Origin of the sequence: Rhodoplanes sp. SY1 (genome assembly GCF_046000175.1) — a bacterium.
Classification (GTDB): Bacteria; Pseudomonadota; Alphaproteobacteria; order Rhizobiales; family Xanthobacteraceae; genus Rhodoplanes.
Genome location: NZ_JBEOMB010000011.1, coordinates 1 through 111,381, shown reverse-complemented (window position 1 = coordinate 111,381; position 111,381 = coordinate 1). Strand labels below are relative to the sequence as shown.

General features: G+C 70.2%; 109 protein-coding genes, 2 tRNA genes and 2 pseudogenes (1 of these 113 only partly in view). 62 read left to right on the top strand and 51 right to left on the bottom strand.

The genetic code is table 11. The features are described from left to right. Together ABTU92_RS04585 and ABTU92_RS04580 are read left to right on the top strand one after the other, a co-directional pair. Positions 1-530: the 3' portion of a DUF2155 domain-containing protein gene (locus tag ABTU92_RS04585; protein ID WP_408088099.1), read on the top strand. 403 nt of this gene lie to the left of the window's left edge; the window shows 530 of its 933 coding nt (coding positions 404-933); the start codon falls outside the window, past its left edge; it ends in the stop codon at positions 528-530. A 214-nt stretch (positions 531-744) separates the two neighbouring features. Continuing rightward, a complete protein-coding gene (locus ABTU92_RS04580; protein WP_408088097.1) occupies positions 745-1,824 on the top strand; it encodes a methyl-accepting chemotaxis protein in 1,080 nt (359 codons plus the stop codon). 157 nt (positions 1,825-1,981) lie between these two features. Here ABTU92_RS04580 and aat read toward each other — a convergent pair whose 3' ends face one another. Beyond that, complete coding sequence (gene aat / locus ABTU92_RS04575) at positions 1,982-2,695, bottom strand: leucyl/phenylalanyl-tRNA--protein transferase (protein ID WP_408088095.1); 714 nt, start codon at positions 2,693-2,695, stop codon at positions 1,982-1,984. Positions 2,696-3,125: 430 nt separating this feature from the next. Between aat and ABTU92_RS04570 the strand changes: the two genes are divergently transcribed. Continuing rightward, the gene (locus ABTU92_RS04570) at positions 3,126-3,512 is read left to right on the top strand and encodes a response regulator (RefSeq protein WP_408088094.1); all 387 of its coding nucleotides are present in this window, start codon (positions 3,126-3,128) and stop codon (positions 3,510-3,512) included. 142 nt (positions 3,513-3,654) lie between these two features. On the opposite strand, the gene ABTU92_RS04565 is transcribed toward ABTU92_RS04570, so the two are convergent. Beyond that, positions 3,655-4,479 (bottom strand): crotonase/enoyl-CoA hydratase family protein, encoded by an 825-nt coding sequence (locus tag ABTU92_RS04565; protein WP_408088092.1) that lies wholly within the window; start codon positions 4,477-4,479, stop codon positions 3,655-3,657. A gap of 83 nt (positions 4,480-4,562) precedes the next feature. Here ABTU92_RS04565 and ABTU92_RS04560 point away from each other — a divergent pair, with 83 nt between their 5' ends. After that, complete coding sequence (locus ABTU92_RS04560) at positions 4,563-5,141, top strand: TetR/AcrR family transcriptional regulator (RefSeq protein WP_408088090.1); 579 nt, start codon at positions 4,563-4,565, stop codon at positions 5,139-5,141. A gap of 59 nt (positions 5,142-5,200) precedes the next feature. On the opposite strand, the gene accC is transcribed toward ABTU92_RS04560, so the two are convergent. From accC to aroQ, 3 genes are read right to left on the bottom strand one after another with little or no spacing between them, the layout of a single operon-like run. Next, positions 5,201-6,553 carry an acetyl-CoA carboxylase biotin carboxylase subunit gene (accC, locus tag ABTU92_RS04555; protein ID WP_408088088.1) on the bottom strand — a complete coding sequence of 451 codons (1,353 nt, stop codon included), beginning with the start codon at positions 6,551-6,553 and terminating at the stop codon, positions 5,201-5,203. Between the two features lie 20 nt (positions 6,554-6,573). After that, complete coding sequence (accB, locus tag ABTU92_RS04550) at positions 6,574-7,071, bottom strand: acetyl-CoA carboxylase biotin carboxyl carrier protein (protein ID WP_408088086.1); 498 nt, start codon at positions 7,069-7,071, stop codon at positions 6,574-6,576. Next, the gene (aroQ, locus tag ABTU92_RS04545; RefSeq protein ID WP_408088084.1) at positions 7,068-7,523 is read right to left on the bottom strand and encodes a type II 3-dehydroquinate dehydratase; all 456 of its coding nucleotides are present in this window, start codon (positions 7,521-7,523) and stop codon (positions 7,068-7,070) included. Before aroQ ends, accB begins: the two co-directional genes overlap by 4 nt. 397 nt (positions 7,524-7,920) lie before the next feature. Between aroQ and ABTU92_RS04540 the strand changes: the two genes are divergently transcribed. The 5 genes from ABTU92_RS04540 (at position 7,921) to ABTU92_RS04520 (ending at position 13,396) form a co-directional block, all read left to right on the top strand. After that, positions 7,921-8,505 (top strand): phasin family protein, encoded by a 585-nt coding sequence (locus ABTU92_RS04540; RefSeq protein ID WP_408088082.1) that lies wholly within the window; start codon positions 7,921-7,923, stop codon positions 8,503-8,505. Between the two features lie 315 nt (positions 8,506-8,820). Next, positions 8,821-10,842, top strand: a complete 2,022-nt coding sequence (locus ABTU92_RS04535) for an acetyl-CoA carboxylase biotin carboxylase subunit (RefSeq protein WP_408088080.1) — start codon at positions 8,821-8,823, stop codon at positions 10,840-10,842. Positions 10,843-11,282: 440 nt separating this feature from the next. Then, positions 11,283-12,158, top strand: a complete 876-nt coding sequence (locus ABTU92_RS04530; RefSeq protein ID WP_408088078.1) for a MaoC family dehydratase N-terminal domain-containing protein — start codon at positions 11,283-11,285, stop codon at positions 12,156-12,158. Between the two features lie 228 nt (positions 12,159-12,386). Then, positions 12,387-12,764 carry a DsrE/DsrF/DrsH-like family protein gene (locus ABTU92_RS04525; protein WP_408088076.1) on the top strand — a complete coding sequence of 126 codons (378 nt, stop codon included), beginning with the start codon at positions 12,387-12,389 and terminating at the stop codon, positions 12,762-12,764. Between the two features lie 191 nt (positions 12,765-12,955). Continuing rightward, positions 12,956-13,396, top strand: coding sequence for a hypothetical protein (locus ABTU92_RS04520; RefSeq protein WP_408088074.1), 441 nt, complete (start codon positions 12,956-12,958; stop codon positions 13,394-13,396). A 59-nt stretch (positions 13,397-13,455) separates the two neighbouring features. Here the strand turns inward: ABTU92_RS04520 and ABTU92_RS04515 are convergent, their stop codons facing one another. Beyond that, positions 13,456-14,439, bottom strand: a complete 984-nt coding sequence (locus tag ABTU92_RS04515; protein WP_408088072.1) for a helix-turn-helix domain-containing protein — start codon at positions 14,437-14,439, stop codon at positions 13,456-13,458. Between the two features lie 278 nt (positions 14,440-14,717). Here ABTU92_RS04515 and ABTU92_RS04510 point away from each other — a divergent pair, with 278 nt between their 5' ends. After that, entirely contained in the window at positions 14,718-16,409 is a 1,692-nt protein-coding gene (locus tag ABTU92_RS04510; RefSeq protein WP_408088070.1) for a methyl-accepting chemotaxis protein, read from the top strand. 17 nt (positions 16,410-16,426) lie between these two features. After that, positions 16,427-16,798, top strand: coding sequence for a hypothetical protein (locus tag ABTU92_RS04505; RefSeq protein WP_408088068.1), 372 nt, complete (start codon positions 16,427-16,429; stop codon positions 16,796-16,798). A gap of 31 nt (positions 16,799-16,829) precedes the next feature. Here ABTU92_RS04505 and ABTU92_RS04500 read toward each other — a convergent pair whose 3' ends face one another. The 3 genes from ABTU92_RS04500 to ABTU92_RS04490 form a co-directional block, all read right to left on the bottom strand. Then, positions 16,830-17,846, bottom strand: a complete 1,017-nt coding sequence (locus tag ABTU92_RS04500) for a BMP family protein (protein ID WP_408088066.1) — start codon at positions 17,844-17,846, stop codon at positions 16,830-16,832. 166 nt (positions 17,847-18,012) lie between these two features. Then, positions 18,013-18,930 carry an RNA polymerase sigma factor RpoH gene (gene rpoH / locus ABTU92_RS04495; RefSeq protein WP_111355661.1) on the bottom strand — a complete coding sequence of 306 codons (918 nt, stop codon included), beginning with the start codon at positions 18,928-18,930 and terminating at the stop codon, positions 18,013-18,015. Between the two features lie 470 nt (positions 18,931-19,400). Next, positions 19,401-20,420 (bottom strand): RluA family pseudouridine synthase, encoded by a 1,020-nt coding sequence (locus tag ABTU92_RS04490; protein WP_408088064.1) that lies wholly within the window; start codon positions 20,418-20,420, stop codon positions 19,401-19,403. A gap of 85 nt (positions 20,421-20,505) precedes the next feature. Here ABTU92_RS04490 and ABTU92_RS04485 point away from each other — a divergent pair, with 85 nt between their 5' ends. The 3 genes from ABTU92_RS04485 (at position 20,506) to ABTU92_RS04475 (ending at position 21,375) form a co-directional block, all read left to right on the top strand. Beyond that, positions 20,506-20,787 carry a hypothetical protein gene (locus tag ABTU92_RS04485; protein WP_408088062.1) on the top strand — a complete coding sequence of 94 codons (282 nt, stop codon included), beginning with the start codon at positions 20,506-20,508 and terminating at the stop codon, positions 20,785-20,787. Positions 20,788-20,920: 133 nt separating this feature from the next. Next, positions 20,921-21,190 (top strand): hypothetical protein, encoded by a 270-nt coding sequence (locus ABTU92_RS04480; protein ID WP_408088060.1) that lies wholly within the window; start codon positions 20,921-20,923, stop codon positions 21,188-21,190. 109 nt (positions 21,191-21,299) lie between these two features. After that, a tRNA-Glu gene (locus ABTU92_RS04475) sits at positions 21,300-21,375 on the top strand. A 299-nt stretch (positions 21,376-21,674) separates the two neighbouring features. Here ABTU92_RS04475 and ABTU92_RS04470 read toward each other — a convergent pair. After that, positions 21,675-22,439, bottom strand: a complete 765-nt coding sequence (locus tag ABTU92_RS04470) for a hypothetical protein (protein WP_408088058.1) — start codon at positions 22,437-22,439, stop codon at positions 21,675-21,677. Between the two features lie 85 nt (positions 22,440-22,524). On the opposite strand from ABTU92_RS04470, the gene ABTU92_RS04465 reads away from it, so the two are divergent. Then, the gene (locus ABTU92_RS04465; RefSeq protein ID WP_408088056.1) at positions 22,525-22,752 is read left to right on the top strand and encodes a helix-turn-helix domain-containing protein; all 228 of its coding nucleotides are present in this window, start codon (positions 22,525-22,527) and stop codon (positions 22,750-22,752) included. A 621-nt stretch (positions 22,753-23,373) separates the two neighbouring features. On the opposite strand, the gene ABTU92_RS04460 is transcribed toward ABTU92_RS04465, so the two are convergent. The 15 genes and pseudogenes from ABTU92_RS04460 to ABTU92_RS04390 form a co-directional block, all read right to left on the bottom strand. Then, on the bottom strand, positions 23,374-23,712 hold the full coding sequence (locus ABTU92_RS04460; protein ID WP_408088054.1) for a hypothetical protein: 339 nt from the start codon (positions 23,710-23,712) through the stop codon (positions 23,374-23,376). Further along, positions 23,712-25,661 carry a phage tail tape measure protein gene (locus ABTU92_RS04455; protein ID WP_408088052.1) on the bottom strand — a complete coding sequence of 650 codons (1,950 nt, stop codon included), beginning with the start codon at positions 25,659-25,661 and terminating at the stop codon, positions 23,712-23,714. Before ABTU92_RS04455 ends, ABTU92_RS04460 begins: the two co-directional genes overlap by 1 nt. Position 25,662: 1 nt before the next feature. Beyond that, complete coding sequence (locus tag ABTU92_RS04450) at positions 25,663-26,727, bottom strand: hypothetical protein (RefSeq protein ID WP_408088050.1); 1,065 nt, start codon at positions 26,725-26,727, stop codon at positions 25,663-25,665. Then, a complete protein-coding gene (locus tag ABTU92_RS04445; protein WP_408088113.1) occupies positions 26,724-27,233 on the bottom strand; it encodes a hypothetical protein in 510 nt (169 codons plus the stop codon). Before ABTU92_RS04445 ends, ABTU92_RS04450 begins: the two co-directional genes overlap by 4 nt. 45 nt (positions 27,234-27,278) lie before the next feature. Then, positions 27,279-27,419 (bottom strand): annotated as a pseudogene (locus ABTU92_RS04440) (MarR family transcriptional regulator); the annotation flags it as partial. Positions 27,420-27,616: 197 nt separating this feature from the next. Beyond that, complete coding sequence (locus tag ABTU92_RS04435) at positions 27,617-28,294, bottom strand: head decoration protein (RefSeq protein WP_408088048.1); 678 nt, start codon at positions 28,292-28,294, stop codon at positions 27,617-27,619. A gap of 173 nt (positions 28,295-28,467) precedes the next feature. Continuing rightward, positions 28,468-28,752, bottom strand: coding sequence for a hypothetical protein (locus ABTU92_RS04430; RefSeq protein ID WP_408088046.1), 285 nt, complete (start codon positions 28,750-28,752; stop codon positions 28,468-28,470). Positions 28,753-28,813: 61 nt separating this feature from the next. Beyond that, positions 28,814-29,230 carry a hypothetical protein gene (locus tag ABTU92_RS04425; RefSeq protein WP_408088044.1) on the bottom strand — a complete coding sequence of 139 codons (417 nt, stop codon included), beginning with the start codon at positions 29,228-29,230 and terminating at the stop codon, positions 28,814-28,816. Next, entirely contained in the window at positions 29,227-30,483 is a 1,257-nt protein-coding gene (locus tag ABTU92_RS04420; RefSeq protein WP_408088042.1) for a hypothetical protein, read from the bottom strand. The genes ABTU92_RS04425 and ABTU92_RS04420 overlap by 4 nt, the downstream gene beginning before the upstream one ends. Beyond that, on the bottom strand, positions 30,464-30,997 hold the full coding sequence (locus tag ABTU92_RS04415) for a hypothetical protein (RefSeq protein ID WP_408088040.1): 534 nt from the start codon (positions 30,995-30,997) through the stop codon (positions 30,464-30,466). The genes ABTU92_RS04420 and ABTU92_RS04415 overlap by 20 nt, the downstream gene beginning before the upstream one ends. 5 nt (positions 30,998-31,002) lie before the next feature. After that, a complete protein-coding gene (locus ABTU92_RS04410; RefSeq protein WP_408088038.1) occupies positions 31,003-31,215 on the bottom strand; it encodes a transcriptional regulator in 213 nt (70 codons plus the stop codon). A 122-nt stretch (positions 31,216-31,337) separates the two neighbouring features. Then, positions 31,338-31,985: a hypothetical protein gene (locus tag ABTU92_RS04405; protein WP_408088036.1), complete on the bottom strand. Its 648-nt coding sequence runs from the start codon at positions 31,983-31,985 to the stop codon at positions 31,338-31,340. Further along, positions 31,982-33,301: an integrase gene (locus tag ABTU92_RS04400; protein WP_408088034.1), complete on the bottom strand. Its 1,320-nt coding sequence runs from the start codon at positions 33,299-33,301 to the stop codon at positions 31,982-31,984. The genes ABTU92_RS04405 and ABTU92_RS04400 overlap by 4 nt, the downstream gene beginning before the upstream one ends. A 291-nt stretch (positions 33,302-33,592) precedes the next feature. Continuing rightward, entirely contained in the window at positions 33,593-34,474 is an 882-nt protein-coding gene (locus ABTU92_RS04395; RefSeq protein WP_408088111.1) for a dienelactone hydrolase family protein, read from the bottom strand. Positions 34,475-34,530: 56 nt separating this feature from the next. After that, the gene (locus ABTU92_RS04390; protein ID WP_408088032.1) at positions 34,531-34,899 is read right to left on the bottom strand and encodes a hypothetical protein; all 369 of its coding nucleotides are present in this window, start codon (positions 34,897-34,899) and stop codon (positions 34,531-34,533) included. A 911-nt stretch (positions 34,900-35,810) separates the two neighbouring features. Here ABTU92_RS04390 and ABTU92_RS04385 point away from each other — a divergent pair. The 3 genes from ABTU92_RS04385 (at position 35,811) to ABTU92_RS04375 (ending at position 38,380) form a co-directional block, all read left to right on the top strand. Continuing rightward, positions 35,811-36,821: a 2-keto-3-deoxygluconate permease gene (locus ABTU92_RS04385; protein ID WP_408088030.1), complete on the top strand. Its 1,011-nt coding sequence runs from the start codon at positions 35,811-35,813 to the stop codon at positions 36,819-36,821. 27 nt (positions 36,822-36,848) lie between these two features. Then, complete coding sequence (locus tag ABTU92_RS04380) at positions 36,849-37,265, top strand: GlcG/HbpS family heme-binding protein (protein ID WP_408088028.1); 417 nt, start codon at positions 36,849-36,851, stop codon at positions 37,263-37,265. 134 nt (positions 37,266-37,399) lie between these two features. Then, positions 37,400-38,380 carry a 2-hydroxyacid dehydrogenase gene (locus ABTU92_RS04375; RefSeq protein ID WP_408088026.1) on the top strand — a complete coding sequence of 327 codons (981 nt, stop codon included), beginning with the start codon at positions 37,400-37,402 and terminating at the stop codon, positions 38,378-38,380. A gap of 153 nt (positions 38,381-38,533) precedes the next feature. On the opposite strand, the gene ABTU92_RS04370 is transcribed toward ABTU92_RS04375, so the two are convergent. Next, positions 38,534-39,061 (bottom strand): hypothetical protein, encoded by a 528-nt coding sequence (locus ABTU92_RS04370; protein ID WP_408088024.1) that lies wholly within the window; start codon positions 39,059-39,061, stop codon positions 38,534-38,536. 195 nt (positions 39,062-39,256) lie between these two features. Next, positions 39,257-40,186: a histone deacetylase family protein gene (locus ABTU92_RS04365; RefSeq protein ID WP_408088022.1), complete on the bottom strand. Its 930-nt coding sequence runs from the start codon at positions 40,184-40,186 to the stop codon at positions 39,257-39,259. A 260-nt stretch (positions 40,187-40,446) separates the two neighbouring features. On the opposite strand from ABTU92_RS04365, the gene ABTU92_RS04360 reads away from it, so the two are divergent. From ABTU92_RS04360 to ABTU92_RS04345, 4 genes are all read left to right on the top strand, one after another. Continuing rightward, positions 40,447-40,521: transfer RNA gene (locus ABTU92_RS04360), tRNA-Gln, on the top strand. A gap of 393 nt (positions 40,522-40,914) precedes the next feature. Next, a complete protein-coding gene (locus ABTU92_RS04355; protein WP_408088020.1) occupies positions 40,915-43,734 on the top strand; it encodes a xanthine dehydrogenase family protein molybdopterin-binding subunit in 2,820 nt (939 codons plus the stop codon). Beyond that, the gene (locus ABTU92_RS04350) at positions 43,731-44,288 is read left to right on the top strand and encodes a (2Fe-2S)-binding protein (RefSeq protein ID WP_408088018.1); all 558 of its coding nucleotides are present in this window, start codon (positions 43,731-43,733) and stop codon (positions 44,286-44,288) included. The genes ABTU92_RS04355 and ABTU92_RS04350 overlap by 4 nt, the downstream gene beginning before the upstream one ends. Before the next feature lie 55 nt (positions 44,289-44,343). Next, positions 44,344-45,723 carry a c-type cytochrome gene (locus ABTU92_RS04345; protein WP_408088016.1) on the top strand — a complete coding sequence of 460 codons (1,380 nt, stop codon included), beginning with the start codon at positions 44,344-44,346 and terminating at the stop codon, positions 45,721-45,723. A gap of 119 nt (positions 45,724-45,842) precedes the next feature. Here the strand turns inward: ABTU92_RS04345 and ABTU92_RS04340 are convergent, their stop codons facing one another. Then, positions 45,843-47,111, bottom strand: coding sequence for a c-type cytochrome (locus tag ABTU92_RS04340; protein ID WP_408088014.1), 1,269 nt, complete (start codon positions 47,109-47,111; stop codon positions 45,843-45,845). 262 nt (positions 47,112-47,373) lie between these two features. Between ABTU92_RS04340 and ABTU92_RS04335 the strand changes: the two genes are divergently transcribed. After that, the gene (locus tag ABTU92_RS04335) at positions 47,374-48,414 is read left to right on the top strand and encodes a sodium:calcium antiporter (RefSeq protein WP_408088012.1); all 1,041 of its coding nucleotides are present in this window, start codon (positions 47,374-47,376) and stop codon (positions 48,412-48,414) included. Between the two features lie 17 nt (positions 48,415-48,431). Here ABTU92_RS04335 and ABTU92_RS04330 read toward each other — a convergent pair whose 3' ends face one another. The 4 genes and pseudogenes from ABTU92_RS04330 to ABTU92_RS04315 form a co-directional block, all read right to left on the bottom strand. Beyond that, positions 48,432-48,785, bottom strand: coding sequence for a hypothetical protein (locus ABTU92_RS04330; protein WP_408088010.1), 354 nt, complete (start codon positions 48,783-48,785; stop codon positions 48,432-48,434). A 2-nt stretch (positions 48,786-48,787) separates the two neighbouring features. Then, positions 48,788-51,386 (bottom strand): annotated as a pseudogene (gene ctaD / locus ABTU92_RS04325) (cytochrome c oxidase subunit I). Beyond that, the gene (coxB, locus tag ABTU92_RS04320) at positions 51,383-52,357 is read right to left on the bottom strand and encodes a cytochrome c oxidase subunit II (RefSeq protein ID WP_408088008.1); all 975 of its coding nucleotides are present in this window, start codon (positions 52,355-52,357) and stop codon (positions 51,383-51,385) included. Before coxB ends, ctaD begins: the two are co-directional and overlap by 4 nt. A gap of 20 nt (positions 52,358-52,377) precedes the next feature. Then, positions 52,378-52,800 carry a c-type cytochrome gene (locus ABTU92_RS04315; protein WP_408088006.1) on the bottom strand — a complete coding sequence of 141 codons (423 nt, stop codon included), beginning with the start codon at positions 52,798-52,800 and terminating at the stop codon, positions 52,378-52,380. 256 nt (positions 52,801-53,056) lie between these two features. Here ABTU92_RS04315 and ABTU92_RS04310 point away from each other — a divergent pair, with 256 nt between their 5' ends. From ABTU92_RS04310 to ABTU92_RS04300, 3 genes are all read left to right on the top strand, one after another. Further along, a complete protein-coding gene (locus ABTU92_RS04310; protein WP_408088004.1) occupies positions 53,057-54,037 on the top strand; it encodes a mechanosensitive ion channel family protein in 981 nt (326 codons plus the stop codon). A 247-nt stretch (positions 54,038-54,284) separates the two neighbouring features. Next, complete coding sequence (locus ABTU92_RS04305) at positions 54,285-54,557, top strand: hypothetical protein (protein ID WP_408088002.1); 273 nt, start codon at positions 54,285-54,287, stop codon at positions 54,555-54,557. Positions 54,558-54,615: 58 nt separating this feature from the next. After that, entirely contained in the window at positions 54,616-54,861 is a 246-nt protein-coding gene (locus ABTU92_RS04300; protein WP_408088000.1) for a hypothetical protein, read from the top strand. Positions 54,862-54,944: 83 nt separating this feature from the next. Here ABTU92_RS04300 and ABTU92_RS04295 read toward each other — a convergent pair whose 3' ends face one another. After that, entirely contained in the window at positions 54,945-56,261 is a 1,317-nt protein-coding gene (locus tag ABTU92_RS04295) for a DUF2254 domain-containing protein (protein ID WP_408087998.1), read from the bottom strand. 299 nt (positions 56,262-56,560) lie between these two features. Here ABTU92_RS04295 and ABTU92_RS04290 point away from each other — a divergent pair, with 299 nt between their 5' ends. Together ABTU92_RS04290 and ABTU92_RS04285 are read left to right on the top strand one after the other, a co-directional pair. Beyond that, entirely contained in the window at positions 56,561-57,100 is a 540-nt protein-coding gene (locus ABTU92_RS04290) for a PepSY domain-containing protein (protein WP_408087996.1), read from the top strand. 334 nt (positions 57,101-57,434) lie between these two features. Then, positions 57,435-58,094, top strand: coding sequence for a hypothetical protein (locus tag ABTU92_RS04285; RefSeq protein ID WP_408087994.1), 660 nt, complete (start codon positions 57,435-57,437; stop codon positions 58,092-58,094). A 259-nt stretch (positions 58,095-58,353) separates the two neighbouring features. Here the strand turns inward: ABTU92_RS04285 and ABTU92_RS04280 are convergent, their stop codons facing one another. The 15 genes from ABTU92_RS04280 to ABTU92_RS04210 form a co-directional block, all read right to left on the bottom strand. Further along, positions 58,354-59,301 (bottom strand): Crp/Fnr family transcriptional regulator, encoded by a 948-nt coding sequence (locus ABTU92_RS04280; protein WP_408087992.1) that lies wholly within the window; start codon positions 59,299-59,301, stop codon positions 58,354-58,356. Between the two features lie 89 nt (positions 59,302-59,390). Continuing rightward, positions 59,391-59,750 (bottom strand): hypothetical protein, encoded by a 360-nt coding sequence (locus ABTU92_RS04275; protein WP_408087990.1) that lies wholly within the window; start codon positions 59,748-59,750, stop codon positions 59,391-59,393. A 176-nt stretch (positions 59,751-59,926) separates the two neighbouring features. Then, on the bottom strand, positions 59,927-60,463 hold the full coding sequence (locus ABTU92_RS04270; RefSeq protein WP_408087988.1) for a DUF421 domain-containing protein: 537 nt from the start codon (positions 60,461-60,463) through the stop codon (positions 59,927-59,929). Between the two features lie 132 nt (positions 60,464-60,595). Next, entirely contained in the window at positions 60,596-61,225 is a 630-nt protein-coding gene (locus ABTU92_RS04265; RefSeq protein WP_408087986.1) for a PRC-barrel domain-containing protein, read from the bottom strand. Between the two features lie 505 nt (positions 61,226-61,730). After that, complete coding sequence (gene gcvT, locus ABTU92_RS04260; RefSeq protein WP_408087984.1) at positions 61,731-62,891, bottom strand: glycine cleavage system aminomethyltransferase GcvT; 1,161 nt, start codon at positions 62,889-62,891, stop codon at positions 61,731-61,733. Positions 62,892-63,066: 175 nt separating this feature from the next. Beyond that, a complete protein-coding gene (locus ABTU92_RS04255; protein ID WP_408087982.1) occupies positions 63,067-63,357 on the bottom strand; it encodes a hypothetical protein in 291 nt (96 codons plus the stop codon). Positions 63,358-63,473: 116 nt separating this feature from the next. Next, on the bottom strand, positions 63,474-65,270 hold the full coding sequence (locus ABTU92_RS04250; protein ID WP_408087980.1) for an acyl-CoA dehydrogenase: 1,797 nt from the start codon (positions 65,268-65,270) through the stop codon (positions 63,474-63,476). A gap of 111 nt (positions 65,271-65,381) precedes the next feature. Then, a complete protein-coding gene (locus ABTU92_RS04245; protein ID WP_408087978.1) occupies positions 65,382-66,143 on the bottom strand; it encodes an SDR family NAD(P)-dependent oxidoreductase in 762 nt (253 codons plus the stop codon). Positions 66,144-66,284: 141 nt separating this feature from the next. Continuing rightward, positions 66,285-67,151 (bottom strand): amidohydrolase family protein, encoded by an 867-nt coding sequence (locus ABTU92_RS04240; RefSeq protein ID WP_408087976.1) that lies wholly within the window; start codon positions 67,149-67,151, stop codon positions 66,285-66,287. Beyond that, complete coding sequence (locus ABTU92_RS04235) at positions 67,148-69,022, bottom strand: feruloyl-CoA synthase (protein ID WP_408087974.1); 1,875 nt, start codon at positions 69,020-69,022, stop codon at positions 67,148-67,150. The genes ABTU92_RS04240 and ABTU92_RS04235 overlap by 4 nt, the downstream gene beginning before the upstream one ends. 55 nt (positions 69,023-69,077) lie before the next feature. Further along, a complete protein-coding gene (locus ABTU92_RS04230; RefSeq protein WP_408087972.1) occupies positions 69,078-69,869 on the bottom strand; it encodes a crotonase/enoyl-CoA hydratase family protein in 792 nt (263 codons plus the stop codon). Between the two features lie 62 nt (positions 69,870-69,931). After that, complete coding sequence (locus tag ABTU92_RS04225; RefSeq protein WP_408087970.1) at positions 69,932-70,723, bottom strand: ABC transporter ATP-binding protein; 792 nt, start codon at positions 70,721-70,723, stop codon at positions 69,932-69,934. Next, entirely contained in the window at positions 70,720-72,516 is a 1,797-nt protein-coding gene (locus ABTU92_RS04220) for an ABC transporter permease subunit (protein WP_408087968.1), read from the bottom strand. The genes ABTU92_RS04225 and ABTU92_RS04220 overlap by 4 nt, the downstream gene beginning before the upstream one ends. After that, positions 72,516-73,556, bottom strand: a complete 1,041-nt coding sequence (locus ABTU92_RS04215; RefSeq protein WP_408087966.1) for a branched-chain amino acid ABC transporter permease — start codon at positions 73,554-73,556, stop codon at positions 72,516-72,518. Before ABTU92_RS04215 ends, ABTU92_RS04220 begins: the two co-directional genes overlap by 1 nt. Positions 73,557-73,835: 279 nt before the next feature. Continuing rightward, positions 73,836-74,987 carry an ABC transporter substrate-binding protein gene (locus ABTU92_RS04210; RefSeq protein ID WP_408087964.1) on the bottom strand — a complete coding sequence of 384 codons (1,152 nt, stop codon included), beginning with the start codon at positions 74,985-74,987 and terminating at the stop codon, positions 73,836-73,838. A gap of 244 nt (positions 74,988-75,231) precedes the next feature. Here ABTU92_RS04210 and ABTU92_RS04205 point away from each other — a divergent pair, with 244 nt between their 5' ends. Continuing rightward, positions 75,232-75,753: a MarR family winged helix-turn-helix transcriptional regulator gene (locus ABTU92_RS04205; RefSeq protein ID WP_408087962.1), complete on the top strand. Its 522-nt coding sequence runs from the start codon at positions 75,232-75,234 to the stop codon at positions 75,751-75,753. 48 nt (positions 75,754-75,801) lie between these two features. Here the strand turns inward: ABTU92_RS04205 and ABTU92_RS04200 are convergent, their stop codons facing one another. Continuing rightward, positions 75,802-76,056: a hypothetical protein gene (locus tag ABTU92_RS04200; RefSeq protein WP_408087960.1), complete on the bottom strand. Its 255-nt coding sequence runs from the start codon at positions 76,054-76,056 to the stop codon at positions 75,802-75,804. Positions 76,057-76,379: 323 nt separating this feature from the next. On the opposite strand from ABTU92_RS04200, the gene ABTU92_RS04195 reads away from it, so the two are divergent. From ABTU92_RS04195 to leuD, 13 genes are all read left to right on the top strand, one after another. After that, on the top strand, positions 76,380-77,219 hold the full coding sequence (locus ABTU92_RS04195) for a GntR family transcriptional regulator (protein ID WP_408087958.1): 840 nt from the start codon (positions 76,380-76,382) through the stop codon (positions 77,217-77,219). Continuing rightward, complete coding sequence (locus tag ABTU92_RS04190) at positions 77,216-78,448, top strand: ABC transporter substrate-binding protein (protein ID WP_408087956.1); 1,233 nt, start codon at positions 77,216-77,218, stop codon at positions 78,446-78,448. Before ABTU92_RS04195 ends, ABTU92_RS04190 begins: the two co-directional genes overlap by 4 nt. A 92-nt stretch (positions 78,449-78,540) precedes the next feature. Further along, positions 78,541-79,413 carry a branched-chain amino acid ABC transporter permease gene (locus ABTU92_RS04185; protein ID WP_408087955.1) on the top strand — a complete coding sequence of 291 codons (873 nt, stop codon included), beginning with the start codon at positions 78,541-78,543 and terminating at the stop codon, positions 79,411-79,413. Further along, positions 79,410-80,399 (top strand): branched-chain amino acid ABC transporter permease, encoded by a 990-nt coding sequence (locus ABTU92_RS04180; RefSeq protein ID WP_408087953.1) that lies wholly within the window; start codon positions 79,410-79,412, stop codon positions 80,397-80,399. The genes ABTU92_RS04185 and ABTU92_RS04180 overlap by 4 nt, the downstream gene beginning before the upstream one ends. Position 80,400: 1 nt before the next feature. Beyond that, the gene (locus tag ABTU92_RS04175) at positions 80,401-81,150 is read left to right on the top strand and encodes an ABC transporter ATP-binding protein (protein ID WP_408087951.1); all 750 of its coding nucleotides are present in this window, start codon (positions 80,401-80,403) and stop codon (positions 81,148-81,150) included. Next, on the top strand, positions 81,137-81,838 hold the full coding sequence (locus ABTU92_RS04170; protein ID WP_408087949.1) for an ABC transporter ATP-binding protein: 702 nt from the start codon (positions 81,137-81,139) through the stop codon (positions 81,836-81,838). Before ABTU92_RS04175 ends, ABTU92_RS04170 begins: the two co-directional genes overlap by 14 nt. 252 nt (positions 81,839-82,090) lie before the next feature. Beyond that, positions 82,091-82,990, top strand: a complete 900-nt coding sequence (locus ABTU92_RS04165) for an oxaloacetate decarboxylase (RefSeq protein ID WP_408087947.1) — start codon at positions 82,091-82,093, stop codon at positions 82,988-82,990. Beyond that, positions 82,987-84,741 (top strand): hydantoinase B/oxoprolinase family protein, encoded by a 1,755-nt coding sequence (locus ABTU92_RS04160; protein ID WP_408087945.1) that lies wholly within the window; start codon positions 82,987-82,989, stop codon positions 84,739-84,741. The genes ABTU92_RS04165 and ABTU92_RS04160 overlap by 4 nt, the downstream gene beginning before the upstream one ends. Then, entirely contained in the window at positions 84,738-86,855 is a 2,118-nt protein-coding gene (locus tag ABTU92_RS04155) for a hydantoinase/oxoprolinase family protein (protein ID WP_408087943.1), read from the top strand. Before ABTU92_RS04160 ends, ABTU92_RS04155 begins: the two co-directional genes overlap by 4 nt. Next, positions 86,852-87,475: a cysteine hydrolase family protein gene (locus ABTU92_RS04150; RefSeq protein ID WP_408087941.1), complete on the top strand. Its 624-nt coding sequence runs from the start codon at positions 86,852-86,854 to the stop codon at positions 87,473-87,475. Before ABTU92_RS04155 ends, ABTU92_RS04150 begins: the two co-directional genes overlap by 4 nt. Next, complete coding sequence (locus ABTU92_RS04145) at positions 87,472-88,905, top strand: FAD-dependent oxidoreductase (RefSeq protein WP_408087939.1); 1,434 nt, start codon at positions 87,472-87,474, stop codon at positions 88,903-88,905. Before ABTU92_RS04150 ends, ABTU92_RS04145 begins: the two co-directional genes overlap by 4 nt. Next, positions 88,895-90,337, top strand: coding sequence for a 3-isopropylmalate dehydratase large subunit (gene leuC / locus ABTU92_RS04140; RefSeq protein WP_408087937.1), 1,443 nt, complete (start codon positions 88,895-88,897; stop codon positions 90,335-90,337). The genes ABTU92_RS04145 and leuC overlap by 11 nt, the downstream gene beginning before the upstream one ends. Further along, positions 90,337-90,951 (top strand): 3-isopropylmalate dehydratase small subunit, encoded by a 615-nt coding sequence (gene leuD / locus ABTU92_RS04135; RefSeq protein WP_408087935.1) that lies wholly within the window; start codon positions 90,337-90,339, stop codon positions 90,949-90,951. The genes leuC and leuD overlap by 1 nt, the downstream gene beginning before the upstream one ends. A 31-nt stretch (positions 90,952-90,982) precedes the next feature. Here the strand turns inward: leuD and ABTU92_RS04130 are convergent, their stop codons facing one another. After that, the gene (locus ABTU92_RS04130) at positions 90,983-91,168 is read right to left on the bottom strand and encodes a hypothetical protein (RefSeq protein WP_111355151.1); all 186 of its coding nucleotides are present in this window, start codon (positions 91,166-91,168) and stop codon (positions 90,983-90,985) included. Between the two features lie 277 nt (positions 91,169-91,445). Between ABTU92_RS04130 and ABTU92_RS04125 the strand changes: the two genes are divergently transcribed. From ABTU92_RS04125 to ABTU92_RS04030, 20 genes are all read left to right on the top strand, one after another. Beyond that, complete coding sequence (locus tag ABTU92_RS04125; protein ID WP_408087933.1) at positions 91,446-92,435, top strand: ABC transporter substrate-binding protein; 990 nt, start codon at positions 91,446-91,448, stop codon at positions 92,433-92,435. Positions 92,436-92,455: 20 nt separating this feature from the next. After that, positions 92,456-93,400, top strand: a complete 945-nt coding sequence (locus ABTU92_RS04120; RefSeq protein ID WP_408087931.1) for an IclR family transcriptional regulator — start codon at positions 92,456-92,458, stop codon at positions 93,398-93,400. A 19-nt stretch (positions 93,401-93,419) separates the two neighbouring features. Beyond that, positions 93,420-94,025, top strand: a complete 606-nt coding sequence (locus ABTU92_RS04115) for a pentapeptide repeat-containing protein (RefSeq protein WP_408087929.1) — start codon at positions 93,420-93,422, stop codon at positions 94,023-94,025. 355 nt (positions 94,026-94,380) lie between these two features. Next, positions 94,381-94,647: a recombinase-like helix-turn-helix domain-containing protein gene (locus tag ABTU92_RS04110; RefSeq protein ID WP_408087927.1), complete on the top strand. Its 267-nt coding sequence runs from the start codon at positions 94,381-94,383 to the stop codon at positions 94,645-94,647. After that, positions 94,631-95,410: an ABC transporter ATP-binding protein gene (locus tag ABTU92_RS04105; protein WP_408087925.1), complete on the top strand. Its 780-nt coding sequence runs from the start codon at positions 94,631-94,633 to the stop codon at positions 95,408-95,410. The genes ABTU92_RS04110 and ABTU92_RS04105 overlap by 17 nt, the downstream gene beginning before the upstream one ends. A 76-nt stretch (positions 95,411-95,486) precedes the next feature. Continuing rightward, positions 95,487-96,461: an ABC transporter substrate-binding protein gene (locus ABTU92_RS04100; protein ID WP_408087923.1), complete on the top strand. Its 975-nt coding sequence runs from the start codon at positions 95,487-95,489 to the stop codon at positions 96,459-96,461. Positions 96,462-96,475: 14 nt separating this feature from the next. Further along, the gene (locus tag ABTU92_RS04095; protein ID WP_111357316.1) at positions 96,476-97,318 is read left to right on the top strand and encodes an ABC transporter permease; all 843 of its coding nucleotides are present in this window, start codon (positions 96,476-96,478) and stop codon (positions 97,316-97,318) included. A gap of 30 nt (positions 97,319-97,348) precedes the next feature. After that, positions 97,349-97,900, top strand: coding sequence for a cupin domain-containing protein (locus tag ABTU92_RS04090; protein ID WP_408087921.1), 552 nt, complete (start codon positions 97,349-97,351; stop codon positions 97,898-97,900). A 41-nt stretch (positions 97,901-97,941) separates the two neighbouring features. Further along, complete coding sequence (locus ABTU92_RS04085; RefSeq protein ID WP_408087919.1) at positions 97,942-98,985, top strand: Rieske 2Fe-2S domain-containing protein; 1,044 nt, start codon at positions 97,942-97,944, stop codon at positions 98,983-98,985. 32 nt (positions 98,986-99,017) lie between these two features. Further along, on the top strand, positions 99,018-99,761 hold the full coding sequence (locus tag ABTU92_RS04080; protein WP_408087917.1) for an SDR family oxidoreductase: 744 nt from the start codon (positions 99,018-99,020) through the stop codon (positions 99,759-99,761). Further along, positions 99,758-100,633, top strand: coding sequence for an alpha/beta fold hydrolase (locus tag ABTU92_RS04075; protein WP_408087915.1), 876 nt, complete (start codon positions 99,758-99,760; stop codon positions 100,631-100,633). The genes ABTU92_RS04080 and ABTU92_RS04075 overlap by 4 nt, the downstream gene beginning before the upstream one ends. After that, positions 100,626-101,474, top strand: coding sequence for an IclR family transcriptional regulator (locus ABTU92_RS04070; protein WP_408087913.1), 849 nt, complete (start codon positions 100,626-100,628; stop codon positions 101,472-101,474). The genes ABTU92_RS04075 and ABTU92_RS04070 overlap by 8 nt, the downstream gene beginning before the upstream one ends. Continuing rightward, positions 101,471-102,376, top strand: a complete 906-nt coding sequence (locus ABTU92_RS04065; RefSeq protein WP_408087911.1) for a VOC family protein — start codon at positions 101,471-101,473, stop codon at positions 102,374-102,376. Before ABTU92_RS04070 ends, ABTU92_RS04065 begins: the two co-directional genes overlap by 4 nt. A gap of 4 nt (positions 102,377-102,380) precedes the next feature. Next, entirely contained in the window at positions 102,381-103,169 is a 789-nt protein-coding gene (locus ABTU92_RS04060) for an SDR family oxidoreductase (protein ID WP_408087909.1), read from the top strand. Positions 103,170-103,179: 10 nt separating this feature from the next. Beyond that, the gene (locus tag ABTU92_RS04055) at positions 103,180-104,871 is read left to right on the top strand and encodes a thiamine pyrophosphate-binding protein (RefSeq protein WP_408087907.1); all 1,692 of its coding nucleotides are present in this window, start codon (positions 103,180-103,182) and stop codon (positions 104,869-104,871) included. 34 nt (positions 104,872-104,905) lie between these two features. Then, positions 104,906-106,414 (top strand): aldehyde dehydrogenase, encoded by a 1,509-nt coding sequence (locus ABTU92_RS04050; RefSeq protein ID WP_408087905.1) that lies wholly within the window; start codon positions 104,906-104,908, stop codon positions 106,412-106,414. Further along, a complete protein-coding gene (locus ABTU92_RS04045) occupies positions 106,411-107,700 on the top strand; it encodes an FAD-dependent oxidoreductase (protein ID WP_408087903.1) in 1,290 nt (429 codons plus the stop codon). The genes ABTU92_RS04050 and ABTU92_RS04045 overlap by 4 nt, the downstream gene beginning before the upstream one ends. Positions 107,701-107,703: 3 nt before the next feature. Further along, positions 107,704-108,156: a flavodoxin domain-containing protein gene (locus ABTU92_RS04040; protein ID WP_408087901.1), complete on the top strand. Its 453-nt coding sequence runs from the start codon at positions 107,704-107,706 to the stop codon at positions 108,154-108,156. A 147-nt stretch (positions 108,157-108,303) separates the two neighbouring features. Next, positions 108,304-108,960, top strand: coding sequence for a DUF2478 domain-containing protein (locus ABTU92_RS04035; protein WP_408087899.1), 657 nt, complete (start codon positions 108,304-108,306; stop codon positions 108,958-108,960). Positions 108,961-109,143: 183 nt separating this feature from the next. Next, the gene (locus ABTU92_RS04030) at positions 109,144-110,187 is read left to right on the top strand and encodes a hypothetical protein (RefSeq protein ID WP_408087897.1); all 1,044 of its coding nucleotides are present in this window, start codon (positions 109,144-109,146) and stop codon (positions 110,185-110,187) included. Positions 110,188-110,215: 28 nt separating this feature from the next. Here the strand turns inward: ABTU92_RS04030 and cbiB are convergent, their stop codons facing one another. Continuing rightward, the gene (cbiB, locus tag ABTU92_RS04025; protein WP_408087895.1) at positions 110,216-111,196 is read right to left on the bottom strand and encodes an adenosylcobinamide-phosphate synthase CbiB; all 981 of its coding nucleotides are present in this window, start codon (positions 111,194-111,196) and stop codon (positions 110,216-110,218) included. Positions 111,197-111,381 lie beyond the last annotated feature (185 nt).

The following is a 111,381-nucleotide window of genomic DNA, read 5'->3' as shown; positions in this document are numbered from 1 at the left end:
CGCCTCCGGCCGGCGGCGCTGCGCCCCCGGCCTCCGCACCGGCCGTCCCGCAGCTGCCCGAGGAGGTCGTCACCGAGGTGCCGACCGTGAAGGTGCCGAACCCGATCGCGATCTTCTCCGGCCTCGACAAGATCACGGGCCGCATCACCCGCTTCGAGGTGTCGCTCGGCGAGACCGTGCAGTACGGCGCCCTCCAGGTTCGCCCGCGCGCCTGCTACACCCGGCCACCGACGGAGGCGCCCAATACCACGGGCTTCGTCGAGGTCGACGAGGTGACGCTCCAGGGCGAGGTGAAGAAGCTGTTCCGTGGCTGGATGTTCGCGGCGAGCCCGGGCCTGCACGGCGTCGAGCACTCGATCTACGACGTGTGGCTGTCGGACTGCAAAGGCGCTGCCAATGTCGCCGAGGCGCCGCCTCCCGCGCCGCCGCCGGCCGCGGCGCCACCGCCGCAACGCCAGCAGCAGCGTCAGCAGCGCCAGCCGCGGCCGCCGGCGGCGCAGGCGATCCCGGCCGCGCCGCGCGTCCAGTAACGCCGCCCCCCCCGCCGGCCTGTCGCCCCGCGGCCATGATCGTGCTGGCTGCGACGTGTTTGCCGCGATGTCCTGGGCGCGATGTCCTGGGCGCGATTCGGTGCTGCTCATTCTATCGGCAGTACAGTCGACAGTCTTTTAATTCATCCGTAAGACTTAGGCCGATTAATTGCTTTCCTAATCCTTGTTCAGCCTGCTTTCGACGGTGTTCGACATGCCCCCATCGAACCAGTCGGCGGCCGTCCTGCGCGACGGCGGCCCCTCCGAGACGACGACGGACATCTCGGGCCTGACCGAATCGCTCACCGCCGAGGTCAACCGGATCGCCTGCGACAAGACCCGGGCGATCCAGCAGATCACCAACCAGATGAAGATGCTGGCTCTCAACGCTCTGATCGAGAGCGCGCGGGCCGGCGAGCACGGCCGCGGCTTCGCGGTCGTCGCCCAGGAGGTGCGGGCGGTCGGCCAGCAGATCGACGCCCTCGCCGGCGACCTCGAGACCCAGCTCACCCGGCGCACCGGCGCGCTGATGTCGTCGATCGCCCAGATGACCGAGCAGTCGATGGCCGACCGCATGGTCGACCTGTCGCTCAACGCCGTCGAGCTGATCGACCGGAACCTGTACGAGCGCACCTGCGACGTGCGCTGGTGGGCGACCGACTCGGCGGTCGTGTCCTGCGCGGCCGAGGCGAGCCCGGCGGCGCGCGCCTACGCGTCCGAGCGGCTCGGCGTCATCCTCGCCGCCTACACGGTCTATCTCGATCTGTGGCTGTGCGATCTCGACGGCACGGTCCTCGCCAACGGCCGCCCCGATCGCTTCGCCGTGCAGGGCACGAGCGTCGCGACCGAGTCGTGGTTCCGCGAGGCGCGGGCGCTGCGCTCCGGCGACGACTACGTCGCCGGCGACATCGAGCGCCAGCCCAAGCTCGGCGACGCCCAGGTCGCGACCTATTGCGCGACGGTGCGCGAGGGCGGCCGCACCGACGGCAAGATCCTCGGCATCCTCGCCATTCATTTCGACTGGGAGCCGCAGGCCCGCGCCATCGTGTCCGGCGTGCGGGTCGGCGACGACGCGCGCGTTCGGGTGCTGCTGGTCGATCGCCGCCTGCGGGTGATCGCCGCCTCCGACGGCGCCGGGATTCTCGCCGAGCATCTGCCGCTGAAGACCGACGGCCGCCGCTCCGGCTGCTTCCACGATCCGTCCGGCGCGCTCGTCGCCTTCCACGCGACGCCCGGCTACGAGACCTACAAGGGCCTCGGCTGGTACGGCGTCATCGTCCGCAAGGCCGGCTAGCGCGAGCCCGGCTACAGAGGTTTTCGCTGACGTCGACCCACACTCCGCGCATTCCCGCGGAAGCGGGAATCCAGGGCGTCATGTGCGGCCCCTGGGTCGCCGCCTTCGCGGGGAGGAGCGGAAATCGGGGCCGATCCGTGACAACCGAAAAACTGCTCTAGAGCGAGCCCGGGCCGGGCAGGGGCGCCGCGGTGCCGGGTGCGGCGCGCACCAGCTCCATCACCTGCGCCCCCGGGATCGGCACGTCGACGGGCAGGGCCGCAAAGTCCGCCTCGCCGACCAGCGCGGCGGCGAGCAGCTTGTGGTAGGCGCGTCGCGACACCTCGACGGCGCCGAAGCGGCGCAGATGGTCGGTGACGAACTGGGTGTCGAGCAGCCGGAAGCCGCCGGCGCGCAGCCGCGCCACGAGATGCACGAGCGCCACCTTCGAGGCGTCGCGCTCGCGGTGGAACATGCTCTCGCCGAAGAAGGCGCAGCCGAGACTGACCCCGTAGAGCCCGCCGACCAGCGCGTCGCCGTCGTAGACCTCGACCGTGTGGGCCCGGCCGATCTCGAACAGCCGCCCGTAGAGCTTCCGGATCCGCGTGTTGATCCAGGTGCGGGTGCGCCCCGGCGCCGGCTCGGCGCAGCCGTCGATCACCGCCTCGAAGTCGCGATCGGCCACCACGGTGAACCGCTCCGAGCGGATCGTGCGGGCGAGCCGCGACGTCACCTGCAGGCCCTCCAGCGGGATGACGCCGCGCTGCTCGGGCTCGATCCAGTAGAGGGCCGGATCCTCGGCGCTCTCGGCCATCGGAAAGATGCCGCAGGCATAGGCCTTCAGCAGCACCTCGGGGGTGATCTCCACCGATGCGGAGTCGCGACGAGCCATGAACGATCTGTCTGCTTTCTGATCTCGCGTGGTGCCGCCCGGCGGCTTGCGCCCGGACGGCCCGGCCACCGTCGCCGGGGCGGCTCGTCCATACGTTCGCTCCGCGTCGTCCGCCGGGCCACGCCGGGCACGCGACGCCCGGCGCGATCGCGGACCTCGCTCGGCTTTTAGCCTCTCGGCCGGGTCCGAAGCAAATCACCCGCGCGGTCGCGCAGCACCGCAGTGCGATCGCTGCTCACGCATGACTCTGACATCGGCCGCCGGAGTCACGCTGGCGAAGGTGGTCGTTCCATACCCGCGCACCGTGCCTCACCGGTTCGTGAAGACCAGCGCGGGAGCGTGTTAACGCCTCGGTAACCTCTGAAAACGTAAGCTTTTAATACAAATTGAATCAAATCGTCCCGGTCGGGCGAGTCGCAGGAGTCGGGGAATGGCCACGAGTATCGGTGCTTCTCGCAGTCGACCGCCGCGCATCCTCCTGGTGGAGGACGAGGTCCTGATCTCGATGATGATCGAGGACGCCATGGTGGAGCAGGGCTTCGAAGTCTACGTCGCCACTAATGCCGGCGACGCGCTGCAGGTGCTCGAGGATGGCACCCCGGTCGACGTGCTGTTCACCGACATCAACATCGAGGGCGAGGTCGACGGCACCCGGCTCGCCCGGATGGCGCGCGAGCTGCGCCCCGATCTCGCCGTGCTCTACGCCTCCGGCACCCTCAAGGGCATCTCCGACCCGGTGCCGGGCTCGACCTTCGTTCCCAAGCCGTACGCCCCCAAGGACGTCTGCGCCATGCTGGCGACGCTGGCGCCGCAGTGAGTCCCATCGCCCACTGACCATCGCCCAGAAGCCACGGACTGAAGCCTCGATCTGAAGCCTCGACTGACCGGACCCGACGAACCTCCCGTCGGGTCCGGTTTTTCTTTTCTGGTCGGACCGCGGTCGTGCCGCGCGACCCGTCTCAACGCCCCTCGAAGACCGGCTCGCGGCGTTCGCGCCAGGCGGCGAGGCCCTCGGCGAGATCCCGGCTCGGCACCAGCCGGGCGAACTGCTCGCTCTCGGCGAGAAGCCCGTCCGCGATGCTCATGTTCAGGCCGCGCGTCACGGCCGCCAGGATCGCCGCGACGGCGAGCGGCGACTGCCGTGCGATCAGGCCGGCGAGCTCGCGGGCGGCCGGCATCAAGGTGTCGTGCGGGACGACCGCGTTGACGAGCCCGAGCGCCAGCGCCTGATCGGCCGTGAAGCGGGTGCCGGTGAGGAGGAGCGCCAGCGCCTTCTTGCGCCCGGCGAGCCGCGCGAGCCGCTGCGTTCCGCCGAAGGTCGGCGGCATGCCGAGCAGGATCTCCGGCTTGGCGAAGAGGGCGCGGTCGCTGGCGATGGCGAGCGGCGCGGCCTCGGTGATCTCGCAGCCGCCCCCGAAGGCGAGGCCGTTGACGGCGACGATCACGGGCTTCGGGAAGCCCTCGATGCGCGCCGTCATGGCCTGGCCGCGGCGCACGAAGTCGCGCACCGCGGCGTTCGGCCCGCGCGCGACGCTGCCGGAGAACTCGCGGATGTCGCCGCCGGCCGAGAAGGCGCGGTCGCCGGCCCCGGTGAGGATCACGACCCGGACCGCGTCGTCCACCTCGATCGCGTCGAGATGCGCCATCAGGCGGTCGATGGTCGCGTAGTCGAGCGCGTTGAGCTTGTCGGGACGGTCGAGCGTCAGGGTGGCGATGTCGTCCTGCACGGCGAGGCGGACGGGGGCGGCGGAACGGATGGGCGCGGCGGCGGTCGGGCTGGGCATCGGTCGTCTCCTCGTGTCGGACGCGAGGAGGGTAGGGAGGCGGCCGCGTTGTGTATATTCACTGGTGAGTATACCTTGCGGGCATGCCACGCGCTCCCGAGCCGACCCGCGAAAAAATCCTCGCCGCCGCGACACGGCTGTTCTACGGCGCCGGCATCCGCGCCGTCAGCCTCGACGAGATCGCCGAGAAGGCCGGCGTCACCAAGAAGACGCTGTACTATCACTTCCGCAGCAAGGACGATCTGGTCGGCGCCTATCTGGAAGCGCGCGACCCGCAGAACCTCGCGGCGTTCCGCCGCTGGTTCGACGAGGCCGAGGGGACGGTCGACGCGAAGATCCGGGCGGTCTTCGAGGGCCTCGCCGAGGCGGCCCGGCATCCCAAGTGGCGCGGCTGCGGCTTCCTGCGCACCTCGGTCGAGTATGCCGATCTGCCCGGCCATCCGGCGATCAAGACCGGCATCGCCCACAAGAAGCGCGTCGAGGCGTGGCTCGCCGAGGTGTTTTCGACGGACGGCATCGTCACGGCGGGCGCGCTCGCTCGCCAGATCATGCTGCTGATCGACGGCGCCTTCGCGGTCGTGCTCCTGCACCGCGATCCGAGCTGGATGGAGACGGCCGGCGACGCCGCCGTCGCCCTGATCGCCGCGGCGCGGGTTCGCTGACGGTGGCCCGGTGCGTAGCGGACGCGCGCAGCCGCCGACCCCTCACGGTCCGCGGCGGATCACTCCTCCACGGCGCCCTTGGCCAAAAACTGCTCGAGCCAGTGGATGTGGTAGCTGCCGTCGAGGATGTCCTTGTCGCGCACCAGGGCGCGGAACAGGGGCAGGGTGGTCTCGATGCCGTCGACGACGAACTCGTCGATGGCGCGGCGCAGCCGCATCAGGCACTCGGCCCGCGTCTTGCCGTGGACGATCAGCTTGCCGAGCAGCGAGTCGTAATAGGGCGGGATCACGTAGCCCTGATAGGCCGCCGAATCGACCCGCACGCCCATGCCGCCGGGCGGATGGTAGTGGCGGATCTTGCCCGGCGACGGCCGGAAGGAGATCGGGTTCTCGGCGTTGATCCGGCACTCGATGGCGTGGCCGTGATAGGTCACGTCCTCCTGGCGCAGCGTCATGCCGGCGCCGGCGGCGACGCGGATCTGCTCGAGGATCAGGTCGATGTCGGTGATCGCCTCCGTCACCGGGTGCTCGACCTGGATGCGGGTGTTCATCTCGATGAAGTAGAACTCGCCGTTCTCGTACAGGAACTCGATCGTCCCGACGCCGAGATACTGGAGCTCCTGCATCGCCTTGGCGACGATGTCGCCGATCCGCACGCGGGCCTCGGCATTGAGGGCCGGGGAGGGGCTCTCCTCCCAGATCTTCTGGTGGCGCCGCTGCAGCGAGCAGTCGCGCTCGCCGAGATGAATGGCGCGCCCTTCGCCGTCGCCGAGCACCTGGAACTCGATGTGGCGCGGCTGCTCGAGGTACTTCTCCATGTAGAGCGAGTCGTCGCCGAAGGCGGCCTTCGACTCGGCCCGCGCCGTGGCGAGCGCGATCCGCAGGTCGGCCTCCGAGCGGGCGACCTTCATGCCGCGGCCGCCGCCGCCGGCCGCCGCCTTGACGAGCACCGGATAGCCGGTCTCGGCCGCGACGGCCTTCGCCTCCTCGTCGGACCCGATGGCGCCGTCGGAGCCCGGCACGCATGGAATGCCGAGGCGCCTGGCCGTGCGCTTCGCCTCGATCTTGTCGCCCATCAGGCGGATATGGGCGGGCTTCGGGCCGATGAAGTGCAGCCCGTGCTCCTCGAGGATCTCGGCGAAGCGGGCATTCTCCGACAGAAAGCCGTAGCCCGGATGCACCGCGTCGGCGCCCGTGATCTCGCAGGCGGCGAGCAGCGCCGGGATGTTGAGGTAACTGTCCTTGGCGGGCGGCGGGCCGATGCAAACGCTCTCGTCGGCGAGCCGCACATGCATGGCGTCGGCGTCGGCCGTCGAGTGCACCGCGACGGTCGCGATGCCCAGGTCCTTGCACGCGCGAAGAATGCGGAGCGCGATCTCTCCGCGATTGGCGATCAGGATTTTCTCGAACATCGCGGTCCTCGGGGCCCGCGTCATTCGATGATCATGAGGGGCTCGCCGAACTCGACCGGCTGGCCGTCCTCGACGAGGATCTGCGTCACCGTCCCGGAGCGCGGCGCCGGGATCTGGTTCATGGTCTTCATCGCCTCGATGATCAGCACGGTCTCGCCGGCCTTCACCTGGGTGCCGACGTCGACGAAGGGCCGCGCCTCGGGCTCGGGCGCCATGTAGGCGGTGCCGACCATCGGCGAGGTGACGACGCCCGGATGCTTGGACGGATCCATCGGCCCGTCGGCGACCGCGTAGAGGCCCGGGACGGCGCTGGCGGCCGGCGCCGCCTGGACCGGCGCCGCGACGGCGTGGACGGCGGTGACCTGGCGGGCGACGCGGACCCGCAGGCCGCCGTGCTCGATCTCGATCTCGGTGAGGTTGGTCTCGCCGAGGAGGCGCGCCAGGGTGCGCACGATCTCCTCGTTGACGGCGCTGATGCCGGTCGCCGGCTCCGGCGTGTCGTTGTCGGCGGCTGTCACGTTCTCGTCTCCTGACCTGCGAGGCCCGCGAGGCCCGCGATGGCGAGCCCGTAGCCCTGCGGACCGAGTCCGCAGATCACCCCCTTGGCGACCTGCGACACGTAGGACGTCCGGCGGAAGGGCTCGCGGGCGTGGATGTTGGTGAGATGCACCTCGATCACCGGGAGGGTGATCGCCGCGATCGCGTCCAGGATGGCGACCGAGGTGTGCGTGTAGGCGGCGGCGTTGAGGACGATCCCGGCGGCGCCGGCGCGGCCGGCCTCCTGGATCCAGGAGACGAGCTCGCCCTCGTGGTTGGACTGGCGGAACACGATCTCGAACCCGTGGCGCTCTCCGGCCGTCCGGCACAGGGCCTCGACGTCGGCCAGCGTCGCGCGGCCGTACTTCTCCGGCTCGCGGTTGCCGAGCAGGTTCAGGTTCGGACCGTTGATGACGTAGACGGTGGGCTTCATGAACGTCCACCGGGGTCGGAGCGCACCCGGATCACGGTTTCGGGGTGCCCGGCTCGCGTCCGGCGGACCGTCTTATAGGGGCGCCGGGCCGGAAGGGGAAGTGTCGACACCACCGTCCGGACGAGCCCTGACGCACCGCGGAACGGGCCGACCCGTCCGCGCGGACGGGTTCCGGCGGGCCGGAGGGGAGAGGAGTCGCCTTACCGGGGCGGGAACTTTTCCGCCTTTCCCGTCGATACAAAGACGTTACACTGTGGGGACCGGATCGTGGCGGGCTGGTCCGCCGGTCCGGTCGGCGTTTCCGGCCGTGGGCCGGGCCCCTGACGTGCCCCCGTATTGTTTCTCGCGTATCTCTCGCTCGTTGTTTCGCGTAGGACTTGCTCGAAGGACTTTTGGCATGCACGACCAGACCGACCATGGACCGGATTTCGCCGACCAGGCGATCGAGGACTTCAAGAAGACCGTCGACCAGGCGATCATTCAGACCGAGGATGCAATGGAAAAGATGGGCTACGACGTATCCGCCGCCGCCCAGGTGACCGAAGATTACCGGGCCAAGGTGTTCGACTACATGCGCGGCAACCTGAACGCCGCGCTCGACTACGCCGCCAATCTCGCCGCGCTGAAGACGCCCGCCGATATCGCGTCGATGGTGTCGCGCGACGGCGGGCCGGCGCCCCAGGAGGTCGCGGCGGCGGCGACGGCGGCCGACGAGTATCGCCAGAAGATGTTCGCGTTCATGAAGGCGAACATCAACTCGGCCCTCGATTTCGCCGAGGATCTCACCGCCGTGAAGACGCCGTCCGAGCTGGTCGAGCTGTCGACCAGCCATGCCCGCAAGCAGTTCGAGGCGCTCACCGCGCAGTCGACCGAGCTCGGCATGCTCACCCAGAAGTTCTCGGCCTGGAACAGCAACCCGTTCGAGGGCTTCACCAGCCCGTTCGAAGGGTTCGCCAAGCTGTTCACGCCGCCCAAGACCTGACCGGCGGCACCGGCCGGGCTCATCGATCGCCGCGGGCGAGGCCGGACGATCCACCGGCCGCGCCGCGCGGAGGCGAGTCGTCCCGGCGCGCGTCGTCCGGTTGCGTTCGCGCTCCGTTCGGCCCGGGTGCGGCGGCCGTGTCACACGGCAGGCGCCGCAGGCGCGGATTCGGCTCCCCCGGATGCGTCATCGCGTCCATAGGACCATCGGCGCACCCGCCGGCGGTGGTAAGACCGTTGACTTTTTTGCGGTGCGGCTGGAACGTGAGGGGCTTCTTTACACCTCGTTTTTTTCCGATGCGGATAGCGTAACACCATGTTCAAGCGGATCCTGATCGCCAACCGCGGCGAGATCGCGTGCCGGGTCATCAAGACGGCGCGTCGGATGGGCATCGAGACCGTCGCGGTCTTCTCCGACGCCGACAAGGACGCGCTCCACGTCGAGATGGCCGACACGGCGGTCCATATCGGCCCGCCGCCGGCGGCGCAGAGCTATCTGGTCATCGAGAAGATCGTCGCCGCCTGCCGGGAGACCGGCGCCGAGGCGGTGCATCCCGGCTACGGCTTCCTGTCCGAGCGCGAGGCCTTCGCGGCGGCGCTCGCCGAGGCCGGCATCGTGTTCATCGGCCCGAACGTCCGCGCCATCGCGGCGATGGGCGACAAGATCGAATCCAAGAAGGCGGCGGCGTCGGCCGGCGTGTCGACCGTGCCGGGCTTCCTCGGCGTCATCGAGGACGACGCGCACGCGGTGCGGATCGCCGAGGAGATCGGCTATCCGGTGATGATCAAGGCCTCTGCCGGCGGCGGCGGCAAGGGCATGCGCATCGCCTACGACCGCTCCGAGGTGGCCGAGGGCTTCAACCGCTCCAAGTCGGAGGCGAAGTCGGCCTTCGGCGACGATCGCGTCTTCATCGAGAAGTTCATCGTCGACCCGCGCCACGTCGAGATCCAGGTGCTCGGCGACAAGCACGGCAACGTCATCCATCTCGGCGAGCGCGAATGCTCGATCCAGCGCCGCAACCAGAAGGTCGTCGAGGAGGCGCCGTCGCCTCTCCTCGATGCCGAGACGCGCGAGAAGATGGGGGCCCAGGCGGTCGCGCTGGCCAAGGCGGTGGGCTACGATTCCGCCGGTACGGTCGAGTTCGTCGCCGGGCAGGACAAGAGCTTCTACTTCCTGGAGATGAACACCCGCCTCCAGGTCGAGCATCCGGTCACCGAGCTGATCACCGGGGTCGATCTCGTCGAGCAGATGATCCGGGTCGCCGCCGGCGAGCCGCTGCAGCTGAAGCAGAGCGACATCCAGATCTCCGGCTGGGCCGTGGAAAGCCGCGTCTATGCGGAAGATCCCTCGCGGAATTTCCTGCCGTCGATCGGCCGCGTGGTGCGCTTCCGCGCCCCGGTCGAGCGGACCGGCAGCGCGTTCGACCCGGTGACGGTGCGGGTCGACACCGGCGTCTACGAGGGTGGCGAGATCTCGCTCTACTACGATCCGCTGATCGCCAAGCTGATCACCCACGCGGACACGCGCATCGCGGCCATCGATGCGCAGGCGCGGGCGCTCGACAGCTTCTATGTCGAGGGCATCCGCCACAACATCCCGTTCCTCTCGACGCTGATGCAGCACGAGCGCTGGCGCGCCGGGCGGCTCTCCACCCGGTTCATCGCCGAGGAGTGGCCGGACGGCTTCCATCCGCTGCCGGCCTCCGGCGACCGCGCCAAGATCATGGCCGCGGTGGCGGCCGTGATGGAGTTCCAGACCACCGAGCGCAAGCGCAAGATCTCGGGTCAGATGAAGCACCCGCACGTGCCCGGCGACCGTCGCCGCATCGTGCTGGTCGGCGACCAGGAGGTCGAGCTCGAGGTCGAGCGCGAGGGCAACGGCATCGACGTCCACTTCATCGAGGGCGGCAAGCGCGGCCGCAAGCGCTACACCGAATCGACCTGGAAGCCCGGTGACGCGCTGTGGCTCGGCGTCATCGACGACGAGCCGATCGCCGTGCAGGTGCGCGACATCCCGAACGGCCATCTGATGACCCACCACGGCATCGAGGTGAAGGTCTACGTCTACAAGCCGTGGGAGGCCTTCGCGATCCGCCTGATGCCCGAGAAGGCGAAGACCGACACCGGCAAGCGGGTACTGTGCCCGATGCCGGGCCTCGTCATCTCGGTCGAGGTGACGGCCGGGCAGGACATCAAGGCCGGCGAGACTCTCGCGGTGATCGAGGCGATGAAGATGGAGAACGTGCTGCGCGCCGAGCGCGACGGCACGGTCGCCAAGGTTCACGCCAAGAAAGGCGACAGCCTGCCGGTCGACGCCGTGATCCTGGAGTTCGCCTGATCCGCGGCACGGCGCGCTCGCCCGCGACGTCGCGCCGCGGGGCGGCGTGGCGGTGCTGGATCACCTTGTCAGGTCCGTCGCCGATCGCTCAGAATGACTGGGTGATCGTGGAGCGGTTGTCGGGTCCGATGACCCGGAGCCGATGTCCGTTCGTCCCCGCGAAGGCGGGGACCGAGGGGGCGACACGGCACGCGGCCCCTGGATCCCCGCCTGCGCGGGGATGAGCGGAGCTTCGCGCCTTCAGGGAAGCCGCTGTGGCATCGACCTCCTAGTGTCGACACAGTCGGACGGCAGGACGATCTCCGGTCGTTCCGCCGGAGGAGGGCGACCCGGTCGCCGACCGGGTCGAGGCTGAAAGGCGCTGCGTGCGTGAGGCGTTGCATGCGTGTCGCCGGACGCCGTTCCCTTGTCGTCGGGACCAGCATCTGGGGACGAGCAGCATGAACGACGTGAATGCCAATGCGGTGAACCTGCAGGACTGGGTCGGGCGCACCGAGGAGGCGAGCGACCAAGCTTATCCCACGCCGCCGCGCGCGCTCGCCGCGACGCTCGACCAGGTCGGCACCGACTATGCGGTCGGCACGCCGCTGCCGGAGTTGTGGCACTGGCTCTATTTCCTGCCGATGGCGCCGGCCCGCGAGATCGGCCCCGACGGGCATCCCAAGCGCGGGGGCTTCCTGCCGCCGATCGCGCTCGAGCGCCGCATGTGGGCGAGCGGCCGCTACGTCTTCCGCGATCACTTGCGCGTCGGCGACGTGCTGCACAAGACCTCGGAGATCACCAAGGTCGCCGAGAAGGACGGCAAGACCGGCCGGATGGTGTTCGTCACGGTGCGCCACACGGTGCGGTCCGGCCGCGGCCTCGCGGTCGAGGAGGAGCAGGACATCGTCTACCTGCCGATGCCCAAGGCGTTCACGCCGCCGCCGCCGACCAAGGCGCCCGAGAGCCCGAGCTGGAGCGAGCCGGTGGCGCTCGATCCGGTGCTGCTGTTCCGCTTCTCGGCGCTGACCTTCAACGGACATCGCATCCACTACGATCTGCCCTACGCCAAGGACACCGAGAAGTATCCCGGCCTCGTGCTGCACGGGCCGCTGCAGGCGCTGCTGCTGCTCGAGGCGGCCAAGCGCCACGCGCCCGATCGCGTCCCGTCGAGCTACTCGTTTCGCGCCGTGCACCCGGTGTTCGGCCACGACCGCGTCACCCTGATGGGCGTCGCCCGTGACGACGGCGGCGTCGATCTCTTCACCGTCAACGGCGACGGCCATGTCGGCATGCAGGCGACCGTGGCGTGGGCGGCGAATGATCGATCGCACTGAGACTGTGCCGCCTTCTCACCTCTCCCCGCTTGCGGGGGCGCGACTCTTGCCGCGCCAAAGAGGTCGACGTTCGCGCGTTCAGCGCGAATGTCGGGTGAGGGGGCGTATCCGTATCCACGAGAGGCCCCCTCACCCGACTCGCCTCTTCGAGGCGAGCCACCCTCTCCCCGCGCGCGGGGAGAGGGAGCGCCGACCGCATGCCGCGTGGCTCGCCGCCGGGACGTCCCTATGACCCGCCGCCTGTTGATCGTGCTGCTCAACACCGATCCGCGCAATCCGGAGGAGCTCGGGGCGCCGTTCTATCACGCCGCCGTCGCGGCCGCGATGGATTATCAGGTCGACGTCGTGTGCACGGCGACGGCCGGCCGTCTGATGCGCAGGGGCGTGGCGGATCAGATCCACATCAAGCCGGGGCACCCGAAGACCGTGCACGACTGGATCAGGGAGGCGCACGACCAAGGCGCTCGCTTCTGGGCCTGCCCGGCCAATCTCGATCTGTTCGACATGACCGAGGCCGATCTCATTCCCGAGTGCAGCGGCATGATGGGCGCAGCCGCGATGATCCGCGACCTGATGGAAGGAGAGTGCCGGGTGCTGACGTATTGAGGGGCGCCCTTCAAGCGACCCGCGCCTGTTCCGCCCTCACCCTGAGGAGGCTGCGAAGCAGCCGTCTCGAAGGGCGAGGGCAGCCGCGGGAGTGGCCGCATGGTTCGAGACGCGCTCCGGTGGAGCGCTCCTCACCATGAGGGGAGAGTCGATGCCGTGCGGCGGGGATTGGCCGCGATCGTGAGGGTGCCGTGGCCAAGGTGCTGGACGCCGATTATCCGGACGATCTGTTCTACGACATGGAGAATCAGATCTGGTACGCGGCCGAGCCGGACGGGGCGGTGCGGGCCGGCTTCACGCCGTGGGCGGTCGGGCTGATCGGCGACGTGCTGGTGTTCACGCCGAAGCGCAGCGGGCTCGCCTTCGAGAAGGACCGCTGGATCGCCATGGTCGAGGGCGGCAAGTGGGTCGGCGCGGCGCGCGCGGGTTTCGACGGCACCGTGCTGGGTCACAACGAGCGGCTGGTGGACGCCCCCGAGCTGATGATGAAGGATGCCTTCGGCGAGGGCTGGATGATGCGCCTGCGTCCGGCCCGCGACGACTGGCGCGACGGCCTCGTCACCGGCGAGGCGATCGGGCCGGCGTTCGACGCCTGGCTGCTCACCGGCGCCTACAAGGACCGCACCGGGTAGCCGCCCGGTCGACGTCCTGTCACGCACCATCGTCATCGGCCGGTTCGTCGCGGCCCGAGTCAGGGGTCCGGCTTGCGCCGGGCGCGCTGGCGGGTCTGGCGCGGCTGTTCCCCGAAGACCTCCTTGTAGGCCGCGGTGAAGTGGCCGAGATGCGTGAAGCCGGACCGCCGGGCGATCTCGGCCACCGTCGCCTGCGAGCCGACGCGCTGCAGCCGCTCGCGCGCGAGCGTCAGGCGGTGCCGGCGGATGAACTGCACGATGGTGCAGTCGTGGTTCGCCCGGAACAGGATCTGCAGCGAGCGCAGCGACAGCCCGGCGTGCCGCGCCATGGCGACGAGATCGACATGACCTTCGGCATGCGCCCGGATGTACTCCTCGGCGCGCCGCAGCGGCACGGGGTTGCGGCAGACGACGCGACGCGCGTCCGGATCGGCCGCCGCGGCGAGAACATGCGCCAGCCCGAGCACGACGAGCTGCTCGTGCGCGGCCCGGAACGCGACGCTGTCGACGATCGCGGCCGGCTTCGTGTCGATGGCGACGACCAGACGCCGCACCTGCTCCACCAGGTCCTGCAGGCCGGGAAGGTTGGTCTCCAGGAAGTTCTCGTCGAGGATCGAGTCGATCGGGGCGTCGCATTCGAACGCCCGCAGCGCCTCGGCGACGCGCGCCGGGTCGGCCCGCACGGTCAGGTGCTCGCCGGCGCTGAACCAGACGTGCTGATCGTCGTGCGGCGCGAGCCCGGCAATGCCGCCGACGATGGTGCGGGCCCGCGACCCTGCCGTGATCGAGACCCGTGACGTGATCGGAACCAGGAGCCGCACCGCGTCCCGGCTGTGCGCTTCGAGCCGCAGGGCGGACGTGTGAGACACCGCGTGGAGCGAGGAGCGCATGTCGCCGTTCGCGAGGTCGAACGAGGCGATGTCGCTGCGAAACGATTCGGCCTGCTCGGCCTCGATCCATTTGATCCCGGGATTGTCCTTGCGCGCCTGCGCACGGAAGCCATCCAGATCCATCGTGCCGAATGAGCGGAAGCGGTTGAGCATATCGGTCCGGTCGCGAGCACCTTTAATACTTACTCGGACCATGAAGTCGTGTTGTCTATACTACCTATTCCGCATCCAATGCGGAATCGGGATAGTCTTGCGTGTTTCGGAGTACCAGAAATTGAGTCTAATATTAACATAAACTTAGCGTTTTGCGCTCAAAATTACAGAAATTAATACATAGAGGCTAATTCAAATACGAAGCCTCCGATCCACCCCGACCGCCGCACTCCACGCGACGGCCGACCGTCGACTCGTGCCCGGAGCTCACGACCACCATGTCTCTGCTCACCCGCATCAAGATCCTCCCGAAGATTCTCGCCGTCATCCTGCTGCTCGCGGCCGTCGCCGCCGGCGGCACCTGGTATGCCGGCCGCACCATGATGGTGATCGACGACGGCTACTCGCGCTTCCTCGACACGGACGCGCAGGCCTGGATCACGGTGGCTCGGCTCAATCGCGCCCTCTACAATTATGAGATGCTGGTGTACCGGATCATCGCCGAAACCGACGAAGCGCAGATGCGCCGGCTGCTTCCCGAGATCGAGAAGGTCCACAACCAGACGAAGCAGTTCTTCGCGACGGTCGCGGAGAAGACCCCGCGATACAGGGAGCTGGTCGAGCAGAACGCCCGGCTCCTCGAGCAGATCCGTGACGCTGCCCAGCCGGTCGTCGAGCTCACCCTGAAGAACATCAACGACAAGGCGACCGATCTGATGCGCAGCTCGGTCGATCCGCTGTTCGTCAAGCTGCTCGACGCCAATGTGGTGCTCGGAACCCGGCTCGATGCGGACATCAAGAACGGTTCGGTCGAGCTGACCGTGACCAGCGAGTCCGCCGTCCGCACCACCTATACGATCGTCGGGATCGGCGTCGCGGCCGGGGTCCTGCTCGCCTTCGCGGTGGCACAGTTCGGCATCTCGCGACCGATCACCCGGCTCGCCGACGGCATGCGCCGCCTGGCCGAGGGCGACTTCGGCGTGGTGCTGGCCGGCGTCGGCCGCAAGGACGAGGTCGGCGAGATCGCCGACGCGGTCGAGGCGTTCAAGATCAAGGCCGCCGAGAAGGCGCGCCTGGAAGCCGAGGAGAAGGCCGAGCAGGACCGGATCGCGGCGGCGCGCCGCAAGGCCGACATGGTCGCGCTCGCCGACGGCTTCGAGCGCGCGGTCGGCGACATCGTGAAGACCGTGTCGTCGGCCTCGACCGAGCTCGAGGCGGCGGCCGGCACGCTCACCCGCACGGCCGAGAGCACCCAGGGCCTGTCGGCCACGGTCGCCGCCGCGTCCGAGCAGGCCTCCGCCAATGTCCAGAGCGTCGCCTCGGCGACCAACGAGATGTCGTCGTCGGTCGGTGAGATCGGCCGGCAGGTCCAGGAGGCGACCCGCATCGCCAGCGATGCGGTGCGTCAGGCCGAGAAGACCGACGGCCAGATCACCGAGCTGTCGCAAGCGGCGAACCGCATCGGCGACGTCGTGAAACTGATCACGGCGATCGCCGAGCAGACCAACCTCTTGGCCTTGAACGCGACGATCGAAGCGGCTCGCGCCGGAGAGGCCGGCAAAGGGTTCGCGGTGGTCGCCCAGGAGGTCAAGGCGCTCGCCGCCCAGACCGCCAAGGCGACCGGCGACATCGGCGCCCAGATTTCGGGCATGCAGTCGGCCACCCAGGTCTCGGTCGGGGCGATCAAGGAGATCGGCGGCACCATCGGCCGCATCGCCGAGATTTCCGCCGCGATCGCGGCCGCCGTGGAAGAGCAGGGCGCGGCGACCCACGAGATCGCCCGCAACGTCCAGCAGGCCGCTGCCGGCACCACCCAGGTCGCCGCCAACATCACCGAGGTGAACCGCGGCGCCGGCGAGACCGGATCGGCGTCGAGCCAGGTGCTCGCCTCGGCCCAGTCGCTCGCCCACGAGAGCGCCCGGCTGCGCGTCGAGGTGGATCGCTTCCTCGTCGGCGTGCGCGCCGCGTGACGCCGGGAGCGCCGATCGTGACGAGCCCCGCACGTCCGTCCACCATCGGCCCGGCGCCGCCGGGCGGCGAAGCGGCGCTGCGCCGCCGCATCGCCAGCCTGCGGCGACGCTCCGACCACCTGTCGACCCTGCTGTTCTGTCTCGTCTCCTGTCTCGACGTGATCGCCGACGGTCTGGTCGAGCACGGTCTGGTCGAGCACGATCTGGTCGAGCGCGATCTGGCCGAACACGGGCCGGCCGATCACGCGCGGCACGAGGAGGCGCGGGCGCTGCTCGCCCGCATCGATCAGGTGAAGGCGAAGGCGGCGTCGGCGCGCCACCACCTGCACGAGACCGAGCGGCTGCTGCATGGCCCGGGCCTGCCCGGCGACGTGATGTGGCGCCGGTGACGCCGTGATCCTGCTCCGGCGCCGGCGTGTCTCACGCCGGCGTCGGGAACTCCTCGCCGGTCCACGCGTGCGGCACGGCGAGCCGGCCGGCGACGATCTCGGCCGCGATCGCGGCGATGCGGGCGCGGATCTCCTCCGGAACCCGCGGCGCCATGGCGAGCCGCACCGCCTCCGGCGTGTCGAGCCCGACCTGACGGATCTGCCCCGTCGCGAAGCGTCCGGCCGCCTTGTCGGCGACCGCCTGGAAGACGGCGCGGCCCGAGTCGGCACAGGCCGAGGCGACGAACACGTCGGGCACGATGGTGGTCCAATCGACCACGTTGCCGATCTGCGGCACGCCCGTCTCGCGGCACGCCTCGACGGCGCCCATGCGGCCGGCATTGAGCATCGTGAACACGACGTCGGCGCCGGCCGCGATCATCGCCGTCGCGACCTTCTTCGACAGCGCGTTGTCGTCCTGGTTGCCGGAGAAGTTGGTGAGCAGCCTCGCCTTCGGGTTCGTGTGGGCGACGCCGGCCGCGTATCCGGCCCGGCCCTTGAGGCCCGGCACGACGCGGATGCCGGACATGTGGCCGACCACGCCGGTCTTGGTGATCAGGCCGGCGAGCGCGCCGGCCAGGAAGGCCGACTGCTCCTGCAGCACCTCGTAGCTCGCGAGATTCGGCCCGGTGACGTTGCCCTGCGTCACCACGAAGGCGACATCGGGAAACTCCGCCGCCACGGTCTTGGCGGCCCCGTTGTTCTGGCCGCCATGGGCGACGACGAGATCGGGTGTCTTCTGCGCCAGCGCGCGCAGCGCCGCGGCGAGGGCCTCGGGCTGCGGCGCGATGCCTTGGGTGACGTCGATGTCGGCCGAGACGACCGCCGCGGCGAGCTTCAGGCCCTCGTAGCCGGCCTGCATGAAGCCGCGGTCGTCGATCTTGCCGGCGAACAGCGCGGCGACCTTCAGGCGTGCGGCCGCGGCCGGACCACTGCCGCCGAGCAGCGGCAGCGCGCTCCCGGCGGCGCCGAGCAGAACCGTGCGGCGGCTGAGCATGCGCGTATCCATCGGTGCGGTCCTCCTCGCCGGCGTCTCGATGCATGTCCGAGACCCGCCGTGCGTGCCGAGATGTATCCCGGGCCCGGACATAAAAAAAGCGCGGCCCGCAGGCCGCGCTTCGCATCTCGACTTTGCACCCCGATCGCGATGGGGGTGCCGCGATCTCGGCGCCGCCTCAGTGGGCCGCGGCGGCCATCGCCTCGCGGGCGGCGGCCGGGCTCTCCATCGCGGCGACGCGGTTGCGCACCGCCTTCTGGACCTTCTCGAAGGCCCGCACCTCGATCTGCCGGACGCGCTCGCGCGACACCCCGAACTCCTCGGCCAGCTCCTCCAGCGTCACCGGATCGTCGGCGAGCCGGCGCGCCTGGAAGATGCGGCGCTCGCGATCGTTGAGCACCTCCATGGCCTCGGCCAGCGCCTTGCGGCGGTTGTCGAGCTCCTCGTGCTCGGCGAGCCGCGTCTCCTGGCTGTCGCTGTCGTCGACCAGCCAGTCCTGCCACTCGCCCGAGTCGCCGTCGTCGCGGATCGGCGCGTTGAGCGAAGCGTCGCCGCCGAGCCGGCGGTTCATGTCGATGACGTCCTGCTCGCCGACGCCCAGCCGCTTGGCGATGATCGCCACCTGATCGGGGCGAAGATCGCCTTCCTCGAGCGCCGAGATCTTGCTCTTCGCCTTGCGCAGGTTGAAGAACAGCTTCTTCTGGTTGGCCGTGGTGCCCATCTTCACCAGCGACCACGAGCGCAGGATGTATTCCTGGATCGCCGCCTTGATCCACCACATCGCATAGGTCGCGAGGCGGAAGCCCTTCTCGGGCTCGAACCGCTTCACGGCCTGCATGAGGCCGACATTGCCTTCCGAGATCACCTCGGAGATCGGCAGGCCGTAGCCGCGATACCCCATGGCGATCTTGGCGACGAGGCGGAGATGCGAGGTGACGAGCTGCTGGGCGGCGTCGCGATCACCGTGCTCGCGCCAGCGCTTCGCCAGCATGTACTCCTGCTGGGGCTCCAGCATGGGAAACCGGCGGATCTCGTCGAGATAGCGGGCGAGGCCCGACTCGGCGTTGATCACCGGCATGGAAGCGGATTGGGCCATCGTAAGCGCCCTCCAAGTTGTGCCCCCGTGTCGCGGCGGGCGATGAAGGCGCCGCCGCTCCAGGAGCCGACGACGCCCTGCTGCGTGCGACGGCATTCGCCGATCGCGCGTCGCAGCATACACGGGCGGGTCGTTCGAAGAAACCAGACGAGCCGTCACCGTCACGTGACGACCCTGTGACCAATCGACCTACGGCGTTGATGTCGCACCGTTTTGGTTACCGTGGCCTTGGCGGCCGTGGTTACCGATCCATTCGTTGATACGAGCGACGGGTCGAAACGATCACGCCCGCGACGCAGCGCCGCGGCACCGACGCCGTGTCCGACATCCGGCCCCGAACGCCCGGAGCCGACCCTCGCCACGATCATGTCGTCGGTGTCTTTGCTCGTTCCAACCTGCCGGTGACCAACTGCCGGTGACCAACTCTCGGGCGCATCCGACGCGCCGCGCGCACGCGAGCGCACACGTCCTCAACGTCGCGCGAGGTCGATGGTTCCCCCACCCAGGACCTTATGTAGGTGGGCGAGATCGGCCGGCAAGGGGGCGCGCCAGACCAGATGCTTGCGGGTCTTCGGATGCTGGATGCCGAGCAGGAAGGCGTGCAGGGCCTGGCGGCCGAGGCCGTCGAGGATCGTCTGCGCCTCGGCGGGCAGCAGCGCCGCCTTAGTGCGGAAGCCCGGGCCGTAGACCGGGTCGCCGATCAGCGGGTGGCCGAGCGCGGCGAGATGCACGCGGATCTGGTGGGTCCGGCCGGTCTCCAGCCGGCAGGCGATCAGGCTCGCCACCGGCTCGCCGGACTTGCCGCGGTATTTCTCCACCAGTTCCCAGTGGGTGATCGCCTCGCGGCCGTCCGGCCGGATCGCCATCTTGTCGCGCGACTGCGGATGGCGGCCGATCGGCTTGTCGATCGTCCCGCGCGGCCGGTCCGGCACGCCCCACACGAAGGCGAGGTAGCCGCGCTCCAGCGGCCCGGTGCGGCCGTGGTCGGCGAACTGGCGCGACAGCGCGCGGTGCGCTTTGTCGGTCTTGGCGACCACCATCAGGCCGGTCGTGTCCTTGTCGAGACGGTGGACGATGCCGGGCCGCGCCACCCCGCCGATGCCGGACAGGCTCTCGCCGCAATGGGCGACCAGCGCGTTGACGAGCGTGCCGCTCCAGTGCCCGGCCGCCGGGTGGACGACCAGGCCGGCCGGCTTGTCGATCACCAGGAGTTCGTCGTCCTCGAACACCACATCGAGCGCGATCGCCTCGGGCTGCGGCTCCGGCGGCTCCGGCGGCGGCACCTTGACCAGCAGGCGCTCGTTCGCATTGACGCGCTGGCCGGGATCGCGGACTGTGCGGTCGCCGATCGCGACGTGTCCGCCCAGAATCAGGCTCTTGAGCCGGGAGCGCGAGTAATCGGCGAGGCGGGCGGCGAGCACACGGTCGAGTCGATCGCCGGCCTCGGCAGGCGCGACGACGACCGTCTCGTGGCGATCCCCTTCGGTCATGACCTCTCCGCACTCCTCCCGTGATTCGGCCGGCGCCGCCGGTGGACCCGACGACACGCCGCTCGATCCCGAACAGGCGCGCTTCATGGCGCGCGTCAAGTTCTTGATGGCCCTGTCCGGCGCCGCCACCTTCATCGGCATCGCCGTGGTGCTCGGAGTCGTGGGCTACCGCGTTTCAAAGAGCGGGGGAAGCACCGAAAGCGAGCTGACCGTCCAGCTGCCGAAGGGGGCGCGAATCACCGCCACGGCGGTTGCCGGCGAGCGCGTCGTGGTGACGGTCGAATCACCCGCCGGCATCGAGATTCGCAGCTTCGACGCCCAGACCCTCAAGCCCACCGGCCGCCTGCGCTTCGCCACCGAGCCGTGAGGCCGACGATCGCCCGAGCCGTGAGGCCGACGATCGCCGGCCGGCGGTCCGCCGGCAGGCGAAAGGCGCGGAACCGCCCGGCCGGCGCGCGGGTTGGGTCGGGACGCCCGGCTGTGCGGGCACGGAGGCCTCGATGACCGACACGCCGCGCGAGACGACACCGCAGCGATCCGTCGCGGACCCGCGCGCCGATCTGAAGCGCGACGCCGGCGAGCGGGACCGCGACGCCGCGGGCAGCCACGACCGCACCGCGACCGGCCCGGGGACGGAGCCTCGGAAGGCCACCGATTTCGGCCCCGGCGGGCTCACCGGCGAGCGCCCCGACCCGACCGGCGACGGCCGCCGGCGTGATGCCGACGCCCGGGTGCTGCGCGATCTCGGCCAGGCCCGCCAGACCGACTGAGGCCGCGGCCGCCCGCGTCATGGGCCCGTGCAAGGGCGCCATGCGGCGAACGATCGCCGCATCAGACCCGCTTGCGCTCGCGCCCGAACGCGGCTATGTCCACCTCAACGCTCCCTTCGTCTAGCGGCCCAGGACGTCGCCCTCTCACGGCGAAAACAGGGGTTCGAGTCCCCTAGGGAGCGCCAATTTTCCGTTAAATTACAAGACGTTGCGATCCGGCCGATTTGCGGCCGGACGATCTGTCTATTATCCGTCGAGAATGACGGTGGTGGACAACAGTGCGCGTCAGTCGAGCGTACTGACGCGGGTGCGGGCCGCCGAGAACCGAATCACCCGAACTGGTTGCGCGACGCAGATTTCAACTGGTCCCGCCGACCATCGAGTCTGCACTCGCCTCGGCCTTAACGGCCGGGGCGAGGCCCCGAACGAAAAGGGCCGCCCCGGAGGGCGGCCCTTTCTGCGTCCGGCACGGCCGGCGAGGTGGTCAGCCCGCGTCGCCCACCTCGGCGACCTGCTCCCGGGTCGCGTAAGGGCTCAGCATGCGGAACAGCTCGCCGCGCGCCTCCTGGAGCCGCTCGCTCGTCGACTTCAGCGCACGAGCGACACGATCGAAGGCGGCGACCACGTCCCCCTCCAAGTCGTTCCCGGAGGCCATCATCGCCAACACGGTCGCGAAATCCGAAACGCAGGTGACGTCGTCTTCCATCCTGCATGCGACATCAAAGGGTGTCACCTCGCCGCGGGCCAGCCTCTCCCGGCGCACCTCGATCTCGGCCTCCCGGCGCGCCGTCTCGTCGGTCTCCGAGTCGGTGTCGAGAATGCCTAGAGGATCGTTCTCGGGCCGCGTGACAGCTCCCATCGCCGCGACCGCATCGACGAGATGACGAAACACCTTTTGCGGCCAGTTCATGGGGCCGACCGGTCCTTCGATGCCGATGAGCAGCTGCAGCTCGGCCGCGGTCGCGCGCAGCCACACGAGCAGACCGGGAATGTCGCGGGGCGGAATCGCCCGAATCGCGGCCGTGATCTCACTGACCCGTTCCAACGCCGCGTCGTGCTCGTCGTCGGAAGTGGCCTCCATCACGGCGTAGCTGCGACGCCACAGCTCGGCTCCCAACTCTATCAGCCTGTCGTCAGTTGGGTCGACGGCGAGCGCGACCGCGCCGCCGCTGGAGGAAGCTTCCGAGGTGGTCGCTGCCCGAGCTGCAGGCATAGCTCCGCCCGCAGCCGAAGTGGTCAATTTCGGCATCTCCGTGCTCCGTGAGCGTTGAGTGTACGCATAATTCATGCAACATTACCGAGACGCAGTCAACATAAAACATGCAACTTAGACCATGCTGACAGCCGCCCAATGCCGAGCAGCCCGCGCCTTGATCGAGTGGTCGCGAGACGACCTTGCCGCGGCGTCGGCGGTGGCGATCCGGACCGTCGTCGACTTCGAGCGGGGCGCGCGAGAACCGCGCGCCGCCACGTTGCAGGCGCTGCGGGCCGCGCTCGAAGCGGCCGGCGTCGACTTCATCGACGGCCGCGGGCCGGGCGTGCGGCTCCGGGCGCGCCTATAGCGCCCGCCGCGCGCCCGCCCTCGGCTCGCCCGTAGGGCGATTGTCGTACCTCCCACCCACATCGCCTTCCTCCCGAGGAGGATGCCGAAGAGTTCGGCGAGCTCCACCGCGGCCGCCGCCAGGTCGTCAGATGCAACGATCACTCCGGGGAAATTCCCCGGACCGGCCGTCGCGTCCTGTTGTTCATTGCGGTCGACTGAAAAACGCGCCCGGCCCTTGACCGATCCTGCCACAGCTCCATATAAGGCGCTCCTTATACTGTATCCTTTATTGGTTATGTTTGCAGCGAGAGTGACCATGCGGACCTATCCCAGAATGCAGGTTCTAAATCTTGCCTTCGCTATAATGAAGGCACTGGAAAAAGCTAATCTACCGACTTGCCGGGTTCGTTACATCTTCAACCAGAATGAAGACGCAATTCGGAAGTTAATCCAGTAGGTTTTCACTTTTCGTTTCTAGGGAGAGTGCGTACCGTCCTTTCCCAAGTGCGGCGCATTTCCTTAGGGCAACACGGAAAGAACTGGCTCGATCAGGAGTAGCTCGACGGAAACGGTCGGCCGGCACCCGAAGGCGCCGGCCGACGTTGCTCCGCCGGTCCATCCGCGGTCGGAGCGACCTCTGTCAGGCCGACGGCCCGACGGCCGCGCGTGCATCGCGCACGGCGTGCGTGATCGCGTTCGTTAGCCTGATCCGCGCCGTCTCGTCGGACAGGCGCCTGGCGTCGCGGGTCGCCTGCTCAACGGTCGCAACGAGCGTGTCGAGCGCGGCGCGGGTCGTGATCAGCTCGGCGGCGATCGCGGCAGAGCGCGAGAGCGCCTCGTCGAGCGCGGTCGCCATCGTGCCAAGCAACTCGATCAGCCCGGCGCGGTTCTCACTGGCCGAGAGATAGGCGACGCGGTCTCGCCACTCGCAGCCGGCCTGGTCAGCCACCGGCGCCGCTGCGGTCGGGTTAGCATCCATCACGGAATCCCCTGCACGGCCGTCTGACGCCGCACTTCGCTGCCGGCGCCGATGCCGCCCGGAATGCTGATCGCCGGCGAGACCTTCATCCCGTTGATGCGCGAGAGCGTCGCGGCGAGCTGCTCGGCGGTCGCGAGCGCCTGGCGCAGCGGCGCGACATCGACCTGCGGAGCCGCACGCGCGGCCCCCAGCTCCTGCACGGCGCGCTTCGCCTCGCCGGCCTTCGCCGTCACGGCCTCGATCGCCCCGGTCTCGGCGCGCGGCGCGATCGGCGTCGCCGGCCACACGCCCGCAGGAACCGCCCGCGCTGGTGTGGTTGCCGATCCCGGCGCGATCGGCGTCGCCGGCGCAACGTCTTGCCGCGGCCCGAGCAGTGTGGGGTAGACGTCCCGGAAGGTCTTCGGCTTCTTCACGGGCAGCGCGGCAGCGGGCGGCTTCCGCGCCTCGACTTCGTCTTTGAGCGTCTTGATGCGCTCCCGGAGCGCGTCGACGCGCCGGCTCGCGTCGCCGGGATCGCGGCCGAGGCCGGGGCGCTTGGCGTGCGTCGCACGCGCCACGTCCAGATCCCGCTCGGCGATCAGAAGCTGTGCCTTCGCCTGGCGCAACTCGTCGGCATACTTGGTTCGGGTCAGCCGCCGCTTCAGCTCGTCGACCGTCTTCGGCGCGTCCTTGCTTTCGTCAAGAGCGTCCGGCGCCTCGCCGCGAAGGCTCTTAAGCTTCGTGCCCACCATATCAACGGTCGTGCCGAGACCGTTGAACGACTTTGTCAGTTCGTCGAGGACACTGCCGACACCAGCCGACCATCCGAGCGAACCCGCTGCGGCCGTGAAGTTGCTCCACGAGTCGCTGAGGCGCTGAACACCCGCGGCCGCATCGTTGGTGACGCGCTTGACGTCGTTCATCGTCGTGCCGGCTGACGTCGACCTGATCTCGGCCCGGAGCGCCTGAAATTCACGTTTCAGATTGATGAGCGCCGAGATCGCGTTCCGGCTGTCGATCTCGCCGAAGAATTTCGGAAGCTGCGAGAGGTCGCCCTTGGTCACCTTCTCGGTCAGCTCCGCGATCACGTCGAGAACCGACCGCCCCTCGCGACGGCCCTTCTTAAGGCCCTCTTCGAGGTCGACGCCGGCTTTTTCGAAATTTTTCTGCACGTCCTTCGAATAAATTTTTGCGAGCAGATCACGCATGCCGTTGAACGCATTCTCGGACGTGCCGGTCTGCTTTCGGATGATCTGCAGTCCGGCCGCGAGGTCGGCGAGGCTGTCGACGCCCTTCTGGCCGATGTTGGTCCACCCCGCAGCGAGTTGGGGCATGTACTGCGCCATGTCCTTCAGTTCGAACTGCCCCTTCTTGCCGGCGAACGCCAGCATGTCGAATGCCTTCTCCATCTCGCCGGCGCCGACTTTGAGGTTCATCGCGAGGGCGCCGGATGTCTTGGAAATGTCGGACACCTCGGCGCCGGACGCTTGCGCAGCGATCAGTATGGACCGCATCTGCGCGAGCGCCTCCGGCAGCGAAAAGCCCTGAGTGACGAGCGCTTCCAACCCGCCGAACGCGGCCTTCTGCCCGACTCCGAATTCAGAGGCGAGCCCGTTCAGCGTGGCGCGCGCCTCGGCCAGCTGCTTCGCCGTCGCCTCGGCCGTGATGCCGAGGCGTGTCCAAGAGCGATCGAGGTCGGCGAAGTCCTTGTAGCCCTTTCCGGCCGTGCGCGCGGCCATGTAGCCGGCCCCGAGGCCGAGCAGCGCCCGGGTGCCGCCGGCGGCGAGCAGACCGCCGGCCCCAGGCGCGGCACCGCCATGCGCGAGCAGATTCATGCGCCCGAGATTGCGGGTGCCGTTCATCGCCTTCGCCTGGCGATCGAGCCCCTTCAGCGCACCGGCCGCGTTGCGAGCCGGGCCGGAGACGCCGTCGACGAGGCGGATGCGGAGAACGCCCTCGGCCGAGCCCATGTCAGGCCTCCTGATCAGAAACGTCGTAGGCGAGCGATTTATGGAAGAGATCACGCCGCGGCGGCGGAAGATCGCTGGCGAGGCCGAGCACGGCGCGCGGGTCGGCATCGGGCCGGCGGTCGACGTCGAACTTGGCCGCCGCGACGAGGGTCTCCTCCTCACGCTCGGCAGCGAGCAGATCGCCGAGAACCTCCCGGAACTTCTCACGTCGCGCTTGGTCGCTTAGCGCCGCCGCGTCGTCGGCGTTCGCGTCGATCTCGGCGTCGATCTTCGCGGCGACGTGATCACGAAACGCCCACACGAGGAACGAAAAGCCGTCGGGCACCATCTTGTCGGCAGCCGGGTGGTTCGACACCGCGATCTCCGGGAACTCGATCGGCTCACCTCGCTCGACGGACGGAAAGACGTTCGGCCGGCCGCGCTCGGCGAGCTGGTCGAGCTGCGCACGCCAGCGCGCCTTCACGTTGGCCGAAAGATAGGGGGCGGCGTCGATCTGGCGAAGATCGGCGAGCAGCTCCCGAACGCGCCGCCGTTTCGTCTCGATCAGCTCGGCGGTCACCTCGCGCGCTCTCGTGGGCGACGTCGCAAGGCTGCCACCACCCCGGTGCTCCGATAGTTCTTTATCCGCCGGCACCCCCGCGACCCATCGCTCGATCGCCCCCAGAAGACCGCGGACGCGCGTCGCCGACGCTCGCGCCAGCTCGGCGCGCCCCTCGACGCGCGCAATGTCCTCGACAACCCGCGACAGCTCGGCGTCCACCGGCGCGAGAGCGGCCGCGATCTCGCCCGACGTGGGCGGGCTGTACGCCGGGCCGGTGCGAACTCGAAGCGGCCCGGCGTCGTCGGTCGGGATCGGGCTCGCGCGGGTGTGCTTGCCAAGGCCGACGCCGTGCTCGAGCGCGGCCCGCTGCTCGCCGAGCTTCCGGCGCCGATGCTGCAGCTCGCCGAGCTGATTGGTCGCGCCGATCAGGATGTCGCGCGCGGCCTCGACTTGCGTTTGCATCTGGCGCACGCGGGCACGGGCGGTCGGCGGAAGGCGGTCGAGGACCGCGCGGTCGATGTTCATGCGTTTTCTCCATCCTCGATCTCGTTTTCGACCAGGCCAGCCACCTCGGCGGTGCGGCCCTCGGCCTGCAGCAAGCGCATCTCGCGGCCGACCGTCTCGCGCATCTGGCGCGCAAGTTCCTTCAGCATCTTCCGCACTCCGAACTCGCCCTCTCGGGTCGCCGCGGCGGTCACGTCGCCGGCTCGGGCCGGCAGGCGGTCGATGGTGGCGACGATCTTCTGCGCGACCCGGATCATTGCTTCTTCGACGCCGTGCTTCCCGGCGATCGGCAGCACGAGCTTGCGCTTCTCGGCGAGGGCGAGCTTGGCGAGCTCCGCCTCGTAGACCTCGCGGTCCGCCTTCGCGGTGCGCAGTCTCCCGGCCTCGCCGCTGTCCGCGGCCGGCGCCGCGGCGGTCGTGTCGCCGGTCGCCTCGGGCTCGGCGAGCAGGCGCTTGGTCTCGGCGCCGATCACCTTGTCGAAGTTGGTCGTCTCGCGCGTCACGAAGTCGAAGCTGGCGAGGTTCACGAGCTTAGTGCCGCGAGGCCCCTGTTTCGTCGATAGCGCCCCGTCCCGGACAAGCCGCGCGACACGGCGCGACACGGCAGCCTTGTCGACGCCGCGCCGCCGCGCGATCTCGGAGACAGACAACCACAAGCCACGATCGGCGTTGCCGTTGTCGTCGCGTTGACCGTTGATCGTCGCCGTTGACACAGAATTTTCCCTGTCAAGCTACCGAAAGGCCGGGCTGCCGCCGCCGCGCGGCGGTCCGGGAGGGGGGAAGGACCCGCGGGCGGTCGCGGCCCGGGCTTGCTGCAACAAGCCCGGGCCGCCCGGCGGCGCCGGAAAGGCAAACAGCGCCGCCGTCCGCCGGGCACCCGCAAGGATCTCGGATGCCCGATACTCTGTGCTCAGCTCGCCCGGACTATGATGCCGAGCTTGTTCAGCTGGGCGAGGCCGGCGGCCTTCTGGTCGTCGGTCGCGCCGACCGGCCAGACGAGGCCCTGCTCGCGCGCGATCGACGGACCGCGGACCAGCGCGAGGAGCGGAAGGTCGGCGCCGCCGTCCGTCGCGACCTTCTTCTGCAGGCTGACACCGGCGACGATCTGGCTGCCATCCGTTGCCGAGAGGTTGAGCGGCACGATCTTGGTGGAGCCGGCCGCGACCGTGACTGGCAGCGTGAAGGTGTCGCCCTGGGCGAAATCGGTCGCGCCATCCGCCAGGCTGAACTTCACTTGACCTGTATAGGGAGTGCCGGGGACTGCGTAGCCGTCAATGGTGCCGTCCGGACGCCGAACAGCGAACAGGCCGGAGTCGGTGGTCTTCTCGACGCAGACGATCTTATAGTCGCCGGCCTGTGCGTCGGCCGACGCGGCGGGGTTCGCCTTGGTCAGCGTGCCGTTGCCGGTACCCACGAAGCCGCCGTTGCCGACCGTGACGGCGCCACGGGTGATGCGCCCGAGGACGGTGCCGACGTCGACGACGTTGTCGCTGCCGGAGCCGGCCGCGAGGGTCTCTTGCTCAAAGCAGAATGTCTGATCTCCGCCGGCGAACACGTGCGTCAGCGTCTTTGGCTCGTGGGCGGTCATGGTGAAGAGGGACATGATCATATCCTAGCGATGTTTGAACTTGCTGCCTGCTGAGGCGATGCCCGGGCTCGCCCGTCCTCACGGCGAGCCCGGGCCTGATGGCGTCGGCGGAAAGGAACGCCGACGCCATCCGCGCGCGCGAGCCGGAGGGCCGCCCGGCCCGCGCGATCTGATCAGCTCGGCCGGTAGCCGGACCGGACGAGCCGATCGACGGCGGCGGCGAGGCCACCGCCCGCATCGCTGCCGACCGGCGGCGCCGGGTTGTGTGCGACCGAAACCGGCGGCGCCGCGCGTGCAATCCGCCGGTCGATCGCGGCGTCGAGGCGCGCGGCAGGGTCGGCGCTGACGGCGGTCGGCTCCAGGGGGGTAAGCCCCATGCTCTTGCACATGCGGTCGATCGCGGCGTCGAGGCCGACACCGGCAGCGGCGGGGCGTGCTTTGTAACTGGCAGCGCTCACGACTCACCTCCTGTTCGAATCGAGCCTCGTTGATGCCGTGGGTAAGAAACAGTCAAAATAATTACCCACGGACGGCCGCGATGATCTGACGGACCCGCTCGGCGCCGAGCGGTCGCGGATGAAGGCGGAGCACTTCCCACGCCATCGCTTCGAGCGTGCCGGGTCGCCGCGGATTATCTTCGGCCGCGCGATCACGTCGCCAAGCGCCCGCCTCGTAGCGCGCCAGCGCAGCGGCGAGTGCCGCCGCGCGCGCGCGAACCGTCGCGGCGCCGAAGAACTTCGCCGCGATGCTCCTAATCAGATCGTCGCGCCGCTGCAGTGTCGACGTGACCTCGATCGGGATGTGATCAAGAAGCCCAACCCGCCCCGCGCCCTCGACGACGGCCGCTAGGAAGTCGCGATCGGCCGCCGTGAGCGGCGCCCGGTCGCGCAGCGTCGCGATGATGCGATCGGCTCGCTCGGTCGTCGCGCTGCTCATGGCGCCGACCCGCGGCGGCCGGTCGGGCGACGGCCCAGTCCGGGGAAATTCCCCGGACTGGCAGCCGGACAACTCGGGTGCCGGTCGGGAGGATGCGAGCCGATCGGGAGGGACCGGGAGGATGGACTGCCGATTTTCACCCCCGGACAGGAGTCGGAGGGTGAGCCACGTCGGTTGGAAGCAGGCGGCGCAGTCGGCCCCCTCTTCCTCGAAAGCGCCGCGCCCGGAGGATCGACGGAGGCGCCCGCAGGGGCGGGCGCCGTAGGAGACCCGGAGGGCGCGGGTGAGACTCGTCTACGTTCACCTATTACAGATTCAGAATCCTGCTGGCTTCGGACCTGTCTCACCGGCGATTTTAAGACTTCGTTCCTTTGGTCGAGCGCCCCCGCGCCCCCTGCAGGCGCAGTCGATTCGGCGGCATCCTCCCGCTCCGGCCGTGATCCTCCCGCCATCACCGCCCGACGACGACGGTACCACGTGCTGCGGCTGATCCCCTCGGCCTCCCACGGCTTCCACGCTTCGGCCGATGGTGCCTCGTAATCTGCACGCGACCGCGCGCCACTCGCACGGCGACGAGCGCGGGCCGCTTCGCGCCGCTTCTCTTTCCGTGCCTCGGCGCGCTGCGCCTTGTTCATGTCGACCGCGCCGATCGTAGTGATCGCAAGGTGCTGTCGCTCGGCCGCGGTCAACCGCACGCGCCAGGCGAGGACGTCGGCGGAAAACTTGATTGGGTTTGCGATCGAGCGAATTGCCAGCGCTGTCGCTTCCGAGGTGGGCAGCCACGGCGCCCACAGCTGTGCCCAATGCACGATATGGCGCTCGGCATCCGGCCCGAGGTGCACGATGTGCTGCGCCACGATCTTCAAATCATCGCGGCCCGCGTCGTCGTCAGGGAGTTCGGTGCCGTAGCGGGACCGGAACAAGCGTTCCAGCTCGCGCAAGCGGATGAGCGTGACAAGCCGATTGCCGCCCGTCTCACCAGCAGCCGGCGACGGCTCCGGCTTCGTCGCGCTCGCACACCAGGCGTAGCGCCGGGCCACCTCACGATGTCCTGGCCGGTCCTTAGGCGATCCGTCTCGGAACACCTTCGTCGAGGCGGCGGCCGTCGTCGCCGCGCGGGCACGCGCCCTGCCGGTGACGACGGCGTCGAGGGCGGCCCGTTGTCGCTGCAGCTCGCGCAGCTCGGCGGAGAGTCGCCGCTCGATCAGGTCGAGGCGTTCATACTCGTCACGTTCAGCGGCCGTCGCCAACATGGGCGCCTCCCGAGAGGCGGAGGCCGACCCAAATCATGACGCTCGACTTCCGGCGCTGCAGGCCGGCGGCCCGCAGGCCGCGCGCCAGCGCGGCGGCCGTGAGCTTCGGCGCGCCGCTGCCGGCAGCCCACTGGTGATAAGCCGAGAGCATCGTCGAGGCGCGCTCGGCGGCGCCTGGAACGCGTTCGCAGCGGGCCGCGAGGAATGCCGCCACCGCGTCGATAGGCTGGACGACGGCCGCCCCGGCGAACGCCTGACGCAGCGCCCGGCCGAGCACGGCGCCGAGACGCGCAGCGCGCGCGGCCTCCTGTCGCGCCGTCGGCGCCGCGAAGCTCCCGAGAGGGAGGGTGATCGACACCGTGATTACTGGTTCGTCGGCGGGTGCCGGCGGCGAGGCCGGGGCTTGCCGCCGCGTGCGGTTGACGGTATTGTGCGAACCGTTCAAGCCATCAAGCTGATTAGTTCTGAACGGCGCCGCGCCCGCCAGCGCGGCGCCGTTTGCGTTGATGCTCATGGCTATCACGCGGCCTCCGAGCTGGAGGGCCGCGCCGCCGCGGCAGCTGCCGCTTCACGCGCCTGCACCCATTCCCGATCCGCCTCGAACGAGATGCGGACGGCACGGCCGACTCGAAGCTCACGTGGAGCGAGCCCTTGGGCCTTCAGCTTGTAATAGAAGGCGCGGCTGAAGCCGTGTGCCTTGCACCAGTCTTCGATGCTCTGCGATCCAACCATCGCGTCCACCCTTTCGATTGGCCAATGCTGGCCATTTGAGGTGGACATCCATTTACAAGCACGGAGCAGGGGAGTCGCGGAAAAAAGGTGCCAAATTGACGACTTTCGAGTCCCTCAATTTGTCACTTCGGAAAACCCATCAGCATCCGCATCTCGGCGATGCTGAGTTTCTCACACGGACCGCCCTCGGCGTTGGTGAGGAACGCACGTGCCGCGCGGTCGGTCGCGTCGCCGCCGAACGCGGTGATCGCCGCGACGAGAAAGGCGCGCAGCGCCTTGTTGTTGTTCGTCGGCAGTCCGGCCTCGGACCAGGCTTCGACGAGGCGCGCCATCCAGCGGTCGCGCTCCGGCTTCGCGGCCGGCTTCGGTTCAGGATCGACAAGGGAAGATCGAGCCATCTCGGCCATGTCGATTGCCACGGCCGAGGCTTGCGCTCGTTCGACGGCGAGCGCGACGAACAGCGGCGAACGCTCGGATGACGAAGTGACCTCGATAGGTCGCGCGGCCAAGCCGTGATGAGCGAGATAGTCACGTTGGAAGGTGTCGATTCGCGCGGTCCAGTCGCGCGCCTCCTCGGCCATCCGAGTCAAGGAAACTCTCGTAAACGGGCTGTCAAAGCCCGTGTTGAGCGCCCCGGAATTCCACGCCGCGAAGTTCACACGCGTGCGCATCGCCGCCTCGTCCGGCGCCCGGTCGGCCTGCACGGCTCGCTTAACGTGATCCCACAGCGGTGCCCAGGCCTCATCAGAAATCGGCGTCCAAGGGGTCATGATCGCCGCCGCCCGCGCTTCGGCCGCAGCGTCACGACGTCGGCCGGCGGCGCCACCAGCGGCACCACGGCGGCGGCGGCGAGGTCGTCCAACGCGTCGACGATATAGGCCGCGTAGTGCGTTTCGATCATTGCAGACGACGTGTCGTGCAGCGCCGCAACGTGCCGGATCGGCAGCCCGGCCCGTAGGCCGCGAACGATCGACGAGTGGCGTAGCGAATAGGCGACCGTCCCGGCGGGCAGCTCGGCCTTTTCCCGGATCAGGCCCCAAGGCCGTGTCAGCTCGGCCGCCGCCGTCCACGGGCCGCGGCGGTCCTTCACCCATTGGGTGACGGAAATCTGGCGCCAGCGCCAGCGCTCGAGCAGCGGCGCGGCGCTCGGCCGCCCAGTAACGACGGGGGCCAGTTCGGCGAGCACGTCGCGGCCGACGCGGACCGCGATCCGCGCTCGCTGCTTCACACCGCGCCCTTTGCGGCTGGTGGGCACCAGAAGCCGGCCGTCGACCACGTCGCCGACTGTCATGCGGGCGACCTGAGAGAACCGCGCGCCAGTCGCGGCGAGCACCAGGATCAGCCGGACGAGGTCGCCGTCCCAATCGTCCTCGGCGTCGATCTCGCGCGCGGCCCGAATCACTGCTCGGACTTCTTCGTCGGCCAGAACCTGCGCCTCCCGGGCGACCGGCGCTGATGCCTTGGCGGTCGCAAGCCCATTCCGGATGACAACGGCGAGGTGCGCGGGCAGACGATTTCGATAGCCCCTGGCCGCCGCGTTGAGAGCCGCTTTGAGGTCGTTGACGATGCGCCGGACGCTGGCGGTCGCGAGCGTTGCCGGCAGCGCCTTCCGCCAGACGGCAAGATCGCCCTCGGTGAGGGTGTGGAGCGCGACCTCGGCCAGCGGCGCGGCGAGCACATGGCGCGTGAGGCGGGACCGGGCGTCTCGCTTCCGATCTTCCGAGTTGCGCTCGCGCTCGGCGACGTACTCGTCGACCGCCGCGCGAACGGTCAGGACCGGGCCGGCAGCGGCGGCAGCCTCGTCGGCCCGATGCCGGACGACGAGATCGCGCGCGCGGGTCACCGCCTGGCTGAACGAAAGCACGTTGCCGCCGTCGGCCGGCAAGGCGTCGTCGGCTGTCGCGATCACGGTCTGTCGATACCGGCCGCCGCGGTTCCGCCAGCGGACGAGCCAGCGGCCGCCGCGTGCGCCCTTGCGATAGCCGAGGTGTACATCCGGGTCCAACGCGCGCCAGTGTGTCGCCTGTCCCAGCCTGGCGCGGGCTGTCGCCGTCGTCAGAGCCGCTTCAACCAGCGTGCGGGCCATGCAAGCGCCCTCCGAACGTGTCGACTATTTGTCGAATATCCATGCGTGTACAGGCGCGAACGACCGTAGACAGTCGATCACGATATATCAATCACTTATAGACATTGATCGACAACGGCGGAAACGCGAGGGGTCCTGATCTAGGCCCTCTCACGGCGAAAACAGGGGTTCGAGTCCCCTAGGGAGCGCCATCGGCCTTCAAGGCCTTGATCCTCCTGAAATCTTCTACGTCCGCGCCGCCTTCGAGGTTGCGCTTCGTCCCGTCGGTGTGGGCGCTCGCGTGACCGCGCCTCACCGTCCGCCGAGCTCTGCTGCGAAGAACGCGCGCGCCGTCGCAATGGCGTCGGCGCGCGCGGCTGCGTTGGCCGGGAGCCTCTGGCGGGCGCGGCCGGGGTCGTCGAAGTCGTGGGTCGCGCCCGGATAGAGGGTCAGCGCGATGTCGGCGCCTTCGGCGCGGTTCCTGTCCACGAAGGTGACGCACCGCGCCGGCGAGACCTCCTCGTCGGCGTCGCCGATCAGCACCCGGACCGGGGCGTAGGGCCGTAGGCCGCCCTTGAACGCGCCTCTCAGCCCGCAGCCCGGATAGAACGCCAGCGCCGCCCGGAACCCGGTCGCCGGCGTCGCGGCGGGCGCGTTCGGCCCGGTGCTCGGCGGCCCGGCGCCCGGCGGCCCAGCCGCCATCGCGGCCAGCACGGCGCTGCCGCCGTTCGACCAGCCCTGGAGGCCGATGCGGTCGGCGATCACGTCGTCGCGGCCGCGCAGCCAGGCGAGCGCCCCGTCGGCGTCGAGCGGCCGCACCGTCACCTCGTTCACCTCGGCCGGCCGCTGTCCATGCGTGCCGCGGGCGAAGCCCGACGGAAAGCCGCGCGGACCGAAGCCGTCGACCAGCACGGCGACATAGCCCTGCTCGGCCCAGAAGCGGCCCCAGAAGGCGTGCCGCCGCGACAGGGTCGAAGCATCGTAGCGCCCGCCCGCGCGCGACGAGTAGGCGCCGCCGCGGCCGTGCATCATCACCACGGCGGGATGGCGGCCGGCCTCGCCCGGTGCGAACAGCCAGCCGACCAGGGTCGTGCGCCCGTCGGCGCTCGGGAAGCTGACGCGCTCGGGCAACGGCCCGACGTTCGGGGTCTCGGCGGGCGCGGCGGAGGCGGGGCACATCAGGATCGCGAGCATCAACAGGGCGGCCGCCGGGCGCCGGGGCGAGGGCCGTATCGCCCGTGCCGGCCGACTCACCACGGGGCGAAGACGCGGCGGATGTAGCGGCGGGTGCCGATCGTGCCGATCAGGAACACCACGGTGTTGCCGGTCCACGAGGTGTCGCCGGTCAGCATGCTCCAGCCGATCATCGCGGCGAGGCCCCCGATCAGGGCGCCGGGGTGGACCCGCCGATACAGCCCGACGAGCAGATGGGTGAGGATCGAATCCGCCGACACGCCGCGCGGCTCGGACCGCGGCGAGTCGCGCCGGGCATCCGCCAGTCGCGTATGGACGCGCTGCAGGGCGGCCTCGGCGGCGATCCGCTCGCCCGGCGTCTTGGCGCCGGCGAACAGCGCCTCGATCTTCTGCAGCTTCTCGCGAAGATCGCTCTCGGTGGACATCGCGGCCCCTGAACTCGGTTCGTGCCACGACCGAAGCGACCACCGGACGTGACCAGCGTCAAGCCGCACGCGCGAGAGCCCGGGACACGGGCATATCTGCGTCGGTCGGCTTGGTCGGCTGGTCGACGGTCGGCGATGTCGCGGGGACGGCTGGAGCGGTGATTCGCGCCGGATGGCGTCGCGGTATGCTGCGACCGCCCGCCGCAGCCTCTGGGCGGTGATCCGGTTCGGACGCAACCCCGTAGACCGATCAGTGACCACCGAGAGGAGAAGCCGATGCGCTACTTCAGCCAAGCCAGCCTGCTCGACCGGGCCGCCCTCGCGCTGCTCGGTGCCATGACGCTGCTGCCGCTCGTCCCCTACATCAACGGCTGATGGTCGGCACCCGAGCCGACATCCGGCACACGAGAACGCGGGCGGCTCTGCATGTCGGAGTCGCCCGCATTCGATTCGACCCGGACGCGCCGGCTCGTCTCGCCCATGGCCCATTTGCAGACTCACGAGCGACCTCGAAAATGAGCCTGGCTCCGCCGGCCGCACGCGCTGGTGGACGGAGATGCGCGATCTCTCACGCGCCGGCGCCCGAGAGCGCCAAAATCACGATTTGCTAATCAGTAGAACAGCGAGGAGCGCCGCTCGTTCGGGCGGGTCCGCCATACCGAAACGGTCATACTTACGGATATTCATGCCGCATCGGCCGGCGTAGCGTTCCGCCGGATCACGAATGAAGGGCACTCGAGGCGGGCGAGCACGCCCCCGCCGCCGCCTCCTCGTCGAATCAAATCATCAGCTCGTCGAACGCGCCGCCCGTCGCGGCGCGCCGCTTGCGCCTGCGCGTGATCCGACGACCCCCGTGCCGCCGGGCGACGTCCGCCGTCCCGGCCCATCGCGACATCGTCTCGGAGCTGGTCATGAAGATTCTGAAAGCCATCAACAAGGTCCCGGGGGGACTGATGGTCGTGCCGCTGTTCCTCGGCATGGCGATCAACACGTTCACGCCGAATCTCCTGAAGATCGGCGGCTTCACCGAGGCGCTCAGCGGCGTCGGCTATCCCACCGTCCTCGGCATGTTCCTGTTCACGGCCGGCACCAAGATGACGCTGAGGACCGCGCCGCGCATGCTCAAGCGCGGCTTCGGCATCCTGGTCGCCAAGGTCGGCATCGCCACCACGATCGCGCTGTCGGTCGCCTATTTCCTCGGCGGCGACCTGTTCGGCCTGTCGACGCTCGCGCTGCTCGTCGCGATGAGCGACACCAACGGCGGCATGTTCCTGGCGCTCACCAGCGCCATGGGCGACAAGGAGGACGCCGGGACCTACGTGCCGCAGAGCATCGAGACCGGCCCGTTCCTGACCATGATCATCCTGGTCGGCGCCGGCCTCGCCAACATCCCCTGGATGACCATGGTGTCGGTGATCGCGCCGATCATGGCCGGCGCCATCCTGGCCAATCTGGACGAGGATCTGCGCGAGTTCTTCGGCTCGCACGAGCCGATCATCGTGCCCTTCATGGCCTTCACGCTCGGGCAGAACATCAACCTGATGAACGTCGTCAACGGCGGGCTGCTCGGCGTCGTGCTCGGCCTCATGACGCTGGTGATCACCGGCCTGTGCTGCATCGCGGCCGACAAGCTGCTCGGCGGCTCGGGCATCGCGGGCGCGGCGGCGTCGAGCACGGCGGGCAACTCCGCGGCGGTGCCGAAGGCGGTCGCCATGGCGGATCCGACCTATGCGGCGATCGCTCCGATCGCCACCATCCAGGTCGCCGCCTCGGTGATCGTCACCGCGGTTTTGACTCCGATCCTCACCTCGTGGATGTACAACCGGGTGCAGAAGCAGCGCGCCGCCGCCGGCCGGACGGCGACGCCCGGTGCGGCTCCCGCCGCGACGCCGGCGCCCGCCGGTGCGGCGCCGGCCGAGTGACCCGAACCAGAAAGCCGGAGTGCCATCATGAACAACATCGACCGCGCCGCCGCCGACACGCTGATCGCCCGGGCGATCGGCCAGGCGGTCGCCGACTACGAGCGACCGATCTGCGTCGCCGTCGTCGACGGGACCGGCCATCTCGTCGGCTTCTCGCGGATGGACGGGGCGCCGCTGCGCTCGATCCAGATCGCCATCGGCAAGGCCTACTCGGCGGCGCGCCTCGGCGTGCACACCGACGCCTTCCTGGAGCGGCTGCATCGCGAACAGGTGACGGCCCGCGACTTCTGCGACGAGAAGATCACGTCGCTGCCCGGCGGCGCCGTGCTCAAGAGCGGCGACGGCGCCGTGATCGGCGGCGTCGGGGTCAGCGGCTTGAAGTCGGAGGAGGATCAGGCGATCGTCCACGGCCTCGCCGATCTCGTCGGTCGCGACGCGCTCTGAGGCGTCGCAGCGAGATCATATGAAAACCTTCGGGCGGACCCCGGCCGGGGCCCGCCCGCTCGGCGCCGGTGCACGGCGCCGGTCCGGCGCCGCGGCGCCCACCAATGTCCAACGAGCCAAGGACCGAACCCTCCATGTCCAAGCCGAAAGTTCTCGTCACCCGCATGATCCAGCAGGAGAACATCGATCGCCTGCGCGAGCACTTCGACGTCGAGATCAACCCGGACGACCGCGCCTACACCAAGGACGAGCTGAAGCAGAAGGTCGCCGGCAAGGACGCCGTGCTGTCGATGCTGACCGACACGATCGACGGCGAGGTGCTGGACGCCGCCGGGCCGCAGTGCAAGATCGTCGCGAACTTCGCGGTCGGCTACAACAATTTCGACGTCGCCGCGGCGACGCAGCGCGGCGTCATCCTGACCAACACGCCGGGCGTTCTCGACGACGCCACCGCGACCCACACCATCACGCTGATGCTCTCGATGGCGCGCAGAATCGTCGAGGCCGACAAGTTCGTGCGTGCCGGCAAGTGGGGCAGCTGGGCGCCGCTGTTCTTCATGGGGCTGGACGTCGACGGCAGGACGCTCGGTCTCGCCGGCGCCGGCCGCATCGGCAAGAACGTCGCCCGCAAGGCGACCGCCTTCGGCATGAAAATCCTCTACACCGACGTGAAGCCCGATCCGGATTTCGAGAAGAGCGTCGGGGCGCGCTTCGTCGACAAGGCGACCCTGCTGGCCGAATCCGACTACGTGACGCTGCACGTGCCGCTGCTGCCGGAGACCCGCCACTGGATCGGCGAGAAGGAGCTCGCCGCCATGAAGCCGACCGCGGTGCTGATCAACGCGGCGCGCGGCCCGGTGGTCGACGAGAAGGCGCTGGCGCGCGCCCTGAAGGACAAGGTGATCTGGGGCGCGGCCCTCGACGTGTTCGAGAACGAGCCCGCGGTCGAGCCCGCGTTGCTCGACCTCGACAACGTGATCCTCGCGCCGCACATCGCCTCGGCGACGCCGGAGACGCGGATGAACATGGGTCGCATCGCGGTCGGCAACATCGTCAAGGTGCTGTCGGGCGAAGCCCCCGACACCTGCGTCAATCCCGCGGTGCTGAAGAGCTAGGGCGCCTGCGGGTGTGACGCGAACCCGACTTCCGCTCGTCCCCGCGAAGGCGGGAACCGCCGGGGCGACACGGTACGCGGCCCCTGGATCCCCGCATCCGCGGGAATGAGCGGAGCTCGGTCGTTCATCAGTCGAAATCGATGCCCGCGACGCTCACCGGGCTCGCGCCGAGGCAGGCTCGGCCGTCGGCTTGTCGAGCGGGACCGCGGCGACGTCGAACGACACGAAGTCCTGATGCACGCAGCGGTCGGTGCCGATCGCGGTGCGCCAGTCGATCACCTTCTCCTTCAGGATGAAGAAGGCGTAGTAGACGGCGTGCTCGGCCTTGGGGTCCGAGCGCAGGCAGACGATCCAGGCTGGCCCGCCGATGCGCTCGATCCAGCGCGGCTCCGCGATGCCGAGGCCGGCCGCGTCGATCGGCGTCTTCAGCTCTTTCATCGCCTCGGCGACGACCTTGCGATAGGCCGGCACCGGCTCGGGCGACAGCACCCTGGCCTTCTCGTAGGAGTCGTCGAAGAACGGGCCGCTCAGGCTGCAGCCGCCGAGCCCGATCGCCACGGCGGAGAGCGCGACGGCGAGCAGACCCGCGCGACCCGGCGCGCGGCCGCCCGAGTGGTTGCGCGAGTGGTTGCCCGAGTGGTTGCCCGAGTGGCCGCCGAGCCGCCGCGGCGCGATCTGCACGGCCGATGCTGTCGATACGGCTGATCGACCGGCGCCCGGTCCGCCGTGTCTCGTCACTCTCGCCGCCACGCCCTCGCCCCGACGATGATCGTCCCGCCTCTCGCCTGCCGGACACTTGCGTCGAATTTGCGGTAGTCCGCATCGGCGTCCGTGTCGGCCGGCGCGGCGCGATGGCCGGCCGTGCGCCGGCACCACTCAGCCGCGCATCAGCGCCGTGACATGCACGGCGACCGAGCGGGCGAGCCCCTGGAGGTCGTAGCCGCCTTCCAGGAGCGAGACGAGCCGGCCGCCGCAGCAGGTGTCGGCGACGTCCATCATCCGCTTGGTCACCCAGGTGTAGTCGGGCTCCAGCAGGTTGATGTTGGCGAGCGGGTCGCGCATGTGGGCGTCGAAGCCGGCGGAGAGCACCACGAGGTCGGGCCGGAAGTCGAGCAGGCGCGGGATGATCAAGCTCTCGAACGCCTCCTGGAACTCGTCGCCGCCGTCGCCGGCCCGCAACGGCGCGTTGACGATGGTGCCGTGCTCGCCGCGCTCGGAGGCGGCTCCGGTCCCGGGATAGAGCGGCATCTCGTGGGTCGAGCAGTACATCACGTTGCGGTCGGCCCACAGGATGTCCTGGGTGCCGTTGCCGTGATGGACGTCGAAGTCGATGACGGCCACCCGCTCGGCGCCGTGCCGGTCGCGGGCGTGGCGTGCCGCGATCGCCGCGTTGTTGAAGAAGCAGAACCCCATCGGCTGGGTGATCTCGGCGTGGTGGCCGGGGGGCCGCATCGCGCAGAAGGCGTTGGCGACCCGGCCCGTCATCACCTCGTCGACGGCCAGCACGGCGCCGCCGACGGCGCGCAGCGCCGCCTCGTAGGTGCCGGGCGACATCGAGGTGTCGGAGTCGAGCTGGACCATGCCCTCGGTCGGCGCCGCCTCGCGGATCGCGTCGATGTAGTCCTGGGTGTGGCACAGGGCGATGCGGTCGATCGCGCAGACCGGCGCCTGGTCGCGGGCGAGCGACTGGAACGCCTCCTGCTCGAGCACGCGGTCGACCACGCGGATACGGTCGGGCCGCTCGGGATGTCCGAGCGGCGGGATGTGGTCGAGGGCGGCCGGATGGGTGATGTACAGGGTCGTCATCGGATGCATCGGCAATGGAATTTCAACCATATCGCGTCGTCGGTGCCCTGGTGTCAAAAGAATCTTCGCGGCCGGCGCGTGCCGGCCGGCCGCGCCGCACGGAAGGATGAGTGACGCAGCGGCCGCCGGACGCCGCGCGGCCGTGCGGCGGGTCGGACATTGCGCCGGCCCGGGTCGCGAAATTCCGGCGGCCGTGGAACCGCTCTGTTGATCCGAGCGGGGCGGGTCAGTATGGTCGCGCCCGCGAAAGGCCGCCGCCTTGGGGCGTAGCCAAGTGGTAAGGCAGCGGATTTTGATTCCGCCATTCCCTGGTTCGAATCCAGGCGCCCCAGCCAGGCATCCTTAAGTCTCTGCTTCGGATCGTGTTTTCTGTCTGGCGCCCGCCGGGCGACGACTTCGCGCGAGCCCCATGGCCGGATCGAAGCCCGGACGCTCACGCCGCCTCCGCCAGTCGCGAGCGCGAGCGACCGCTGGCGGCTGGCGGAGCGGCTGCGGTCCTGCAAGTCTCGCCTGAGCATGGCCGGTCGACATCCGCATGATCTGCGAGGCACCGACGTCCTGCAGGCGCTCGACCCGGTCGGCCGCGAGCCCGGCCGCATTCAGGGTCGTGTGGAGAGTTTGTACGGTTGCGTCGCGACCAACGGGTCGGACGCCGGAACGGCGCATGTCGCACGACGTTCCCCCTCGGAGTCGGGGACGGGAAACAGCAAGTATCGGCGCGGCACCGAATGCGACCTCGAGATCTGTCCCGCCGGGACGTCCTTCGCGCCGCGGCCGCGGCCGGTGTCGCGGTTTCGGTCGTTCCGCTCGGCCGCGTTCTCGCGCTCCAGGGCGAGGTGATCGCCCAGCCGCCCGACTGGATCGACGGCGCCGGCAAGGTGCGCTTTCGGCGCGACGGCATTCCCAAGGTCGTCGGCGACAAGACCTTCGCGATCGACATCCGGGCGCGTGACATGCCGGGCTGGCCGGACGAGCAGTCGCACGGGCTGCTGCTGCGCGCGGCGCGTGCCGATCGCGTGTTCGAGGGCCTCGATCTCTCGGTGCTCGGCGACGCGCTGCAGCCCGACGTGACCGTCACGGCCGACGTGCTCGGCCGTGACGGGGTCGCCATGCCGGAGCGCGACTTCTACGGCGACCTGCTGCTGGAGGCGGGCCACACGCCGGTGTTCCTCGGCCAGCCGGTCGCGCTTCTGATCTATCATCAGTACGGGAGGTTCCGTCTCGCCAAGCGGCGGCTCCAGTTCAACCAGAACGCCATCCGTTACGGCGCCGAGACCGGCTTCGTGCCGCGCGACCCCTACGGCGGCGCCCGCTACGTCCGGGTGGGCGGCGAGACGCCGGACGCCCCCGACGTCTTCTCGCCGATGAAGAACGCGACCGTGTTCGCGTCGGTGAAGAACCGTTCGGTGTCGTGGCCGGAGGCGCAGGAGGACGGCGACTCCGGGCCGCTCGCGATGCATCATGCAGCACGCATTCGCGACGAGCTCGCGAACCCGCCGACGGGATGGCGCGTGTTCCGGCGCCGCTTCCGCTCGCAGTATGTCGACCCCGCCGCGCTCGAGACCGACAACGGCAATGCCTGGTACGACACCGCCGCGAACCGGCTGCACGTCGTCACCGGGACGCAGTCGCCCTACACCAATGTCGACCATATCGTCGACATGGTGCGCAAGAGCCGCTTCGCCCTGTCGAGCGTGTCGTTCCACGCCGGCTACACGGTCGGCTACGGCCAGAAGGAGCATCACTCCTTCCCGTACTACGTCGCCGTGGCGGCGCTCTACGGCGACGGCCGGCCGGTGCGGCTGGCGCTCGACCGCTGGGAGCATTTTCAGACTGCGCTGAAGCGCCACCCGTTCGACATCGAGACGACGGTCGCGGTCGACGCCGAGACCGGCGTGTTCCGCTCGCTCGCCGCCGAGCTGGTCGGCGACGGCGGCGGCCGCCAGAACTTCAGCCCGTCGGTCGGCCAGGTCTCGGCCACGGCGCTGCAGTCGATCTACTATTTCCCGAAGAGCGATCTCTCCGTCGTGGTCGAGGCGTCGCGCGCCCCGACGGCCGGCTCCATGCGCGGCTACGGCACGCTGCAGTCGATGTCGACGACCGAGATGCTGGTCGACGAGATCGCGGAGGAGCTCGGCATCGACGCCATCGCGCTGCGCCGCCGCAACCTGCTGCGCACCGGCATGAAGAACACGCAAGGGGCCGTGCCGGCCGGGACGCTGCGCGCCGGCGAGCTGCTCGACGCCGCGGCCGCCGATCCGCTGTGGCGCGAGCGCGCCGCCCGCAAGACCGACTTCGAGGCCCGGCATCCCGGCCACCTCTACGGCGTCGGCTTCGCGGCCGTCCACAAGGACTACGGCACCGGCGCCGAGGCGGCGATCGCCCAGATCGAGATCGATGCCGGGGGCCGCATCCTGTTGCGCCACGTCGTCTCCGAGATCGGCTGCGGCGCCACCACGGCCCAGATGGTGGTGCCGGCCCGCTGGCTCGGGCGGGCGGCCGACGACGCGGAGTTCGCCGTCGTCGACTGGCCGAGCCTGCCGCTCGTCTCGAACAACGAGCCCTACACCATGACCCAGGAGGAGCAGGAGCGCCGCGCGCAGGACCCGCATTGGGTGCCCCGCATCACCTCGCCGCGCAGCGCCTCCAACTCCGCCTACTATCTCTCGCACGCGACCCGCGAGGCGGCTCGGCTGGTGTTCGAGCTCGGTCTCTGGGAGGCGGCGCTTTCGCTGTGGAGCGAGGGCATCGGCGGCGGCCAGGCGGCCCCGCTGGTGGTGCGCCGCGACGAGGCCGAGTGGCGCGACGGCCTGCTCGTCGCAGGGGCGCTGGCGCCCCTCTCGCTGGAGCGGCTCGCCGCGCGCGCCCACGCCCGCGGCTTGGTGACCGGGGTGACCGTGCACACGTTCAATCGCTGGGCCTGGACCGAGGCCGCGTTCGAGGTCGATGGTCGGCGCTTCACCGCGCCCATAGACGCCCTGTCGGTGAAATGGGGAGACGGCGCCACGCCCGACCGGCGCGCCCTGATGACCGACGGGGACTACGCGTTCCAGCCCCGCCGGACCGTCGCGTATCCGCCGGTCCAGCGCAACAATGCCGGGGTCGTCTACTACGCTCCCATCGCCACGCTGGTCGAGCTGTCGGTCAACAGCGGCAGCGGCGAGGTGCGGCTCCTGTCGCACAAGTCGTGGATGGAATGCGGCACCCAGATCGTGCCGGAGCTGGTGTCCGGCCAGCTCCAGGGCGGGCTGGCGATGGGCATCGGCCACGCGCTGTTCGAGGATCTGCCGCTCTACGAGGACGGGCCCGGCAACGGCACCTGGAACTTCAACCGCTACAAGCTGCCGCGGGCCGCGGACGTCGCGGTGTGGAGCCAGCACGGCACCGTGCTGCCGCCGCTGTCGGCCACCGATCCGCCCAAGGGCATCGCCGAAGTGGTGATGATCCCGGTGGTTCCGGCCATCGCGAACGCCGTCCATCACGCCATCGGCCGCCGCTTCTACGCCTTTCCGATCAGCCCGGACCGCATCAAGGAGGCGCTGTCGTGACGACCACCGTTTCGATTCGCGTCACCGTGAACGGCCGGGCGGTCGGCCCGGTCGACATTCCCGACGACCTGATGATGCTGGAGTTCCTCCAAGAGTATCTGAACCTGACCGGGACCCGCTACGGCTGCGGGCAGGGCGTGTGCAACGCCTGCGCCATCATCGTCGACCGTGAGGACGGCGCGTCCCGGCTCGTGCCGGCCTGCATCACCGGCGCCGTCTGGTTCGACGGCCGGTCGGTGCGGACCGTCGAGGGCCACGCCACCCGCGACGCCGACGGCAAGGTCACACGCCTGTCGGAGGTGCAGCAGGCGTATCTCGACCATTTCTCGTTCCAGTGCAGCTACTGCACGCCCGGTTTCGTCAATGCCGCGACCGTGCTGATCGAGCGCCTGAGACGGGCGCCGATTCCGCGCGAAAAGGTCGAGGCGACCGTGCTGGAGGCGATGAACACGCAGATCTGCCGCTGCACCGGATACGTCCGCTATCTGACCGCCGTGAAGGACGTGATCCTGGCCTCGCCCGGCCTCACGCGCGACGACGCGGGGGCGGGATGACGACGCTTCGAACCCGTGCGGTGCTCCGAACCCAGGCGATCACGGCGGGGCGGCGATGAGGCGCGCCGCGATCATCGCGCTCGGATCGCTCGCGGCGCTTCTGATCGCGGTGTTCGTCGTCTATGCCGTGTTCACCGGGCCCGGCGAGATTCCGCCCGCGACGGTCGACTTCGCGCGGCTCGGTGACCAGGAGCGGCGCGACCTGGTGGCGCGCGGCCGCTACGTGTCGCAGACCGCCGACTGCGTCGCCTGTCACAAGTCCGAGGACGGGCTCTCGTTCGCCGGCGGGCTGCCGATGGAGACGCCGTTCGGCACCATCTACGGCACCAACGTCACGCCGTCGCCGACGCACGGGATCGGCGGATGGTCGGCCGACGATCTCTACAGGGCGCTGGTGTGGGGCATCAATCCGGACGGGTCGCGGCTCTATCCCGCGATGCCCTACATGTCCTATCATTACATGACGCGGGCCGACGTCGATGCCCTGTGGGTCTTCCTGATGGACCAGCCGGCCGTCGACAAGCCCGACCGGGCGCACGACCTCGCATTTCCGTTCAACATCCGGCCGGCCCTGGCCTTCTGGAACCTGCTGTTCCGCCCGGACGACCGCACGCTTCCCGACATCTCCGGAAAGTCGGAGTCGTGGCACCGCGGACGTTATCTGGTCGACGTCCTGGGCCATTGCGGCGAGTGCCACACGCCGCGCAACATCGCCTATGCCAAGAAGTCCGACCAGCACCTGAAGGGCGAGATCATCGAGAACGCGGAGTCGCCCGACATCACGGCGGCCGGTCTCGTCGCCCGCGGATGGACGCCGCGGGATCTCGCCTCGTTCCTGAAAATCGGCCTCGCCCCGCAGGGCACCATGACGTTCCGGATGTTCCCGGTGTTGAACCACTCGACCAAATATCTCACCGACGACGACCTCGCCGCCATGGTGACCTATCTGCTCGACGGCGCGGACGAGCGCGGGGCGGCCGGTCGTGACGTCGCACCACGCGATGGCGGTGCGCCCGCCGCGGCGACCGCTTCGGCCGAGACCACGGGCGCCAGCACGCGCTCCGGACAACGGGCGTCCGAGACCGCCGACCACGCGGGGCGACGCCTCTACATGGGCCTGTGCGCCGGCTGTCACGGCCCGGACGGCGAGGGCCGGCCGCACGCCTCGGTGCCGATGGCCACCAACACGACCGCGATGCTCGAGAATCCGCTCAATCTCGTCCGCATCATTCGCGAGGGTGTCCCGGAGCACAGCCTCGCGAACCGCGAGCGCATGCAGGCGATGCCGGCCTTCGCGGACGTGCTGAGCCACGAAGAGACGGCACAGCTCGTCAACTATCTGCGCCTGCGCTGGGGCGGCCGCCCCGGCGACGTGACGGCGCAGCGTGTCGCCGAGCTGGTCGACCGGTACGGCCAGCGTCGGCCGGACGAATGAGCGCGGGCGCTCGGCAGCCCTGTGCGTCGCGGGTGGTTCGCCTCTAGCGTTCGACGAGCGACAGCCCACGACGAGCGACAGCCCACGCCGAGCTCGTGCGGCGTGCCGCTGGCCGACAGTCACGGTCGGACGGCAGGAGGCACGCGCGCGTTGCCGCGCGTCGCGTAATGGAGCGCGACGGCACGGATCTGCGCGTCGGAGAGGTTGCGGGCCGCGGCCTGCATGATCCGGCTGGCGCTGCCGCCGCGGACGCCCGTGCGCCACAACGCGAGCTGTTGCTCCAGATAGGCGCGGTGCTGGCCCGCGAGAGCCGGGTAGCGAGGCAGCTTGCCTTCGCCGCGGCCATCCTCGCCGTGGCAGGAGTCGCAGGCCGGGATCGCCGCGCTCGGATCGCCGGTGGCGGCGAGCGCGGCGCCTTTTTGCAGCAGCCTGCTTCGGGGCAGATCGTCGCCCGTCGACGCGGCGCTACCAAGGACCGCGCCGCTGGTGATCGCGGTCGCCGCGATGCGCTCCGGTCCGCGGGTCTCGGCCGTCGGCGCTGTCCCCGGCAGGCCCGCATAGTAGTCCGCGAGCGACCGCAGCTGCTCGTCCGACAGCAGGGCGGCGACCGGCTGCATGATGCCGCTCGGGCGCACGCCGAGCGCGTAGTCGCGCAGCGTCGCGAGCAGATAGGCCGGGCGCTGTCCGGCGATCCGCGGAACGCCGCCGGCGGGGCTGCCCTCGCCGTTCGGACCGTGGCAGCGGGCGCACGCCACCGGGCTGGTCGATGTCAGCCCGCTCGCGGCGATCGCCTGCGCGGCGCGCGGCGGCGTCGCGGCGCCCGGCTGCTCCGGGGCGTCAGCTGCGGTTTCGGCTGCGGTCTCGGCCGCGGCCGCGTCGGTGGCGACGCGATACTGCGCGGCCGTCATGTCCGGCAGGCCGCGCAGGAACGCCACCATGGCCCACACCTCGTCGTCGCGCGCCTGCGCCGGCCAGGCCGGCATGCCGGTGTATTTCAGGCCGTGCTTGACCACCCGAAACAGCTCCGAGTTCTTCCACGGTCGAACCGCCTCGTCATAGGCGGGCGGCGCCGGGAGCATCTGGCGGACGACGACGTTCGCCGGTTGCCCGGGCGCGCCGTGGCAGGGGGCACAGAAGCCGGCGAAATGTCCGGCGCCGCGCTCGGCGAGGGCCGGATCGTCGAGCGGCGGCGTCTCGATTCCGGTCGACCATGTCTCGATCGAGTTCCGCAACACGAAGTCGAGCAGCTCCGTCGTCACCGCGAAGTGTTTCCGGCTCGCCGCGACATTGTAGAGGCCCGACCAGGCGAACAGAAAGCCACCCGCTGCGGCGACGGCGAGGAGGATCAGGCTCGTGCGGAGCAGTCTCGCCAGACGCGGTCGCACCATGGATCCTTTCCCGAGGCTCCGACGGAATAGAACGTGCGGCGCGGCGCGCGGTTCGAACGGGCGGCCGGATGGCGCGCCCATGGCGAACGGTCCGGCTCGGGCAGAACCAAAACCGCCGGGGCAGGATTAGCTCGACAGCGGAGCCCGAGTGCCCGGTCGGCCGTTTTGCGCTGCGAGCCGGACCGGGCGCGCGGCGGGCAGGATGAAAGGACCACACGATGCCGCTCTCCGCACCCATCCCCGCTTAGCGGCTCGTCGTTCGATGTCGTTCGTCGGGCTCGGACCGTGGATCAATCTCGCGCTCTTCGCCGCCGCCGCGGCCTTCGTCTGGTGGGCCGGCACGCGGATGACCGAGCGGCTCGACGAGATCGCCGGCAAGACAGGCATGGATCGCGCCTTCGTCGGCATGCTGCTGCTCGGCGGGGCGACCTCGCTGCCCGAGATCGCCGCGGTGTCGACGGCCGCCGCGACCGGGAACGCCGCGCTCGCCACCAACAACCTGCTCGGCAGCGTCGCCTTCAACGTGATGCTGATCGCGGTCGCCGACGCCGTGATGGGCCGCAAGGCTCTCACCTCGGTCGTGCCGAGCGCGACCACCCTCCTGCAAGGCGCGCTCTGCATCGTCGTCCTCGCCCTCACCGCGGTCGCCGTGCTGACCGGGGACGTCGACCTCTGGGGCGTGGGGCTGTGGCCGGCCGTGCTGTTCGTCGTCTGCGTCGGCGCCTTCCGTCTGGCGGCCGGCTATCGGAAGCGGTCGCCGTGGACCGCGACCGGTGCCGAGACGAACGGCACCGAAACGGGGGAGGAGGAGGGCACCGAAGGCGGTCCGTCGCTGAAGCGCCTGGTCGCCGGCGCGGCGGTCGCGGCCGTCGTCATCCTGGTCGCCGGCTTCGTGCTGTCGCAGTCGGCCGACGCGATCGCCCAGGCGACCGGGCTCGGTGCCGGCATCGTCGGTCTCGTGCTGGTCGCCTTCGCGACGTCGCTGCCGGAGGTCTCCTCGATTACGGCAGCGGTGCGGCGCAAGCGCTACGAAATGGCGCTCGGCGACGTGTTCGGCACCAACATCCTGACGATCGGATTGATCTTCGTCGCCGACCTGTTCTATCGCGACGGCTCGGTGCTGGCTCAGGCCGGCCGGTTCGAGGCGGTGGCGGCGATGCTCGGCCTGCTGCTCACCGGAATCTTCCTCGTCGGGCTGCTCGAGCGCTCCGACCGCACCGTCCTGCGCATGGGCTACGACGCCGTCGCCGGTGTGATCGTGTTCGTCGCCGGCCTGGTGCTGCTGTTCTTCCTGCAGGGCTGACGATGCGACCACCTCGTTCAGCCACAGGTGTCGATCATCAGGACCGGGATCCCGGTCCACACGACGGCCACGAAGCCGAACGCGGCGATGCCGCCCGACACCGACCGCCAGAACACGCGCAGCGCTCCCTCCGGCTCGCCGGCAATGCCGGGGCCGCGGCCGATCAGCACCATGAACAGCACGACGAGGCACAGGCCGGCGGCGATCACGGTCGCGAAGGCGACGACGAAGGGCAGCGCCGCCGTCCATGCGGTGCCGAGCCCGCGGGCGCAGACGAAGCCCGTGAGACCGTAGACGAAGCCGAAATGCGCCGCCCACAGGAGCAGCCCGGCATTGAGGAACAGCATCTTGCCGAGGAAGCGCTCCCGCATGCTCAGCCTCCGACGAGGCATGGGAAGAGGGCCGTGAGGGCGACGCCGACCAATCCCTGGACGACGGCGAATTGCCACAGCAGCATGGTGTTGTCGAAGGTGGCGCGACGCACCCCGTCGAGCTTGCCGGCGAGCGAGCGGGCGACCGTGTAGAGCGCCATCAGGGCCAGCACGGCCGCGTAGAAGCCCTGCAGCGATCCGATCATGTAGACGACGGCGCCGTAGGCGCTCTCGGTCGGCCGCAGGCCGGCCGCGAGCTGCGCGGCGAGGTCGCTCCACACGGCGCCGACGAAGAGCGGAATCGCCACGAGCAACGCGAGCCGCATCGGCCAGGCGGGACCGTCCTGGGCGCGCCCGGACGGCACCCGCGCCAGCGACCGGCTCGCCAACAGGATCGCGAGGCTGCTCGCCCCGTAGAGGCCGGCCGGCAGCAGCGGCCAGGGCAGGGCGGGCAGCCGGTCGGGCGTCGGCCAGACGTCGGGGCTGACCGTCCACAGGAACACGTAGGCGAACAGCAGGCAGGCGTAGAGCGTGCCGGCGACCAGCAGCAGCACGACCATGGCCCACCAGGAGTGGCTGACCGGGCCGGTCACGTAGACGGGCAGCGTGATGCCGCCGCCGATGTCGACGGGCGGGTGACTGGGGCCCGGATCCGTGTCCCACAGCCACCAGATCACCATGACGACCGCGACGATGCCGCAGGCGACCGCCGGGACGACCAGCTTGACGGTGAGCAGGATGAAGAAGGCGGCGGTGAAGAAGGCGGCCAGCACGGTGGGCCAGCTCGGCCCCGGCATCTGCACGAGATACTGCGGCTCGGCCGTGATCGGGCTGGTGACGATCGTCTCGCGCCCGCCGGTCGGCGCGTTCGGCAGATACCAGCGGCCGGCCTCGACCTCGGCGGCGAGGTTCGGCTGGTCCCACAGCGGCTCGCGGCTCGTCACCCGCGGGATGCTGCGGGTCGCGTAGTCGCTGTTCGGCAGCCATTCGAGCGTGCCGGCGTTCCAGACATTGCCGGCGTTCTCCTCGCTGATGCGGAAGCGGCGGATCAGATCGAACAGGAACAGCGCGACGCCGGCCGCGATCATGAAGGCGCCGATCGTCGATGTCATGTTGAGCCAGTCCCAGCCGAGCCCGGTCGGATAGGTGTAGACGCGGCGCGGCATGCCGATCAGGCCGGTGATGTGCATCGGGAAGAACGTCACGTTCATGCCGACGAACATCAGCCCGAACACCCACCGCCCGAGCCGCTCGGAGAGCGGCCGCCGGCTCGCATGCGGGGCCCAGTAGTAGAAGGCGGCGAACAGCGGGAACACCATGCCGCCGATCAGCACGTAGTGGAAATGGGCGACGACGAAATAGGTGTCGTGCACCTGCCAGTCGAACGGCACCATGGCGACCATCACGCCGGTGAGGCCGCCCAGCGTGAAGATGAACAGGAAGCCGAGGATGAACAGGGCCGGGGTGGTGAGCTCGACCCGGCCGCGCGCGATGGTGGCGATCCAGGCGAACACCTGGATGCCGCTCGGCACCGCGACCGCCATGCTGGCGGCCGAGAAGAAGCTCGAGCCGAGCTGCGGGATCCCGGTCGTGAACATGTGGTGCACCCACAGCCCGAACGAGAAGAAGCCGGTCGCCACGATGGCGAGAACGACCAGCCGATAGCCGACCAGCGGCGTCTGGGCGACGGTCGGGATCATCATCGAGACCATGCCGGCGGCGGGCAGGAAGATGATGTAGACCTCGGGGTGGCCGAAGAACCAGAACAGATGCTGCCACAGCATCGCGCTGCCGCCCTTCTCGGCGACGAAGAACGGCCAGCCGAAGGCGCGCTCGATCTCCAGGAGCAGCGTGCACAGGATGACGGCCGGGAACGCGAACACGATCATGGCGGCGAAGACGAGCATGGCCCAGGCGTAGACGGGCAGCTTGTCGAGACTCATGCCGGGGGCGCGCGTCTTCAGCACGCCGACGATGATCTCGATCGCCCCGGCGATGGCCGAGATCTCGATGAAGCCGATGCCAAGCAGCCAGAAGTCCGCGTTGATGCCCGGCGAGTAGGCGGTGCCGGTGAGCGGCGGATACATGAACCAGCCTGTGTCGGGCGCGACCTGGAAGAACAGGCTGCAGAAGAAGGCGAGACCGCCGAAGAAGTAGGCCCAGAACGCATAGGCCGAGAGCCGCGGGAACGGCAGGTCGCGCCGCCTGCATGTTGGGGAGGAGGTAGACGCCCATCGCCTCCACGGCCGGCACGGCGAACAGGAACATCATCAGCGTGCCGTGCATCGTGAAGAGCTGGTTGTAGAGCCCCTGGCTGACGATGTCGGCCTGCGGCACCGCGAGCTGGGTGCGCATGATCAGGGCCAGGATGCCGGCCAGGATGAAGAACAGGAAGGCGGTGCCGACGTAGAACAGGCCCACATAGGTGTTGTTGACGACCGTGATGAAACCGAGCCCGGTGGGGGCGCGCCAGACGCGCTTCAGCTCCGCGAGCTCGTCCTCCGGCCGCGGCGCCGGGTTCGGCAGCGCGGCGGCGAGCGCCGCGTCCGTCGGGGCGGCCGGCGTGGCTTGCGGTTCGTCTCGCGGCGGCGCGATCGTCATTTCAGGCTCTCCAGCCAGGCCGCGACGGCGCGCAGCTCCTCGCCCTCGAACACCGTGAAGGACGGCATCTTGTTCGACGGCTTCAGGTGCTGGCTGTCGGCGATCCAGCCGGCCAGCGTGCCCTGGTTGTTGGGGAACGTGCCGGCCGCGATCGTGCGCCGGCCCCCCACATGCGTCAGATCGGGGCCGATGGTGCCGGCCGCCGCCGTGCCCCGCACCGTGTGGCAGGCGCCGCAGCCGGCGGCGAGGAAGAGATCCCGTCCGCGCGCCAGAAACGGGGTCGCGGGCTCCGCCGCCGGACGCGCCTGGCCAGCCCGCCACGCGTCGAAGGCGTCGGGCGCGTGCGCCACCACCTCGAAGGCCATCAGCGCGTGGGCGCCGCCGCAGAACTCGGCGCACTGGCCGCGATACACGCCCGGCCGCTCGGCCGAGACGACGAGGCTGTTGGTCTGGCCCGGGATCATGTCGAGCTTGCCGGCCAGGCTCGGGATCCAGAAGCTGTGGATCACGTCGCGCGTGGTGAGGACGAAGCGGATCGGCCGGCCGGTCGGGACGTGGATCTCGTTCGCCGTGACGAACTCCTCGGAGCTCGCGCGCGTCGCGTCGGGCTCGTAGCGGACCCGCCACCAGAACTGCTCGCCGACGACCTGGATGCGCAGCGTGTCGGACGTGTCCGGCCGGCTCAGCGTCGCCGCCAGCGCGAGCCCGTAGACCAGCAGGGCGGAGAGGACGACGACCGGGAAGACGATGCCGCCGGCGATCACGACGCGACGGCCGGCGAGCCAGCGCCGTCGCTCCGGCGGCAAGAGGATCGCGGCGGCGAGGAGCGCCATCACGACGACGAAGATGATCCCCGCCGCGACGAACATGATCCACGAGAGCGTCGCGACCCCACCGGCATGTGGGCCGGCCGGGGCCAGCGCCGACTGCACGCCGGAAACGAGATCGTCGAGGATCGAGGACTGCGGCATCGGTGCTCGGGGGACCCGGGTCAGCGCAAGGTGGACAGGAAGAACGCCACGTCGCGCGCGGCCTCCGCGTCGAGCGGCATCGGCGGCATGGCGGTGCGCGGCACCAGCGCCGGCGCGTCGCGCACGAAGGCGGCGAGGACGTCGGGACGGTTCGGCAGCGTGCCGGCCACGAAGGCGCGGTTGCCGACGCCGGCCAGAGAGGGGCCGACGGTGCCGCGCGGGCCGGGCACGTTCGGGATCACGTGGCACACGCCGCAGCCGACCCGCACGACCGCGACCTTGCCGCGCATCGCCGCCGCCTCGGCGACGTCGCGCGCCTCCGGCCGGCCGCCCGGCAGGCGGTCGCAGCCGGTCAGCACCGCCGCTGTGCCGACGGCCAGCAATCCCCGGCACATCATGCTGCGTCGGTCGGTCGCGACCGGTCGGCTCGGCGATACGACCATGGTCTGTCCGATCGGCGACGGCATCGAAGTCCGGACAGGAGAGAAGAGGCGCCGGTCCGCGCCGCGGTTGGACAACGTTCTCACATGGCGAAGGTTGCGGGATGACGCTGCCGCGTCTGTCCGCCGGCGTACGGTCCGGCGACGTCTCGGCCGGGAGCATCAGGGCGCCGCGGGGTTCTATGTCCTGAAACGACGAACGAAAGTCGGGCCGCGTCCGTTGTCCCGGGGCCTGTTCCCGCCTGCACCCGAGGATCGCATGGACCCGTCCGTCGCGCCGGCCGTCGAGGTCGTCGAAGGCTATATCGAGGGTCTGCTCACCGTGGTGCCGCGCCTCGGCATCGCTGCGGTGGTCTTTCTCGTCTTTGTCGCCGCGGCCGCCGGGGTGGCCCGCACCGTGCGGAGCGTGCTGGATCGGCGGGACCGCAACGATCTCGGCCGGCTTCTCGGCAGCTTCGTGCGCTGGGTCGTGCTGCTGTTCGGCTTCCTGGTCTTCGCCACCATCGTGTTCCCGTCGATCCGGCCGGCCGACCTCCTGTCGACGCTCGGCATCGGCTCGGTGGCGATCGGCTTCGCGTTCAAGGACGTGCTGCAGAACTGGCTGTCCGGCCTGCTGATCCTCTATCGGCGGCCGTTCCGTCCCGGCGACCAGATCGTCTCGGGCGGGTTCGAGGGGACGGTCGAGCGCATCGAGGCGCGTGCCACGCTGATCCGCACCTATGACGGCGAGCTGGTGGTGATCCCGAACAGCGACATCTACACCCGTGCCGTCACGGTGCGCACCGCGTTCCCGCGGCGGCGCTCCGAATACGACGTCGGGATCGGCTACGGTGACGATGTCGAGGCGGCCTGCGCCTTGATCCTCGCAGCGCTCGCGCAGGTGCCGGAGATCGAGACCGATCCGCCCCCCGAGGCGGTGCCGTGGGCGCTCGAGGGCTCGGCCGTGATCATCAAGGTCCTCTGGTGGTCCGACCCGCGGCGACTCGCCGTCGTGCGCACGCGCGGCCGGGTCGTCGCAGCGATCAAGCAGGCCCTGACGCGGGCCGGCGTCGATCTGCCGTTCCCGACCCGGATGGTGCTGCTGCACGATCAGACCGAGGAGACCGACGGCGACCGGGCGCGCCAACGGGAAGGCTGGCCGGCCGGCTCGGACCCGCCGCGGCCGCGCGCATCGGCGCACAAGGGCGATCCGCTCGACCGCCGGGCCGTGGTCGGTGGCCGCGGCGAGTCGGCGCGCTGACCGAACGCCGGCCGGGTCGAGACGGCGCGCGTCACGATCGTCCGATAGCGGGCCGAGAATCAGGACGATCAAACGAATCCGGGCTTTCCGGTGCGGGCGTGCGCCGTATCCTGGCGTCTCGCATCGTGACCGCGACACTGCCGCGCAAGTTGGATCTGCCCGGCTCGCGGCACGCTTGCGCCCGAAGGGTCGATCGGATTGGTCGTCCAGAAGACATTGACCAGAACAGTCGCCGAGGATCTCCGTCATGTATCATTTCGAGCCCGAAACACTGCGTGTTCTCCAGACGGTCATGGACGATATCGTCACCTGCCTGCCGCGCGAGGACTGCTCACAGGATCGGAAGATTCTGATCGCGCAGCGCCTGCTCGCGTCCGCGGCCGGCGGCGAGCGTGACCCGACCCGACTGAAGGTCCAGGCACTCGGCCAGCGGCCACCGACGCCGACCGGCAGCGCGCCGCGCCGGTCGCGGATGCCGGCCGGTCTCGTGCCGGAGCATGTGAACAGGCCGCGGGCGTGACGCCGCAACCGAAGCCGATCGGGCCGGCCGATCTCTTTTCGAGCAGCGAGGAATGCCGATGACACCGAGGACCGACGACTTCCGGCTGGAGCGGAGCGGCGACGAGCTGACCGTCGTCTTCACCCAGACCGGCACTGCCTACACGTTCCCGCTCGGGCCGGACGGATCGCTCGGCGACCCGCGGGTGTCCGGGCCGGTTCGCCCCGCCTCCGGACAGGACGGCCCGGAATCCGACGAGGCGACGGTGAGACGGACCGCGACCGCGCTCGCGCGGCTCGCCATCGCCGGCTCTCCGGCGGACTGAGCCGGACGGCGATGGTCTCCCGGGGATGCGGCGCCGTCACGGCGCGTCATCCCCGGAGCAGCGGCCCAAGAGCAGCGGCTGCGTCAACGCAGCGGCAGCACGGCGGCCGCGGGCGCGCTCGCAGAACGCTTGTCGATCGCGACGGCCTCCTCGAGGGCGCGACGATCGGCCGGGTCGTCGAGCGTGGCGGCCCGCTGCCCCAGCCGCTCGAGATGGCGCGCGACGGCGGCGCGCTGCTCGTCCGAGCAGGCGATCTCGTCGAGATCCGACAGGCGACGCGCCAACCGCAGCAGCACGGCGCTGTTGCCCGCGGCCGACTGCCGGATCTGCGAGAACGCGGCGTCGAGCAGAATGTCGTAGGTGGTGGCCTCGGCGATCACCCGCACCGTGCCGTCGCTGTCGGCATACTCGGCCGGGGGGAGGGCGCGCCGGCCGATGGTCTCGACCGCGGCGGTCAGCCGGTCGATCACGGTGATCGCCGTGAAGGTGTCGTTGAGCCCCGGCGACAGGGCGCGCAGCGCGATCTCGACGAGCTGGCGGACCGAGTATTCCAGGTCCTGATCGGGGGTGCGATCGGAGCCGGTCACCACCGTGTTGCGGATCGCGTCGTCGACCTCGTCGTCGAGCCGCCGCGCGGAGAGCACCGCGACGACGCAGCAGCCGCGGACGGCGAACTGTCCGGGCCGGATGCGCACCGTCAGCAGCGCATCGTGATCGACCGCGATGCCGCACAGTCGCTCGTAGTCGATGTACTGCACGTATCCGCTGTCGCGAAGTGCAATGCGCCGCGCGAGCGAGCCGCTCGGCAGGGGACCGCCGACCGTCGCGCGGCGCTGCTCGGGCAGCTGCTCGAGGGCCTCCGTCAGGTTCTCCGCCACCGTGTCGACCATCGTGTCCGAGATGATCGAGCGCGCCAGCTTGTGGAGATAGAACAGCAGCACGAAGAGGCAGACGACGACGAGCAGGCTGGCCACCGTGATGGCGACATGGGGGACGTAGGACGCCCCGAGCTCCTCGTTGATGCTGCGCAGCACCACCAGTGTGTACAGGATGGTGGCGACGAAGAGGCCGATCGCGGCCTGGATCTGGCGGTCGTCGATGAAGTTCCAGATCAGCCGTGGACCGAGCTGCCCGGCGGCGAGCGACAGCACCACCATGGTGATCGAGACGACCAGCGACGTCATCGTGATCATTCCGGACAACAGGGTGGAGAGCAGGTCGCGCGCCGTTCCGGCATCGCCGCTGAACACCCACCAGTCGCCGTGCTCCGGTCCGATCTGGAGCTCGAGGCCCGAGAACAGCACCGCGAAGGCGAGCGCCGTTCCGGCCGCCCCCATCGCCGCCGGGATGAGCCACAGGCTCGTCGTCACTCGCGTGAAGGCGATGCGGAGCCAGGCCAAGGGCAACGACGCCAAGGGCAACGACGCCAATCGGGCCTCCCGGTCTCGGTGCTGTGCTCACGCCACCGTGCCCGCAGATGATGCGCGCGCCAGATGATGCGTCCCGCGACGTGGCTCGCGCGAACGTCGCGGCGACACGGCGACGCGGGGCGTCCGTCCCGGGCCAATGCGCAACCCCGGTAACACGTTCCGTTCGCGAGCCGGGGTCGATCACCGCTGGGCGCCGCGCGCGGCCTTGCCGCCGGCGGCGGTGTGCGGAGGCGTCGGTGCGCGGACGTGCGCGCCAGAGGGATCGTCCGATGCCGGACCAGCTCGCGGTTCGGACGGGGAACGGCAGGGCTCGTCGACGCATGACCGTCTATCGCCACCGCACGGCGCTGTGCATCCGAGCGGTGGCGCCGATCACGACAATCCTTCGAAGGAGAAGAGCAGATGCGTCACGTCACCCTCGCGGCCGCGATCATGGCCCTCGGCGTGCTTCCCGCCGCCGCCCAGTCCGGCTCGTCCGCCGGCTCGTCCATCGGCTCGTCGTCCGCCGCCAGAAGGGGTCGCAGGCCCAGGGCCAGAGCAGCCACATCTCGGCCATGTCGCAGGACAAGCTGCGCAAGACCCTCCAGCAGTCCGGCTTCACCGACATTCAGATCGTCGACGCCGCGTACATCGTCCACGCCAAGACCAGCGACGGCAACATGGTGGAGATGTACATCGACCCGCCGACCTCGGTGACGCGGTCGTCGCAGAGCGGGTCGCAGAGCGGATCCTCGGCGCAGTCCACCACCGGGTCGGCGTCGCCGTTGTCCGGCTCGGGGTCCGGATCGACGGGCAGCGGGTCGAAGTGATCCGGTTCGAGTAAGCCGGTCCAGGCGAAGCGGTCGGAGCGAGCTGGTTGGAGCGATCAGCCCGAGCAAGTCCCGACGCGGTGACGCAGCCGTGACGACGAACGCCTCCCGCCGTCGGCTGCGCAAGCGGGAGTGCTCCGACGGGCACTCCCGCGCCTCGCCCACGCTCCTCGCCCAGCAGCTTTTCGCCCGGCAACCTTTCGCCCAGCCTCTCGCGCAGGATCGGTCGAGCCGAGTGCCTGCCGGAGCGAGGGGCGGACCGATCCGGTCGCGGAGCCGTCACGGGACGGCCGGATGTCGGCCATGTCGAAGACCATCTCGATGGAGGTGCAGGATGCGCGATAATTCGGTGCCGGCCGTGGTGGCGCTCGCGGTCGTACTGTCCGGGATCGGGCTCACGGCGGGTCCCGCCCGGGCCGAGATCACGGTCCGCCAGGCCGAGTACACGGCCGGGGTCCTGGTCGTGACCGGCGAGACGTCGCGGCGGAACCAGCGCGTGACCCTCGACGGTCGCTACACGGAACGAAGCAACCGCGTCGGCAACTTCCGCTTTCGCGTTCGCTATCTTCCGGGGGACTGCTCGATCGAGCTGAGGGCCGGGCGCGACGTCCGCACCGCGCAGATCACGAACTGCAGCCCACGCCTGCCGTCGCCGACCGCCTCGGACACGGGCGGACCGGACGCTGCCGAAGCGCGGCGTGGTTCCGGGACCGGCTCCGCCCCGAGAGCGACGGAGTCGCGCGATCCGCCGAACGCCGCGCCATCGCCGCGCGGACCGGTGTCGGGGCCGGCGCATCTGCGCGTCGTGCGCCAGCGTTGCGATCCCGGCGGGCTCTGCCTGATCGTCTGCCGAGACGGCGAGTATGCCGTCAATGCCGTTTGCTCGACGGGCCGGGCGCGGCTGCGCGGCGAGCGAGCCGTCACCTGTAGCGCGACCACGGCGGGCGACATTACGGCCTACTGCATGTCGATCGTCGATGTCGGTCGTCGTTGACGCGCGAGCCGGATCGGGGCCGCGGTGGCGGGCGTCACGATCCGAGCGTCACGGTCGTGACGGCCCCTCGGCTACGCACGCGGCACCGAACGATCGTCACAGGACCAGTCACAGAATCTCGGTGGCGGTCAGACCCCGGGGCGCCGAAGCGGGTCGCCAGGAAGCGGCTCGCCAGGAGGCCGCGCAGCGCCGTCGAGCTCACGACCGTGCGCTTCTGTCGGGTGCGCTTCTCTTGCGGGCGTCGTCCCGCTCTGAGCCGTCACGGCGCCGGTGATGCAGAGACGGTCGGGGTATTGCTCCCCGTCTCGGTGGCCTCGCGCCGGGAGGCGGCGTGATCATGGCCGCAGATCGTCGGCGGCGCACCGATCCCGTGCAGGTCGCGCATCATGCGGTCGTGCTCGTTCGCCATGATGCGATAGCAGAGACAGGACATGCTTTCGAGCCGTTCACGATCGAGGATTTCGAGCCGGCCACGCCGCGTCGAGAGCACCCGTTCGGCGTCGAGCACGGCGATGCATTCCGTGATCGTCGCACGGCGCACACCGAGCAGGCGTGCCAGCATGTCGTGCGTGAGCGGCAGCACGTCGTGGCCGACGCGGTCCTGCGCCGTGAGAAGCCACCGCGCGAGACGCTGACGGATCGCATGGGCTCCGTTGCACGCGCCGATCTGGGACGTCTGCGCCAGGGCGAGTTGCACGTAACGCAGCATCGTGACGCTGAACACGGGAAGATCGCGCATCGCGGCATGTACGTCCGCGGCCGCCATCCGCAGCGCCGTGCCGCCGAGCTGCACCACGCGCCGGTGCGGCGACACGCTGCCGCCGAGCACGATCGGGATGCCGGACAGGCCTTCCCGACCGATCAGCCAGACCTCGACCGCCTTGCGCTCGTCGATCTGGGCGAGGACGGATACCAGCCCGCTCTCGACGAAGTAGACGTGCTCCATCGGCGCACGGTCGTGATGGAGCACACGACGCGGCTTCATCGAGCACGGCTCGAGACAAGGCCGCAACGCATCGAGCTCCGCCGGCGGCAGGGACGAGAGGAGCCGGTTCCGTGGCTGATCGGGCCTCCCCATCGATGGGACCTCTCGTCGGCCGGATTCTGGGTGCCCGCCGCTGCATCCGGCCGAAACCGCGAATCCGTGTCGTTGCGGGGAAGGCCGACGGTGCGGCGCCGGAGAGCTCGGCTCGCCGGCCGGTGTCAAGTTCTGTTGTCAACCAGGAACCGTCGGCGTGGTTCCGGCGCGGCCCGACCGTGCACGCGCGGCGCTCCGTCGCGCCGGAGCCCGCCGGATCACCTCACGTCGAGGTCCCGGCAGTCGACCCACCATTGCGTGGGAATGGTGGCGTCGGCCAGACGATCGAGCAGGCCCGGCTCCGCTCCGGACTTGAAATCGAGAACGCACAGCCTTTGCCCCGACGTTTCGACTGGCGTCACGGCAAGTCTCCGGCACGCGTCCGGCATGTACCGGCCGCCGCTGCCGATCACCTGCTCGAGGTCGCGTTGCGACGGGCACGCCGCGATCGAGCGCCCCGATCCTGCGTCTGCAGCTGCTCGAGGGCGTTGGGGCGCACTCTGAGCTGCGGCCGAGACGGCGGTTGCGCCTCCGGCCATCGTGATCAGAACAGTCGTGACGACGACGAGATGCATCATGTCTCTCCGGTGTCGATCGAGCGGTTGTCGGTGCGCGGGAGCGGCCGAGGGCAAGCCGTGGCTCGGATGCCGTCCTGAATGGTCGGGGGCAGACGAAATTTGCTTCCGGACGACACGCCAGAGGCGCCTTCGAACGGTAGCCGGCCTCGATCGCATCTCTTCGGGGCGTCCGGGCCTCATTCGCGGGGCGGGACTGTGGCCTCGCCGACATTCTCGAGCGTGTCGAGACGATCCTGATCACGACCGGTTGGGCGTGGCACGACGCTGAGGGTGCCGTCGGTCTCCAGCACCACGGCCGCCGTCCGATCGAGCGACGCCACCCCGCTCGCACGCATCGCGGCGCGCACCTCGTCGCGGGTGACCCGCTGATCGCGCAGCGCCCCGTCGATGAACCGGCCCCGATGCAGCAGGAGGGTCGGCTCGGACTTGACGAGATCCCGGATCCATCCGGCTCGGACGGAGAGCCACGCGACCGTGAACTGCAGGAACACCAGCAGGGCGAGCGCGACGATGCCCTCGGCGAGCGAGATCGACTTGTCGAGCAGCACGGTCGCGAGCGTCGAGCCCAGCGCGACCGTCACCACGAGGTCGAAAGCGTTGAGCTTCGAGAGCGTGCGCTTGCCGGAGATGCGCAACGTCACCACCAGGGCGACATAGGCGGTCGTCCCGACCAGGACGATGCGCGCGAGATCGGTCCACGAGCTCCACAGCACGATCGCTTCCCCTCGGATCGGCCGCGCGGCCGAGCGCCCATGACCGGGACCCCGACTCCGGGTCCCCGGTCATGGCGCGTCATCCTGGCCCCGCCCCAGGGCGTTACGGCCGAGGACCACGCCGTCGCTGCGTCACCGGGACGCGCCACCGGCGTTTTGGCCGTCTTTCGTCGGCGCCCTGTCCGGGTTCGGCTGAAGAGCTGCCCCGGAGCTCGAGCTGCCGGTCGTCTGCGACCGGCCGCCGGGGCGATCCACATCCGCGAAATTGAAGGGAGGCGCGCTTTTCAGGTCCTCCTTGGTCGTGTTCACGACCAATCGTGCCGAGCCGTCCGACTGCTCGCTCAGCACGACGGAGCGGGGATCGAGCGCCACGTTGCGCTCGCCGATACCGAGAAAGCCGCCGACGCTCACGACCACGCCCTTGATGGTCTTGCCGTTGTCGATGATCAGATCTTCGACGTCGCCGATGTTCTCGTTGTTCAGGTTGTAGACCTCGGTGCCGAGCAGTTTCGAGGCGCGCATGTCGGCCGCCTGCACCGTGTAGAACGTCAGCCTCACCTGGGCGCCGGGATCGACGGATCGGAGCCCGCCCTGCGCGCCAGGTGTGCTGGAGCGCGGCTGCGCGGCGGTCGCCCCCGAGCCGGGCTTGTCGGCCGGCGCGGGAGCCGCGGAGGGCTGTTGACTGGACGGCGCCGCGCTCTGTGCCAGCGCCACTCCCGCCAGAGCGAGCATCGCGGTCGTCGTCAGAAGGACACGTCGCATTGTGGTTCTCCTCGTTTCGGCCGGGAATCGAGCTGCACGAGGAAAATGAACCGATGCCGAGAGCGTTCGCGAGCCACACCGGATGGTCCTGGCGTATGCGCGATGCCGTACCGAAATCGTGATCTGTCTCGGCGCCCTGCCGGCGGGTCTGACTGACGCGGCTCGCCACCTCGGCCGGCGGCTCACCTCGCGCCAGCACGATGCCCAAGCGGCGCGTCAGCGCCGGCTGGCGCGAGCAACCGAGGTCGACCCATACTCAGCTCATTCTTACGAAGGCGGGAAACCAGGGGCTACAGGGCGGGCGGCTCTGGGTCTCCGCCTTCGTGTGGACGAGCGGGCTGGTCTGATACATCGCGACCGCAAGCAGCTCCAGGGTGCTCGGCGCGGAGAAATCGCGAGCTTCGCTCCGTCCGCGCCAGGACGGAGATGCGGCCGCTCGCCGCTCTCGATCGCGGTGAGGAGCTCGACGACGGTCTCGTAAAACCGTGGGGAGGTGAGGGCGTCGTCAGGGCCGCTTGTAATGGTTCGGAACGAAGGGCATCGGCGCGACCCGCACCGGCAGCCGTTTTCCGCGCACGTCCGCGTAGAGGAGCGTGCCGACGGCCGCCTGGGCCGCCGTCACGTAGCCCATCGCGACCGGCGCGCCGAGGCTCGGACCGAAGCCGCCCGACGTCACCTCGCCGATCGGGTCGCCGCCGTCGGCCGCCGCGTAGAGCAGCGTGTGGGCCCGCACCGGCGCCCGCCCCTCCGGCAGCAGGCCGACGCGACGGCGTGCCGTCCCCTCGGCGAGCTGGCGCAGGATGATGTCGGCGCCCGGGAAGCCGCCGGCGCGGGCGCCGCCGGTGCGCCGCGATTTCTGGATGCTCCAGGCGAGCCCCGCCTCGACCGGCGTCGTGTGCGGGTCGAGATCGCTGCCATAGAGGCACAGGCCGGCCTCGAGCCGCAGGCTGTCGCGCGCCCCGAGCCCGATCGGCGCGACGTCCGGGTTCTGCAGCAGGGCCTCGCACAGCGCCTCGGCCTTGTCGGCCGGCACGCTGATCTCGTAGCCGTCCTCGCCCGTGTAGCCGGAGCGCGAGACCAGACAGGACTCGCCGAGAATCGTGACCGGCCGTGAGTCCATGAATTGCATGCCCGCGACGGCGGGCGCGAGAGCGGCGAGCGCCGCCTCGGCCTTCGGCCCCTGCAGGGCGACGAGCGCCCGGTCCGGCAGCGGCTCCACGCTGCAGCGACCGGCGAGCGCCGCGCGCAGATGCGCCTCGTCGGCCGCCTTGCAGGCGGCGTTGACGACGAGAAACAGATGATCGCCCTGGTTCGACACCATCAAGTCGTCGCGGATGCCGCCCGCCGCATCGGTGAACAGCGCGTAGCGCTGCCGGCCCGGCGGCAGCGACACGATGTCGGCCGGCACCAGCGTCTCCAGCGCGAGGGCGGCGTCCTCCACCTTGCCGGATGGCGCGCGAAGAACGAGTTGGCCCATGTGGGAGACGTCGAACAGGCCGGCCTTCTCTCGCGTGTGGAGATGCTCGGCCAGGATGCCGGCCGGGTACTGCACCGGCATGGCGTAGCCGGCGAACGGCACCATGCGGGCACCGCGTCGGCGATGCAGCGAATCGAGCGGCGTGTGGCGGAGCGCCTCGGCGGGCGAAACGGTGGGAGTCTCGGTCATGACGCGGTCCTGGCGGGATGCGGTCGGCCTCTGTCGACGGCATCGACGGGCGGCGCAATCTGCCGGACGCGGGTGGTGCGGCGCAAGACGCGAGCCTCGTTCCGCTTCGGTTTCGGCGCGCGGCGACGGCCGCGCATGACCGGGAGGGAGGCGGCGTCGGCCGCCGTCGGAGGGATCAGGACAGGCGAGCCGGTCCGTCGGTCCGCGCCATGGTGGCGAGCCGATAGTGCTCGGCGCCTTCGCGGACCGGCACGGCGTGCTCGTTCGCGGCATCGTCCGAGACGATGATGGTCGCCTTGACGGTCAGCCACCAGGCATCGGCGTGGACCAGCTCGAAGGCGATCGAATGGGCCTCCTGCACGGCGTCGGCGTCGGAGGCGAAGCTGCCGTCGAGCTCGTTCTCCAGCCGGCGGTCGTTGACGTGCAGACGAAACGAGTAACGACGCAGGCCCGACGTGCGCGGCATGGCTCCCCCCGAAAGTAATCAGCCTAACATTCCAGACGGGAAGCGCGCCTTCGGGAAACTGCGAATCCGTTCGGTCCCAAGCTACCTCCCCGCGGTGCTGCCATAGAGCCGACGGACTAGGCGGCGAAGTCAGAGAGGCTCGAAGGGCCGGGCAGGGCATCGGCGCTCTCGATCACCACGCGGGCGAGGGTCGGGGCGCCGACGGCGATCGCCTGGGCGTAGAAGTAGGCCGTGGCGATGTTGTCGGCGTGGATCGGATCGTTGTCGCCGGCCTCCCGCCGCGCCCGCGCCGCGAGCGCGGCCTTGGCCAGATAGGAGACGCCGGCCGTGATGCCGAACAGGCGCAGATAGGGCGTCGCGACGGCGAGCAGCTCCTCCGGGCTGCGCTCCGGCGCGCGCAGCCAGGCGGTCGCCTGCGTCAGCGCGTCGGCGGCCTCGACCACGACATCGCCGAGCAGACGCAGCCGCGGCTCGGCGATCGCGGCGGCCGCCGCGCCGACATCCCGATACGCCGCGATCGTCGTCTCGGCGATCGCGCCGCCCGGCCCGAGCACCTTGCGGGTCACGAGGTCGATCGCCTGGATGCCGTTGGTGCCTTCGTAGATCGGCACGATGCGGGCGTCGCGGTACTGCTGCGCGGCGCCCGTGTCCTCGACGAAGCCCATGCCGCCGTGGATCTGGATGCCGAGCGAGGCGACCTCGACCCCGGTCTCGCTGCAGCAGGCTTTTGTCACGGGCGTCAAGAGGCCGGCGAGCCGCTCGGCCGCCTCGCGCGCCTCGGCGGTCCGCGCATGGCGGGCCCGGTCGATCGCCGCGGCGGCCGCATAGGCGACGGCGCGCGCCGCCGCTGTCATGGCCTTCATGGTCATCAGGGTGCGGCGCACGTCCGGGTGCGCCACGATGAGGCTCGACTGATCAGGCGGCGCCCCGGCGGCGCGGCCCTGGCGGCGCGTCTTGGCATAGGCGAGCGCGCGCTGATAGGCCCGCTCGGCGACCGCAACGCCCTGCACGCCGGTGAACAGCCGCGCCTTGTTCATCATCGTGAACATGCAGGCGAGCCCGCGGTTCTCGGCGCCGACCAGCCAGCCGACGGCGCCGCCGTTGTCGCCGAAGGCGAGGCTGCAGGTCGGGCTCGCATGGATGCCGAGCTTGTCCTCGATGCCCGTGCACCACACGTCGTTGCGGGCGCCGAGCGTGCCGTCGTCGCCGACCAGGAACTTCGGCACCAGGAACAGCGACAGCCCCTTGGTGCCGGGCGGCGCATCCGCGAGGCGTGCCAGCACGAGATGCACGATGTTCTCGGCGAGATCGTGCTCCGCATAGGTGATGAAGATCTTCTGGCCGGTGAGCCGGTAGGTGCCGTCGTCGGCCTTCACGGCGCGGGTGCGCACGGCGGCGAGATCCGAGCCCGCCTGCGGCTCGGTCAGCGCCATGGTGGCGGTCCATTCGCCGGCGACGAGCTTCGGCAGGTATTTTTCCTTCAGCGCCCGGTCGGCGTGCAGCTCCAGTGCATCGACCGCGCCCTGCGTCAGCACCGGGCCGAGCGAGAACGACATGCAGGCGCTGGTCCACATCTCCATGCAGGCGGTGGCGAGCCGCACCGGCAGGCCCATGCCGCCCCATTCGGGCGGCAGGTCGACCGTGTTCCAGCCGGCCTCCGCCCACGCCTTGTAGAGCGCCGGCCAGCCGTCCGGCAGCGTGACGGTGCCGTTCGCGAAGCGGGCGCCGACGCGGTCGCCCTCGCGGTCGACCGGCGCCAGCGTCTCGCCGGCGAAGCGCCCGGCCTCTTCCAGGATGTGCGCCGGCAACTCGGGATCGAGACCGCCGTGCAGTCCGCCGGCGAGGTCGTCGGCGAGGCCGGCGACGTCGTCGAGGGCGAGATGAATGGACTTGACGGGCGCGACGTAATCCATGGCGGCGTCCTGAGCAGTGTTCGTCCTGAGCAGTGCGATCGGGAACGGCAATTCCGGCAGTTCAGAAACAACGACGGCGACCGACAGGCCGCCGAACATGCGGGGGCCGCGTCAGCGCGGCGCCAGCCGCAGCGCCCCGTCGAGGCGGATCACCTCGCCGTTGAGCGCCACGTTGCCGACGCAGGCCATCACCAGGTCGGCATATTCCTCCGGGCGACCGAGTCGCTTCGGGAACGGCACCGCGGCGGCGAGGCTCGCCTGCACGTCGGCCGGCAGCGTGCCCATCAGCGGCGTCAGGAACAGGCCCGGCGCGATGGCGAGCACCCGGATGCCGAACTGCGCCAGCTCGCGCGCCGCCGGCAGCGTCAGCGACACGATACCACCTTTCGAGGCCGCATAGGCGGCCTGGCCGATCTGGCCCTCGTAGGCGGCGACCGAGGCCGTGGAGACGATCACGCCGCGCTCCCCGTCGGCGAGCGGGTCGAGCCCGGCCATGCCGGCGGCGGCGAGGCGCAGCATGTTGAACGAGCCGATCAGGTTGACCCGGATCACCCGCTCGAAGTCGGCGAGCTCCATGGCGCCGTCGCGGCCGAGGATGCGCTTCGCCGTGCCGATGCCGGCGCAGTTGACGAGAATGCGGGCCGGCCCGTGCTGCGCGGCCGCGGCGGCGACGGCGGCCGCCGCCTCGTCGGCGCTCGCCACGTCGCAGCGCACCGCGTGGCCGCCGATGCGCGCCGCGACCGCAGCGGCGCCGTCGAGATTCACGTCGAGGACCGCGACCCTGGCGCCGGCGCGGGCGAGCCGCTCGGCCGTCGCCGCCCCGAGCCCCGATCCGCCGCCCGTGACGATCGCGGCCTGTCCGTTCACGTCCATGAAGGGTCTCCCCGCTCGGCCTTCGTGTGGCTGGTAGGGTGGGCAAAGCCGCGTCAGCGGCGTGCCCACGCCGTCCGGCCTTGCGATCAGGACCGCGTGGGCACGCTTCGCTTTGCCCACCCTACGATCCCGCGTAGCGTCTCACGCTGCCAGCTTGAGGGCCCGGATCGCGTTCTGCTTCAGGATCAGGTCGTGCACCTCCGGCTTGAAGCCGGCGTCGGCAAAGTCCTTGATCCAGCGGTCCGGCGCGATCAGCGGGAAGTCGGAGCCGAACAGCATCTTGTGCTTGAGCTGGCTGTTGGCGTAGCGCACCAGCTCGGCCGGGAAGTATTTCGGCATCCAGCCCGACAGGTCGATATAGACGTTCGGCTTGTGCAGGCACACCGACAGCGCCTCGTCCTGCCACGGCCAGGATGGATGCGCGATGATGATCGTCATGTCGGGGAAGTCGGCGGCGACGTCGTCGAGATGGATCGGGTTCGAGTATTTCAGCTTGAGCCCGCCGCCGCCCGGCATGCCGGTGCCGATGCCGGAATGGCCGGAGTGGAACACGGCCGGCAGCTTGTGGTGGGCGATCACCTCGTAGAGCGGATAGGCCATCCGATCGTTGGGGAAGAAGCCCTGCAGGGTCGGGTGGAACTTGAAGCCCTTGACGACGCCGGCCTCGATCAGGTCGCGCGCCTCGCGCACGCCGAGCTTGCCCTTGTGCGGGTCGATGCTGGCGAACGCCATCATGATGTCGCTGTTGTCACGCGCGGCATCTGCGACCTCTTCGTTCGGGATGCGGCGGGCGCCGATCTCGTGCTCGCAATCCACCGTGAACATCACGAGCCCGATGCGGCGCTCGCGATAATACGCGATGGTCTCGGCGATGGTCGGCCGCTTGCCCGCCTTGAAATACTTGTTGGCGGCCTCCTCGTAGGGCGCCCAGGCCGGGTCGTGCGGATGCCGGCACGACACCTCCGCGTGGGTGTGGACGTCGATGGCGACGAGGTTCTCGATGTTCATGCGTGCTCCCCGTGGCCGGCCGGCAGGATCACCCGGTCCGACAGCTCGTCGGCATAGAGCTCCTCGACCAGCGCGGCGCGCCGCGCGATGACGGCGCGCTGATTGATCGAGCCCTTGTCGGTCACCTCGCCGGCGTCGATCGAGGGCGGCTCGGTCAGCACGAGGGCGCGCTCGATGCGGAACGACGAGCCGTGCACGCCGGCGTTCAGGGCGGCGAGGCGCTCGGCGATCTGGGCGCGCAGCACGGCGCTCCCCAGGATGGCGGCATCGCTGACCGAGGCGTCGGCCCGGAACGCCGAGCGACACGCAGCGAGGTCGGGGATCAGCAGCGCCGTCAGGTCGTCACGGTCGTGCCCGGCGATCACCAAGTCGCGGATCAACGGTGAGAGCTTCTCGACGGCACGGGCGCGCAGCGGTCCGACGCTGACCCAAGTGCCGGTGGCGAGCTTGAAGTCCTCGGCGATGCGGCCGTCGAAGACGAAGCCCTGCTCGGGATCGTCCGGGTCGGCGAAGCGCAGCGCGTCGCCGAGATGATAGAAGCCCTCGTCGTCGAAGGCCGCCGCGGTGAGATCGGGGCGGCGCCAGTAGCCCGGCGTCACCGAGGGACCCTTGATGCGCGCCTCCAGCTTGCCGGCGGACGGCACCAGCTTCATCTCGATGCCGACATTGGGGATGCCGACGACGCCGGGCGCGCAGGCCCGCGCCGTGACGCTGAGCGCCGAGGGGGCCGTCTCGGTCGAGCCGAGCGAGGTGAGCACCGGGATGCGCTCGCCGCGCTCGGCAACCGCCATCGCCTCGTACTCGGCCCGCACCACGCCGGCGAGCGAAGCCCCGGCATAGAACAGGAACTGCAGCCGGCTGAAGAAGCTGCGTCGCAGCTCCGCGTCCTCGCGCAGGAAGGGCAGCAGCATCTCGTAGCCCTTCGGTACGTTGTAATAGACGGTCGGCGCGATCTCGCGAAGATTCCGCACCGTCTCGCCGATCGCGTCCGGCATCGGCTTGCCGCGATCGATGTGGAGCGTGCCGCCGTGCATCAGCGCGATGCCGAAATTGTGGTTCGCCCCGAAGGTGTGGCTCCACGGCAGCCAGTCGACCAGCACGGGCGGCGGATCGACGAGCGTCGGATAGGCGGCCGCGATCATGGCCTGGTTGCTGGTCAGCATGCGCTGGGTGTTGATCACGCCTTTCGGCGCACCCGTCGAGCCCGAGGTGAACAGGAGCTTGGCGACCGTGTCGGGTCCCACCGCCGCATGCGCGGCGTCGACGGCCGGCCCTGCGGGCGTGTTCATCAGCGCCGCGATCGGTGTCGCCGGCCGGTCGATCAGCGCATCCTCGCTGACCACGAGCTCGACGTCGGCCGGGACCGCCGCGGCGATCGCGTGCCCGTACAGGGCGGCACTCTCGGCGAAGACGAGGCCCGGCGTCAGCACGCCGAGGATGGCGCGCAGCTTGGAGAAGTCGGACGAGACGAGCGAGTAGGGCGGCGAGATCGAGGCGTAGGGAATGCCGGCGGTCATGGCGCCGAGGCCGAGCAGCGCGTGCTCGATGCCGTTGCCGGACAGGATGGCGACCGGCCGCTCGGCCGAGAGACCGCGGTCGATCAGCGCCTGGGCGATCGCGCGGGCGTGGATGCGCGCCTCGGCGTAGGTGACGTGCCGCCACGCGCCCGCGCCGTCGCGGGCGGCGAGGAACGGCCGGTCCGGCGCCACCGCGGCCCAGTGGTCGAGCCGGTCCGTCATGCTGCGCGGATACGGCGCCAGCGCATGCGGCGAGCGCACGACGATGGATCCGTCGTCGCGCGCGATCAGCTCCACCTCGGACGGGCCGTAGCAATCGGCGGCGCCCATCTGCACGAGTTCCTTGACCGTCATGGTCGTCCCTCCCGAGCGTTCCTTCGGGGTGATGAACCTCTTGTTCTGCACCGGGTCAGACGCCCGGCTTCACCTTGCCGGCCCGCTTCTCCAGAAAGTCCCGCAGCCGCTGCTGGGCCTCGGGCGTGCCGGCCGCGATGGCGGCCATCAGCGACTCGGTGAAGAAGCCGGCCGCCGGATCGCTCGCGGCGATGCGCGGCAGCGCGTGCAGCACCGCGAAATTGGTCATCTCGGCATTGCGCGCGATCTTCTGCGCGAGCGCCTTGGCGCGTGGCAGCGCCTCTCCGACCCCGACCAGATACTGGCTCGCGCCGTGCATGCGGCCCTCCTCGGCCGAGAGCGTGCGGCCGGTGAGCATCAGGTCCTGCACCAGCGGCACGCCGATCAACCGCGGGATGCGCACCGAGCCGCCGCCGCCGAGGAAGATGCCGCGCTGGCCTTCGGGAAGCGCGTAGTAGGTCGACGGCTCGGCGACCCGGATGTGGGTCGCGGCGGCGAGCTCGAAGCCGCCGCCCACAACAGCACCATGCAGGGCGGCGACGACGGGCACGCGGCCGAACTGGATCTCGTGGAACGCCTGGTGCCAGGTCTGCGAGTGATGGATGCCTTCGAGAATGTCGGTCGGCTCCACCACGTCCTCGAGATCGAGGCCGGCGCAGAAATGCTCGCCCTCGCCGGAGAGCACGACGGCCCGCACGCCGGACGGCAGATGCGCGAAGAAGCGGTGCAGGCCCTGGATGGTGGCGAGATCGAGAGCATTGCGCTTGCTTGGCCGCGACAGCCGCAGGAGCGCGATCTCGCCGTCGATCTCGGCGGTCAGGGTGGGTGGCAGTCCGATGTCCAGCATGATCGCGGTCCTGGTCGGCAATCGCTTCTCGTCGATGCGCTCGGCACGCCGAGCGGTGTCGTTCAGTGCCGGGCGCCGAGCCCGAGATAGCTGTCGATGACGCGGCGGTCCTGCGCGAGCTCGGCCGCCGGGCCGTGGAGCGTGATCTCGCCGAGCTCCATCACATAGGCGTGGTCGGCGACCTGGAGGGCGGCGCGGGCGTTCTGCTCGACCAGCAGGATCGACACGCCGGTCTGGCGCAGCTCGGTGACGATGCGCAGCACGTCCTTGACGATGCGGGGTGCGAGCCCGAGGCTCGGCTCGTCGAGCATGAGGACGCGCGGCTGCGCCATCAGGGCGCGGCCCATGGCGAGCATCTGCCGCTCGCCGCCCGACAGCGTGCCGGCGTGCTGGCGGCGCCGCTCCTTCAGGCGAGGAAAGCGGTCGTACACCGCGGTGAGCCCGTCGCCGGCGGCGCGGCGGCCCAGCCGCCAGGCGCCGAGGCGCAGATTGTCCTCGACCGACATGGTGGCGAACAGCTCGCGCTTCTCCGGCACCAGGCAGAGCCCGTCGCCGACCCGCGTCTCGACGTCCTCGCCGGCGATGTCGCGGCCGTCGAGCCGGATGCGGCCCGCCGCCGGCAGCACGCCGGCGACGGCATTCAGCAGCGTCGTCTTGCCGGCCCCGTTGGCGCCGATGATGGTGACGATGCCGCCGCGCGGAATGGTGAGCGACACCCGGCGAACCGCCTCGACCCGGCCGTAGCTGACCGAGACGTCGTCGACCGCGAGGATCGGATCGGCGACCGCCGGGGCGGGCGCGGCGGCTGGCGCCGGAGCAGCGGTGGTCGGAGCGGTGATGACTGGCGCGGTCATTCGACACCTCCGAGATAGGCTTCGAGCACGGCCGGGTCGGCGGCGACGGCGGCCGGCGGGCCCTCGGCGATCTTCTTGCCGAAGTCGAGCACGACGATGTGGTCGGTGAGCTTCATCACGAAATCCATGTCGTGCTCGACCAGCAGGATCGAGACGCCCTCGTCGCGCAGTCGCGCCAGCAATGCTCCGAGCTGCTGCTTCTCGGCGAAGCGCAGGCCGGCGGCCGGCTCGTCGAGGAGGAGGAGCTGCGGATCGAGGCAGAGCGCGCGGGCGATCTCGGCGACACGCTGCTGGCCGAGCGCCAGCGAGGTCGCCGGCTTGTGCAGATGGGCGCCGAGCCCGACGCGGTCGAGCTGGCGCGTCGCCTCGCCGAGCAGCCGGGTCTCGTCGGCGCGGTCGAGCCGCAGCATCGCGGCGACCACGCCTTTGCTGCCGCGCAGATGGGCGCCGAGCGCGACGTTCTCCAGCACGGTCATCTGGCGGGCGAGCTTGACGTGCTGGAACGTGCGGGCGACGCCACGCCGCGCGATCGCCCGCGCGCTGGATCGCTCGATCCGCTCGCCCGAGAGCGTGATCTCGCCGGTCGTCGCCGGCAGCACGCCGGTGAGCAGGTTGAAGGTCGTGCTCTTGCCGGCGCCGTTCGGCCCGATCAGCCCGACGATCTCGCCCGCCTTAACCTCGAAGCTGACGTCGTTGACGGCGACGAGCCCGCCGAACTGTTTTCGCGCTTTCTCCATGGCCAGCAATGGCGACCCGCGGTCGGGCATCGTGCGGGCCGGCAGCGGCACGCCGGCCGCGACGGTCTTCGGGGGAGGCTTCGGTAGCAGCCGCATCACCAAGGGCCACAGGCCGTCGCGCGCCACCTGGAGCACCACCACCATGAGAATGCCGAACACGATGGTCTCGAAGCTGCCGTCGGCGCCGATCAGCTTCGGCAGGATGTCCTGGAGTTGATCCTTCAAGAGCGTCACGATGCCGGCGCCGAGCACGCCGCCGAGCACGTGGCCGGCGCCGCCGAGCACCGCCATCAGGAGATACTCGATGCCGGCATTGAGCCCGAAGGGCGACGGCGAGACGGCGCGCTGGACATGGGCGTAGAGCCAGCCCGAGAGCCCGGCGAGCAGCGCCGCGTAGACGAACACGACGAGCTTCACGCGTGCCGTGTCGATGCCGAAGGACTCCGCGGCGAGCCGTCCGTCGCGCAGCGCCCGGATCGCGCGGCCCATGCGGCTGTCGAGCAGGTTCTCGCTGAGGATCACGGCGAGGATCACGGCGATCCAGATCGGATAGAACACGGCGCGGGCGTCGATCAGCGGGATGCCGAGGACGTCGAGCGGTGGGATGCCGTTGATGCCGTCGAACCGGCCGAGCGCCTCGACGTTGCCGAACAGGTAGAAGAAGGCGATTCCCCAGGCGATGGTGCCGAGCGGCAGGAAATGGCCGGACAGCCGCACCGTGACGGCGCCGATGAGAAGCGCCATCGCGCCCGTCGTCGCGAGCGAGGCCGGCAGGGTGAGCCACGGCGAGACGCCGAAGTCCTTGGTCAGCACCGCGGTCGTGTAGGCGCCGAAGCCGACGAAGGCGGCCTGCCCGAACGACGTCATGCCGCCGACGCCGGTGAGCAGCACGAGCCCGATGGCGACCAGGCTCGACAACCCGATGTAGCCGGCGAGCGTGATCCAGAAGTCCGGAACGCCCGGCACCAGCGGCACGATCGCGATCGCGCCGATCGCGGCGACGCGCGGCAGGTGGTGGACGAGCGGCCGGGACGGGGGCGTGTCGGGAGCGCGCATCAGGTCTCCTCCTCGTCCTGATGACCGGCGGAGAGCGAGCGCCACAGCAGCACCGGGATGATCAGCGAGAAGACGATGACCTCCTTGAACGGGCTCGCGACGAAGGCCGAGAAGGATTCGAGGAGCCCGACCAGCACGGCGGCGAGCGCGGTGAGCGGATAGCTCGCGAGCCCGCCCATGATGGCGGCGACGAAGCCCTTCAGCCCGATCAGGAAGCCGGTGTCGTAGTAGATCGTCGTCAGGGGGCCGATCAGCACGCCGGACAGCGCCCCGATGGCGGCGGCGAGCGCGAAGGCGGCGCGACCCGTCGCCCGCGTCGGGATGCCGACCAGGCGGGCGCCGAGCCGGTTCACCGCGGTCGCGCGCAGCGCCTTGCCGGCGAGCGTGAACTCGAAGAACGCCCACAACGCCGCGAGCAGCAGCGCCGTCACGCCGAGCACCCAGATCCCCTGCGCCTTGACCACGGCGGGGCCGAGCGGGACGATCGCATCGGAGAACGGCGTGGTGCGGAAGCCCTCGGCGCCGAAGAACACGAGGCCGAGCCCGACCAGCGCGATGTGGACGCCGATCGCGGCGATGAACAGCACCAGTACCGAGGCGTCGGCGAGCGGCTGGAAGGCGAGCCGGTAGACGAGCGGACCCATCGGCACGAGGAGCACCAGCGTCAGCACGATGCCGAGCAGGGCGCCGGGCTTCAGCGGCGCCAGCAGCACGACACCGGCGAGCACGGCGGCCGGCAGGGCGATGTCGCGAGCGAGAATCACGCCGACCCGCCGCGGCGTGAGAGCGGCCCGCTCGCGGAAGAGTTCGAGGATCGCGGCCGCGACCCCGAGTCCGACCAGCAGCCACGCGGTTCCGGGCACGCTCCCGGCCTCCAGCGCCGCGTAGGTGAGGGCGCCCCAGGCGACGAACTCGCCCTGCGGCACGAAGATCACCCGCGTGACGGTGAACACCATCACCAGCGTGACGCCGAGCAGCCCGTAGACGGCGCCGTTGATGACACCGTCCTGCAGAAGAAAGAGTGCGATCGTCGTGTTCATGCCGGGCTCGCCGTGGCCGTTCTGTCGCCGGAGCAGAAGGTGCGGTGCTCGAAACGTGGCAAGCGGATGCGCCGCATCGGAGGGGCGTCCACGGTCATCGGCGCACCCGATAGTCAACGAGGCCGACCCGCGCTCCGCTCATTCCCGCGAAGGCGGGAATCCAGAGTTCACGTCAGTGTCTCGTGTCGTGCGATCCTGGGTCCCCGCCTTCGCGGGGACGAGCGGAGGTCATGCCGCGCTCTCGCAGCCGAAAAGCTTTCGGCCGCGACCGGCGTCAGGTCACGGCAGCAGCGTCCACTTGCCGCCGTCGATCTTGATCAGCACGCGCGAACGCTTGTCGAGGCCGGCGTGGTCGGTCGGCGAGAAGTTGTAGACGCCGTGGTTTCCGACCACCTCCTTGGAGCCCTCGATCGCGTCGCGCAGCGCGGCGCGGAACTCCGGCGTGCCGGGCTTGCCCTTGGCGGCGGCCGCGGCGAGGCCCGCCTCGGCGAGTGCCATGCAGTCCGCGAGATGCGCGCCGAAGCCGGCGAACGGCGTCTTGTTGTTCGCTTCGTAGTCTTTGATGTAGGCGAGCGCGACCTTCTTGATCGGATTGGAGTCCGGGAGCTGGTCGGCGATCACCACCGGGCCGGCCGGGAACACGGTGCCCTCGACGTCCTTGCCGCCGACGCGGACGAACTCCATCGTGGAGACCCCGTGCGTCTGGTAGATGGGCTTTCGGTACCCCTGCTCCTTGAGCGCCTTCTGCGGCATCACGGCGGGCGTGCCGGAGGCGGCGATCAGCACGGCGTCGGGATTGGCCGCGACGATCTTGAGCGCCTGGCCGGTGACGCTGGTGTCGGTGCGCTGGAACCGCTCGGTCGCGACCACCTTGATGCCCTTGCCCGGCATCACCTTGCCGACGGCGTCGAGCCAGCCCTGGCCGTAGCCGTCCGTGTAGCCGAGAAAGCCGATCGTCTTGACGCCGTTCGCCGCCATGTGGTCGGCGAGCGCCTCGGCCATGATGGCGTCGTCCTGCGGCGCCTTGAACACCCAGCGGCGCTTGTCGTCCATCGGCTCGACGAGCGAGCGGGTCGGCACCATGGCGCAATAGGGCGTCTTCGTCTCGGCCGCGACGTCGACGATGGCCAGCGTCGCCGGCGTCGCCGACGAGCCGATCAGATAGTCGATCTTCTGCTCGGCGATCAGCTTGCGGGCGTTGGCGACCGCCTTGGTCGGATCGGTGGCGTCGTCCAGCACCGTGTACTCGACGGTCAGATCGCCGATCTTCTTCGGCAACTGTGCGACGCTGTTCTTCTGCGGAATGCCGAGCGCCGCGGCGGGGCCGGTCTGCGACACCGTGATGCCGACATTGACCTGCGCCTGTGCGGCGCAGGCGCACAGGACCGACGCGGTCGCGCCGGCGAGAAGCGCGCGAATCTCAAGGGGCATGGCCCTCTCCTCGATGTGACGTTTCCTCGGCGTGCGCCCGTTCTGTGCACGTGGTTCGACAGAGGGTCGAGATCCGCGAGCCGTGGGGCGTCTTCGCCTGATGGTGATCATATATAACTATTATGTTGCGTCAACAGCCGGCCCTGCGTAATTTTGCGGGACCGCTCGATCCGGCACCCCCTGCGTCGAAAGTCCGCGCCGGCCGGATCTCGAATATTCAGGTCCCGAGAAAATGGACGCTCCAGTGCGCGCGAGAACGACGAAGCCGGCCGCCCGAGACGCCGCCGAGACGCGATGCGCCGATCCCGCCGAGAGGACGTCCATCGACTTCGGTCCGCTCGACCAGCGGGTCGGCTACGTGCTTCGCCGCGCCCAGCTCGCCGTCTTCCAGGACTTCTTCTCGCGCTTCGAGGCGCTCGACATTCGCCCGGCTCAGTACTCGATCCTCACCGTGATCGAGCGTAATGCAGGTCTCAGCCAGACCCGCATCGCCGATGCGCTCGGCATCAAGAAGACCAATCTGGTCGCGATGATCGACGCGCTCGAGGTGCGTGGCCTGGTGCGCCGCGCCCCGACCGCCCACGACCGCCGCGCTCATGCGCTCTCGCTCACGGCGGAGGGGCGCGTGCTGATGCGCAAGCTGCACCGCATCTCGGCCGATCACGAGCAGCGCATCGTCGCGCGGCTCGGCGCCGACATCTATGCCGGACTGTTCGCGCCGTTGCGCGAGATCGCCGCCATGATGGGTGACCGCGACGAGTCCTGATCGCACTCCGCCCGATCGGACCACATCCGGTCGCGGGACTCCCGAGCGTCACGCCGCCGCGGATCGACGCGGGTCGTCGGTCTCCGCGATTCCGGCCAGCGCCCGCATGCGAGCCCGAACCGCGAGGCTGGTGTGCAACGTCTCGGCGAGCTGGGTCAGCACCAGCCGCGCGTCGGTCGCGTCGAAGCCGCGGGCCTCGAGCCCGTCGACGAACATTTGCTGCAGCGCGATGCGGCGCCGGTCGCAGGCGACCCGGCGCTCGGCTTGCGAAAGCCTCAGTTGAACGGGGGTGAGCTGTGCCATCCGGGCGATGTTAGCCCGGATGATCCCGACCCGTGAAGAGACTGCGGATCGGGCGGTGTCACGGCTGCGTCATCGTATCGCGGTGACACCGACCGATCCCATCGATGAGACAGGTTTGTGGAAGATCCGTGCACCCCACGGTCGTTCGATTGAGCAGTGCAGTGCGGAATGGCGCACAAAGCGGCCGGATCGAGCGGCGACCTGCCCATCATATCGGCAGACGGCGCGTTGACAGAAGCTGTCTGGTTTTTGATACAATTCGTCCCGGCCCGCCGAGACCCGGCGCGTCGTGACACCTCGCCCGAACGAACCAGGAGCAACGTTTGACGGCCGCCGTCGAGCTTCTCAAGACACGCCGGCTCTATCTGCTGCTGCGCGACCGCATCGTCACCGGCGCGGTGGCGCCGGGCGGGCGGCTGCCGAGCGAGCCGGCGCTGGCGCAGGAGCACGGCGTCTCGCGCGTCACGGTGCGGCGCGCCCTCGATCTGCTCGCCGACGAGGGGCTGGTGCGGCGGCGCGCCGGCTCCGGCACCTTCGTCGAGGACGTGCCGGCGTCGCGACCGATCGTCGCCGACTTCTCGAACCTGCTCTCCAACCTGATCGAGATGGGACGCACCACCGCAGTGAAGCTCCTGTCCTTCGCCTATGTGGTGCCGCCGGCCTCGATCGCCGAGCCGCTCGGCCTCGCGCGCGGCGAGCGGGTGCAGCGCTCGGTGCGGGTGAGGCTGATCGACGGCCAGCCGTTCTCCTATCTGACGACGCATGTGCCGGAGCGCATCGGCCTCACCTATTCGGAGCGCGACCTCGCGACCATTCCGCTGCTCGAGCTGATGGAGCGGTCCGGCGTGGTCGCCGAGCGCGCGACGCAATCGATCAGCGCCAGCCTGGTGGGTCCCGAGACCGCGGAGGCCCTCGATCTTTCGCCCGGAGACCCCGTGATCTCGCTGACCCGCGTCGTCCACGAGCCGTCCGGCCGCGGCATCGAGCATCTGCACGCGCTCTACCGGCCCGACCGTTACGCCTTCCAGATGGACCTCGTCCGCACCGGAGTCGCCGGCACCCGCCGGTGGACGCCGACCGTGGTGCGCAGCACCGGCCCGTCTGGCGATTCCAGCGCCCCCCGTCCGAAGCGGACCGCCAGCAAGAAAGGGATCCGTCCATGACATCGTCCGATCGCCGGCTCGTCGCCGCGCTCTCGCGCCGCGCCGTGCTGAAGGCCGGCGCCGCCGGCGCGGCTCTGGTCGCGGCCCCGACCGTGCTGCGGGCCCAGACCCCGGCCGTGAAGCTCGGCATCATCCAGCCGGTGACCGGCGCGCTCGCCGAGGCGGGCGAGCTCGGCCGCCTCGGTGCGGAATTCGCCATCGCCGACATCAACGCGGCCGGCGGCCTCAAGGCGCTGGGCGGCGCCAAGATCGAGATGGTGTTCGCCGACAACCGCTCGAACCCCGAGGCCGCGGCCCAGGAGGTCGAGCGCCTGCAGGGCGAGAAGGTGGCGGCGATCGTCGGCGGCTTCGGCAGCGGCCTGTGCATGACCGCGACCCAGGCGGCCGCCCGCTACGACCTTCCTTATCTGGTCGACGTCGGCGTCGCCGACGCGATCACCAAGCGCGGCCTCAAGAACACGTTCCGCATGGCGCCGAGCTTCGGCATGGCGACCGAGGTCGCGCTGAAGAACCTCGTCACCCTCAACGACACCGCCGGCAAGCCGGTGAAGACCGTGGTGATCGTCCACGAGGACGGGTTGTTCGGCTCGGGCCTCGCCAAACTGCTCGGCACCGAGCTGCCCAAGCTCGGCTTCGAGGTGCTGGAGACGATCTCGCACCCGACGCCGGCGCGCGACATGTCGAACATCGCGCTGCGCATCCGTTCGCTCAAGCCGGACCTCGTGATCCCGTCGAACTACTACGGCGAGTTCGTGCTGCTCGCCCGCACCATGCAGCAGCAGCGCATCCGGCCGAAGGCGATCTACGCGATCTTCGGCGGCGGCGCCTCCAGCCTGCGCTTCGTCAAGGAGTTCCCGCAGGCGGCCGACGGCGTCATCGACTGCAACCATTGGCACGACCCGAAGAACCCCAAGTCGGCCGACATCCGGGCCCGCACCGAGGCGGCCGGCAAGTCCTATGTCTACAACGTGCCGCTCAACTACTCGGCCGTGATGCTGATGGCCGAGGCGATCGAGGCGGCCGGCGGCGTCGCATCGGACAAGCTGATCGCGGCATTGTCGAGCCGGGATTTCGGCAGCGGCGTGATGCCCTATGGCCGCTCGAAATTCGTCGAGGGTCAGAACGTCAGCGCGCTGCCGCTCAACACCCAGATCCAGGACAACGACGTGAAGGTGATCTATCCGGACGCCTTCGCCCAGGTGAAGCCGGTCTTCCCGCTGAAGGCCTGATCCTGCGCGGCGGCCGCCCTGCCGCCGCTCACGTCCCGACGACGGCGGAGCTCCGCTCCGCCGTCCCATCCTCGCGCGACGCCGGACCGCTCATGTACTCGCCCCAGATCGTGCTCGAGGCCGTGCTGAACGGCCTGCTGACCGGCGGTGTCTACGCCCTCGTCGCGCTCGGCCTCACGCTGGTCTACGGCGTGCTGCACATCATCAACTTCGCGCACGGCGCGCTGCTCACCTGCGCCATGTTCATGGTGTGGGCGGCGTGGGCCTGGCTCGGCATCGATCCATATGCGGCCGTGCTGGTCGTCGGCCCGTTGATGTTCGGCCTCGGCTACGCCATGCAGCGCCTCGTCATCGGCCCGGCGAGCCGGCACGACGACGGCAACATCCTCCTGGTAACGCTCGGGCTGGCCATCGTGCTGGAGAACGCGCTGCTCGCCGGCTTCAAGTCGGACACCCGCACGGTGGCGAGCGACTACGCGCTCGAGGTCGTCTCCATCGGCCCGCTCCTGCTGTCGCAGCCGCGGCTCGTCGGCTTCGTCGTGACGATGCTGATGACGGCGCTGCTGTGGCTCGTGCTGAACCGCACCGACATCGGAAAAGCCATTCGGGCGGTGGCGCGCGAAAAAACCGGGGCGCGGCTGGTCGGCATCGACGTGGATCACGTCTATGCCATGACGTTCGGCATCGGCTGCCTCTGCCTCGCGGTCGCGGCGAGCCTCCTGATGCCCACCTTCTATGTCAATCCGCGCATCGGCGGCGCCTTCGTGCTGGTCGCCTTCACGATCGTCGTGCTCGGCGGCATGGGATCGGTGGTCGGCGCTCTGATCGGCGGACTCCTGATCGGGGCGGTCGAGAGCCTGTCGAGCCTCTATCTCGGCGACAGTCTCGGCCAGCTCGGCATCTTCCTCATCTTCATCGTGGTGCTGCTCGTGCGACCCACCGGCCTGTTCGGAGCGCGCGCATGACCGCGACCGATCTTGTCCGCCCGCTCCTCGTCGTCGCGGTGCTCGCCGTGGTGCCGTGGCTCGGCGTCTCAAATGCGACCCTCAACTTCCTCGTCTACATGCTGATCGTCGCGCTCGCCGCGCAGGGCTGGAACATCCTCGGTGGTTTCGGCGGCCAGTACTCGTTCGGCCACGCCGCCTTCTTCGGCACCGGCGCCTACGCGACCGCGATCCTGCAGGTGCAGCTCGGCGTCAACGCCTGGCTCGGCCTCCTCTGCGGCGTCGCTGCCGGTGTGGCGGTCGGGCTCTTCGTCGGGTTCCTGTCGTTCCGCTCGGGCCTGCGCGGTTCCTACTTCGCGCTGGTGACGCTCGCCTTCGCCGAGGTGTTCCGGGTCGTCGCCAATGCGGTCGGGTTCACGGGCGGCGCCGCCGGTCTGCTGATCAGGCTCGAGCCCGGCATCGCCACGTTGCAGTTCGCCGATCGCCGCATCACCTGCATGCTGGTGCTCGGCTTCGTCGGCCTCGGCCTGGTGATCTCGACCTGGCTGACGCGCTCGCGCTTCGGCGCGCATCTGATCGCGGTGCGCGAGAACGAGCAGGCCGCCGAGGCGCTCGGCGTCGATCCCATGCGGGTGAAGCTCGGCGCCATCGCGCTGTCGGCCGCCCTCACCGCGCTCGCCGGTTGCCTCTACGCCCAGTACTTCCTGTTCATCGACGCCACCGTCGCCTATGGACCGTGGATCTCGGTGGAGGCGCTGCTGGCCGCGCTGGTCGGCGGTGCCGGCACGGTGCTCGGGCCGCTGATCGGGGCGCTCGCCCTGCACGGGCTCGGCGAGGCGACCAAGGGCATCGCCGGCAGCGTGCCGGGAATCGATCTCGTCGTCTTCGGCGTGTTGCTGATCCTCGTCATCGCCTTCCTGCCCGGCGGGCTTATGGGCGGCCTGTCGCGGCTCGCGGGTCGCCTGCGCACCCTCGGGCGCGGACGCAAGCCTGCGGTGGAGGCCTGACATGCTGGTCGCCGAAGGCCTCACGAAAAAATTCTCCGGTCTGGTCGCCGTCGACGACGTGTCGCTGGACGTCGCGGAAGGCTCGCTCACCGGTCTGATCGGGCCGAACGGCGCCGGCAAGACCACGGTCTTCGCCATGCTGGCCGGCTTTCTCCATCCGACCGCCGGCCGTGTGCGGCTCGACGGCGCCGATCTGACCGACGAGCCGCCTTACAAGCGGGCGCGCCGCGGCATCGCCCGCACGTTCCAGATCACTCAGCCGTTCGCGGGCCTCTCGGTGCACGAGAACATCGCGGTCGGCGCCTATCTTCGTCACGCCCGTCGCGCCGACGCGATGGACCGTGCCGCCGCGATCGCCGAGCGGGTCGGGCTCTCTCACGAGCTCGACAAGCCGGCCGCGGCCCTGACCGTCGCCGGCCGCAAGCGGCTCGAGGTGGCGCGCGCGCTCGCGACCGCTCCGCGCCTCCTGCTGCTCGACGAGGTGCTGGCCGGCCTCAACCCGTCCGAGGTGCGCGACATGATCCCGGTGCTGCGCGCCATCCGCGACGACGGCGTCACCATCTTCATGATCGAGCACATCATGCAGGCGGTGATGAACCTCTGCGATACCGTGTACGTCATCGCGCAGGGCCGGCACGTCGCCCACGGCACGCCGCAGCATGTGTGCGCCGATCCTCAGGTGATCGAGGCCTATCTGGGCCACGGCGCCGCCGCGCGCATCGCCGCCGGAGGCGCCCATGCTCGAGGTTGAGGGACTGGAGGCCGGCTACGGCGGCACCACGGTGCTGCGCGGCATCGACCTGCGCGTCGACGCCGGCGAGATCGTCGCGGTGCTCGGCGCCAACGGGGTCGGCAAGACCACCCTCAACAACGTCCTGTCCGGCGTGCTGCCGGCCCGCGGCGGCACGATCCGCTTCGACGGCACCCGCATCGATCGCCTCCCCGACAAGACGATCGTCGCGGCGGGCCTGATCCACGTGCCGGAGGGTCGCAAGATCTTCCCGACCATGAGCGTGCGGGAGAATCTCGAGCTCGGCTGCTACCGCCGCGGCCGGGCGAACCGCGACGCCAATCTCGAGCGGGTGTTCACCACGTTTGCGCGCCTGCGCGAGCGCACCTCGCAGCTCGCAGGCACGCTGTCGGGCGGCGAGCAGCAGATGCTCGCCATCGGCCGCGGCCTGATGGGCGAGCCGCGCCTCCTGATTCTCGACGAGCCGTCGCTCGGCCTCTCGCCGCTGCTGGTCGAGGAGATGTTCGCGTTGATCCGCCGTCTCAACCAGGAGGGCCTCGCCATCATGCTGGTCGAGCAGAACGTCGTGCAGTCGCTGGAGATCGCGGCGCGCGCCTATGTGATCGAGAACGGCCTGGTCGCGCTGTCCGGCACGGCCCGGGACGTCGCCGACGATCCCGAGCTGCGCCGCGTGTATCTGGGATTGTGAGGATGAACGGAAGGGTGACGACATCGGCCGTGCTTCCGGGCCTGCTCCCTCCCCCCTTGTGGGGGAGGGCGGGGGAGGGGGGTAGAGGCTGGGTTCGGAGCTTGTGGCTCACCCCCCTCCCTGTCCCTCCCCCACAAGGGGGGAGGGAATGATGGGGCAGTCGTTTTCACACCATCTCGGTGCAGTGCTTGTATCGACTGCTGTACCTGACGTCTTCGGTGGCAAGGCCGTGACAACGAGCGGGAACAAGAAATGACCCTGAAACAGCGGCTCGACAGTGGCGGCACGATCGTCGCGCCCGGCGTCTACGACGCGCTCACCGCCTCGCTCGCGGCAGCCGCCGGCTTCGAGGCGCTCTACCTTTCAGGCGCCGCCATCGCCTACACCCGGCTCGGCCGGCCCGACATCGGGCTCGTCACCATGTCCGAGGTCGCCGACGTGATCACGCTGGTGCGCGACCGGGTGCCGACGCCGCTGATCGTCGATGCCGACAACGGCTACGGCAACGCGCTCAACGTGCAGCGGACCGTGAGGCTGTTCGAGCGCGCCGGCGCGACCGCGATCCAGCTCGAGGATCAGTCATTCCCCAAGCGCTGCGGTCACCTGCGCGACAAGACGCTGATCCCCGCCGCCGAGATGGCCGGCAAGGTGAAGGCCGCGGTCGATGCCCGCGCCGGCGACGAGACCCTGATCGTCGCCCGCACCGACGCGGTCGCCGTCGAGGGCTTCGAGCGCGCGGTCGAACGGGCGCGCCTCTATGCCGAGGCGGGCGCCGACGTGCTGTTTGTCGAGGCGCCGCGCTCGCGTGATCAGCTCGACCGCCTCGTCGCGGCGCTGGCCGGCACGCGGCCGCTGCTCGTCAACATGGTGGAGGGCGGCGACACGCCGCTGATGCCGGCCGCCGAGCTCGGCGCGCTCGGCTTCCGCATCGTCATCTTCCCGGGCGGCATCGTGCGGGCGCTCGCGCGCACCGCCCAGGCCTATTACGCCTCGCTCGCCGCGACCGGCACCAATGCGTCGTTCGCCGACCGGATGTTCGACTTTTCCGCGCTCAACGCGCTGATCGGCACGCCCGAGATGCTGGCGCTCGGTGCCGGCTACGACGACTTCGGCCGGGACCGGCCGCGCGACAACGAGGAGACCGCCGCGTGACCGCCATCGATCCCGTCACGCTCGCGGTGCTGGGCGGCCGGCTGGAGCAGATCGCCGACGAGATGGACGCGACGCTCTATCGCTCGGCCTTCAACCCGATCATCGCCGAGGCGCGCGACGCCTGCCACGGCCTCTATCACGCCGAGACCGGCGACACGCTGGTGCAGGGCACCAAGGGTCTGCCGATCTTCGTCGGCGCCATGGCGTTCGCCGTGAAGTCGGTGATCGATCTGGTGAAGACGCGCGGCGGCCTTTCGCCCGGCGACACCTTCCTGTTCAACGATCCGTACGACGGCGGCACGCATCTCAACGACTTCCGCCTAGTCCGCCCGGTGTTCCGGAACGGAACGCTGTTCTGCTGGCTCGCCTCGGTCGGCCACTGGCTCGACATCGGCGGCAACGTGCCGGGCGGCTACAACCCGAAGGCGACCGAGAGCTTCCAGGAGGGCGTGCGCTTCCCGCCCGTGAAGCTGATCGCGGCCGGCACCATGAATCAGGACATCCTCGACATCCTGGCCGCCAACACGCGGGTGCCGCTGTCGAACTGGGGCGACCTCAACGGCCAGCTCAACGCCCTCGATCTCGGCGAGCGTCGCTTCCATGCGCTGCTCGACGAGTACGGCGACGCGACCGTCTCGGCCGCCTTCGACGCCTTCTCGGACCGCGCCGAGGCGCTGATGCGCGCCGCGCTGCGCTCGCTGCCGGACGGCACCTATACGTTCGAGGACTATCTCGACAACGACGGGATCATCGACGAGAAGCTCACCATCGCGCTGGATCTGACGATCCGCGACGGCAGCATGGTGCTCGACTTCTCGCGCTCCTCGCCGCCGCCGCAGGGGCCGATCAACATCTCGCGCGCCACCGCGGTCGCGGCCTGCTACGTCGCGCTCAAGCACGTGTTCGTCGAGGTGCCGGCCAATGCCGGCTGCCTGCGGCCGATCGCGTTCGTGATTCCCGACACGACGCTGCTCGGCGCCAAGGCCCCGAAGCCGGTCGCCGGCTACACCGAGACGATCCTTCGGCTGATCGGCGTGGTGTTCGGCGCGCTCGCCAAGGCGGATCCGGCGCGCGCCACGGCCGGCCCGTTCGGCACCATCAACGCGCTCTCCATCGCGGGCCATCGCCAGGATGGGAGCCGCTGGGTGATGTTCTCGTTCTTCGGCGGCGGGCTCGGCGGCAATCCGCAGAGCGACGGCCTCAACCACGCCAACAACCCGATCTCCACGGCCACGATCCCGCCGCTGGAGATTCTGGAAGCCGCCTATCCGATCAAGTTCACGCAGTGGGCCTTGCGGCCCGACAGCGCCGGCGCGGGCGAGCATCGCGGCGGCGTCGGCGCCGTCTACGAGATCGAGATGCTGTCCGACGCCGAGGTGTCGCTGCTCGGCGAGCGCGGCAAGGTCGCGCCGTTCGGGGTCGCCGGCGGCGACCCGGCGGCGCTGAACCTGTTCCACTGGCAGACCGACGACGGCGAGCGGTCGCCCCCGATGGTGTCCAAGGTCACCGACGTGAGAATCAAGGCGGGCCGGCGCGTGCGCCTGGAGACGCCCGGGGGCGGCGGGTGGGGCGACCCGGTCGCCCGCGATCCGGAGCGGGTCGCGCGCGACGTGCGGCTCGGGCTGGTCAGCCCGGAGGCGGCGCTGAGCCGCTACGGCGTGCATGTCGACGCGACCGGCCGGCCCATCTCCGATGGTGCGACGGCCGGCGAGACGCGGGTCGGCGAGAAGCGTGAAGGAGAAGCAGCGTGAGCACGGCACCGGGCCGCACCGTCGGCGTCGACGTCGGCGGCACCTTCACGGACTTGTTCTTCTACGACGAGGCGGAGCGCAGCTTCCGCACGGCGAAGGTGCCGTCGAACCGCGGCGACGAAGCGGTCGGCTTCATGGGCGGTCTCGCGGCCTTCGGGCCGGTGTCGGAGCTTTCGTCGATCGTGCACGGCACCACGGTCGGCACCAACGCGCTTCTGGAGCGCAAGGGTGCCCGCATCGGCCTGATCACGTCGCGCGGATTCCGCGACGTGCTGGAGATGCGCCGGCGCGACCGTCGCCACACCTGGGGCCTGTGGGGCGACTTCACGCCGGTGGTCGATCGTGATCTGAGGATCGAGGTCGCCGAGCGCACCCATGCCGACGGCAGCGTGGTGACGCCGATCGATCCGGACGAGGTCGCGGCGGCCGCGCGGGTGCTCGCCGCCAAGGGCGCCCAGGCGCTCGCCATCGTGTTCATCAACGCCTACGCCAACCCGGCGAACGAGCAGGCGGCGCTCGCCGCGGCCGCCGCGGCGTGGCCGAACACCGACCTCGCCTGCTCGAGCCAGATCCTGCCCGAGATTCGCGAGTTCGAGCGCACCTCGACGACCGCGCTCAACGCCTATCTGCAGCCTGTGGTCGGCAGCTATCTGGAGAAGCTCGACCGCGCCCTGCAGGCCGGCGGCTTCGCCGGGCGCTTCCACATCGTCCAGTCGAACGGCGGCATCATGTCGACCACGACGGCGCGGCGACTGCCGGTGCGCACCGCGCTGTCGGGCCCCGCGGCCGGCGTCATCGCGGCCGCGGCGATCGCCCGCGCCGCCGGCTTTCCGGACGTGATCACGGGCGACCTCGGCGGCACCTCGTTCGACGTGTCGCTGGTCGTCGGCGGCGAGACGGCGCTCGCCCCGCAGACGACGATCGACTTCGGCCTCGTCGTGCGCACGCCGATGATCGAGATCACGACCATCGGCGCCGGCGGCGGCTCGATCGCCCATGTCGATGCCGGCGCGCTCCTGCAGGTCGGCCCGCACAGCGCCGGCTCGCGGCCCGGCCCGGTCTGCTACGGCCAGGGCGGCGACCGCCCGACGCTGACCGACGCCAATCTCGTGCTCGGCCGTATCAACGCGGCACGCCCGATCGGCGGCAAGCTCGCCTCGCTCGACGTGGAGGCCGCGAAGGCGGCGATCCTGCGCGACGTCGGCGCGCCGCTCGGTCTCGACGCGCATGCCGCCGCCGAGGCCATCGTGCGGGTCGCCAACGGCAAGATGGCGGGCGCCATCCGGCTGGTGTCGATCGAGCGCGGCCACGATCCGGGCAAGTTCGTCGCCGTGCCGTTCGGCGGCGGCGGCGCCTTGCATGTCGGCGCACTGATCAAGTACGTGGGGCTCAAGGGTGCGCTGGTGCCGCGTTATCCGGGCGTCACCTCGGCGCTCGGCTGCGTGATCGCCGACATCCGCCACGACCAGGTGCAGACCGTGAATCTCACGCTCGCCGGGCTCGACGCCGCGGCGCTCGATCGCCGCATGGTGAGCGAGGCGGCGGCGGCGCGCGCCGTGGTCGAGGACGCCGGCCTCGCGATGGAGCGCATCGATCTCGTCTTCGAGCTCGACATGCACTATGTCGGCCAGACCCATACGATCGCCGTGCCGCTGCCGGTGACCATCACGGCCGGAAGCACCGGCGACACCACCGGCGACACCACCGGCGTCTCGGCCGAGCTGATCAGGACCGCGTTCGATCGCGCCTATCAGGCGTCGTTCAGCCGCCTCCTGCCCGATGTGCCGGTGAAGATCGTCAATCTGCGCACCGCGGCGATCGGCCGGCGGCCGTGCTTCGATCTCGCCGCGCTCGCGCCCGGTCCCGAGGCGTCGATGGAGCGCGCTCGCCAGGGCAGCCGGCCGGTGTGGTTCGACGGCGGCTGGCACGACACCGCGATCTATGCGCGGCTCGACCTGCCGGTCGGCGCCGTGGTGCCGGGTCCGGCCGTGCTGGAACAGCCGGACGCGACCACGGTGATCGATCCCGATCTCGTCGCTCGCGTCGATGCGCTCGGCAACGTGATCGTCGAACGCAAGGAGGCGCCGCAGGCGAGCCAGGGGGCTGTGTCGTGAGCATCGCCGCCGTCCCCACCGACAAGACCGCGCTGCTGATCGTCGATCTGCAGAACGACTTCCTGCACCCCGACGGCGCCTATGGCCGCCCCGGCCAGAGCGTGCCGGAGATCGCCGCGCTGCCGGGGCGCATCAAGCCGCTCGCCGCCGCGCTGCGCGCCGCCGGAGGGCTCGTCGTCTCCACCCAGTTCACGCTGGTGCCGGGTCGCGGCGGCGAGCCGATGATCTCGCCGCACCTGAAGGCGCTCCGCCCGTTCCTGAAGAAGGGCGACTTCCTGCCCGGCGCCTGGGGCCACCAGCTCGTCGACGCGCTGCAGCCGGCGGACCTTTCGGTGGAGAAGATCGCCTACTCGGCCTTCTACATGACGCGGCTCGAATGGGTGCTGCGCAAGACAGGCATCGAGCGGCTGATCGTTTGCGGCATCGTCACCAATGGCGGCGTCGCCTCGACGGTGCGCGACGCCCATGTGCGCGAGTTCGAGATCACGGTGCTGGAGGACGGCTGCGCCGCCTTCTCGCCCACCGTTCATCGCACCGCGATCGAGGCGCTTCGCCCCGTCGCCCACATCGCGAGAGTCGCCGAGGTCCTGTCCGAGATCCGCGCCGAGGCCGGTGCATGACGGTCGCGCCGGCGGCAGGCAAGCGTTTCGAGGTGTCGATGCCCGTGGTGGTGATCGGCGCCGGCGCGGCCGGGCTCGTCGCCGCGCTCGCGGTGCGCGCGGCGGGCGTCGACGTGCTGGTGCTGGAGCGCGATCCCGTCCCGCGCGGATCGACCGCGATGTCGGCCGGCCTGATCCCGGCGCCGGCGACACGCTGGCAGGCCGCGGCCGGCATCATCGACACGGCCGAGCTGTTCGCCGCCGACATCCTCGCGAAGGCGCATCGCGAGCCCGACGCGGCCGTGGTGATGCATCTCGCCGAGACGATCGGCCCGACGCTCGAATGGCTCGCCGACGCGCACGGCCTGCCGTTCGACGTGATCACGGAGTTTCTCTATCCGGGCCACTCGACCTACCGAATGCACGGACTGCCGACGCGATCCGGCGTCGAGCTGGTCCAGCGGCTGAGCGCGGCCGCCGAGCAGGCCGGCGTTATGATCATGACGGACGCGCGTGTCGACACGCTCTACGCCGATCCGGACGGGCGCGTGTGCGGGATCGGCTTCGCCCGCCCGAACGACAGCCGCGACGAGGTCGGCTGCGGCGCGCTGGTCCTCGCCTGCAGCGGCTACGGCGGCAACCCGGCGCTGGTGTCGCGCCACGTTCCCGAGCTCGCCGATGCGCTGTTCTTTGGCCATGAAGGCAACCAGGGTGATGCGCTCGTCTGGGGCGAGGCGCTCGGCGCCGCGACCCGGCACCTCTCCGGCCATCAGGGACACGGCGCCATCGCGCATCCGCACGGCATCCAGATCACCTGGGCGACCATCACCCAGGGCGGCGTGCAGGTGAACCGCGACGGCCGCCGCTTCGCCGACGAGACGCTCGGATACTCCGAGCAGGCCGCCGCCGTGGTGGCGCAGCCGGACGGCATCGCCTTCACGATCTTCGACGAGCGCATCGCCGCGGTGGCGCGCGGCTTCGAGGACTTTCGCCAGGCCGAGGCGGCCGGGGCCGTGGTGACGGCGGCGTCGATCCCGGAGCTCGCCGAGCGGCTCGGCCTGCCGGTCGCGACGCTGACGGCGACGCTGTGCGCCGTCGAGGCGGCGCAATGCGCGAAGGCGACCGACGCGTTCGGCCGCGACTTCTCGCGCACCCCGCCGCTGGTGCCACCGTACCGGGCCGTGAAGGTGACGGGCGCACTCCTGCATACGCAGGGTGGGCTCGTCGTTGGCACCGATGCACGGGTGCTCCGCGACGACGGCACCGCGCTGCCGAACCTGTTCGCCGTCGGCGGCGCCGCTTGCGGTGTTTCGGGATCGCAGGCGAGTGGCTATCTCTCGGGCAATGGGCTGTTGTCGGCGGTCGGCCTCGGCCGCACCGCCGGGCTGGTCGCGGCCTGCGCCGTCAAGGCGAAGCCCGTGCCTCACGGAGACGATGCCCATGCCGGCTGACGCCATCACGGGCGCGATCGCGCGCGGCGCGCCGAAAAGCCTGCTCGACAAGCTGTGGGACGCCCACGCGGTCGTCACGCGCGCGGACGGCCAGACGCTGCTGTTCGTCGACCGCCATGTCCTGCACGAGGGCTCGCACCACGCCTTCGCGCAGCTCGCCGCCCGCGGCGCGACGGTGGCGCGGCCCGATCTCACCTTCGCGGTCGCCGATCATTACGTGCCGACGCGCGGTCGCCCGCGGATCGCCGACGAAAGCGTCAAGGGGATGGTCGATCGCCTGGTCGGCAACACGACCAAGCACGGGATAAAGCTGTTCGGCCTCGGCGATCCGCGCCAGGGCATCGTCCATGTGGTCGGGCCGGAGCAGGGGCTCACGTTGCCCGGCCTCGTGATGGTCTGCGGCGACAGCCACACCTCGACGCACGGCGCCTTCGGCACCCTGGCGTTCGGCATCGGCGCCTCCGAGGTGGCGCATGTGCTGATCACCCAGACGCTCTGGCAGCGCAAGCCGAAGCGCATGCGCATCGTGATCGACGGCGCGCTCACGCCGGGCGTCGGCGCCAAGGACATGGCGCTCACCTGGATCGCGCGGCTCGGCGCCGACGGGGCGCAGGGTCACGCGATCGAGTATGCGGGCTCGGCCGTCCGAGGCCTCTCGATGGAGGGGCGGTTGACGCTGTGCAACCTCTCGATCGAGGGCGGCGGCCGCTGCGGCATGGTGGCGCCGGACGCCACCACGATCGAGTTTCTGCGCGGACGGCCGTTCGCGCCGGAGGAGGGGGAGGCGTTCGAGCGCGCCACCGCCGACTGGCTGGCACTGGCGAGCGATCCCGACGCGGTGTTCGACAGGGAGGTCACGTTCCGCGGCGACGCGATCGTGCCGACCGTCACCTGGGGCACCAGCCCGCAGGACGCATTGCCGATCGACGCGACGGTCCCGGACCCGGACCGCATCGTCGATCCGGCGCGCGCCGCCCATGTCCGCGATGCGCTCGCCTACATGGATCTGGTGCCCGGCCGGCCGCTCGCCGCGGTCGCGGTCGACCGGGTGTTCATCGGCTCCTGCACCAACGCGCGCATCGAGGATCTGCGCGCCGCCGCCGCCGTGCTGGCCGGCCGCACCGCGCGGGTGCCGGGGCTCGTCTCGCCGGGTTCGTCGCTCGTCAAGCAGCAGGCCGAGCAGGAGGGGCTCGACCGCATCTTCGTCGCGGCCGGGCTCGAATGGGCCGATTCGGGCTGCTCGATGTGCGTCGGCATGAACGGCGATCTGGTGCCCTCGGGCGAGCGCTGTGCCTCCACGACCAACCGCAATTTTAAGAACCGCCAGGGGCTCGGCGCCCGCACGCATCTGATGTCGCCCGCCATGGTGGCGGCCGCCGCCGTCACCGGGCATCTCGCCGACGTCCGTCCGCTGCTCGTCGGGAGATTGTGATGCAGCCGTTCCGCCGCCTCGACGACGCGATCGCCTGTCCGCTGCCGCTGGCCAATGTCGACACCGACCAGCTCATCCCGGCGCGCTTCATGAAGCAGCCGCGCGCCGCCGGCTATGGCGGCTTCCTGCTGCACGACCTTCGCTTCGATGCGGACGGTACGTCCCGCGGGCTCACGCTCGACGACCCCGCCTTCGCGGGCGCCGCCGTGCTGGTCGCGCGGCGCAACTTCGGCAGCGGGTCTTCGCGGGAGGCCGCCGTCTATGCGCTGGTGGACTTCGGCTTCCGCTGCGTGATCGCCCCGAGCTTCGGTGACATCTTCGCCTCCAACGCGGTCAACAACGGCCTCCTGCCGGCGCGCGTCGACGACGACGCGGCGGAGCGCCTGCTCGATCACGCCGCGGCCGGCCGACGCCTCGACGTCGACCTCGCGGCACGCATCATCCGGGTCGGCGGCGAGACGATCCCGTTCGCCGTCGACGAGGTGTGGCGGACCAAGTTGCTGAACGGCTGGGACGACATCGACCTGACGCTGAGCCACACCGCGGCGATCCGCGCTTTCGCGGCGGAGCGGGCGGCGGTGCATCCGTGGAGCCTGCCGCGCGATCAGGGATGACGCGCGGCCGGAACGTCAGGCGGGAAGGTCGTCAGCAGTGGCGGGGGCAGTCCTGGTCGATCCGGGCCTGCGCCATCAGGATCACGCTTCGCTCGTCCTGCTGGGGGGTGGTGATGGTCTCGACGACCCCGTAGGTGCCGGGCGCGTAGATCTCGGCCTTCCAGGTCTCGTCGCGTTTGGTGATGATGCGGTAACCGCGGTAGTTGCAATCGGTCATCTCGTCCTCCCGAGATGCGGCGCAGTCTGCATGGACATCCTGGCCGGACGGTGGAGATCTCGTGCCGAACGCGGAAAAAAGCATCAGAATGATTACTGATGAGGCAACTTTTCTCGATGGGGTAGAACCGGACGTGATGGGCACGCGCCGCGTGGGGCCGTGATCTCGGTGCTGCGGTGCAGCACAGCCGCGCGCCCGACAATCACGCACCGCGGTGGACCGCGCCGCTGCGGCACGCCATTCTGCCCCCCGTTTTGCGAGACGGGGGACGGCAGGAATGCTCCAGGTGACCATGGCGGGCGGCTTCTATGACCGCACGCGATCCCTGATCGACGGGTCGGTGCGGCCGGAGGGGCTGTCGCTGACCTATGTCGAGCTGCCGATCGAGGAGGTGTTCTGGCGGCTCCTGCGCTACGGCGAGTTCGACGTCGCCGAGTGCTCGCTCGCCTATCACATGATCGCCCGGGCGCGCGGGATCGGCCACGATTACGTGGCGATCCCGCTGTTCCCGTCGCGCTGCTTCCGCCACGGCTTCGTCTTCGTCAACCGCAACAGCGGCATCCGCAAGCCCGAGGACCTCGCCGGCAAGATCATGGGCGTGCCCGAATACGCCATGACGGCGGCGCTGTGGCTGCGTGGCCTGTTCGAGCACGACTACGGCGTGCCGCCCGGCGCGATGCGCTGGCGGGTCGGCGGCATCGAGGAGCCGAACCGCGCCGATCGGATGGAGATCACGGTCGACGCCGACGTGGAGATTCTGCCGATCCCGCCCGGCAAGAGCCTGGTCGGCATGCTGGCCGCCGGCGAGATCGACGCCATGATGGGCCCGCGCGTCCCCTCGGTCTTCCGCCAGGGCCATCCCGACATCGTGCGGCTGTTCCCGAACTATCCGGCGGACGAGCGCGCCTGGTACGAGCGCACCAGGGTCGTGCCGATCATGCACACGGTCGTGATCCGGCGCGCCCTCTACGAGCGCGAGCCTTGGATCGCCATGAGCCTGTTCAAGGCGTTCCGCGAGAGCTCGCGGCGCGCGCTGGCGCATATGCGCGACGTCAACGCGCTGCCTTACAGCCTGCCCTGGTACCTGCCCGCGCTGGAGGAGACCATCGCGGTCTTCGGCGAGGATTTTTGGCCCGAGGGGCTCGACGCCAACTGGCCGTCGGTGGCGATGCTGATGCAGTACGCCAAGGAGCAGGGGCTGATCGATCGCCTGTTCACGCCGGAGGAGCTGTTCGCGCCGAGCACCCTCACAGAGTTCAAGATCTGATCCTCCGACAGGCCGGGCCGATGCCGCCGCGCAGGACCGACGCCCTCTACATCGCGCCCCCGGCGCAGCGCGCCGTGCGGCTCCTGCGTGCCGTCGTCGAGGGCGACACCGTGACCAACACCAGCGTCACGGCCAAGGCGCTCGGCATCAACCGCACGACGCTGATCCGGCTCCTGTGCACACTGGAGGCCGAGCGATTCATCGAGCGGCGTCCGGGTGGCGATGGCTTTCAGGTCGGCGTCGGCTTCATCGGGCTCGCGGCGCGCGCGCTCGCGGGTCAGGATCTGGTGCAGGTCGCGACCCCCGTGCTCGCGCGCCTGTCGGAGGCGTTCGGCCTCTCCGCCCATCTCGGCGTGCTGGACGGCCACGACGTGCTCTATCTGCTGCGCCGCGCCCCCGACCTGCCGGTGGTCAGCAACATCCGGGTCGGCAGCCGGCTGCCTGCGCATGCGACCACCATGGGGCGGATCATCCTGGCGCATCTGCCGGCCGCGGCCGTGACGGCGCTCTACGGCCGCGGCGCCCTGAAGGCGTTCACCGACAAGACCGCGACGACGCTGGCGAAGCTCGAGGCGCAGATCGCCGCCGATCGGGCCGCCGGCCTCGCCTGGAGCCGCGAGAACTTCGAGCCCGGCATCGACTCGGTCGCCGCCGCCGTGCTCGGTCCTGCGGGCGCCGTCGTCGCCGCCATCAACGTCACCGGACCGAGCGGCCAGTTTCCCGCGGCCGGCGCCGCCAAGACGCGTCTCGGTGTCGCGGTGCACGAGGCGGCAGCCGAGATTTCCACGCGGCTCGGCCATGTCTTCCCCGGCGCAGCCGACCCCGGGCGGTCCGGCACCGATCTTGCCAAGTCGGCAGCGGCATCCGAGGATCGGGCGCCGCGACGCGCCCGGCCCGCCGCGAAGCCGTCGTCCGGGACCAAGACACGGACCAAGACACGGACCAAGAAAAGCCCCCGCGTGTGACATCCGAACAGGAGACCACATGAGAGCCGCCGAACTGCGCGCCGCCATGACGGCGCCGCTCACCGTCGGACATGCCTGCGACCTGCGTGGCCTCGTCGTCGACGAGCCGCTCGATCTCGGCGGCGCCCGGATCGGCAATGTCGATCTCACCGGCACGCGCTTCGAGGCGCCCGTGATCGCGCGCGGCGCCGTGTTCGGCGGGCTCGCCTGGTTCCGCGACTGCCGGTTCGCCATGAAGGTCGATTTCGCCGGCGCGGTGTTCGGCAACGACGCGCGGTTCGACGGCGCCACCTTCCTGGGCGACGCGACCTTCTCGGGCTGCGAGTTCCACGGCGTCGGCGACTTCGATCTCGCCGATTTTCACGGCGCCGCCTTCCTCGACCGCCTGCAGGTGCTCGGCAATCTGTCGCTGGAGCGCACCCGCTTTCGTGGGCCGGCCTCGTTCGAGGACAACGAGTGCTTCGGCGGCCTGTGGTGTCACGACGCCCAGTTCGACGGCCGCTGCAACACGGCCGGCATGGAGGTGCACGGCCGCACCTGGCTCACCGGCGTCAAGCTGCCGCGCCTCCTCTCCGGCCAGCCCGCGCTCTCGGGCATCCGCAGCTTCGGCTATCGCTGGAGCTGACCGGGACACGGTCGCAGGCGCGTGTCGCGTAGGGTGGGTAAAGCGAAGCGTGCCCACGCTGTCCGGTCCGGTTTGTCACGACTGCGTGGGCACGACGCGCCTGCGGCGCGCCTTTGCCCACCCTACGACCTCCCACGAAGTGATCACGTCGCAACCGCCCGCACCGCCGGGCGTGGTCGGGCCGCGGCTGCTCGCGGCCGTCCTTTGCACCGCACAACAAACTCGCACTGCGGCATACGTAGTGATGCGGAATTGAGCTTGACGGCGCCGCAGGTCCGACCCTAGCCTATTCATCATTGAACGATCTGTTCAATTATGAACAGACGAACGAGCGGCAGCGAACAGGCGACCCCCGATGCCCAGACCGCATTCCGACCTCGCGCATCAATCCCGTGGCCGCGACCTCGGCGCCGACGAGGCGGCGCTCGCCGTCGCGCTCGAGCGCATCTTCGCGGCCGGCACGCACGACTTCGCCGCCGTCGCGCAGCAGCTCTCCGCGCAGGGGATCGTCGCGCCGGCGAGCCGCTCGACGGCCTGGACCGTCGATCTGCTCGAGGCCGAGCTGACCGCCATCAACGCATCTCTCGACGAGGCTTACGCGGCTCATGGTTTTGGCGCTTGACTTCATCGGCGTGACCAAGCGCTTCCCGATCGCCGGCAAGCGCGACGAGTTCACGGCCGTCGAGAAGCTGACCTTCCATGTCGGCGCCGGCGAGATCGTCGCCGTCGTCGGGCCGTCCGGCTGCGGCAAGAGCACGATCCTCAACATGGTCGCCGGCCTCGACGGGCCGAGCGAGGGCGAGGTGCGGATCGGCGGCGAGCGCGTCATCGGGCCGACCCGGCACGTCGGCTTCATGCTGCAAAAGGACCTGCTGCTGCCCTGGCGGACGATCGTCGGCAATGTCGAGTTCGGCCTGGAGTCGCGCGGCATCGCGCGGACCGAGCGGCGCGAGCGGGCGATGCGCGAGCTGGAGCGCTGCCGCCTCGTCGACTTCGCGCATCACTATCCGCATCAGCTCTCCGGCGGCATGCGCCAGCGCGCCGCGCTCGCCCGGACGCTGGCGGTCGAGCCCGACGTGGTGCTGCTCGACGAGCCGTTCTCGGCGCTCGACGCGCAGACCAAGATGATCCTGCAGGAGAGCTTCGCCCGCACCATCGTGGCGACAGGTGTCACCACGGTGCTGATCACCCACGATCTCGCCGAAGCCGTGCTGATGTCGGACCGCGTCGTCGTGATGAGCGAGCGGCCCGGGCGGCTCGTCGAGGAGCTTCCGATCGACCTGCCGCAGCGCGGCGACCCGATGGGCCGCGGCCGCATGCCGCGCGCCCACGAGTACATCGATCATCTGTTCAACACCCTGCATCTCGCCGAGCGCGCCGCCTGAGCGTTTCCGCGTACACTGCGTCCCGGACCGAAGACCGCGACCGAAGACCCCCGCCGGGCCATCAAGGAGACCCCCGATGCCCTCCCTGCCGATCCGACTGGCCGCCGGCGCGGCCCTGCTGCTCGCCGCGACGACGGCGCAGGCCGCCGAGAAGATGACCTATCTGTTCCCGGCGCCCGGCGTGCTGCCGGCTTTCGCGCCGTTCCAGCTCGCGCAGGCGCGCGGCTACTACGCGGCCGAGGGGCTCGAGGTGACGTTCCAGGTCGGCAAGGGCGGCGCCGACGTCGCCAAGCAGGTCGCGGTCGGCAATGCCGAGCTCGGCGGCGGCATCGGCGATACGCCCGTGATCGTCCGCGCCAACGGCCTGCCCGTGAAGGCGGTCGCGGTGCTCGGCGGCCAGGCGCTCACCCAGATCATCGTGCGCAAAGACGCCGGCGTGAAGTCGCTCGCCGAGTTGAAGGGCAAGAAGATCGGCGTGCTCTCGTTCCAGGACACGACCTACTACAACGCGCTCGCCGCCCTCGCCAGCGCCGGCCTGAAGAAGGAGGACGTCTCGATCGAGGCGGTCGGCCCCGCCGGCATGGTGAAGCTGATGATCTCCGGCGACCTCGCCGCCATCTCGGGCGTGCCGGAATGGACCGCGGCGATCGAGGAGGCCGGCATCGGCGTCGACATCTATCCGATCACCAAGATCTTCCCCGCCATGGCGCAGGCGCTGCTCGCCTCCGACGAGACCATCGCCAAGAAGCCGAAGGTGGTGGAGGGCTTCGTCCGCGCGACCCTGAAGGCCGTGCGCGAGATCCAGGCGGATCCGAAGAAGGCGGCCGCCGAGTACGTCAAGGCAGTGCCGCAGCACGCCGGCCGCGAGGCCCAGATCCTCGATATCATGCAGCGCTACAACACGCTCGTGTACCGCACCGACGATCCGGCGGAGCTCGGCAAGCTCGATCCGAAGCGCATCGCCGCCGTGCAGAAGTTCTACGTCGACAACGGCATCGTGCAGACGGCCGTGCCGGTCGCCGAGCTCTACACCAACCAGTTCGTCAAGTGAGCGGGAGCGATCCGATGAGCGTGAACGTTCTCGACGCCGACGCGGCATCGGGTCGCACGAGACGCCGACTCGCGGCCGCGAACGCGTCGCTCGCCCAGATGGCACCCGACATCGCCCTGACGCTGACGATCGCCGTGGTGGTGCTCGCCGCCTGGCAGTACGCGCCGCCGCTGCTCGGCGTGCCGCGCTACATCATCCCGACGCTCGGCGACTGCCTCGCCGAGTTCGGCCGCATGGTCGCGCAGGAGAACCTCGCCCGCCACTTCTTCACAACGCTGTGGGTGTCGGTGGTCGGCTTCGCGCTGGGCAGCGCCTTCGGCGCGGCCTTCGGCTACGCGCTCGGCCTCTCGGCCATGTGGGAGCGGGCGATCTCGCCCTATCTGCTCACGCTGCAGATCGCCCCCAAGGTCGCCTTCGCGCCGTTGTTCATCATGTGGTTCGGCTACACGGCGTGGCCGAAGCTCTTGGTGACGCTGCTGATCGTGTTCTTCCCGATCCTCGTCAACGTGCTCCAGTCGATGAAGACGGTCGATCGCGACCTCGTCAATCTCGCCCGCGCCTACAACATGAGCCGCGCGGCGATCTTCTGGAAGATCGAGTTTCCGTCGTCCATGCCGGCCCTGATGGCGGGGCTTCGCATCGGCGCGACGCTCGCCGTCATCGGCGTCACGGTCGGCGAATTCGTCGGCGGCAATGTCGGGCTCGGCTTCCTGATCACCTACGGCGAAGGCCAGGCCAACACCGCGATGGTGTTCAACGCCATCATCCTGCTGACCGTGATCGGCATCGCGCTCTACATGGCGGTCGCCGCGATCGAGAAGCGCGTCCTCCACTACATCCCCCGTGCCAGCCACTGACGTGGCGGAGCAGAGCCGAAGGAGAGGTCCATGAACCAGCCCGTGAAGATGGCCGAGATCATGCCCGAGGACGTGCAGATCCCCGAGGGCAAGACCTTCGAGCAGTGGCTCGAGTCGCGCATCGCTCGTTACGACACCCGCAAGCTCGACTGGAACGCGCTGAAGTTCCAGGCCGACTACGATCCGAAGTATCGCCGCGCCCAGATGCGCTACATCGGCACCGGCGCGACCGGCGTGGCGCACGACGACAATGTCGTCCCGGCCGAGCATTTCACCTTCTCGACCATGGTGCTGCCGGCCGGCTGCGAGGGCCCGCTGCATCTCCACACCGACGCCGAGGAGGTGTTCTTCGTGCTGCGCGGCCGCAAGCTGCGCTTCATGGTGGAGCACCAGGGCCAGCGCTTCGAGGCCTTGCTCGGCGAGCGCGACCTCATCTCGGTGCCGCCCGGCATGTATCGCGGCCTCGTCAACGAGGGCATCGAGGAGGCGTTGATGCTGGTGATCATCGGCTCGACCAAGCCGGAGACGCCGACCTATCCGGAGGATCACCCGCTGTCCAAGGTCAAGCGGCCGAAGAATTGATCTCCCGCAGAACCGACCCAGGCGCCGTCCCGGAGCAACACATGTCCACGGATCTCAAGGACCGCATCGAACGCCGCATCAACCAGGGCCTGCTCGGCCAGTGGTACGCAGCCGCGAAGTCCGTGCAGGTGAAGCCCGGGCGGCCGCACGGCGTCACCATCCTGGGCCGCAACCTCGTGCTGTGGCGGGACGCCGCCGGGCAGGTGCAGTGCCTGGAGGACTTCTGCCCGCATCGCGGTGCCAAGCTGTCGCGTGGCGAGGTGCACGAGGGCAACATCGCCTGTCGTTATCACGGCGTCATCCTCGACGGCACCGGCACCATCGTGCAGGTGCCGGCGATGCCGGAATGCGCGCTCGAAGGCCGCCGCGCCATCGAGTCGTTCACCGTGCACGAAATGCGCGACTGCGTGTTCGTCTACATGCCCAGCGCGGAGCGCCCGACCGCGCCGCCGTTCCAGGCGCCCGCGGAGTTCCTCGACGAGGCGTGGGAGGGCTTCCTGTGCATGTCGCGCTGGGGCTGCAACTACCGCTACGCGCTCGACAACCTCGCCGACCCGATGCACGGCTGCTACCTGCACGCGCAGAGCTTCACGCTCGCCTACGGCGCCAAGCAGGATCTGATGAAGCTCGACCGCACCGACGACGGCTTCATCGTCTCGCGCGTGCAGCAGCAGGGCGAGAACTTCGACTGGACCCACATGGTGGTCACCGAGGCGCAGACCTATTGCCGCCTCGACATCCCGTATCCGAAGGCGGCCGGTCCCGGCAGCGTGTTCCGCATCATCGGCTTCACCACGCCGATCGACGAGACGCACTGCTACGTCTTCTTCTGGCGCATGCGCAAGATCGACGGCCTCGCGCGGCAGGCGTGGCGCTTCCTCTATCGCGCCATGCTGGAGGAGCGGCATTGGCACGTGCTCGAGCAGGACCGCGAGATGCTGGAGGACATGCCGGACGACGCCCGCATGCGCGAGATGCTCTATCAGCACGACATCGGCGTCTCGCGCATGCGTCAGATGCTCACCCGCGCCGCCAAGGCGCAGATCGCCGCCGAGGACGCCGCGGCGGCGCGCACGGCGGTCTGAGTGGACGTGACGCGCGGAGGCGGGCAGGGCGCATGCTGAACGGACGCACCATCGTCGTCACCGGAGCGGCCCGCGGGGTCGGGCGCGCCATCGCGGAGGCGTGCGGCCGCCGCGGCGCGCGCCTGGTCCTGGCCGACATCCTGGTCGAGGCCGGCGAGGCGACGACGGCCGAGCTGGTGCGTCAGAACATCGATGCGCGCTTCGTGCCGGTCGATCTCGGCGAACCGGAGTCGGTCACGCGCTTCGCCGACGCCATCGCGGCGCAGGACGAGACGATCGACGGCCTCGTCAACAACGCGGCGATCGCCACCAATGTCGGCGGCAAGCTCTTCGACGAGATCGATCTCGATCTGTGGGACCGGGTCCAGCGCGTGAACGTGCGCGGGACCTGGCTGGTGACACGGGCGCTCGCGCCGCTGATGGGCCGCGGCGGCCGGATCGTGAACCTCGCCTCCGACACGGCGCTGTGGGGCGCGCCGCGGCTGCTCGCCTACACGGCCAGCAAGGGCGCCGTGATGGCGATGACCCGCTCGCTCGCCCGCGAGCTCGGGCCGCGGGGCATCGCCGTCACGGCGGTGGCGCCCGGCATCATGCGTTGCGAGGCGACCGACTACGTGCCGGCCGAGCGCCATGCCTTGTACGAGAATGGCCGCGCCGTGCCGGGGCCGCAGACGCCGGAGGACATCGTCGACGTCGTCGCCTTCCTGCTCAGCGAGGGTGCCCTGCCGCTGACCGGCCAGGTGCTGCCGGTCTCCGCCGGGTTCGTGTTCACATGAGCGGCGCAGCACGCATCCTGGAGACGACGGACGCGCCGGCCGCGGGCATCGTCGGCGGCCGCGCCGACGGCATCGCGTACCTGCACCGCGCGGGTCGCGACAAGTCAGTGCCGGTCGTGCTGCTGCACGGCATCGGCAGCGACGCCGCCTCCTTCGTCCCGCTGATGGAGGCGCTCGACCCGCGCTTCGACGTGATCGCCTGGGACGCGCCGGGCTACGGCACCTCGGTGCCGCTCGCGCCGGAGTGGCCGTCGGCCGCCGACTACGCGGAGCGGCTCGCCACGCTGCTCGCGGCGCTCGGCACCGGGCCGGCGATCGTGGTCGGTCATTCGCTCGGCGCCCTGATGGCGGCCGCTCTTGCACGAAGCAGTCCGGACCGCGTGGCAGGCGTGATGCTGCTATCGCCCGCAGTCGGCTACGGCGCCGCGCCGGGCGATGTGCTCCCCGAGAGCGTCGCGGCGCGGCTCGCGGATCTCGAACGCTTCGGACCTGAACAGTTCGCGCAGGCACGCGCGCCGCGCCTGGTCTCCGACGTCGCGGTGCTGCCGGCCGTCATCCGTGCGATGGCGAGCGTGAGAATGCCCGGCTACGGGCAGGCGAGCCGCATGCTCGGCTGCGGCCGGCTGATCGAGGACGTCGCGGCGCTCACCTGTCCGGTGCTGGTCGCCTGCGGGGCCGAGGACAAGATCACGCCGCCGGCGCAGTCCGCGACCGTGGCGGCCGCGCTGGCACCGGCCGCGCGCGTCCGTGACGATCTCGTGCTGATCGACGGCACCGGGCACGCGCTGCCGCAGGAGCGGCCCGACGTCGTGGCCTCGCTGATCGCCGACCTCGCGGCCCATCACTCATCGAAGGAGAGCGGCGATGAGTGATCTCGGGACAGGCGAGAGCCCCGCTTCCGCCGCCGTCGGCGTGCCGCCGGTCGAGCGCGCGATCCGGCTCCTGCGCGCCATCGCGGATGGCGATTCGGTCACCAACATGAGCCGCACGGCGCGCGCCCTCGCCATCAACCGCACCACGCTGATGCGCCTCCTGCAGACGCTTGAGTCTGAGCGCTTCATCGAGCGCCGCCCCCAGGGCGACGGCTATCGCATCGGCCTCGGCCTGGTCGGCATCGCGGCCGGCGCCTCCTACTCGCAGGATCTGGTGCAGACGGCGATGCCGGTCGTCACCCATCTCGCCGAGTCGGTCGGCCTCTCGGCCCATGTCGGCGTGCTCGACGGCACCGACGCGCTCTATCTGGTCCGCCAGGTGCCGAACGTGCCGCTCGCGAGCAACATTCATGTCGGTAGCCGCGTGCCGGCCTATGCGACGACGCTCGGCCGGATCATCGTCGCGTTCTGGCCCGACGACAAGATCGACCGCGTGTTCGGCGACCTCGCTTTCACGACCTACTCCAAGCACTCGCCGCGCACGCTCGGCGCCTTCAAGGCGATGCTCGCCGCCGACCGCGCCGCCGGGCTCGCCTGGAGTGAAAGTCATTACGTGTCGGGTGTCAGCTCCTTCGCGGGGCCGATCTTCGACCGCACCGGCGAGCCTGTCGCCGCCGTCAACGTCACCGGGCCGGCGCAGGTGTTCTCGACCGAGCCCGGGCGCCGCGGCCGCATCGGCGACGCCGTGCGCGCCGCCGCCGACGAGATCTCGAAGCGCCTCGGGCATGTGGTGAAGCCGGCCGCGCCGGCGGCGCCGACGACACGAAGGAGAACCGCATGAGCGGCCTGATCAGTCACATGCGCGGCATCGCGATGCGCGCCACCGGCGCGACCGCGACCCGCGATTTCTACGTGAAGAACTGGGGCCTGGTGCCGATCGCGCAGGAAAACGGCGCGCTGTATTTCCGCGGCACCGGGCCCGAGCAGTACATCTACGCGTTGCGCGACGACGACGTGTTCGGCGTCGACTACGTGAACTTCGCCGTGGCGAGCCGCGAGAATATCGTGCGCCTGCACGGCGATCTCGTGGCGAAGGGCGTCGACGTGCTCGGCGCGCCGGCTGAGGTGACGACGCCAGGCGGCGGCTTCGGCTTCATGGCGCTCGATCCGGACAGGCGCCGGCTGCGCTTCGTCACCGGCGTGGCGCAGCACGACGACACCGAGGACGACATCGCCAGGCCCCGCAAGGTGACGCATGTCGTGCTCAACACGCCGCAGATGGAGCGCACCCGCGACTTCTACATCGACGTGCTCGGTATGCGGATCAGCGATTATTCGGCGGCCCAGATGGTGTTCCTCAGGATCGCCGCCGACCACCACTCGATTGCTCTCAACCAGAGCACCTATCCGAGCGTCAATCACGTCGCCTTCGAGATGCCGAGCATCGATTCGTTCATGCGCGGCATCGGCCGGATGAAGACGCTCGGCCAGGCGCCGGCCTGGGGGCCGGGCCGGCACGGGCCGGGCAACAACCCGTTCGCCTACTTCGTCTCGCCGTCGGGCTTCGTCATCGAGTTCACCACCGAGGTGCAGCAGATCGACGAGGCGACGCACGAGCCGCAGGTGTGGCCGCGCGACGTGCCGGAGAAGATGGACGTATGGATGACGGCCGGCCCGCCGACGCCGGCGATGCGCGCCGTCATGCAGGGCCGTCCCGACGTCGGCTTCCCGGTGCGGAGCTGATCGGATGGATCTCGGCCTGTCGGGTCGCGTCGCCGTGGTCACCGGAGGAAGCTCCGGGATCGGCCTCGCCGCCTGCCGCCTGCTGCTCGAGGAGGGCGCGGACGTGGCGCTGTGCGGGCGCGACGCGGCCCGCCTCGCGGCGGCCGCGGCAGAGCTGACCGCGCGACACGGCGCCGCCCGCGTGCTGGCGCAGCGCTGCGACGTGCTGGCCAAGGCCGAGGTGGAGACGTTCGCCCAGGCCGTGCGGGATTGGCGCGGGCGATGTGATCTGCTCGTCAACAATGCCGGGCAGGGGCGGGTCTCGACCTTCGCGGACACGACGGACGACGACTGGCGCGACGAGCTGGAGCTGAAGTTCTTCAGCCAGGTCCATCCGATTCGCGCCATCAAGCCGTTGCTCGACGCGAGCGACGCGCCGGCGATCGTCGGCGTCAACTCGCTGCTCGCCTACCAGCCGGAACCGCACATGGTCTGCACCTCGGCGGCGCGTGCCGGGGTGCAGAGCCTCCTGAAGTCGCTGGCCCGCGAGCTCGCACCGCGCATCCGGGTCAACGCGATTCTTTTAGGGCTCGTCGACTCTGGTCAGTGGCAGCGTCGTTACGAGGCCTCGGGGAAGACCGAGTCGCGTGCGGATTGGGTCGCATCGCTCGCACGGGAGAAAGGCATTCCGCTCGGCCGGCTCGGCGATCCGGAGGAGGCGGCCCGCGCCATCCTGTTCCTCGGCTCGCCCGCCGCCAGCTATGTCACCGGCGCCCAGCTCGAGGTTTCGGGCGGCGTCTCGCGTTTCATCTAGGACCCCCAGCATGACCATTTCGCTGCCGCTGTCGCGCATCGAGGAGCGCCTCGCCGAGGAGCCGGTCGGCGATCTCGTCGCGCGATTCCTGGCCGAGATCGGCGTCCGCACCGTGTTCGGCGTCATCTCGATCCACAACATGCCGATCCTCGACGCGATCTTTCGCCAGCGCCGCATCCGCTTCGTGCCGGCGCGCGGCGAGGCCGGCGCGATGAGCATGGCGGACGCCTATGCGCGCGTCTCGGGCTCGCTCGGCGTCGTGATCACGTCGACCGGAACGGCCGCGGCGAACGCCGCCGGATCGCAGGTCGAGGCGTTGACGGCGGGCGCGCCGGTGCTGCACATCACGACCCAGGTCGACAGCCCGTGGGCGGACCGCGACCGCGCCGGCATCCACGACGTGCCGCGCCAGCCGGACATGCTGAAGGCGATCTCGAAGAGCTATTTCCGGGTGTGGGACGCGAACGACGCGCTCGGCGTGCTGAAGGCCGCCGCGACGGCCGCGCTCGCCGCGCCGTCCGGCCCGGTCAGCGTCGAGCTGCCGGTCGACATCCAGCGCGCGCTCGCCCGCATCCCGAAGCAGGTCTCGCTCAACATTCCCCGGACCGCGCCGAACGACGACGAGCTCGATCAGCTCGCCGCGCTGCTGAAGGCGGCGAAGCGGCCGATGCTGTGGCTCGGCGGCGGCGCCCGCGGCGCTGCCGAGGCCGCGACCGCGCTGGTCGAGCGCGGCGTCTGCGCCGTCACGTCGACCAACGGCCGCGCCGTGGTGCCCGAGGGGCATGCCCGCAGCCTCGGCGCCTTCAACATGACGCCGGAGGCTCAAGGCGTGTACCGCCGCGCCGATCTGATGATCGTGGTCGGATCGCGGCTGCGCGGCAACGAGACGCGCGACGGCGCCCTGGTGCTGCCGTCGCCGCTCGTCCAGATCGACGCCGATGCGAGCCGCATCGGCCGCAACTACGCCGTCGATCTCGGCATTGCGGCGGATGCCCGCCTCGTGCTGGAGGGGTTGTTGGAGAGGTTGCCGGAGACGCTCGATGTCGATCCGGGCTTCGGCTACGAGGTGAGCGTCGCCCGCGCCCGCGCCGAGGGCGCGCTGCGCACCCGGCTCGGTCCTTATCAGGTGATCGCCGACGCCATGCTGGGGCGGGTCGGTCCGGGCCGGCATCCGTTCGTACGCGACGTCACCATCGCCAACTCGACCTTCGGCAATCGCTACGTCGCGATCGGCGCGCCGCATCTCGGCGTCCACGCGCTCGGCGGCGGCATCGGCATGGGTATCGCCATGGCGGTCGGTGCCGCCTGCGCCTCGCCGGACGCCAAGACGGTGGCGCTGGTCGGCGACGGCGGCGCGATGCTCAACCTCTCCGAGCTGCTCACGGCGGTCGAGGAGGAGAGCGACGTCGTCTTCGTGCTGATGAACGACAAGGGCTATCAGGTCATCCGCAACATCCAGGATGCCCAGTACGGCAGCCGCTACGGCTACAGCACACTCCGCACGCCGGACTTTGCCGGCTTCGCGGCCTCGATCGGCCTGCCGCATGTGCGCGTCGCCACCGTAGACGCGTTCGAGCCCGCCTTTGCGCGCGCTCTGGAAACCAAGGGGCCGATCCTGCTCGAGGTGGACATGACGGCGATCGGCCCGTTCGCCGAGCCGTTCGGCGGCCCGCCCGCCGGAGCCGCCGGCGGCGGCGCGTGATCAGGACGCGCGGATCCTGGGAGACGTAAAAGAGATGCTGATCGCCGACGACAAGATGCCGCCCGACCTGCTCTACGTCGGCGGCGAGTGGCGGCCGGGCCGCGGCGCCGAGATCACGTCGATCTTTCCGGCCGACCGGAGCCTCAACCGCGTGCTGCACGGCGCCTCGCGCGAGGACGTGCTGGAGGCGATCGACCGGGCCGAGGCGGCACAGCGCGATCCGACCTGGCGGAGCCTGAAGGCCCACGAGCGCGCGACCTGTCTCTATCGCATCGCGCAAGGCATCGCCGACAACGCCGACCGCATCGCTCACATCCAGAGCCGGGACACCGGAAAGACTCTCAAAGAGACAAAGGCGCTGGCGCTCAGCGCCGCCGGCACGTTCCGCTATTTCGCCGCCGTGCTGGAGACGGCGGAGGATGCGATGACGCCGGCGCGCGGTGATTATCTCTCGATCTCGGCGCACGAGCCGATCGGCGTCGTCGCGGCGATCACGCCGTGGAACTCGCCGATCGCCAGCGACGCCCAGAAAGTCGCGCCGGCGCTCGCCGCCGGCAATGCCGTGCTGTTGAAGCCCGCGTCCTGGAGCCCGCTCGTCTCGCTCGAGCTCGCCCGCATCGTCGAGGCGTCCGGCCTGCCGAAGGGTCTGCTCTCGGTCCTGCCGGGATCCGGCGGCGTGGTCGGCGATCTGCTCGTCGGGCATCCGGCGGTGGGAAAGGTCTCGTTCACGGGCGGCACCGAGGTCGGGCGCGGCATCGCCCGCAAGGCCGCCGACAAGATGATGCCGGTCTCGCTCGAGCTCGGCGGCAAGTCGGCCACCATCGTGTTCGCCGACGCGGATCTCGACGTCGCGATCGCCGGCGTGCTGTTCGGCATCTTCTCGTCGAGCGGCCAGTCCTGCATCGCCGGCTCGCGCCTGCTGGTTGAGCGCGCGATCTACGACCGGTTCGTCGCGCGGCTGGTCGCGGCGACCGGGCGTCTCGTCGTGGGCCATCCGTTCGATCCGGCCACGCAAGTCGCGCCGCTGATCCACGACGATCACCGCGACAGCGTGGCGGATTACGTGAGGATCGGGCTGGAAGAGGGCGCGACCGTCCTCACCGGGGGCGCGGCGCCGCGCGGCGACGTCTACGATCAGGGCATCTATTATGCGCCCACCATTCTGGCCGGCGTGAGCAATGCCGCGCGCATCTGCCGCGAGGAGATTTTTGGGCCGGTGCTGGTCGTGATGCCGTTCGACGACGAGGCGGAGGCGATCGCGGTTGCCAACGACAACGACTTCGGTCTCGCCTGCGGGATCTGGACGCGCGATCTTTTACGCGCGCGGCGCGTCGGCGGCGCGGTGAAGGCCGGCACGGTCTGGGTCAACACCTACAAGCAGTTCTCCATCGCGACGCCGTTCGGCGGCGTGAAGGACTCCGGTCTCGGCCGCGAAAAGGGGCGCGACGGACTGCGCGCCTACATGAGCCAGAAGTCGTGGTACTTCGACACGAGCGAGCGGCCGCACCCGTGGGCCGCGTCGGTCCTCGGAGGCGGAGCATGAGCGGATCTCGTCAGATCGCGGTCGTCGGCGCCGGCCCGTCCGGCCTGTTCTCGGCGCAGGCGCTGGTGAAGGCGGTGCCGGGCGCGGTCGTCGACGTGATCGAACGGCTTCCCGTTCCGCACGGGCTGATCCGGTATGGCGTGGCGCCTGATCATCAGGGCACCAAGGCGGTGGCCCGGCAGTTCGAGCGGCTGTTCGAGCGCGACGGCGTCGGCTTTCACGGCAACGTCGAGATCGGCCGCGACGTGACGCTCGCCACGCTGCTCGGGCTCTACGACGCCGTCGTGCTGGCGGCGGGGCTGTCGGTCGATCGCCGGCTCGGCTTGCCGGGCGAGACGCTCGCCGGCGTGATCACGAGCGGGGCGCTGACGCGGTGGATCAACAGCCATCCGGGCGAGAGCGCGACGCCACCCTCGCTCGGGCGCAACGTCGTCGTGGTCGGTGCCGGCAATGTCGCGCTCGATATCGCCCGCCTGCTGGCGAAGACGCCGGACGAATTCTCCGGCAGTGATCTCGATCCGGCCCGCGCCACGGCGCTCGACGCCTGCGGCATCGAGACCGTCGACGTCATCGGGCGCGGTTCCGCCGCCGCCTGCCGGTTCGATCCGGCCCTGATCAAGGAGATGGCGCATCTCGCCGGCGCCCGCGTCGAGGTGCATGGCGATCTCGACGTCGACGCGCCGGCCGAGGTGGCCGCGCGGCTCGCCGCCCTGAAGGTGATCCACGGTGCCGGCCCGGCCGATGCGCGTCGCATCGTGCGCTTCCGGTTCGGTCTTTCACCCGAAGAGATCGTCGGCGGTGCGGCCGGCGCCGTGCAGGCAGTGCGGTTCGGGAGCGCCGATGGAACGAGGCGGACTCTGCCGGCGACCAGCGTCGTCACGGCGATCGGCTTCGGCTGCGACTCCCGCGCCGCGCTGATCGATCCGGTGGGCGTGCCGGCCGGCGACGGCGCAGGCGCGCTGCCGCACCGGATCGCCGATCGGCTGTTCGCGGTCGGCTGGTTCCGCGGTGGCGCCGTCGGCACCATCCCGGAGGCGCGGCGTGACGCGAAGCTGTTGGCCGACACGGTTGCAGCCACGCTCACGGCCGCCGAGGTCACGTCGAGCCCCCGCGCCGGGCGCGCCGGCCTTCTCGCCCGCCTCGCGGCCGCTGGCGTGACGCCGGTGTCCTTTGCCCATTGGAAGCACATCGAGGCCGCCGAGACGGCGGCGGCGCCGCCCGGCCGGGCGCGCTTGAAGCTCTGCTCCACGTCCGACATGATCGTCCACGTCCATCGCGCGGCCTGACCCATGACCATCGTGATTCTCTACGGAACCGAGACCGGAAACGCCGAGATGCTGGCCGAGGATCTGGCCGACCGCCTCTCGGCGGATCATCAGGTCAAGGTCGTCGCCATGGACGGCGCCGATCCATCGGTGTTCGACACCGACGCGCTGTTCCTGATCGTCACCTCGACCTATGGGGACGGCGAGCTGCCGGCATCGGCGAAGCCGTTCCACGCCGCGCTGGCGGCGGCGAAGCCGTCGCTCGCCGGCAAGCGCTTCGCGGTGTTCGGGCTCGGCGACAGCCAATATGCCGAGACCTTCAACTTCGGCGGCCGCACGTTCCAGGAGCTGCTGGAAAGCCTCGGCGCCCGCGCCGTGGCGCCGCGTGGCCTGCACGACGCCTCGGGGAAGGAGCTCGCCGAGGACGTCGCCGGCCGCTGGCTCGACGAGGTTTTGGTCGCCGCCGAGACGGTGTGACCCTTCGCACGTCTGCCGTCCGAGGCTCCGGCGAACGGGCTCCGGCGCGCGTGACGAAATCTTGGGCAGGCCTGCGGGTTGTGCAGTTGCTGGGCGATGGTACCCTGCCTGACAGGCGACAGGATCACGCCCGGCGAGGACGGCCCGATGTGCACTGATGCTTCTTCCACCCGCGTGATGCCGATGGCGGCCCCGGCCGCGGCCGGAGCGTTTCCGCTGATCGCCGCGATCCGCGGCGGCCCTGGCACCGGGGCATCCGACGTGCTGATCGCCTTCGCGAGGGCCCGCATGGCCGAAGGCCTCGCGGTCGCCGGTCTGGTCGTCGCATCGGACCCCGAAGGCACGACGCGCAGCGGGCCGCACAGCCACGGTCACGCGCATGGTGCCCATGGTCACGGCGGTCACGGCGGCGAGGCCTGCGGCTGCGGCGGGGCGCTGCGCGACCTCGCATCGGGCGAGGTGATCGGCATCCATCAGGATCTCGGCCCCGGCTCGGAGGCCTGCAATCTCGACACGTCGGGCCTCGCGCGCGCCTGCGCCGGCGTGGAGCGGCAGATCGCCGCCGGCGTCGACCTCGCGATCCTCAGCCGCTTCGGCGGCCAGGAGGCCGAGCGTGGCGGGCTCACCGCGGCGTTCCAGGCGGCCGTCGCGGCCGGCGTGCCGGTCGCCTGCGTGGTCACCCCGAAGGCCGAGGCGGCCTGGGCCGTCTTCGCCGGCGACCTCGCCCTGATGGTGCCGGCCGATCTCGGCGCCCTGGAGGCGTGGTGGGCCGAACGGCGCGCGGCCCGAGGGCTGGCCGCCTGATTCTTTCCGCCCGTCCGAACACGTCGCCATCGCTGGGTCTGTTCGCGGTCACGGAACGCGTTCGTGAATCCGAAGGACCACTTCGCTCGCTCGGTTCGACCGGTTTCCAGCCGCCCTCCCTTCGCCTATGATGTCGCGCATCGTTTTGTGATCGCGAACAACAAGAAGCGAACGGGGAGCCGGATGAGCGAGCGTCTGCGCACGGCGATCGGCCGGGTGACGTTGAAGAACCCGCTGATCGCGGGATCGGCCGAGCATCTGATCGACGCCGAGGGCGTGCGTCGCGCGCTCGAAGCCGGCGTCGGCGCCGTGGTGGTGAAGTCCACCAACGAGTCGCAGGCGGCGCGCCGCCAGCTCCAGGCGGCCGAGTACATGGTGCTCGACGATGCGTGGCGGCCGATCCCGTGGGGCAAGGACGCGCCGGCGCACGCCTATATCGCCTGCCGGTCAGGCCTGTCGCCGCTCTCCTTCGAGGCGTGGCTCGACCAGACCGCGATGCTCGACCGCGAGGCGAAGGCGGTCGACTCCTACGCGGTCGCGAGCCTGATCCTGGCCGATCTCGACGCCTGCGTCGCCATGGCGAAGCAGGTGGAGGCGGCGGGCCTGCGGGTGCTCGAGCTGAACATCGGCACGCCCTATGCGAGCCAGGCCCCCGGTGCGGTGGCGACCGAGCTCGATCCGGCCCGCATCACGACCATCGTATCCGCCGTGCGGGCCGCCGTGACGATCCCGCTGTGGATCAAGATCACGGGCCAGAGCGAGCGCGTGCCGGAACTCGCGGCGGCCGCCGTCGCGGCCGGCGGCGAGGCCGTCGTGATGGCGGGCCGCTCGCTCGGCTTGATCCCGGACGTCGAGACGTTCGAGCCCATGCTCGGCACCACGCTCGGCGTCGGCGGGTACTGGAACCTGCCGCTCACCTGCCAGTGGCTGGCGCTGTCTCGCGCGAGGCTCGGTGCGGAGGCGCCGCTGATCGGCACCAACGGCGCGCAAAGCGGGCTCGACATCGCCCGCATGATGCTGGCCGGCGCCAGCGCCGTGGAGATGTCGTCGGCCGTGATGCTGCGCGGCTTCGATGTCCTCGCGGACTCGCTCGCCGAGCTTGAGGCCTATCTGGACCGCAAGGACGTGAGCGCACGCGACCTGATCGGCTGCGCCGCCGACAGCCGCAAGACCTTCGCCGAGATGCCGCTGCGCACCGACAACTGGCGCCGCTACGTGCCGACGTGAGGGACGTTGCAGCCCGCCGCTGTCGTGATCAGATCATCATCGGGATGGCGATGACCGCCAGGAGAGCCGCCGTGCCGCCGAAGGACACCCGGAACAGCGTGACGGCGCGGCGGATGTCGGCCGGCGTCGCTTCGGCGCGACCGTCGCCCATCCAGGCGGCCTCGACCCGGGTGCCGCCGTAGACGCGCGGGCCTGCGAGCCGCAGGCCGAGCGCCCCGGCCATCGCGGCCTCGGGCCAGCCGGCATTCGGCGAGGTGTGCCGGCCGGCGTCGCGGCGCAGCGCGGTCCACGCCCCGCGGGCCGATGCGCCCGGCACGACGACTGCGGCCGCCACCAGCATCAGCCCGGTGAGGCGTGAGGCCGGCAGGTTGACGAGATCGTCGAGCCGCGCCGCCGCCCAGCCGAAGGCCCGGTGCCGCGCGGTCTTGTGGCCGATCATCGAGTCGGCCGTGTTGATCGCCTTGTAGGCGAGCATGCCGGGCAGGCCGGCGGCCAGGAACCAGACCGCCGGCGCCGTCACGCCGTCGGAGGCGTTCTCCGCCAGGCTCTCGATGGCGGCGCGGCACACCGCCGGCTGATCGAGTGTCGCCGGATCGCGCCCGACGATCATCGACACGGCCCGGCGGCCACCGGCGAGTCCCTCGGCGTCGAGTGCATCGGCGACGGCGCGGACATGGCGATCGAGGCTGCCGGCGGCGATCAGCACCGCGACCGCGATCACGGTGACCACGAGGCCGACGGGCCGGGTTGCCGCGGCGAGCGTGTCCAGCGCGGCACCGGCCGTGATCGTGACGACGAGCAGCGCCGCGACCGCGAACACGCCCGCCCCGCGCCGCACCGCGTCGGCCCAGGCCGACCGGTTGAGGTTTTGGTCGAGCCAGGCGATCAGCGCGCCGACCCACGACACCGGATGGCCGACCGCCCGAAACACCGCGTCGGGATACGCAACCCAGGCCTCCAGCACGGCGGCGACGACGAGAACGAGGAGACGGTCGGAGAGGTCGAGCATCGCGGCATCCGGCACCGCGCGGAATCGCGGCGGTCATTGCGGGCGCGGCATACACCGGTCTCGGGCGAAGGTCACGGGAGGCCAGTCTCACCTCTCCCCGCGCGCGGGGAGAGGTCGACATTCGCGCGTCAAGCGCGGATGTCGGGTGAGGGGGCGTCACCGCGAGTCTGAGCATCGAGGAGGCG

What these genes read in the sequence shown, in the direction of transcription:
- ABTU92_RS04310 (WP_408088004.1), top strand. Translation starts at nt 53,057, where the DNA reads ATGGACCCGTCCGTCGCGCCGGCCGTCGAGGTCGTCGAAGGCTATATC.
- ABTU92_RS04065 (WP_408087911.1), top strand. Translation starts at nt 101,471, where the DNA reads ATGAGCGGCCTGATCAGTCACATGCGCGGCATCGCGATGCGCGCCACC.
- ABTU92_RS04080 (WP_408087917.1), top strand. Translation starts at nt 99,018, where the DNA reads ATGCTGAACGGACGCACCATCGTCGTCACCGGAGCGGCCCGCGGGGTC.
- ABTU92_RS04485 (WP_408088062.1), top strand. Translation starts at nt 20,506, where the DNA reads ATGGCGCGCGTCAAGTTCTTGATGGCCCTGTCCGGCGCCGCCACCTTC.
- ABTU92_RS04055 (WP_408087907.1), top strand. Translation starts at nt 103,180, where the DNA reads ATGACCATTTCGCTGCCGCTGTCGCGCATCGAGGAGCGCCTCGCCGAG.
- ABTU92_RS04125 (WP_408087933.1), top strand. Translation starts at nt 91,446, where the DNA reads ATGCTCCAGGTGACCATGGCGGGCGGCTTCTATGACCGCACGCGATCC.
- ABTU92_RS04460 (WP_408088054.1), bottom strand. Translation starts at nt 23,712, where the DNA reads ATGGATGCTAACCCGACCGCAGCGGCGCCGGTGGCTGACCAGGCCGGC.
- aat (WP_408088095.1), bottom strand. Translation starts at nt 2,695, where the DNA reads ATGGCTCGTCGCGACTCCGCATCGGTGGAGATCACCCCCGAGGTGCTG.
- ABTU92_RS04510 (WP_408088070.1), top strand. Translation starts at nt 14,718, where the DNA reads ATGTCTCTGCTCACCCGCATCAAGATCCTCCCGAAGATTCTCGCCGTC.
- ABTU92_RS04425 (WP_408088044.1), bottom strand. Translation starts at nt 29,230, where the DNA reads ATGAGCAGCGCGACGACCGAGCGAGCCGATCGCATCATCGCGACGCTG.
- ABTU92_RS04235 (WP_408087974.1), bottom strand. Translation starts at nt 69,022, where the DNA reads ATGACGGTCAAGGAACTCGTGCAGATGGGCGCCGCCGATTGCTACGGC.
- ABTU92_RS04455 (WP_408088052.1), bottom strand. Translation starts at nt 25,661, where the DNA reads ATGGGCTCGGCCGAGGGCGTTCTCCGCATCCGCCTCGTCGACGGCGTC.
- ABTU92_RS04420 (WP_408088042.1), bottom strand. Translation starts at nt 30,483, where the DNA reads ATGTTGGCGACGGCCGCTGAACGTGACGAGTATGAACGCCTCGACCTG.
- accC (WP_408088088.1), bottom strand. Translation starts at nt 6,553, where the DNA reads ATGTTCGAGAAAATCCTGATCGCCAATCGCGGAGAGATCGCGCTCCGC.
- ABTU92_RS04405 (WP_408088036.1), bottom strand. Translation starts at nt 31,985, where the DNA reads ATGACCCCTTGGACGCCGATTTCTGATGAGGCCTGGGCACCGCTGTGG.
- ABTU92_RS04100 (WP_408087923.1), top strand. Translation starts at nt 95,487, where the DNA reads ATGCCCTCCCTGCCGATCCGACTGGCCGCCGGCGCGGCCCTGCTGCTC.
- ABTU92_RS04535 (WP_408088080.1), top strand. Translation starts at nt 8,821, where the DNA reads ATGTTCAAGCGGATCCTGATCGCCAACCGCGGCGAGATCGCGTGCCGG.
- ABTU92_RS04255 (WP_408087982.1), bottom strand. Translation starts at nt 63,357, where the DNA reads ATGCCGCGCACGTCGGGCCTGCGTCGTTACTCGTTTCGTCTGCACGTC.
- ABTU92_RS04180 (WP_408087953.1), top strand. Translation starts at nt 79,410, where the DNA reads ATGACCGCGACCGATCTTGTCCGCCCGCTCCTCGTCGTCGCGGTGCTC.
- ABTU92_RS04130 (WP_111355151.1), bottom strand. Translation starts at nt 91,168, where the DNA reads ATGACCGATTGCAACTACCGCGGTTACCGCATCATCACCAAACGCGAC.
- ABTU92_RS04330 (WP_408088010.1), bottom strand. Translation starts at nt 48,785, where the DNA reads ATGCGGGAGCGCTTCCTCGGCAAGATGCTGTTCCTCAATGCCGGGCTG.
- ABTU92_RS04335 (WP_408088012.1), top strand. Translation starts at nt 47,374, where the DNA reads ATGTCGTTCGTCGGGCTCGGACCGTGGATCAATCTCGCGCTCTTCGCC.
- ABTU92_RS04175 (WP_408087951.1), top strand. Translation starts at nt 80,401, where the DNA reads ATGCTGGTCGCCGAAGGCCTCACGAAAAAATTCTCCGGTCTGGTCGCC.
- ABTU92_RS04265 (WP_408087986.1), bottom strand. Translation starts at nt 61,225, where the DNA reads ATGCGACGTGTCCTTCTGACGACGACCGCGATGCTCGCTCTGGCGGGA.
- ABTU92_RS04110 (WP_408087927.1), top strand. Translation starts at nt 94,381, where the DNA reads ATGCCCAGACCGCATTCCGACCTCGCGCATCAATCCCGTGGCCGCGAC.
- ABTU92_RS04315 (WP_408088006.1), bottom strand. Translation starts at nt 52,800, where the DNA reads ATGGTCGTATCGCCGAGCCGACCGGTCGCGACCGACCGACGCAGCATG.
- ABTU92_RS04305 (WP_408088002.1), top strand. Translation starts at nt 54,285, where the DNA reads ATGTATCATTTCGAGCCCGAAACACTGCGTGTTCTCCAGACGGTCATG.
- ABTU92_RS04395 (WP_408088111.1), bottom strand. Translation starts at nt 34,474, where the DNA reads ATGCTCGCGATCCTGATGTGCCCCGCCTCCGCCGCGCCCGCCGAGACC.
- aroQ (WP_408088084.1), bottom strand. Translation starts at nt 7,523, where the DNA reads ATGAAGCCCACCGTCTACGTCATCAACGGTCCGAACCTGAACCTGCTC.
- ABTU92_RS04435 (WP_408088048.1), bottom strand. Translation starts at nt 28,294, where the DNA reads ATGACCGCCCACGAGCCAAAGACGCTGACGCACGTGTTCGCCGGCGGA.
- ABTU92_RS04515 (WP_408088072.1), bottom strand. Translation starts at nt 14,439, where the DNA reads ATGCTCAACCGCTTCCGCTCATTCGGCACGATGGATCTGGATGGCTTC.
- ABTU92_RS04085 (WP_408087919.1), top strand. Translation starts at nt 97,942, where the DNA reads ATGTCCACGGATCTCAAGGACCGCATCGAACGCCGCATCAACCAGGGC.
- ABTU92_RS04105 (WP_408087925.1), top strand. Translation starts at nt 94,631, where the DNA reads ATGGTTTTGGCGCTTGACTTCATCGGCGTGACCAAGCGCTTCCCGATC.
- rpoH (WP_111355661.1), bottom strand. Translation starts at nt 18,930, where the DNA reads ATGGCCCAATCCGCTTCCATGCCGGTGATCAACGCCGAGTCGGGCCTC.
- ABTU92_RS04060 (WP_408087909.1), top strand. Translation starts at nt 102,381, where the DNA reads ATGGATCTCGGCCTGTCGGGTCGCGTCGCCGTGGTCACCGGAGGAAGC.
- ABTU92_RS04095 (WP_111357316.1), top strand. Translation starts at nt 96,476, where the DNA reads ATGAGCGTGAACGTTCTCGACGCCGACGCGGCATCGGGTCGCACGAGA.
- leuD (WP_408087935.1), top strand. Translation starts at nt 90,337, where the DNA reads ATGCAGCCGTTCCGCCGCCTCGACGACGCGATCGCCTGTCCGCTGCCG.
- ABTU92_RS04240 (WP_408087976.1), bottom strand. Translation starts at nt 67,151, where the DNA reads ATGAACATCGAGAACCTCGTCGCCATCGACGTCCACACCCACGCGGAG.
- ABTU92_RS04380 (WP_408088028.1), top strand. Translation starts at nt 36,849, where the DNA reads ATGAACAACATCGACCGCGCCGCCGCCGACACGCTGATCGCCCGGGCG.
- ABTU92_RS04040 (WP_408087901.1), top strand. Translation starts at nt 107,704, where the DNA reads ATGACCATCGTGATTCTCTACGGAACCGAGACCGGAAACGCCGAGATG.
- ABTU92_RS04075 (WP_408087915.1), top strand. Translation starts at nt 99,758, where the DNA reads ATGAGCGGCGCAGCACGCATCCTGGAGACGACGGACGCGCCGGCCGCG.
- ABTU92_RS04220 (WP_408087968.1), bottom strand. Translation starts at nt 72,516, where the DNA reads ATGCGCGCTCCCGACACGCCCCCGTCCCGGCCGCTCGTCCACCACCTG.
- ABTU92_RS04540 (WP_408088082.1), top strand. Translation starts at nt 7,921, where the DNA reads ATGCACGACCAGACCGACCATGGACCGGATTTCGCCGACCAGGCGATC.
- ABTU92_RS04285 (WP_408087994.1), top strand. Translation starts at nt 57,435, where the DNA reads ATGCGCGATAATTCGGTGCCGGCCGTGGTGGCGCTCGCGGTCGTACTG.
- ABTU92_RS04570 (WP_408088094.1), top strand. Translation starts at nt 3,126, where the DNA reads ATGGCCACGAGTATCGGTGCTTCTCGCAGTCGACCGCCGCGCATCCTC.
- ABTU92_RS04465 (WP_408088056.1), top strand. Translation starts at nt 22,525, where the DNA reads ATGCTGACAGCCGCCCAATGCCGAGCAGCCCGCGCCTTGATCGAGTGG.
- leuC (WP_408087937.1), top strand. Translation starts at nt 88,895, where the DNA reads ATGCCGGCTGACGCCATCACGGGCGCGATCGCGCGCGGCGCGCCGAAA.
- ABTU92_RS04090 (WP_408087921.1), top strand. Translation starts at nt 97,349, where the DNA reads ATGAACCAGCCCGTGAAGATGGCCGAGATCATGCCCGAGGACGTGCAG.
- ABTU92_RS04480 (WP_408088060.1), top strand. Translation starts at nt 20,921, where the DNA reads ATGACCGACACGCCGCGCGAGACGACACCGCAGCGATCCGTCGCGGAC.
- ABTU92_RS04355 (WP_408088020.1), top strand. Translation starts at nt 40,915, where the DNA reads ATGCGACCTCGAGATCTGTCCCGCCGGGACGTCCTTCGCGCCGCGGCC.
- gcvT (WP_408087984.1), bottom strand. Translation starts at nt 62,891, where the DNA reads ATGACCGAGACTCCCACCGTTTCGCCCGCCGAGGCGCTCCGCCACACG.
- ABTU92_RS04345 (WP_408088016.1), top strand. Translation starts at nt 44,344, where the DNA reads ATGAGGCGCGCCGCGATCATCGCGCTCGGATCGCTCGCGGCGCTTCTG.
- ABTU92_RS04215 (WP_408087966.1), bottom strand. Translation starts at nt 73,556, where the DNA reads ATGAACACGACGATCGCACTCTTTCTTCTGCAGGACGGTGTCATCAAC.
- ABTU92_RS04470 (WP_408088058.1), bottom strand. Translation starts at nt 22,439, where the DNA reads ATGCCGAAATTGACCACTTCGGCTGCGGGCGGAGCTATGCCTGCAGCT.
- ABTU92_RS04365 (WP_408088022.1), bottom strand. Translation starts at nt 40,186, where the DNA reads ATGACGACCCTGTACATCACCCATCCGGCCGCCCTCGACCACATCCCG.
- ABTU92_RS04035 (WP_408087899.1), top strand. Translation starts at nt 108,304, where the DNA reads ATGTGCACTGATGCTTCTTCCACCCGCGTGATGCCGATGGCGGCCCCG.
- cbiB (WP_408087895.1), bottom strand. Translation starts at nt 111,196, where the DNA reads ATGCTCGACCTCTCCGACCGTCTCCTCGTTCTCGTCGTCGCCGCCGTG.
- ABTU92_RS04565 (WP_408088092.1), bottom strand. Translation starts at nt 4,479, where the DNA reads ATGCCCAGCCCGACCGCCGCCGCGCCCATCCGTTCCGCCGCCCCCGTC.
- ABTU92_RS04185 (WP_408087955.1), top strand. Translation starts at nt 78,541, where the DNA reads ATGTACTCGCCCCAGATCGTGCTCGAGGCCGTGCTGAACGGCCTGCTG.
- ABTU92_RS04115 (WP_408087929.1), top strand. Translation starts at nt 93,420, where the DNA reads ATGAGAGCCGCCGAACTGCGCGCCGCCATGACGGCGCCGCTCACCGTC.
- ABTU92_RS04300 (WP_408088000.1), top strand. Translation starts at nt 54,616, where the DNA reads ATGACACCGAGGACCGACGACTTCCGGCTGGAGCGGAGCGGCGACGAG.
- ABTU92_RS04030 (WP_408087897.1), top strand. Translation starts at nt 109,144, where the DNA reads ATGAGCGAGCGTCTGCGCACGGCGATCGGCCGGGTGACGTTGAAGAAC.
- ABTU92_RS04145 (WP_408087939.1), top strand. Translation starts at nt 87,472, where the DNA reads ATGACGGTCGCGCCGGCGGCAGGCAAGCGTTTCGAGGTGTCGATGCCC.
- ABTU92_RS04275 (WP_408087990.1), bottom strand. Translation starts at nt 59,750, where the DNA reads ATGATGCATCTCGTCGTCGTCACGACTGTTCTGATCACGATGGCCGGA.
- ABTU92_RS04210 (WP_408087964.1), bottom strand. Translation starts at nt 74,987, where the DNA reads ATGCCCCTTGAGATTCGCGCGCTTCTCGCCGGCGCGACCGCGTCGGTC.
- ABTU92_RS04290 (WP_408087996.1), top strand. Translation starts at nt 56,561, where the DNA reads ATGCCGGACCAGCTCGCGGTTCGGACGGGGAACGGCAGGGCTCGTCGA.
- ABTU92_RS04450 (WP_408088050.1), bottom strand. Translation starts at nt 26,727, where the DNA reads ATGAACATCGACCGCGCGGTCCTCGACCGCCTTCCGCCGACCGCCCGT.
- ABTU92_RS04165 (WP_408087947.1), top strand. Translation starts at nt 82,091, where the DNA reads ATGACCCTGAAACAGCGGCTCGACAGTGGCGGCACGATCGTCGCGCCC.
- ABTU92_RS04245 (WP_408087978.1), bottom strand. Translation starts at nt 66,143, where the DNA reads ATGGACGTGAACGGACAGGCCGCGATCGTCACGGGCGGCGGATCGGGG.
- ABTU92_RS04490 (WP_408088064.1), bottom strand. Translation starts at nt 20,420, where the DNA reads ATGACCGAAGGGGATCGCCACGAGACGGTCGTCGTCGCGCCTGCCGAG.
- ABTU92_RS04525 (WP_408088076.1), top strand. Translation starts at nt 12,387, where the DNA reads ATGACCCGCCGCCTGTTGATCGTGCTGCTCAACACCGATCCGCGCAAT.
- ABTU92_RS04410 (WP_408088038.1), bottom strand. Translation starts at nt 31,215, where the DNA reads ATGGTTGGATCGCAGAGCATCGAAGACTGGTGCAAGGCACACGGCTTC.
- coxB (WP_408088008.1), bottom strand. Translation starts at nt 52,357, where the DNA reads ATGCCGCAGTCCTCGATCCTCGACGATCTCGTTTCCGGCGTGCAGTCG.
- ABTU92_RS04385 (WP_408088030.1), top strand. Translation starts at nt 35,811, where the DNA reads ATGAAGATTCTGAAAGCCATCAACAAGGTCCCGGGGGGACTGATGGTC.
- ABTU92_RS04560 (WP_408088090.1), top strand. Translation starts at nt 4,563, where the DNA reads ATGCCACGCGCTCCCGAGCCGACCCGCGAAAAAATCCTCGCCGCCGCG.
- ABTU92_RS04225 (WP_408087970.1), bottom strand. Translation starts at nt 70,723, where the DNA reads ATGACCGCGCCAGTCATCACCGCTCCGACCACCGCTGCTCCGGCGCCA.
- ABTU92_RS04375 (WP_408088026.1), top strand. Translation starts at nt 37,400, where the DNA reads ATGTCCAAGCCGAAAGTTCTCGTCACCCGCATGATCCAGCAGGAGAAC.
- ABTU92_RS04530 (WP_408088078.1), top strand. Translation starts at nt 11,283, where the DNA reads ATGAACGACGTGAATGCCAATGCGGTGAACCTGCAGGACTGGGTCGGG.
- ABTU92_RS04050 (WP_408087905.1), top strand. Translation starts at nt 104,906, where the DNA reads ATGCTGATCGCCGACGACAAGATGCCGCCCGACCTGCTCTACGTCGGC.
- ABTU92_RS04340 (WP_408088014.1), bottom strand. Translation starts at nt 47,111, where the DNA reads ATGGTGCGACCGCGTCTGGCGAGACTGCTCCGCACGAGCCTGATCCTC.
- ABTU92_RS04500 (WP_408088066.1), bottom strand. Translation starts at nt 17,846, where the DNA reads ATGGATACGCGCATGCTCAGCCGCCGCACGGTTCTGCTCGGCGCCGCC.
- ABTU92_RS04200 (WP_408087960.1), bottom strand. Translation starts at nt 76,056, where the DNA reads ATGGCACAGCTCACCCCCGTTCAACTGAGGCTTTCGCAAGCCGAGCGC.
- ABTU92_RS04250 (WP_408087980.1), bottom strand. Translation starts at nt 65,270, where the DNA reads ATGGATTACGTCGCGCCCGTCAAGTCCATTCATCTCGCCCTCGACGAC.
- ABTU92_RS04120 (WP_408087931.1), top strand. Translation starts at nt 92,456, where the DNA reads ATGCCGCCGCGCAGGACCGACGCCCTCTACATCGCGCCCCCGGCGCAG.
- ABTU92_RS04230 (WP_408087972.1), bottom strand. Translation starts at nt 69,869, where the DNA reads ATGCTGGACATCGGACTGCCACCCACCCTGACCGCCGAGATCGACGGC.
- ABTU92_RS04070 (WP_408087913.1), top strand. Translation starts at nt 100,626, where the DNA reads ATGAGTGATCTCGGGACAGGCGAGAGCCCCGCTTCCGCCGCCGTCGGC.
- ABTU92_RS04170 (WP_408087949.1), top strand. Translation starts at nt 81,137, where the DNA reads ATGCTCGAGGTTGAGGGACTGGAGGCCGGCTACGGCGGCACCACGGTG.
- ABTU92_RS04580 (WP_408088097.1), top strand. Translation starts at nt 745, where the DNA reads ATGCCCCCATCGAACCAGTCGGCGGCCGTCCTGCGCGACGGCGGCCCC.
- ABTU92_RS04045 (WP_408087903.1), top strand. Translation starts at nt 106,411, where the DNA reads ATGAGCGGATCTCGTCAGATCGCGGTCGTCGGCGCCGGCCCGTCCGGC.
- ABTU92_RS04415 (WP_408088040.1), bottom strand. Translation starts at nt 30,997, where the DNA reads ATGAGCATCAACGCAAACGGCGCCGCGCTGGCGGGCGCGGCGCCGTTC.
- ABTU92_RS04400 (WP_408088034.1), bottom strand. Translation starts at nt 33,301, where the DNA reads ATGGCCCGCACGCTGGTTGAAGCGGCTCTGACGACGGCGACAGCCCGC.
- ABTU92_RS04390 (WP_408088032.1), bottom strand. Translation starts at nt 34,899, where the DNA reads ATGTCCACCGAGAGCGATCTTCGCGAGAAGCTGCAGAAGATCGAGGCG.
- ABTU92_RS04190 (WP_408087956.1), top strand. Translation starts at nt 77,216, where the DNA reads ATGACATCGTCCGATCGCCGGCTCGTCGCCGCGCTCTCGCGCCGCGCC.